The organism is Ectopseudomonas toyotomiensis (genome assembly GCF_900115695.1).
In the GTDB taxonomy this organism is placed as follows: Bacteria; Pseudomonadota; Gammaproteobacteria; order Pseudomonadales; family Pseudomonadaceae; genus Aquipseudomonas; species Aquipseudomonas toyotomiensis.
Genome location: NZ_FOXK01000008.1, coordinates 111,937 through 221,071, shown reverse-complemented (window position 1 = coordinate 221,071; position 109,135 = coordinate 111,937). Strand labels below are relative to the sequence as shown.

The 109,135-nt window shown below is 63.7% G+C and carries 116 protein-coding genes (2 of these 116 running past the window's edge); 52 read left to right on the top strand and 64 right to left on the bottom strand.

Annotation, left to right across the window (positions count from 1 at the left end; genetic code table 11):
- Both BM186_RS17845 and BM186_RS17840 read left to right on the top strand, forming a co-directional pair.
- Positions 1-286: the 3' end of an ammonium transporter gene (locus tag BM186_RS17845; protein ID WP_083431623.1), read on the top strand. 1,010 nt of this gene lie to the left of the window's left edge; 286 of the gene's 1,296 nt are visible here — the last part of the coding sequence; its start codon lies beyond the left edge, outside the window; it ends in the stop codon at positions 284-286.
- Positions 287-288: 2 nt separating this feature from the next.
- A complete protein-coding gene (locus BM186_RS17840) occupies positions 289-933 on the top strand; it encodes a hypothetical protein (RefSeq protein ID WP_074917169.1) in 645 nt (214 codons plus the stop codon).
- Between the two features lie 70 nt (positions 934-1,003).
- Here BM186_RS17840 and BM186_RS17835 read toward each other — a convergent pair whose 3' ends face one another.
- The 8 genes from BM186_RS17835 to BM186_RS17800 form a co-directional block, all read right to left on the bottom strand.
- Complete coding sequence (locus BM186_RS17835) at positions 1,004-1,585, bottom strand: superoxide dismutase (protein WP_003462535.1); 582 nt, start codon at positions 1,583-1,585, stop codon at positions 1,004-1,006.
- Between the two features lie 243 nt (positions 1,586-1,828).
- Positions 1,829-3,160, bottom strand: a complete 1,332-nt coding sequence (locus BM186_RS17830) for a DUF58 domain-containing protein (protein ID WP_074917071.1) — start codon at positions 3,158-3,160, stop codon at positions 1,829-1,831.
- Positions 3,157-4,191 (bottom strand): AAA family ATPase, encoded by a 1,035-nt coding sequence (locus tag BM186_RS17825; protein WP_074917069.1) that lies wholly within the window; start codon positions 4,189-4,191, stop codon positions 3,157-3,159. Before BM186_RS17825 ends, BM186_RS17830 begins: the two co-directional genes overlap by 4 nt.
- Positions 4,188-5,378, bottom strand: a complete 1,191-nt coding sequence (locus BM186_RS17820; protein WP_074917067.1) for a DUF4350 domain-containing protein — start codon at positions 5,376-5,378, stop codon at positions 4,188-4,190. Before BM186_RS17820 ends, BM186_RS17825 begins: the two co-directional genes overlap by 4 nt.
- Entirely contained in the window at positions 5,375-6,961 is a 1,587-nt protein-coding gene (locus tag BM186_RS17815; RefSeq protein WP_074917065.1) for a DUF4129 domain-containing protein, read from the bottom strand. The genes BM186_RS17820 and BM186_RS17815 overlap by 4 nt, the downstream gene beginning before the upstream one ends.
- Complete coding sequence (locus tag BM186_RS17810; RefSeq protein ID WP_074917063.1) at positions 6,948-7,928, bottom strand: stage II sporulation protein M; 981 nt, start codon at positions 7,926-7,928, stop codon at positions 6,948-6,950. Before BM186_RS17810 ends, BM186_RS17815 begins: the two co-directional genes overlap by 14 nt.
- Complete coding sequence (locus tag BM186_RS17805) at positions 7,925-8,650, bottom strand: RDD family protein (protein ID WP_074917061.1); 726 nt, start codon at positions 8,648-8,650, stop codon at positions 7,925-7,927. The genes BM186_RS17810 and BM186_RS17805 overlap by 4 nt, the downstream gene beginning before the upstream one ends.
- Before the next feature lie 101 nt (positions 8,651-8,751).
- On the bottom strand, positions 8,752-9,510 hold the full coding sequence (locus BM186_RS17800; RefSeq protein WP_074917059.1) for a DUF975 family protein: 759 nt from the start codon (positions 9,508-9,510) through the stop codon (positions 8,752-8,754).
- A gap of 183 nt (positions 9,511-9,693) precedes the next feature.
- Here BM186_RS17800 and sbcB point away from each other — a divergent pair, with 183 nt between their 5' ends.
- A complete protein-coding gene (gene sbcB, locus BM186_RS17795; RefSeq protein ID WP_074917057.1) occupies positions 9,694-11,142 on the top strand; it encodes an exodeoxyribonuclease I in 1,449 nt (482 codons plus the stop codon).
- 198 nt (positions 11,143-11,340) lie between these two features.
- Here sbcB and mvaT read toward each other — a convergent pair whose 3' ends face one another.
- Entirely contained in the window at positions 11,341-11,715 is a 375-nt protein-coding gene (mvaT, locus tag BM186_RS17790) for a histone-like nucleoid-structuring protein MvaT (RefSeq protein WP_017675049.1), read from the bottom strand.
- 297 nt (positions 11,716-12,012) lie between these two features.
- On the opposite strand from mvaT, the gene purU (BM186_RS17785) reads away from it, so the two are divergent.
- From purU (BM186_RS17785) to BM186_RS17775, 3 genes are read left to right on the top strand one after another with little or no spacing between them, the layout of a single operon-like run.
- Positions 12,013-12,864 carry a formyltetrahydrofolate deformylase gene (gene purU, locus BM186_RS17785; RefSeq protein WP_017675048.1) on the top strand — a complete coding sequence of 284 codons (852 nt, stop codon included), beginning with the start codon at positions 12,013-12,015 and terminating at the stop codon, positions 12,862-12,864.
- Positions 12,865-12,909: 45 nt separating this feature from the next.
- Positions 12,910-13,335 carry a CBS domain-containing protein gene (locus tag BM186_RS17780; RefSeq protein WP_017675047.1) on the top strand — a complete coding sequence of 142 codons (426 nt, stop codon included), beginning with the start codon at positions 12,910-12,912 and terminating at the stop codon, positions 13,333-13,335.
- A gap of 16 nt (positions 13,336-13,351) precedes the next feature.
- Complete coding sequence (locus BM186_RS17775) at positions 13,352-13,531, top strand: hypothetical protein (RefSeq protein WP_074917055.1); 180 nt, start codon at positions 13,352-13,354, stop codon at positions 13,529-13,531.
- 41 nt (positions 13,532-13,572) lie between these two features.
- Here BM186_RS17775 and BM186_RS17770 read toward each other — a convergent pair whose 3' ends face one another.
- Entirely contained in the window at positions 13,573-15,450 is a 1,878-nt protein-coding gene (locus tag BM186_RS17770) for a methyl-accepting chemotaxis protein (RefSeq protein WP_074917053.1), read from the bottom strand.
- Positions 15,451-15,608: 158 nt separating this feature from the next.
- Here BM186_RS17770 and BM186_RS17765 point away from each other — a divergent pair, with 158 nt between their 5' ends.
- The gene (locus tag BM186_RS17765) at positions 15,609-17,084 is read left to right on the top strand and encodes a helicase HerA-like domain-containing protein (RefSeq protein WP_074917051.1); all 1,476 of its coding nucleotides are present in this window, start codon (positions 15,609-15,611) and stop codon (positions 17,082-17,084) included.
- A gap of 130 nt (positions 17,085-17,214) precedes the next feature.
- Here BM186_RS17765 and BM186_RS17760 read toward each other — a convergent pair whose 3' ends face one another.
- A complete protein-coding gene (locus BM186_RS17760) occupies positions 17,215-17,436 on the bottom strand; it encodes a hypothetical protein (protein ID WP_017675043.1) in 222 nt (73 codons plus the stop codon).
- Positions 17,437-17,679: 243 nt separating this feature from the next.
- On the bottom strand, positions 17,680-18,555 hold the full coding sequence (locus BM186_RS17755; RefSeq protein WP_074917049.1) for an aldose 1-epimerase: 876 nt from the start codon (positions 18,553-18,555) through the stop codon (positions 17,680-17,682).
- 107 nt (positions 18,556-18,662) lie between these two features.
- Here BM186_RS17755 and BM186_RS17750 point away from each other — a divergent pair, with 107 nt between their 5' ends.
- The gene (locus BM186_RS17750; protein WP_072425828.1) at positions 18,663-19,418 is read left to right on the top strand and encodes a FadR/GntR family transcriptional regulator; all 756 of its coding nucleotides are present in this window, start codon (positions 18,663-18,665) and stop codon (positions 19,416-19,418) included.
- Positions 19,419-19,425: 7 nt separating this feature from the next.
- Here the strand turns inward: BM186_RS17750 and BM186_RS17745 are convergent, their stop codons facing one another.
- The 6 genes from BM186_RS17745 to BM186_RS17720 form a co-directional block, all read right to left on the bottom strand.
- Entirely contained in the window at positions 19,426-20,328 is a 903-nt protein-coding gene (locus BM186_RS17745) for an EamA family transporter (protein ID WP_074917047.1), read from the bottom strand.
- 106 nt (positions 20,329-20,434) lie between these two features.
- Positions 20,435-21,715, bottom strand: coding sequence for a TRAP transporter large permease (locus tag BM186_RS17740; RefSeq protein ID WP_072425826.1), 1,281 nt, complete (start codon positions 21,713-21,715; stop codon positions 20,435-20,437).
- The gene (locus BM186_RS17735) at positions 21,715-22,242 is read right to left on the bottom strand and encodes a TRAP transporter small permease (RefSeq protein WP_037003197.1); all 528 of its coding nucleotides are present in this window, start codon (positions 22,240-22,242) and stop codon (positions 21,715-21,717) included. The genes BM186_RS17740 and BM186_RS17735 overlap by 1 nt, the downstream gene beginning before the upstream one ends.
- Before the next feature lie 59 nt (positions 22,243-22,301).
- The gene (locus tag BM186_RS17730; RefSeq protein ID WP_072425825.1) at positions 22,302-23,276 is read right to left on the bottom strand and encodes a TRAP transporter substrate-binding protein; all 975 of its coding nucleotides are present in this window, start codon (positions 23,274-23,276) and stop codon (positions 22,302-22,304) included.
- Between the two features lie 76 nt (positions 23,277-23,352).
- Positions 23,353-24,228: an SMP-30/gluconolactonase/LRE family protein gene (locus tag BM186_RS17725; protein WP_074917045.1), complete on the bottom strand. Its 876-nt coding sequence runs from the start codon at positions 24,226-24,228 to the stop codon at positions 23,353-23,355.
- 52 nt (positions 24,229-24,280) lie between these two features.
- Positions 24,281-25,108: an NAD-dependent epimerase/dehydratase family protein gene (locus BM186_RS17720; protein ID WP_021490263.1), complete on the bottom strand. Its 828-nt coding sequence runs from the start codon at positions 25,106-25,108 to the stop codon at positions 24,281-24,283.
- A 375-nt stretch (positions 25,109-25,483) separates the two neighbouring features.
- On the opposite strand from BM186_RS17720, the gene BM186_RS17715 reads away from it, so the two are divergent.
- A complete protein-coding gene (locus BM186_RS17715; RefSeq protein WP_074917043.1) occupies positions 25,484-26,509 on the top strand; it encodes a LacI family DNA-binding transcriptional regulator in 1,026 nt (341 codons plus the stop codon).
- 5 nt (positions 26,510-26,514) lie between these two features.
- On the opposite strand, the gene BM186_RS17710 is transcribed toward BM186_RS17715, so the two are convergent.
- The 11 genes from BM186_RS17710 to BM186_RS17655 all read right to left on the bottom strand — a co-directional run bounded on the left by BM186_RS17710 (position 26,515) and on the right by BM186_RS17655 (position 39,210).
- Positions 26,515-27,618, bottom strand: coding sequence for a DUF1513 domain-containing protein (locus BM186_RS17710; RefSeq protein WP_074917041.1), 1,104 nt, complete (start codon positions 27,616-27,618; stop codon positions 26,515-26,517).
- Positions 27,619-27,620: 2 nt separating this feature from the next.
- Positions 27,621-28,682 carry an imelysin family protein gene (locus BM186_RS17705; RefSeq protein ID WP_074917040.1) on the bottom strand — a complete coding sequence of 354 codons (1,062 nt, stop codon included), beginning with the start codon at positions 28,680-28,682 and terminating at the stop codon, positions 27,621-27,623.
- A gap of 10 nt (positions 28,683-28,692) precedes the next feature.
- Entirely contained in the window at positions 28,693-30,105 is a 1,413-nt protein-coding gene (locus BM186_RS17700; RefSeq protein WP_074917038.1) for a di-heme oxidoreductase family protein, read from the bottom strand.
- Between the two features lie 431 nt (positions 30,106-30,536).
- Positions 30,537-31,310: an IclR family transcriptional regulator gene (locus BM186_RS17690; protein ID WP_074917036.1), complete on the bottom strand. Its 774-nt coding sequence runs from the start codon at positions 31,308-31,310 to the stop codon at positions 30,537-30,539.
- A 94-nt stretch (positions 31,311-31,404) separates the two neighbouring features.
- Entirely contained in the window at positions 31,405-32,079 is a 675-nt protein-coding gene (locus BM186_RS17685; protein WP_083431622.1) for a sarcosine oxidase subunit gamma, read from the bottom strand.
- A 1-nt stretch (position 32,080) separates the two neighbouring features.
- Entirely contained in the window at positions 32,081-34,978 is a 2,898-nt protein-coding gene (locus tag BM186_RS17680; protein ID WP_074917034.1) for a 2Fe-2S iron-sulfur cluster-binding protein, read from the bottom strand.
- A complete protein-coding gene (locus tag BM186_RS17675) occupies positions 34,975-35,283 on the bottom strand; it encodes a sarcosine oxidase subunit delta (protein ID WP_074917032.1) in 309 nt (102 codons plus the stop codon). Before BM186_RS17675 ends, BM186_RS17680 begins: the two co-directional genes overlap by 4 nt.
- 180 nt (positions 35,284-35,463) lie before the next feature.
- Positions 35,464-36,702 (bottom strand): FAD-dependent oxidoreductase, encoded by a 1,239-nt coding sequence (locus BM186_RS17670; protein WP_074917030.1) that lies wholly within the window; start codon positions 36,700-36,702, stop codon positions 35,464-35,466.
- Positions 36,703-36,707: 5 nt separating this feature from the next.
- Positions 36,708-37,583, bottom strand: coding sequence for a bifunctional methylenetetrahydrofolate dehydrogenase/methenyltetrahydrofolate cyclohydrolase FolD (gene folD, locus BM186_RS17665; RefSeq protein WP_074917028.1), 876 nt, complete (start codon positions 37,581-37,583; stop codon positions 36,708-36,710).
- Complete coding sequence (gene purU, locus BM186_RS17660; protein WP_074917027.1) at positions 37,580-38,446, bottom strand: formyltetrahydrofolate deformylase; 867 nt, start codon at positions 38,444-38,446, stop codon at positions 37,580-37,582. The genes folD and purU (BM186_RS17660) overlap by 4 nt, the downstream gene beginning before the upstream one ends.
- A gap of 326 nt (positions 38,447-38,772) precedes the next feature.
- On the bottom strand, positions 38,773-39,210 hold the full coding sequence (locus BM186_RS17655; RefSeq protein ID WP_074917025.1) for a winged helix-turn-helix transcriptional regulator: 438 nt from the start codon (positions 39,208-39,210) through the stop codon (positions 38,773-38,775).
- Positions 39,211-39,291: 81 nt separating this feature from the next.
- On the opposite strand from BM186_RS17655, the gene BM186_RS17650 reads away from it, so the two are divergent.
- Entirely contained in the window at positions 39,292-40,179 is an 888-nt protein-coding gene (locus BM186_RS17650) for an SDR family oxidoreductase (RefSeq protein ID WP_074917023.1), read from the top strand.
- On the opposite strand, the gene BM186_RS17645 is transcribed toward BM186_RS17650, so the two are convergent.
- Entirely contained in the window at positions 40,164-41,456 is a 1,293-nt protein-coding gene (locus BM186_RS17645; RefSeq protein WP_074917021.1) for an NAD(P)/FAD-dependent oxidoreductase, read from the bottom strand. The genes BM186_RS17650 and BM186_RS17645 overlap by 16 nt on opposite strands.
- Before the next feature lie 129 nt (positions 41,457-41,585).
- Here BM186_RS17645 and BM186_RS17640 point away from each other — a divergent pair, with 129 nt between their 5' ends.
- A complete protein-coding gene (locus BM186_RS17640; RefSeq protein ID WP_074917019.1) occupies positions 41,586-42,335 on the top strand; it encodes an IclR family transcriptional regulator in 750 nt (249 codons plus the stop codon).
- Positions 42,336-42,426: 91 nt separating this feature from the next.
- On the opposite strand, the gene BM186_RS17635 is transcribed toward BM186_RS17640, so the two are convergent.
- Complete coding sequence (locus BM186_RS17635) at positions 42,427-43,026, bottom strand: helix-turn-helix domain-containing protein (RefSeq protein WP_074917017.1); 600 nt, start codon at positions 43,024-43,026, stop codon at positions 42,427-42,429.
- A gap of 244 nt (positions 43,027-43,270) precedes the next feature.
- On the opposite strand from BM186_RS17635, the gene glnT reads away from it, so the two are divergent.
- From glnT to BM186_RS17585, 10 genes are all read left to right on the top strand, one after another.
- Positions 43,271-44,605: a type III glutamate--ammonia ligase gene (gene glnT, locus BM186_RS17630; protein WP_074917015.1), complete on the top strand. Its 1,335-nt coding sequence runs from the start codon at positions 43,271-43,273 to the stop codon at positions 44,603-44,605.
- Between the two features lie 75 nt (positions 44,606-44,680).
- Positions 44,681-45,583: a class II glutamine amidotransferase gene (locus BM186_RS17625; RefSeq protein ID WP_074917013.1), complete on the top strand. Its 903-nt coding sequence runs from the start codon at positions 44,681-44,683 to the stop codon at positions 45,581-45,583.
- Between the two features lie 23 nt (positions 45,584-45,606).
- Positions 45,607-46,290 (top strand): GltB/FmdC/FwdC-like GXGXG domain-containing protein, encoded by a 684-nt coding sequence (locus BM186_RS17620; protein WP_074917011.1) that lies wholly within the window; start codon positions 45,607-45,609, stop codon positions 46,288-46,290.
- A gap of 30 nt (positions 46,291-46,320) precedes the next feature.
- Positions 46,321-47,646 (top strand): FMN-binding glutamate synthase family protein, encoded by a 1,326-nt coding sequence (locus BM186_RS17615; RefSeq protein WP_074917009.1) that lies wholly within the window; start codon positions 46,321-46,323, stop codon positions 47,644-47,646.
- A gap of 504 nt (positions 47,647-48,150) precedes the next feature.
- On the top strand, positions 48,151-48,696 hold the full coding sequence (locus BM186_RS17610) for a dimethylamine monooxygenase subunit DmmA family protein (protein WP_074917008.1): 546 nt from the start codon (positions 48,151-48,153) through the stop codon (positions 48,694-48,696).
- Positions 48,693-49,652: a PDR/VanB family oxidoreductase gene (locus BM186_RS17605; RefSeq protein WP_074917006.1), complete on the top strand. Its 960-nt coding sequence runs from the start codon at positions 48,693-48,695 to the stop codon at positions 49,650-49,652. The genes BM186_RS17610 and BM186_RS17605 overlap by 4 nt, the downstream gene beginning before the upstream one ends.
- A 59-nt stretch (positions 49,653-49,711) precedes the next feature.
- Complete coding sequence (locus BM186_RS17600; protein ID WP_074917004.1) at positions 49,712-50,740, top strand: heme-dependent oxidative N-demethylase family protein; 1,029 nt, start codon at positions 49,712-49,714, stop codon at positions 50,738-50,740.
- A gap of 50 nt (positions 50,741-50,790) precedes the next feature.
- Complete coding sequence (locus tag BM186_RS17595; protein ID WP_074917002.1) at positions 50,791-51,921, top strand: aminomethyl transferase family protein; 1,131 nt, start codon at positions 50,791-50,793, stop codon at positions 51,919-51,921.
- A 106-nt stretch (positions 51,922-52,027) separates the two neighbouring features.
- Complete coding sequence (locus BM186_RS17590; protein WP_074917000.1) at positions 52,028-52,366, top strand: DMT family transporter; 339 nt, start codon at positions 52,028-52,030, stop codon at positions 52,364-52,366.
- A 10-nt stretch (positions 52,367-52,376) separates the two neighbouring features.
- Positions 52,377-53,069: a type 1 glutamine amidotransferase gene (locus tag BM186_RS17585; protein ID WP_074916998.1), complete on the top strand. Its 693-nt coding sequence runs from the start codon at positions 52,377-52,379 to the stop codon at positions 53,067-53,069.
- Positions 53,070-53,091: 22 nt separating this feature from the next.
- Here BM186_RS17585 and BM186_RS17580 read toward each other — a convergent pair whose 3' ends face one another.
- The 6 genes from BM186_RS17580 to BM186_RS17555 all read right to left on the bottom strand — a co-directional run bounded on the left by BM186_RS17580 (position 53,092) and on the right by BM186_RS17555 (position 61,440).
- A complete protein-coding gene (locus BM186_RS17580) occupies positions 53,092-54,570 on the bottom strand; it encodes an aldehyde dehydrogenase family protein (RefSeq protein ID WP_074916996.1) in 1,479 nt (492 codons plus the stop codon).
- Between the two features lie 107 nt (positions 54,571-54,677).
- The gene (locus BM186_RS17575) at positions 54,678-54,857 is read right to left on the bottom strand and encodes a hypothetical protein (protein ID WP_074916995.1); all 180 of its coding nucleotides are present in this window, start codon (positions 54,855-54,857) and stop codon (positions 54,678-54,680) included.
- Positions 54,858-54,910: 53 nt separating this feature from the next.
- Positions 54,911-56,278, bottom strand: coding sequence for an ammonium transporter (locus tag BM186_RS17570; protein WP_074916993.1), 1,368 nt, complete (start codon positions 56,276-56,278; stop codon positions 54,911-54,913).
- Positions 56,279-56,522: 244 nt separating this feature from the next.
- Complete coding sequence (locus BM186_RS27105) at positions 56,523-57,509, bottom strand: methyl-accepting chemotaxis protein (RefSeq protein WP_074916991.1); 987 nt, start codon at positions 57,507-57,509, stop codon at positions 56,523-56,525.
- A 134-nt stretch (positions 57,510-57,643) separates the two neighbouring features.
- Complete coding sequence (locus BM186_RS17560) at positions 57,644-59,989, bottom strand: trimethylamine N-oxide demethylase (RefSeq protein ID WP_074916989.1); 2,346 nt, start codon at positions 59,987-59,989, stop codon at positions 57,644-57,646.
- 80 nt (positions 59,990-60,069) lie between these two features.
- The gene (locus BM186_RS17555; protein WP_074916987.1) at positions 60,070-61,440 is read right to left on the bottom strand and encodes an NAD(P)-binding domain-containing protein; all 1,371 of its coding nucleotides are present in this window, start codon (positions 61,438-61,440) and stop codon (positions 60,070-60,072) included.
- 296 nt (positions 61,441-61,736) lie between these two features.
- Between BM186_RS17555 and BM186_RS17550 the strand changes: the two genes are divergently transcribed.
- From BM186_RS17550 to BM186_RS17530, 5 genes are all read left to right on the top strand, one after another.
- Positions 61,737-62,828 (top strand): sensor histidine kinase, encoded by a 1,092-nt coding sequence (locus BM186_RS17550; protein WP_074916986.1) that lies wholly within the window; start codon positions 61,737-61,739, stop codon positions 62,826-62,828.
- Positions 62,825-63,490 carry a response regulator gene (locus BM186_RS17545; RefSeq protein ID WP_074916984.1) on the top strand — a complete coding sequence of 222 codons (666 nt, stop codon included), beginning with the start codon at positions 62,825-62,827 and terminating at the stop codon, positions 63,488-63,490. The genes BM186_RS17550 and BM186_RS17545 overlap by 4 nt, the downstream gene beginning before the upstream one ends.
- The gene (locus tag BM186_RS17540) at positions 63,487-64,281 is read left to right on the top strand and encodes a PAS domain-containing protein (RefSeq protein WP_079783098.1); all 795 of its coding nucleotides are present in this window, start codon (positions 63,487-63,489) and stop codon (positions 64,279-64,281) included. The genes BM186_RS17545 and BM186_RS17540 overlap by 4 nt, the downstream gene beginning before the upstream one ends.
- Positions 64,282-64,343: 62 nt before the next feature.
- Entirely contained in the window at positions 64,344-65,054 is a 711-nt protein-coding gene (locus tag BM186_RS17535; RefSeq protein WP_072425816.1) for an AzlC family ABC transporter permease, read from the top strand.
- Entirely contained in the window at positions 65,054-65,383 is a 330-nt protein-coding gene (locus BM186_RS17530) for an AzlD domain-containing protein (protein ID WP_074916982.1), read from the top strand. Before BM186_RS17535 ends, BM186_RS17530 begins: the two co-directional genes overlap by 1 nt.
- 62 nt (positions 65,384-65,445) lie before the next feature.
- On the opposite strand, the gene BM186_RS17525 is transcribed toward BM186_RS17530, so the two are convergent.
- From BM186_RS17525 to BM186_RS17490, 8 genes are all read right to left on the bottom strand, one after another.
- Positions 65,446-66,033, bottom strand: coding sequence for a putative glycolipid-binding domain-containing protein (locus BM186_RS17525; protein WP_074916980.1), 588 nt, complete (start codon positions 66,031-66,033; stop codon positions 65,446-65,448).
- 164 nt (positions 66,034-66,197) lie between these two features.
- Entirely contained in the window at positions 66,198-66,539 is a 342-nt protein-coding gene (locus BM186_RS17520) for a HopJ type III effector protein (RefSeq protein WP_072425814.1), read from the bottom strand.
- Entirely contained in the window at positions 66,536-66,829 is a 294-nt protein-coding gene (locus BM186_RS17515; RefSeq protein ID WP_072425813.1) for a DUF1244 domain-containing protein, read from the bottom strand. The genes BM186_RS17520 and BM186_RS17515 overlap by 4 nt, the downstream gene beginning before the upstream one ends.
- Before the next feature lie 65 nt (positions 66,830-66,894).
- The gene (folX, locus tag BM186_RS17510) at positions 66,895-67,266 is read right to left on the bottom strand and encodes a dihydroneopterin triphosphate 2'-epimerase (protein ID WP_003462464.1); all 372 of its coding nucleotides are present in this window, start codon (positions 67,264-67,266) and stop codon (positions 66,895-66,897) included.
- Entirely contained in the window at positions 67,266-67,826 is a 561-nt protein-coding gene (gene folE / locus BM186_RS17505; RefSeq protein ID WP_074916978.1) for a GTP cyclohydrolase I FolE, read from the bottom strand. Before folE ends, folX begins: the two co-directional genes overlap by 1 nt.
- Positions 67,827-67,848: 22 nt before the next feature.
- The gene (gene folM, locus BM186_RS17500) at positions 67,849-68,559 is read right to left on the bottom strand and encodes a dihydromonapterin reductase (RefSeq protein WP_074916976.1); all 711 of its coding nucleotides are present in this window, start codon (positions 68,557-68,559) and stop codon (positions 67,849-67,851) included.
- Positions 68,560-68,875: 316 nt separating this feature from the next.
- Complete coding sequence (locus BM186_RS17495) at positions 68,876-69,442, bottom strand: antibiotic biosynthesis monooxygenase (protein ID WP_074916974.1); 567 nt, start codon at positions 69,440-69,442, stop codon at positions 68,876-68,878.
- A gap of 113 nt (positions 69,443-69,555) precedes the next feature.
- Positions 69,556-69,993, bottom strand: coding sequence for a thiol-disulfide oxidoreductase DCC family protein (locus BM186_RS17490; protein WP_074916972.1), 438 nt, complete (start codon positions 69,991-69,993; stop codon positions 69,556-69,558).
- Between the two features lie 88 nt (positions 69,994-70,081).
- Here BM186_RS17490 and BM186_RS17485 point away from each other — a divergent pair, with 88 nt between their 5' ends.
- A complete protein-coding gene (locus BM186_RS17485; protein ID WP_021490254.1) occupies positions 70,082-71,035 on the top strand; it encodes a MerR family transcriptional regulator in 954 nt (317 codons plus the stop codon).
- A gap of 21 nt (positions 71,036-71,056) precedes the next feature.
- On the opposite strand, the gene BM186_RS17480 is transcribed toward BM186_RS17485, so the two are convergent.
- Both BM186_RS17480 and BM186_RS17475 read right to left on the bottom strand, forming a co-directional pair.
- Positions 71,057-71,665: a hypothetical protein gene (locus tag BM186_RS17480; protein ID WP_074916970.1), complete on the bottom strand. Its 609-nt coding sequence runs from the start codon at positions 71,663-71,665 to the stop codon at positions 71,057-71,059.
- 65 nt (positions 71,666-71,730) lie between these two features.
- On the bottom strand, positions 71,731-72,177 hold the full coding sequence (locus BM186_RS17475) for a PAS sensor domain-containing protein (RefSeq protein ID WP_003462439.1): 447 nt from the start codon (positions 72,175-72,177) through the stop codon (positions 71,731-71,733).
- 102 nt (positions 72,178-72,279) lie between these two features.
- Here BM186_RS17475 and BM186_RS17470 point away from each other — a divergent pair, with 102 nt between their 5' ends.
- The 9 genes from BM186_RS17470 (at position 72,280) to BM186_RS17430 (ending at position 78,129) form a co-directional block, all read left to right on the top strand.
- Positions 72,280-72,729 (top strand): flavodoxin, encoded by a 450-nt coding sequence (locus tag BM186_RS17470; RefSeq protein ID WP_074916967.1) that lies wholly within the window; start codon positions 72,280-72,282, stop codon positions 72,727-72,729.
- Between the two features lies 1 nt (position 72,730).
- Positions 72,731-73,198, top strand: coding sequence for a cupin domain-containing protein (locus BM186_RS17465; protein ID WP_074916965.1), 468 nt, complete (start codon positions 72,731-72,733; stop codon positions 73,196-73,198).
- A gap of 159 nt (positions 73,199-73,357) precedes the next feature.
- Positions 73,358-74,134 carry a class II aldolase/adducin family protein gene (locus tag BM186_RS17460; RefSeq protein WP_122983571.1) on the top strand — a complete coding sequence of 259 codons (777 nt, stop codon included), beginning with the start codon at positions 73,358-73,360 and terminating at the stop codon, positions 74,132-74,134.
- On the top strand, positions 74,131-75,024 hold the full coding sequence (locus BM186_RS17455; protein ID WP_074916963.1) for an alpha/beta fold hydrolase: 894 nt from the start codon (positions 74,131-74,133) through the stop codon (positions 75,022-75,024). Before BM186_RS17460 ends, BM186_RS17455 begins: the two co-directional genes overlap by 4 nt.
- Entirely contained in the window at positions 75,017-75,547 is a 531-nt protein-coding gene (locus BM186_RS17450) for a DUF1569 domain-containing protein (protein WP_074916961.1), read from the top strand. The genes BM186_RS17455 and BM186_RS17450 overlap by 8 nt, the downstream gene beginning before the upstream one ends.
- 106 nt (positions 75,548-75,653) lie before the next feature.
- Complete coding sequence (locus tag BM186_RS17445; protein ID WP_074916959.1) at positions 75,654-75,944, top strand: hypothetical protein; 291 nt, start codon at positions 75,654-75,656, stop codon at positions 75,942-75,944.
- A 111-nt stretch (positions 75,945-76,055) separates the two neighbouring features.
- Positions 76,056-76,967, top strand: a complete 912-nt coding sequence (locus tag BM186_RS17440; RefSeq protein WP_074916957.1) for an SDR family oxidoreductase — start codon at positions 76,056-76,058, stop codon at positions 76,965-76,967.
- A gap of 194 nt (positions 76,968-77,161) precedes the next feature.
- Positions 77,162-77,743 (top strand): DJ-1/PfpI family protein, encoded by a 582-nt coding sequence (locus BM186_RS17435; protein WP_021490248.1) that lies wholly within the window; start codon positions 77,162-77,164, stop codon positions 77,741-77,743.
- A gap of 83 nt (positions 77,744-77,826) precedes the next feature.
- On the top strand, positions 77,827-78,129 hold the full coding sequence (locus tag BM186_RS17430) for a ribbon-helix-helix domain-containing protein (protein ID WP_017675012.1): 303 nt from the start codon (positions 77,827-77,829) through the stop codon (positions 78,127-78,129).
- A 236-nt stretch (positions 78,130-78,365) separates the two neighbouring features.
- Here the strand turns inward: BM186_RS17430 and BM186_RS17425 are convergent, their stop codons facing one another.
- The 8 genes from BM186_RS17425 to BM186_RS17390 form a co-directional block, all read right to left on the bottom strand.
- Complete coding sequence (locus BM186_RS17425; protein ID WP_074916956.1) at positions 78,366-79,853, bottom strand: ATP-binding protein; 1,488 nt, start codon at positions 79,851-79,853, stop codon at positions 78,366-78,368.
- Complete coding sequence (locus BM186_RS17420) at positions 79,850-80,506, bottom strand: response regulator transcription factor (protein ID WP_021490245.1); 657 nt, start codon at positions 80,504-80,506, stop codon at positions 79,850-79,852. Before BM186_RS17420 ends, BM186_RS17425 begins: the two co-directional genes overlap by 4 nt.
- Positions 80,507-80,524: 18 nt before the next feature.
- Positions 80,525-81,175: a tetratricopeptide repeat protein gene (locus BM186_RS17415; protein ID WP_074916954.1), complete on the bottom strand. Its 651-nt coding sequence runs from the start codon at positions 81,173-81,175 to the stop codon at positions 80,525-80,527.
- A gap of 10 nt (positions 81,176-81,185) precedes the next feature.
- The gene (locus BM186_RS17410) at positions 81,186-81,977 is read right to left on the bottom strand and encodes an SDR family oxidoreductase (RefSeq protein WP_074916952.1); all 792 of its coding nucleotides are present in this window, start codon (positions 81,975-81,977) and stop codon (positions 81,186-81,188) included.
- A 4-nt stretch (positions 81,978-81,981) separates the two neighbouring features.
- Entirely contained in the window at positions 81,982-82,641 is a 660-nt protein-coding gene (locus BM186_RS17405; RefSeq protein ID WP_074916950.1) for an iron-containing redox enzyme family protein, read from the bottom strand.
- A complete protein-coding gene (locus tag BM186_RS17400) occupies positions 82,638-84,086 on the bottom strand; it encodes an AMP-binding protein (RefSeq protein WP_074916948.1) in 1,449 nt (482 codons plus the stop codon). Before BM186_RS17400 ends, BM186_RS17405 begins: the two co-directional genes overlap by 4 nt.
- Positions 84,070-84,759: a thermostable hemolysin gene (locus tag BM186_RS17395; RefSeq protein WP_074916946.1), complete on the bottom strand. Its 690-nt coding sequence runs from the start codon at positions 84,757-84,759 to the stop codon at positions 84,070-84,072. Before BM186_RS17395 ends, BM186_RS17400 begins: the two co-directional genes overlap by 17 nt.
- 123 nt (positions 84,760-84,882) lie before the next feature.
- On the bottom strand, positions 84,883-85,281 hold the full coding sequence (locus BM186_RS17390) for a nuclear transport factor 2 family protein (protein ID WP_072425796.1): 399 nt from the start codon (positions 85,279-85,281) through the stop codon (positions 84,883-84,885).
- A gap of 111 nt (positions 85,282-85,392) precedes the next feature.
- Here BM186_RS17390 and BM186_RS17385 point away from each other — a divergent pair, with 111 nt between their 5' ends.
- From BM186_RS17385 to zapE, 3 genes are read left to right on the top strand one after another with little or no spacing between them, the layout of a single operon-like run.
- The gene (locus BM186_RS17385) at positions 85,393-85,983 is read left to right on the top strand and encodes a GNAT family N-acetyltransferase (protein WP_074916945.1); all 591 of its coding nucleotides are present in this window, start codon (positions 85,393-85,395) and stop codon (positions 85,981-85,983) included.
- Positions 85,980-86,864: a carbon-nitrogen hydrolase family protein gene (locus BM186_RS17380; protein ID WP_074916943.1), complete on the top strand. Its 885-nt coding sequence runs from the start codon at positions 85,980-85,982 to the stop codon at positions 86,862-86,864. Before BM186_RS17385 ends, BM186_RS17380 begins: the two co-directional genes overlap by 4 nt.
- Entirely contained in the window at positions 86,861-87,994 is a 1,134-nt protein-coding gene (gene zapE, locus BM186_RS17375; protein WP_074916940.1) for a cell division protein ZapE, read from the top strand. The genes BM186_RS17380 and zapE overlap by 4 nt, the downstream gene beginning before the upstream one ends.
- On the opposite strand, the gene BM186_RS17370 is transcribed toward zapE, so the two are convergent.
- Positions 87,991-88,665, bottom strand: a complete 675-nt coding sequence (locus BM186_RS17370; protein WP_074916938.1) for a DUF1028 domain-containing protein — start codon at positions 88,663-88,665, stop codon at positions 87,991-87,993. The genes zapE and BM186_RS17370 overlap by 4 nt on opposite strands.
- Before the next feature lie 140 nt (positions 88,666-88,805).
- Between BM186_RS17370 and dsdA the strand changes: the two genes are divergently transcribed.
- Positions 88,806-90,161, top strand: a complete 1,356-nt coding sequence (gene dsdA, locus BM186_RS17365) for a D-serine ammonia-lyase (RefSeq protein ID WP_074916936.1) — start codon at positions 88,806-88,808, stop codon at positions 90,159-90,161.
- 73 nt (positions 90,162-90,234) lie between these two features.
- Here the strand turns inward: dsdA and BM186_RS17360 are convergent, their stop codons facing one another.
- Positions 90,235-91,758 (bottom strand): fumarate hydratase, encoded by a 1,524-nt coding sequence (locus BM186_RS17360; protein WP_074916934.1) that lies wholly within the window; start codon positions 91,756-91,758, stop codon positions 90,235-90,237.
- A 474-nt stretch (positions 91,759-92,232) separates the two neighbouring features.
- On the opposite strand from BM186_RS17360, the gene BM186_RS17355 reads away from it, so the two are divergent.
- The 3 genes from BM186_RS17355 to BM186_RS17345 are packed head-to-tail and all read left to right on the top strand — an operon-like array spanning position 92,233 to position 95,125.
- Positions 92,233-93,360 carry a GGDEF domain-containing protein gene (locus tag BM186_RS17355; protein ID WP_072425790.1) on the top strand — a complete coding sequence of 376 codons (1,128 nt, stop codon included), beginning with the start codon at positions 92,233-92,235 and terminating at the stop codon, positions 93,358-93,360.
- The gene (locus BM186_RS17350; RefSeq protein ID WP_074916932.1) at positions 93,353-94,291 is read left to right on the top strand and encodes an iron-sulfur-binding ferredoxin reductase; all 939 of its coding nucleotides are present in this window, start codon (positions 93,353-93,355) and stop codon (positions 94,289-94,291) included. The genes BM186_RS17355 and BM186_RS17350 overlap by 8 nt, the downstream gene beginning before the upstream one ends.
- 60 nt (positions 94,292-94,351) lie before the next feature.
- The gene (locus BM186_RS17345; RefSeq protein WP_074916930.1) at positions 94,352-95,125 is read left to right on the top strand and encodes an enoyl-CoA hydratase; all 774 of its coding nucleotides are present in this window, start codon (positions 94,352-94,354) and stop codon (positions 95,123-95,125) included.
- A gap of 1 nt (position 95,126) precedes the next feature.
- On the opposite strand, the gene BM186_RS17340 is transcribed toward BM186_RS17345, so the two are convergent.
- A complete protein-coding gene (locus BM186_RS17340) occupies positions 95,127-96,035 on the bottom strand; it encodes a LysR family transcriptional regulator (protein WP_074916928.1) in 909 nt (302 codons plus the stop codon).
- A gap of 191 nt (positions 96,036-96,226) precedes the next feature.
- Here BM186_RS17340 and ycaC point away from each other — a divergent pair, with 191 nt between their 5' ends.
- Positions 96,227-96,841: an isochorismate family cysteine hydrolase YcaC gene (gene ycaC, locus BM186_RS17335; RefSeq protein ID WP_021490228.1), complete on the top strand. Its 615-nt coding sequence runs from the start codon at positions 96,227-96,229 to the stop codon at positions 96,839-96,841.
- Positions 96,842-96,902: 61 nt separating this feature from the next.
- Here the strand turns inward: ycaC and pyk are convergent, their stop codons facing one another.
- Together pyk and BM186_RS17325 are read right to left on the bottom strand one after the other, a co-directional pair.
- Positions 96,903-98,354 carry a pyruvate kinase gene (gene pyk / locus BM186_RS17330; protein WP_072425786.1) on the bottom strand — a complete coding sequence of 484 codons (1,452 nt, stop codon included), beginning with the start codon at positions 98,352-98,354 and terminating at the stop codon, positions 96,903-96,905.
- Positions 98,355-98,425: 71 nt separating this feature from the next.
- Positions 98,426-99,334 (bottom strand): universal stress protein, encoded by a 909-nt coding sequence (locus BM186_RS17325; RefSeq protein WP_074916926.1) that lies wholly within the window; start codon positions 99,332-99,334, stop codon positions 98,426-98,428.
- Positions 99,335-99,580: 246 nt separating this feature from the next.
- On the opposite strand from BM186_RS17325, the gene BM186_RS17320 reads away from it, so the two are divergent.
- From BM186_RS17320 to BM186_RS17310, 3 genes are all read left to right on the top strand, one after another.
- Positions 99,581-99,955: a tetratricopeptide repeat protein gene (locus BM186_RS17320; RefSeq protein ID WP_017674986.1), complete on the top strand. Its 375-nt coding sequence runs from the start codon at positions 99,581-99,583 to the stop codon at positions 99,953-99,955.
- A 74-nt stretch (positions 99,956-100,029) separates the two neighbouring features.
- Positions 100,030-100,452, top strand: coding sequence for a DUF4124 domain-containing protein (locus BM186_RS17315; protein WP_074916924.1), 423 nt, complete (start codon positions 100,030-100,032; stop codon positions 100,450-100,452).
- Between the two features lie 59 nt (positions 100,453-100,511).
- The gene (locus BM186_RS17310; RefSeq protein WP_017674984.1) at positions 100,512-100,868 is read left to right on the top strand and encodes a PilZ domain-containing protein; all 357 of its coding nucleotides are present in this window, start codon (positions 100,512-100,514) and stop codon (positions 100,866-100,868) included.
- A gap of 34 nt (positions 100,869-100,902) precedes the next feature.
- On the opposite strand, the gene BM186_RS17305 is transcribed toward BM186_RS17310, so the two are convergent.
- The gene (locus BM186_RS17305; protein WP_074916922.1) at positions 100,903-101,706 is read right to left on the bottom strand and encodes a SirB1 family protein; all 804 of its coding nucleotides are present in this window, start codon (positions 101,704-101,706) and stop codon (positions 100,903-100,905) included.
- Positions 101,707-101,806: 100 nt separating this feature from the next.
- Between BM186_RS17305 and BM186_RS17300 the strand changes: the two genes are divergently transcribed.
- On the top strand, positions 101,807-102,829 hold the full coding sequence (locus tag BM186_RS17300; protein WP_074916920.1) for a Leu/Phe/Val dehydrogenase: 1,023 nt from the start codon (positions 101,807-101,809) through the stop codon (positions 102,827-102,829).
- 3 nt (positions 102,830-102,832) lie between these two features.
- Here BM186_RS17300 and BM186_RS17295 read toward each other — a convergent pair whose 3' ends face one another.
- Both BM186_RS17295 and BM186_RS17290 read right to left on the bottom strand, forming a co-directional pair.
- Positions 102,833-103,708, bottom strand: a complete 876-nt coding sequence (locus BM186_RS17295; RefSeq protein WP_074916918.1) for a DMT family transporter — start codon at positions 103,706-103,708, stop codon at positions 102,833-102,835.
- A gap of 283 nt (positions 103,709-103,991) precedes the next feature.
- Positions 103,992-104,396, bottom strand: coding sequence for a DUF488 domain-containing protein (locus BM186_RS17290; protein WP_074917161.1), 405 nt, complete (start codon positions 104,394-104,396; stop codon positions 103,992-103,994).
- A gap of 82 nt (positions 104,397-104,478) precedes the next feature.
- On the opposite strand from BM186_RS17290, the gene BM186_RS17285 reads away from it, so the two are divergent.
- Positions 104,479-104,721, top strand: a complete 243-nt coding sequence (locus BM186_RS17285) for a hypothetical protein (protein WP_074916916.1) — start codon at positions 104,479-104,481, stop codon at positions 104,719-104,721.
- Between the two features lie 57 nt (positions 104,722-104,778).
- Here the strand turns inward: BM186_RS17285 and BM186_RS17280 are convergent, their stop codons facing one another.
- On the bottom strand, positions 104,779-105,042 hold the full coding sequence (locus BM186_RS17280) for a YebG family protein (RefSeq protein WP_003462365.1): 264 nt from the start codon (positions 105,040-105,042) through the stop codon (positions 104,779-104,781).
- Positions 105,043-105,301: 259 nt separating this feature from the next.
- On the opposite strand from BM186_RS17280, the gene BM186_RS17275 reads away from it, so the two are divergent.
- The 3 genes from BM186_RS17275 to BM186_RS17265 all read left to right on the top strand — a co-directional run.
- A complete protein-coding gene (locus tag BM186_RS17275) occupies positions 105,302-105,805 on the top strand; it encodes a sigma-70 family RNA polymerase sigma factor (RefSeq protein WP_074916914.1) in 504 nt (167 codons plus the stop codon).
- Entirely contained in the window at positions 105,802-106,743 is a 942-nt protein-coding gene (locus BM186_RS17270) for a FecR domain-containing protein (protein WP_074916912.1), read from the top strand. The genes BM186_RS17275 and BM186_RS17270 overlap by 4 nt, the downstream gene beginning before the upstream one ends.
- An 88-nt stretch (positions 106,744-106,831) precedes the next feature.
- Positions 106,832-109,135, top strand: partial view of a TonB-dependent siderophore receptor gene (locus BM186_RS17265; protein WP_074916910.1) — the 5' portion only. It continues 144 nt past the right edge of the window; only the first 2,304 of its 2,448 coding nucleotides appear in the window; its start codon is at positions 106,832-106,834; its stop codon lies beyond the right edge, outside the window.

Below are 109,135 nucleotides of genomic sequence, written 5' to 3'. Positions count from 1 at the left end.
GTTCGCCGGTATCTGGGGCACCCTGGCAGCCGGCCTGTTCTATCAGGGTGACCTGTTCAACTGGGAGCGTGTCGCGGTGCAGGCATTGGGGGCTGCGGCAGCCTTTCTCTGGGCCTTTCCGGTTGCTCTGGTGTTCTACTTCCTGTTGGCCAAGACCATGGGATTGCGGGTTTCGACCCAGCATGAGCAGCGTGGGCTGGATTTTGCCGAGCATGCCGAGGTCGGTTATCCGGAGTTCAATCTGACGCAGACCTTCGACAGCGAGCAATGGTCGAGGAGGGGCTGAAGATGAGATTGAGCCTGCGCCGTCGCGCGATCTACACCGGCCTGGCCGGACACTTTTCGGATGAAGAGGTCTGGCCACTGCTGGCCCTGTGGGAAAACAAGTACGCCGAGCAACCGCCGTTCGCTCTCAATGAATTTCTCGCCGAGGTGGTGCTGCGTACCGAGCGCAAGCTCGAACGCGCACGCCTGTATCGCGAGCTGGTTGGCGCCCTCACGGGACCACCCTCGCAGCTGTTGCCTGACCCGGGGGAGCAACTGGCCGCCTGGCGCCAGGGACGCAATGAGGCCGTAAGGCAAGTGGCGACTCCGGATAGCGCCGCGCAAACGACCTTTCTGGCCCTGAACGGGGCCTTGCTGGAGCAACTAGATGGCGCGCAGCAGGCGGCGCTGAGGCGCTTTGCCGCCGGCAACCTGTCCGGTATGGGGGTGAGTTCCGAGCTGTCGACGCGTTTGCGTATCTGGTTGGAGCAGGGGGGGAGCGACGGTATCGCCAACCTGGGACTGGAGCAACTGCGCAAGCTGCTGAACCTGCTCTATATCGGGCTCTGCGAGTTTCTTGGGCCGGTACGTGCCGACCGTGTACTGAGCCAGGCGGTCAACCGTGTGGAGGAGCAGGGGGTGGAGTTTTCACCACGCAGATTGCTCTAGCCGCGCAGCCGTGATGCAGAAACGAAAAACCCGGCCTGAAGGCCGGGTTTTCGCATTACGGGGCTGAGATTCAGGCCGCGTAGTTCTGGGCGACGAAGTCCCAGTTGACCAGGTTCCAGAACGCCTCGACGTACTTCGGACGCAGGTTGCGGTAGTCGATGTAGTAGGCGTGTTCCCACACGTCGCAGGTCAGCAACGGCGTGTCGCCGCTGGTCAGCGGGCAGCCAGCGCCGATGGTGCTGGCCAGGGCCAGGGAACCGTCAGCTTTCTTCACCAGCCAGCCCCAGCCGGAACCGAAGGTGCCGATGGAGACTTTGCTGAACTCTTCCTTGAACTTGTCGAAGGAGCCGAATGCAGCGTTGATGGCGTCAGCCAGGGCGCCGGTCGGCTGGCCACCGCCATTCGGCGACAGGCAGTTCCAGTAGAAGGTGTGGTTCCACACCTGAGCGGCGTTGTTGAAGATGCCGCCCGAGGAGGTCTTGACGATTTCTTCCAGGCTCTTGCCTTCGAACTCGGTGCCCGGCACCAGGTTGTTCAGGTTCACGACGTAGGTGTTGTGGTGCTTGTCGTGGTGGAATTCGAGGGTCTCGGCGGAAATGTGCGGCTCGAGGGCATTCTTTTCGTAAGGCAGCGGCGGCAATTCAAAAGCCATGGTCTATCTCCTACTCAGGTCGTGTGCGGTATGCGCAAGGCCGATCACGGGCGGCCTATAGGCGGCGTCGAGTTTGTACTCTTTGCGCCGCAGACTCGGGATCATAGCACCCGACCACGGCCATAACCACGCAACATCTGTGTGGGAAAGCCGGTGCCAGGGCCTTTGCAGCATTGGGTTCGACAGCCGCAGGCGCCAGCAGTTGCCTCTTTCGGCGCGGTCGCGCCGAAACGCCAACAGGCTTTAAAGTGCGCCGGCTTTCTTCCAGGCCAGATAACTGCTTACCAGCTCCGGGCCCAGTTCGCCCGGGCGGGCGTCGAGCACCGGTACTTCATGGGCAGCCAGACGTTCGTGCAGGTCGGCGCGGGCATTGAGGTAGTCCAGCGTGCCACAGTAGGCCAGGGCCTGATCGAATTGCTCCACGGGTGTTTGACGCAGACGATCCAGTGCTTCCTCGCGCAGGCTGGCGATCAGCACGCGATGCTGGCGCGAGAGGCGACGCACGGCCGCGAGCAGGTCCTGATCGTCTTCGTCGCGCAGGTTGGTCACCAGCACCACCAGCGAGCGGCGGCGCTGACGCGCCAGCAGCAAGTCGGCAGCGGCGCTGAAGTCGGCCGGTTGCTGGCTGGTATCCAGGTCATAGACGGCGTTGAGCAGCACGTTCAATTGCGCAGGGCCTTTGACCGGCGCCAGGTAACGCGACTGGTTGCCGGCGAAGGTCGCCAGGCCGACGGCATCGCCCTGGCGCAGCGCGACGTAGCTGAGCAGCAGGCAGGCGTTGAGGGCGTGATCGAAGTGCGACAGCTCGTCGTCCTGGCTGCGCATACGGCGGCCGCAGTCGAGCAGGAAGACGATCTGCTGGTCGCGTTCGTCCTGGTACTCGCGAGCGATGGGGGTGCGCTTGCGGGCAGTGGCCTTCCAGTCGATCTGGCGCAGGGTGTCGCCATCACGAAACTCGCGCAGCTGGTGAAACTCCAGGCCCAGGCCGCGACGCGGGCGCTGGCGTACGCCCAGCTGGCTCAGCCAGTCATCCACGGCCTTGAGCTGTGCGCCGTAGAGGCGCGCGAAATCCGGATAGACGCGGCTTTCATCAGCCAGCGGCAGCAGGCGCTTGGCCTGCCACAGACGCAGCGGGCTGGGCAGCTTCAGCTCGCACCGGGCGAAATGGAAGTGCCCGCGGACCAGCGGCTTGAGGCGATAGCTGACTTGTGTCTGCTGGCCGGGGTGCAGGGTGATGCGTTGCGGCAGGAAATCGAATTCCATGCCTTCAGGCACATGGTCGAAGACTTCGATTTCCTGGGTTTGAGTGAAGTCGTGATGAGTGATCAGTTGCACCTCGCTCCAGCGCCCGAGCGGCAGGTTGCCGGGCAGCACGCGCTCCAGACGCGGCGAGTGCTGGCGACGCAGCCACAGGGCATCGACGGCGGCGATCAGTGCCAACGCCAGCAACAGCCCCCAGGTCATTGGCATCAGGCTGTCTGCCAGGCGCATGCCGAGCAGGGGCAGGGCGCCGAGCAGCACGGCAGCGGCGAACAGGCCGCCGAGCAGCCCGAGGAGCAGGCGCGAAGGTTTCATAGGCGCGGTGCCGGTACCTGATCGAGCAACTGTTGCAGCACCTGATCCACCGACAGGCCTTCGATATCCAGCTCCGGCGCTAGACGCACGCGGTGGCGCAGCACGGCCAGCGCGCAGCTCTTGATGTCATCCGGCAGGACGAAATCGCCACCGCGCAGCAGCGCGCGAGCACGGGCGCCGCGTACCAGGGCGATGGACGCACGCGGCCCGGCACCCATGGCCAGGCCCGGCCAGCTGCGGGTGGCGCGGGCCAGGCGTACGGCGTAATCGAGCACCTGATCATCCAGTGGCAGATCGCTGGCTATCTTCTGCAGGGCCAGCACATCCTTGGCTTGCAGCAGGGTGCGCAGCGGGCTGACTTCGAGCATGTCGGCCTTGGCCGAGCGGGTCACCTGGCGCACCATGTTCAGCTCTTCATCCTGCTGCGGATAATCCATGCGCAGCTTGAGCATGAAGCGGTCCAGCTCAGCTTCCGGCAGCGGGTAGGTGCCTTCCTGCTCGATCGGGTTCATGGTCGCCAGCACCATGAACGGTAGTTGCACCGGCAGGGCGCGGCCTTCCAGAGTCACCTGGCGCTCCTGCATCACTTCCAGCAGGGCGGCCTGGGTCTTGGCCGGTGCGCGGTTGATTTCATCGGCCAGCAGCAGGTTGGTGAACACCGGGCCCTTGCGCAGCTTGAACTGCTCGCTCTGCATGTCGTACACGGCATGGCCGGTGACATCGCTGGGCATCAGGTCCGGGGTGAACTGGATGCGTGCGAACTCGCCGCCAAAGCAGCGCGCCAGCGCGCGCACCAGCAGGGTCTTGCCCAGGCCTGGCACACCTTCGACCAGCACATGGCCACCGGCGATCAGCGCGGTCAGCACGTCGTCGATCACCGCGCTCTGGCCGATCACGGCCTTGCGCAGCTCGGCGCGCAGGGCCTGGGCCAACTGGCTGGCACGCTGGCGCTGCTGCGCTTGCGGGTTGCTCGACGTGGCGGCAGGGGGTTCCTGCACCGGCAGGTTGTCGTTCTCGGGGATCTCGCTCATAGGGCATTCCTGAGGGTTTGCAGGTGGGCGACCTGGCGGGTGAAGTCACTGGCGGAAAGGCGCTGCGGCGGCAATGGGCGCATGGCCTGGCTGATGTCCTTGGCGGGCAGGCGGGTCAGGCGACCGAGAACCTGCCACTGCTCGGCGACGGCGAGCTTGTCGAAACCTGGGTGGCGGCGCCGTGCGCGGCGGTTGATGTCTTGTTGCAGGCCTTTGAGCAGGCTGTGCTGGCCGCTGCGGCGGAGCAGGAAGTCGGCACTGCCACGCAGGTGTTCCTCGAGCTGGCGCCGTGCTCGGCTGGCCGGTGCCTGCAGCGGGCCGTGGCGCATGCCAACGTGCCACAAGGTGGCGATGATCAGCAGGGCCAGCACCAGCAAGGCCAGCGGGAAATGGCGCAGCAGCAGGCGCGCCAGACCATCGCTGTCGGCGTGGTAAAGCAGGGTCACGGCGCTGTCCTGGCTCAGATACCAGAGCAACCAGGCATGGTCGTACTCGTTGATATTGCGGTTCTGCCAGATCCACGGGTCGCTCAGTACGGTGATCAGTCCGTCGCCGTGGTAAAGCTGCAGCAGGTGCGTGGCAGAATCGCTATTGGCCCAGGCGTGCGCACGGTTCTGCGCATCGTACAGGTGAAAATCGGTGTCGAAGGCGATGTAGGCCGGGGCCTGTTCGTTCTCCAGGTAGAGTTTGGTGAGTTGCGGGTAGGCTTCGTGCTCTTCGTTCTGCTCGTTTTCCGCTTCTGCCTCACTGGCTTCTTCGTCGTCCAACTCGTCACTCATGTATTGCTGGACGCCGAGCAAATCGAGCAGCAGGTCGCCGCTCTTGCCTTCCTCTTCGTCCCACAGGCGTTCGGCGATGAACAGCAGGTGACCGCCGCCCGCCGTCCATTGCAGCACGCGTTCGACCTGACGTGGCGTCATGTTGCCGCGGTCGGCCAGCAGCATCAGGGTCTGGCCTTCGCTGGGCAGGCCATCGAGCACATCCAGGCCTTCGGCGCGGCGTGCGGCAATGCCCTGTATGCGCAGGAAGTGCTCGGCAGCCAGGTAAGGGCTGCTGGCAACCTCGGGGGCCGGGCCGTGCTCGATCACGTCTTCATAGGATTCGAGTTTGCCCAGCACGTAGCTGGCGAGCAGCCCCAGTACCAGCAGCAGGGCGATGGCGAGGATGAAACCGGCGCGCCGACTCATGCCGCGTGCTCCTGACCGAACAGGCTGCGCCAGCCCTGACACAGGCCCTGACGCAGCGATTCGGCAGGTAGGCGGTGACCATAGGCCAGGGCCTGCCAATGCAGGGTGAGCTGACGACTGTAGTCCTCCAGGTTCTGCTGCCCGAGGCCGGCGACCAGGTGCAGCACTTCGCCTTCGGTGTGCGACTGCTTCAGGGGCAGGCGGTGTTCGTGTAGCAGGCGGCTGAGCAGGGCGCGATAGAGCAAGCCGAGGGCTGCGCGCGGTTGTTCGGCCCAGAGCCGCTCAGCTTCGCTGGCGACATCGGCGGGCAGCGTTTCCGGCGCCAGTTCGAGCCCGAACAGCTGCTGTGGTGCGGCCTGCCGTCGCCGCGTCGGCAGGCCGATTCGTTCGCCAAAGGCCTGCAGCCACTCGCGGTAGCGCCACAAGACGAAGGCCAGCAGCGCGGTCAGCGCCGCCCACAGCAATACTTCGAAGACTTGCGCGACGACATCCAGGCTCTTCCACCATTCGCCGAGTTTGAGCAGGTTCTTGAGCATGTCGAGGAAGGCTTCGATGTCTTCCGGTTTGGTTTCTTCCGCGGGCTTCTCTTCGCCCAGGCGCCAGCGGGTGACGGTTTCGCGGTGCTGGAAGGGCGGTTCGTCGAGCAGGGCTTCGATGCTTTCACGCGCGGCCTGGCTGCTCAGTGGCTGCTGGAGCAGGCGTGGGGCGTCGGGGCCTTGCGGGTCAGCCTGCTTGGCCTCCTCGCTGGCGGCTGGCGCTGGGTCGGCCCAGGCTTCGCTGGGCAACTGAGTCAGCAGCAGGGCGCAACCAAGTAGCAGGGCATAGGCGCTGCCGGTCAGGCGTTGGCGCAGGCGACGGAAGGTCAGTTCGATATCCCAGGCTTCCAGGGCGGTGCGGCGGTTGAGGTAAAGGGTGAAGCCGCAGGCGACATAGACCGGTTCCCAGATGATCAGCAGCAGCACATAAAGCAGGTTGGACAAGTGTTCCAGCCACAGCCACTGGCCGCTGCTGGCGGCGATCAGGCTTTCCCAGGTCCAGTTCAGTTCCACCTGGTGTGGCAGCATCAGATAAAACAGGGCGACCAGGCCCATCCACAGGGCAATTTCCAGATGCATGCCGACCAGCGTCAGCCAGGTGGCAGCGGCGCTGTCGCGCTGACCGAGTACCACCAGGCGCTGGCTGCGTGCCTGACCGGCCAGGCCCTCGAGCTGCAGCACGGGTAGATCGAAGCTGCGCGTCGGGCTCAGGCGGCGCCAGGTCAGGCTGGCCAGCAATTGTGGCCATAGCAGTTTCGGCAGTGCGCGCAGGGCCTGGCTCAGCGAGGGTGTGTTGCCGAACAGCGCTTGCGACAGGATATACAGCGGCAGGCGCTCATAGGCCGGCTTGAGCCACCAGAAGACGAAGATGGCCCAGCCCGGGTACTGCCAGAGCAAGGCGCAGAGCAGGGCGAACAGCGGCAGCGTGACCAGCGCCCAACTGGCCATCAGCAGGCCGGCGTGACGACGGGCGAGCAGCACGCCGAGGTCGATGGCTTCCCAGGCGCTGCGCGGGCGGATGGCAACGCTGGCTTCAGTCAGGCGCATGCTGCCTCCGGCCGGCCAGCAGCAGATAACCCAGCACCAGCGCCCAGAGCCCGGCACCGACGGCGTACTTGACGTTCGGGCTGGCGAAGGTGGTGGATGACCAGAAGGCCTCGATGAAGGCGGCCAGCAGCAGGAACAGGATCACCCCGGCGACCAGCTGTATCGCCTTGCCTGCAGCCAGGCGCGAGGCCTCGCCACGGGGCAGACGGCCGGGGGCGAGCAGTGCCCAGCCGAGCTTGAAACCGGCTGCGCCCGCCAGGGCAATGGCGGTCAGCTCGAAGGCGCCATGGCCGATGACGAAGGACCAGAACGGCTCGCCGTAGCCGATGCGTGTCAGGTGGCCCGCCACCGCGCCGATCATCAGGCCGTTGAACAGCAGGAAGAACAGGCTGCCGAGACCCAGTAGCAGGCCGCTAGCGAAGGTCTGAAAGGCGATGCCGATGTTGTTCATGATGTAGAAGCCGAACATCACCCAGTCGTCGCCCGAACCGCGTTCGCTGAAGCGGCCGAGGCGGCGCGCGTCGGGATCGTACATGTGCTCCATTTCGCTGACCTGGTCGGGGCTGACCAGACTGAAGATCAGCTCGGGATAGAGATAGGTCAGCAGCCCCATCAGGGCCAGGCTGCCGAAGAACAGCAGGCTGGCCACGCATACACTGCGCCATTCGCTACGTACCAGACGCGGGAAGCCGCCGAACAGGAAACGGATCGTCTGCGCGCCGAGATGGCTGCGATGGCGATAGAACTGCTGGTGGCCGCGCATGGCCAACTGCTGCAGTTGATCGATCAGGTGGCTGCTGTAGCCGCGTGCCTGAGCCAGGGCCAGATGCTGGCACAGCTGCCGGTATCTGGCGGCGAAGCCATGGTAACTCTGTGCTTTGGACTTGCCGCGCTCAAGGGCTTCGAGCTGGCTGTTGAAGGCATCCCAATCCGGCTGATGGCGACTTTCGAACAGGCTCTGCTTCACGATGCGCTCCCCAGCAGGCCACGGGCGATGCCGTTGAGGCGCGGTTCGGCCTGTTCGGCAGGCACTTGTAGCGGCTCGGCCAGCAGCGCCGCCAGCTCCGCTCTGCGGGCGGCGGACAGCTGGCTGCCACGTTCGGCAAAACCAAGAATGGCGCGTTGTTCGTCAAGGCTGAGCGGGAAGGGCGCTGGCAGCGGTTCGGCGTCGGCGAGCAGCGGTTTGCTCAACGGCGCATCGCGATAGACCACCAGGGTGCCGGCGGCGATATCGCCGAGGCGCTTGAACGCCGGGTGGTTCAGGCAACTGATGATGCCCAGGGTGTAGCCAAATGGCAGGATATCGACGAAACGCAGCAGGTTGCGTGTCAGTGAAGCGGCCCAGCCGATTGGCGTACCGTCATCGTGCACCACGCGCAGGCCGAGCATCTGCTTGCCGGGAGAGCGGCCCTGGTTGAACACCTCGAACAGCACCATGTACCACCAGGTCACGAGAAACAGCAGGATGGTGCCCAGGCCCATGCCGAACTGACCGAGCAGGCCGAGAACGATGAACATAACCATCAGGATCAGGCCACGAATGGCCAGGTCGATGGCGAACGCCAGGGCGCGCGGCACCAGCCCGGCCGGTCGCAGATGCAGATCGATACCTTCCGGCGTTTCGACCTGGTAGCGAGTATCCAGGGGAGGCTGGTTGAGCGGAAGGCTTGCGCTTGAGCGTGAGTACATCGGCGGACTGCATCAAGGAAAGCCCGATGCTAGCTAGCAGCGGGCCACGAACGCAACCGGGCCAGTGAACTGGCCCGGTCACGTCGACTTATTGGCTGGCCTTATTGGGCGGCAGGCAGTACGCCAAAGATGGTGCGATACAGCACACCCATGGCCACGACCATCAACGGAATGCTCCACACCAGACCGATACCCAGCGGGATGGCGCTGACCATGACGATCAGGCCGAGCAGCAGGAACAGGCCGAAGACCTTGAACCAGTGCTGGGTGATGGCCTTGCGCGAGGCTTCCAGTGCCTGCCAGGGCGACAGACCACGCTCGACCACCAGCGGAATGGCCAACAGATAGGCCACGGCCAGGTAGATGCCGGGAATCAGCAGCAGGATCATGCCGAGGTAGATCAGCAGCATCATCACCACTGCGGTGATGATCAGCGGTACGGTGCGCCCGAAGTGGCTGAAAATCTCGTTGAAGCTCAGCGGCTGGTCGGCGGCACGGCGAATGCCGACCATGTTGATGCCGGCCATGAAGGGGTAGGCCAGGGCCGAGGCCAGCAGCGAAATCAGGATCTCGCCGACGAATACCAGAAACAGGTTTTCGCTCAGGGCGCCGAAGATGCCGACAACGCCGCCGAGGATGAAGGTAGCGGCCAGCAGCACCACATAGAACACCAGGAAACCACCGATGATAATGCCTTTGGTGCCCTTGACCTTGCTCCAGGATTCGCTCAGCAGTTCGCCGATACTGAAGTCATAACCGCGTGCCAGGGCTTCTTCGATGCTCGGTGTCTGGTTGGACGGCGTCTGTTGCAGGTCGCTGGTGGGAGCGGCATAGGGATTGGGGGTGATCGCGTCACTCATGGTTGCATCCTTGTAAGTAGAGTGGGGAGACTGGCAATGCTAGTGGTTACGGCTCTCGCCCGACAAGTGCAGCGAGCCTGGCGGTGCAACGGCTGTGCGCTGGTTCATGCTTTGGCCGGCGACGGCGAGCCTGGAGGTGAATGATAGACTGCCGACAACTTTATGTTCGGTACGGAGCCGCCAATGACTTCCAGCATCTTCTGGTACGACTACGAGACCACCGGTATCAATCCGCGGTGTGACCGCCCGCTGCAGGTGGCGGGTATCCGTACCGATGAGGCGCTGAACGAGATCGGCGAGGCGCTGAACATATACTGTCGCCCCAGCGACGACATCCTGCCGCACCCCGCAGCCTGCCTGGTGACCGGCATCGATCCGCAGCACCTGCAGCAGTTGGGGCTCGACGAGGGCGAGTTCATGACCCGGGTGCATGCCGCGCTCTCGGCGCCCGGTACCTGTGGCGCCGGCTACAACAGCTTGCGCTTCGATGACGAGGTGACGCGCTACAGCCTCTATCGCAACTTCTTCGATCCTTACGCGCGTGAGTGGCAGGGCGGTAACAGTCGCTGGGACCTGATCGATCTGGTGCGCACCGCTTATGCGTTGCGTCCCGAGGGCATCGAGTGGCCTGAGGACGAGGGGCGGGTATCGCTCAAACTGGAGCGCCTGACCCAGGCCAATGGTATCGACCATGGCCAGGCTCACGATGCGCTGTCCGACGTGCGCGCCACCATCGGCCTGGCACGGCTGCTGCGTGACCGACAGCCAAAGCTTTACGACTTTCTCTACCAGCTGCGCAGCAAGCAGCGAGTGCTGGACCAGATTCGCCTGCTGCAGCCGCTGTTGCACATTTCCGGACGTTTCTCTGCTGCACGTCATTATCTGGCGCCCGTGCTGCCGCTGGCCTGGCATCCGCGCAATCGCAATGCGCTGATCGTCTGTGACCTGCAGGCCGATCCGTCACCCTTGCTGAATCTGGATGCCGACACGCTGCGTAGTCGTCTCTACACGCGCCGCGAGGACCTCGCCGAGGGCGAGTGGCCGGTGCCGCTGAAGCTGCTGCATATCAATCGCTGCCCGGTAGTGGCGCCGCTTTCGGTGCTGCGCGAGGCAGATCGGCAACGCCTGCAACTGGATTGGTCGATGTGTGAGCGCAATGTCGAGGTGCTGAAGAATCAACAACCGCTATGGCAGGAGAAACTAGCGGTCATTTACCGTGAAGAGGCCTTTGCAGGCAGTAACGACCCTGAGCAACAGCTTTACGATGGGTTTATCGGGGATCGTGACCGTCGTTTGTGTGAACAGGTGCGTGGTGCTCAACCCGACGCATTGGCCAACGAAAAAAAATGGCCGTTCGATGATGCGCGACTGCCAGAGTTATTGTTTCGTTATCGGGCGCGTAATTTCCCTGCCAGCCTGTCAACCGCTGAATCTCAACGCTGGGAAGAGTTCTGCCGACAGCGTTTGAGCGATCCAGAGTTTGGTGCGCCCAATACCCTGACTCAATTTCACGCGGCGTTGGAGCAGTTGCGTGCGGGCTGCAACCCGGACCAGTTGCAACTTCTGCAGCAGTGGCAGGCCTATGCGCAGGCGCTGCAGGCGCGTTTTGCCGTGAGTCCTGCTGGCGTTTAAGCGGACAACAGGCAGTCAGAGCGATGCGCAGAGGCGATGGCCGCGTCTGTGTGTTGTTAAGAAAAATGCAGGGGACGGGAACTTTTCGCTCGTTCAGCGTTATTGCCGATGCAGGCAATTGCCCAAAACTGTTTCGCCTGAAAAACATCGGCAATAAAAAACGCCAGCGTGGCTGGCGTTTTGGGTCGCGCTCAGGAATTAGCCCAGCAGAGTGGCCCAACCTTCGACGACGTCGGCGCCCCACTTGGCTTTCCACTCTTTCAGAGTTTTGTGATTGCCGCCTTTGGTTTCGATAACTTCGCCGCTGTGCGGGTTCTTGTACTGCTTGACCTTGCGCGCACGCTTGGCAGCTACAGGCTTGCTGGCACGTACACCTTTGCCGGTTTTGGCTTCAGGATCGAGCAGGGCAATGATGTCGCGCAGCGACTTCTGATATTCGCCCATCAGGGTGCGCAGCTTGCCTTCGAATTCCAGCTCTTTCTTCAGCTTGTCGTCTTGCGACATGTTCTTCAGACGCTCTTGGAGCTCTTTGATGCTTTCTTCGATGTTGCGGTATTCGTTGATCAGCGACATGGGCATTACCTTGGCGTGAATAAGTCTGTGGTAGTCAACAGTGGTCTAATAATAGTCATGCACTTATAGCAAGTAAACAGCAGGCCACAAAATAACTGCAGTGCAATGCAACGCTATGTGTCGCTCAGGCTTAAATTTAATCGGCTACTGCAACTAGGCCATGAAGTTTTCGCTGCGCGCAAATAGGGCACTTTCCGGGCGCTCAGTCGCGGGCTTGTGCAGGCGCATGGCTGCTGCAGTTTTGTTGGCATGCCGTTAGAATGGCCGACTTTTTGCGCCGCCATTGGGGTTTTAGTTATGCGCACGTTCAGATTGGTCATCTCCTGCCCTGACCGCGTCGGCATCGTTGCCAAAGTCAGTAATTTCCTCGCTACCTATAACGGCTGGATTACCGAAGCCAGTCACCACTCCGATACACAGAGTGGTTGGTTCTTCATGCGTCACGAAATCCGTGCCGACTCGCTGCCGTTCGATCTGGATGGCTTCAAGCAGGCGTTCTCGCCCATTGCCCGCGAGTTCTCCATGGAGTGGCGTATCACCGATTCGGCGCAGAAGAAGCGCGTGGTGCTGATGGCCAGTCGTGAGTCGCATTGCCTGGCCGATCTGTTGCACCGTTGGCACAGCAATGAACTCGATTGCGAGATTCCCTGCGTGATCGCCAACCACGACGATCTGCGCAGCATGGTCGAGTGGCATGGCATTCCTTACTTCCATGTTCCGGTCGATCCCAAGGACAAGGCCCCGGCCTTCGCCGAGGTGGAACGCCTGGTCAAGGAACATCGGGCCGATGTCATCGTCCTGGCGCGCTACATGCAGATTCTGCCACCGGCGCTGTGCGCCGAATTCGCCCAGCGGGTGATCAACATCCATCACAGCTTCCTGCCGTCGTTCGTCGGTGCCAAACCCTACCACCAGGCTTCGCTGCGCGGCGTGAAACTGATCGGCGCCACGTCGCATTACGTCACCGAGGAGTTGGATGCCGGCCCGATCATCGAGCAGGACGTGGTGCGCGTGACCCATCGCGACGATATCGAGGAAATGGTGCGTCTGGGCAAGGATGTGGAGAAGATGGTGCTGGCGCGTGGGCTACGCTATCACTTGGAAGACCGAGTGCTGGTGCACGACAACAAGACGGTGGTGTTCGACTGATCTTGCTGCGTGGGCCGGCTCGATGTACGTCAGAGGAGAACGCCCATGCTCAAGTCCATCAAGGTGCGCGACTACATGACTCGCCATCTGGTGACCTTCAGGTCGGATACCGATCTGTTCACCGCCATCAATCGATTGCTGGAACACCGGATTTCCGGTGCGCCGGTGGTCGATTCCCAAGGCCACCTGATAGGCCTGCTGTCGGAGGGTGATTGTCTGCGTGGCATCCTTTCCGGCGCCTATTACGAGGCAATCGGCGGGACAGTCAGCACCTATATGACCACCGAGGTGGAGACGGTCACCCCCGAGGCCGACATCATCGAGTTGTCCGAGCGTTTTCTGCGGGGACGGCGGCGGCGTTTGCCGGTAATCGAACACGGTCGTCTGGTGGGGCAGATCAGCCGTTGCGACGTGTTGCGCGCCGTGAAAGAGTTCGCCCAGCACGAGCAGGGCTCCCTGGAAGTCAGCTGATGGAGGTTCGAACGGCATGACCGATCCACTGGAAAAGGCCACCTCAAAGGCGCCGCCGACCCTGGGTGAAGGCTGCGTAAGGCGATACGACCCTGATGCCCTGAGCGAAGAGGACGGGACCGAATTCGCCGATGCCGCCGAACTGTGGCGTCAGCTGCAGGAGCAGGCCGAAGACAAACCTGAGCATGAGCGATAAACAAGAAGGGCGCCGTGGCGCCCTTCTTTTTGCTGGCTATTTCAGATTCGGAAGCTGTCGACCATCTGCTTGAGGCGTGCGGCCTGCTGCTCCAGATCGCCGCAGGCGCGCAGGGTGGCCTGCAGGTTTTCCACGCCCTCCTGGTTGAGGGTGTTGATCTCGATGATGTCCATGTTCAGTGACTCGATTACCGAGGTCTGTTCTTCGGTGGCGGTGGCCACCGACTGGTTCATCCCATCGATCTCGCCGATGCGGGCGGTCACCGTGCCCAGCCGTTCGCCAGCCTGATTGGCGATGTCCACGCTCTCCTCGCTGTAGCGCTGGCTCTCGGTCATGGTGGTGACCGATTCTCGTGATCCGACCTGCAGTTCTTCGATCATTTTCTCGATTTCCTGCGCCGACTCCTGAGTCCGGTGTGCCAGGTTGCGCACCTCGTCGGCGACCACGGCGAAACCGCGCCCCGCCTCGCCGGCACGAGCCGCCTCGATGGCGGCGTTGAGTGCGAGCAGGTTGGTCTGCTGGGAGATGCTTTTGATCACTTCGAGGATCTGGCCGATGTCCACGGTCTTGCTGTTGAGCATCTCGATCTTGGCGCAGGCGTCGCTGATCTTGTTCGACAGTTCACTCATCGAATGGATCGCTTGTTGCACGACCTTGCCGCCATCTTCTGCCTGATGGCGGGCATCCGATGCCTGGCTCGAGGCGTCGGCGGCGTTGCGGGCGATTTCCTGTGCAGCCGCACCGAGCTGATTGATGGCAGCTGCCACGCTGTTGGTGCGGCTGGCCTGTTCGTCGGAGTTGACCATCGAGGAGTTGGAGGCATTGACCACCAGCTTGGCTACTTCGTTGACCTGTACGGTGGCCGATGACACTTCACGGATCGAGCTGTGGATACGTTCGACGAACTGATTGAAAGAGCGCGCCAGGGCGCCGAATTCGTCATTGGACTGGATAGCCAGACGCTTGGTCAGGTCGCCTTCGCCTTGGGCGATGTCGTACATGGCTTTGCCCATGGCAGTCAGCGGTTGCATCAGCACCCGGATCAGCAGGCCGAGCAGGGCAATGATCAGCACTACGGCAATCACCGTGACGATGATGGCCGAGGCGCGGAACTCGGTGAGCATGGCGTAGGCCTTGGCCTTGTCGATCGACAGGCCAATATGCCAGCTGACCGAGGGCAGGCCCTTGACCGGGGTGAAGGTGAGGATACGGGTGTTGCCGTCGAGCTGCGTCTCGCTGAATTCACTGCTGATGCGCGGGGTGTCCTGCGGATAGATGTCCTTGAGGTTCTTCATCACCAGGTTCTTGTCCGGGTGCACCAGAACCTTGCCATCGGCGCTGACCAGAAAGGCGTAGCCGATGCCGTCGAAGTCCAGTGCATTGATGATGTTGACCAGGGTCTGCAGGCTGAGGTCGCCACCGACCACGCCAGCGGGCCTGGCCGGGGTAGCGATGGTGATGATCAGCTCACCGGTGGCGGCATCGACGTAAGGCTCGGTAAGGGTGGTGCCGCCAGCGGCCAGGGCGTCCTTGTACCAGGGGCGCGTGCGTGGGTCATAGTCGGCGGGCATCTGCTCGTCCGGGCGCATGGTAAAACCGCCGCTTTCGGTGCCCAGATAGGTAAAGGCGAAGGAAGAGGTCAGCGCCTTCTGCTCCAGCAGTTTGACCACGCGATCTGGCTCGCTGTCGTTGCTGATCGACTGCGCTGCGCTTTCCACCAACAGGATGCGTCCGGACAACCAGTTCTGGATGTTGCTGGCGGTCACGTTGCCCATTTCATGCAGATAGCTTTCCAGGTCTTCACGGATGGCGTTGCGCTGCAGGTAATCGTTGTACAGGGTGAATAACGAGAAGGCGGCAATCACCACCAGCGAGGCTGCGAGCAGAATCTTGTGGCTGAACTGCAGGTTTTTGCTCATGTTGTCTTGCGTCCGGATGGCTCTGGAACCAGTCTTGTATTCCACGGCTGCGCTTGTAAGAGCGTTTTCGCGGGCTGTTGCGGCAGATGGGGTGGGTATTTGTTCTGCTGTTTGTGTCGGTATAACTGCAGTAAAGCTTTAACCCAGGGGATGGCAAGATGCCTTTGAATTCACAGTTCGTATTGGGTGCTGGCAGTGATGGTCAGGCGGTTGGTCAGCCTTTGCGCCTGGCCAACCGTCACGGTCTTATTGCCGGTGCCACCGGCACCGGCAAGACGGTGACCCTGCAACGGCTGATCGAGACCTTCAGCGACGCCGGGGTGGCGGTGTTCGCCGCTGATGTCAAGGGTGATCTGTGTGGCCTGGGCGCCGCTGGCGCACCGCAAGGCAAGGTCGCCGAGCGCATCGCCAGCATGCCCTGGCTCAATCACCAGCCGCAGGCCTACCCGGTGACGCTGTGGGACGTACATGGCCAGAGCGGCCACCCGCTGCGCACCACGCTCAGCGAGATGGGGCCGTTGCTGCTCGGTGCCCTGCTCGAGCTGACTGACAGCCAGCAGGCGGCTCTCTACGCAGCGTTCAAGGTGGCTGACCGTGAAGGTCTGTTGCTGCTCGACCTGAAAGACCTGAAGGCGCTGCTCGGCTATCTCAAGGACAATGCGCAAGTGCTGGGCGCGGACAGCGCACTGTTCACCAGCACCTCGGCGCAGGCGTTGTTACGTCGTCTGGCAGGGCTGGAGCAGCAGGGCGCCGAGGCCCTGTTCGGCGAGCCGGCGTTGCAGCTCGAAGACCTTCTACACCCTGACCGTGATGGCCGCGGACGCGTGCATCTGCTCGATGCTTCCCGCCTGGTGCATGAGGCGCCCAAGGTGTACGCGACCTTCCTGTTGTGGTTGTTGGCCGAACTGTTCGAGCAACTGCCGGAGCGCGGTGACGCCGACAAACCGGTACTGGCGCTGTTCTTCGACGAGGCGCACCTGCTGTTTCAGGGCACGCCCAAGGCACTGCAGGAGCGTCTGGAACAGGTGGTGCGGCTGATTCGCTCCAAGGGCGTTGGGGTGTATTTCGTCACCCAGTCGCCGAGCGACCTGCCGGATGATGTCCTGGCTCAGTTAGGTCTGCGTATTCAGCACGGCCTGCGCGCGTTCACGGCCAAGGAGCAGAAGGCCCTGCGCGCAGTGGCCGATGGTTTTCGCCCGAACCCGGCGTTCAGCACGCTCAGTGTGCTGACTGAACTTGGCATTGGCGAGGCGTTGGTTGGTACGTTGGAGGAAAAAGGCACGCCGGCGATGGTTCAGCGCGTGGCCATCGCGCCACCGCAGTCGCGCATCGGCCCGCTGAGTGAGTCCGAGCGTGCAGCATTGGTGCGCCAGTCGCCGTTGGCTGGGCGCTACGACAAGCCTGTCGACCGCGAGTCGGCCTATGAACTGCTCACTGCGCGTGCCGAGCAGGCGCGCAATGACGCGCCAGTCAAGGTGGCGGGGAAACAGAAGGCGGAACCGGGGCTGGGCGACATGGCCAGCGATCTGCTTGGCAGCGCGATGAAGAGCGCGCTGCGTCAGGCTGCCAACCAGATTGGCCGGCAACTGGTGCGGGGGCTGATGGGGTCGCTGACGGGTAGCAGGAAGCGTTAGGCAAGCGCTGAAAAATCGTCATTCCCGTGCAGGCGTGAATCCAGAGCAATTGGACTCTCGCCTTCGCGCAGTGGCTGTAGAAAGCCTTTTTCAGAACCTACCCGGCTGCGGGGAACCTGGGGGAGTGTCGCTAGCCGGCGGTTTCGTCGGCAGCGTCCTGCTTGTCCTGGCGTTCTTTCTCGATTTTCTCGATTTCTTTCTCGAAGGCCTGGTCGAGCAGACTGGGTTTCTTGCGCCAGGGTTTGCGGTCGGGGTCCGGCTGAGCGGCGTAGGTGATGACTTCTCCGCCGTATACATCCTTGTAACGCTGCGCCTGGCGCTCGAGTTCGGCGCGCAGTTCGTCTTTCGTCACTGTTTTTACCTGTAGGTTGTGATCGACCCACACGACAGCCGAAACACCAGGTTTCACTGTTGCGCTGAGGGATCAATCTAAAGTGCTTCGCCTTGGTTGGCTGGGAGAAAAGTTTGAAAAGTTTCACGCTTTGCATCTTTCTCCTTTCTCTTCAGTTACTTATCTATCTGTAACTTTTTTCCGAGAAAAGTTGCATTGGGCAACTGCCGGTATTATCGCCAACGCCTTTTGAATGTCCAGTGATCAGTCCGCAAGCGCCTGGTAGTGCAGGCTGAAACTCATCTGAGCACTTTGCTCTGCTGCCAGTAACTGCAGCCCTGGCCGACCCGCTAGATGATGAGCATTGACCGGGTGAGTGACAGGCTCGAAGCAGAAGAAGTTCTGCGCCTCTGGGCAGAACAACAGAAACACATTGCTGCCCTGCGCCTCGCAGACGAGTTGATAACCTGCGTCGGGTTGAATGATGCGAGCGCGTCCCGGCCATTGGGTAAACGCATTGTCGACAAGTTGTTGCGGCAACAGGGTGGGCTCGGAGAAATTCCACGCCTGTGGTAATTCGACCCACTGACGGGAAAGTTTGTCTTCACCGCATAACCAAACGCCGCTTGCCTGCGCCTGTACGCGCGTATGCGCAGTGCGCGGCAGATAAGGATGCAGGCCAAGGCCATACCAGGTGGGCTGTTCGCCAAGATGGGTGGCTTGTAACGTCAGGCGCAGATGGCCGTCAGTAAGTTGTACGTGGAGAGTGGCGTGATAGGGAAAGGGCGATTGGCTCTGCAGTTCCAGGCTTGCGCTGTCGGACGTCGCATTGACTATCTGCCAGGGTTGTTGCCAGGCACTGCCGTGTATCGGCAGTGCTTCGTGTTCGGTGTTGGCGCTCAACGCTTGCCAGCCGTCAGGGGTGGTGAAACCGCCGCTGCCAATGCGGTTGGACCAGGGCAGCAACGGGTAGCAGGCCAGGCGTCTGGGATTGGCGGCAGCCAGCGCCTGTTCGTTGCTGTGACGCAGCAGCGGCTGGCCGTCGCTTAAGCGCACCCAGTTGACCAGGCTTGCGCCCAGTTCCGGGGCAAAGGTCAATTGTGTCAGGCTATCGCGCAGGGTCAGCAGAGTCGTTGGCATTTGACGCTCCTAAGGCGTTATTTGTCGGGAATTCATAGTGTCATCGTACAACTGCTGGGCTATCATTACGGCAAAGCCACAGGTCTTAATTCGAGAACTCGTCCAACATGGATACGCAAAACGCTCAACCTCGTGCTCGTCGCAAGCATCGCAGCCTGGCTCAGGAGTTGGTGGCGGACCTGTCGCAGCGCATTCGTGATGGGCTGATCAAGCGCGGTGAGAAGCTGCCGACGGAGTCGGCGATCATGGAAGAGCAGGGCGTCAGCCGTACCGTGGTGCGCGAGGCTCTGTCGCGTTTGCAGGCAGCCGGCCTGGTCGAGACCCGTCATGGCATCGGTACATTCGTGCTGGATACGCCCAGTGCCAGTGGTTTTCGCATCGATCCGGCGACCATCGTCACCTTGCGCGACGTGCTGGCCATTCTTGAACTGCGTATCAGTCTTGAAGTGGAGTCTGCCGGGATGGCGGCTCAGCGCCGTAATGACGTGCAGCTGAAGGCCATTCGCGAGGCACTGGATGCCATCAACGAGAGCGCGATGCATGCCAGCGATGCCGTGTCCTCTGATTTCCAATTCCATCTGCGCATTGCCGAGGCTACCGGCAATCGCTATTTCACCGATATTCTCAGTCACCTGGGTACCAGCATCATCCCGCGTACCCGGGTCAATTCCGCCAGCCTTGCGCGCGACGATCAGGCCCACTACATGGCGCGTCTGGAGCGTGAGCACGAGCAGATCTTCGAAGCCATCGCGCGCCAGGATGCCGAGGCGGCGCGGGCAGCGATGCGTCTGCACCTGACCAACAGCCGCGAGCGCCTGCGTCAGGCGCATGAAGTGGCCGAGGCCGAAGCGCTGCACGGTTGAGCAGCCGCTAGCGGCGGTAAGCCAGCAAGACAATCCCGCCCACCACGATCAGCCCGCCGAGCACCTGCAGTGGGCCGAGCAACTGGCCGAGCACCAGCCACCCCAGCAGCATGCCGGCCACTGGTTCCATGTTCATCACCGGGGCGTTGCGGGCAATGTCCAGGCGCGGCATCAGGATGAACAGCATCGAGAACGCCGTGCCATAGAGCAGCACCAGGCACGCCAGGGCGATCCAGCCGGCCGCCGCGTTGGGCAGGCCCAGGCCGCCGGGCAGCGCACCGCTGGCACCGGCCAGGGCCGAGGCACTGAAGACCACCGCCATGGTCAGCATGCTGCGCACCCGTCCGGGCATGACTGACAGTCGATGTTCGGTAATCCACAGCGCAACGGCGAAGACCCCCGCAGCCGTCAGGCTGAACAGCACCCCTTCGACCCAACGTGCGTCGAGCTGAGTCTCGCCGGACAGGCGCGCCGGCACGTCCAGCACCAGCACCAGACCGAACAGGATCAGGCCCATGATCATCGCGGCGCGGCCGGTTGGCGCCGCGCCGCCGAGCGCCCAGGTGAGCAGCGCCAGAAGAATCGGCGAGAGGTTCACCACCAGCAATGCCAGGCCTACCGGGATGCGTGCCACGGCCGAGTAGATGCAAAAGCTTTGCACTGCGATCAGCAGCCCCAGCACCAACTGCCAGCCCCATGTGCTGCGGCTCAGGCGCAGCGAGTCGCGTTGCCACAGCACCAGCGCTGCGAGTACCAGCAGGGTGCCCCCGGAGCGGCAGAGCATGGCCATCAGCAGACCGGTGTCGTGGTCGAAGGCGATACGCGCGGCGATGTGGTTACCCGCGAAGGAGCAGGCCAGGGTGGCGAGGATCAGCGCGGCGATATGCCGGGGGAACGGGGTTGCTGACATGGCAGGGCGATACGTCCTTATAAAGCGAGAGCCGCCAGGCGGCGGCTCGGGTTGGATGAGGTAGCCCCGCAAGCGGGGCGGCTAATCAATGCCTGCGATCACTGAATCAGAGCACGACGCTGGGCAGCCACAGCGAAATGGCAGGGATATAGGTAACGGCCATCAGCACGGCGAACAGCGCGATGTAGAACGGCAGCAGCGCCTTCACGGTGTTTTCGATGGTGACCTTGCCGATCGCGGCGCCCACGAAGAGTACCGCACCTACCGGTGGCGTGATCAGGCCAATACCGAGGTTGACCAGCATGATCATGCCGAAGTGCACCGGATCGACGCCGAAGGAGGTCACCACCGGTAGCAGGATCGGCGTGAGAATCAGGATCAGCGGCGCCATGTCCATCAGCGTGCCCAGCACCAGCAACATGAAGTTGACGCACATCAGGATTACGTAGCGGTTGTCCGAGAAGGTCAGGAACGCAGTGGTGATCTTCGACGGAATCTGCATCAGGGTCATGATGTAGCCGAAGCTGGCGGCGAAGGCGATGAGGATCATCACGATCGACAGCGTGCGCACGGTGCGGTGCAGCATCTTCGGCAGTTCACTCCACTTGTAGTCGCGGTAGATGAACATGGTCACGAAGAATGCCCAGACCACCGCGACAGCCGCCGATTCGGTGGCGGTGAACACGCCACTGAGGATGCCGCCGAGGATGATGACCATGGTCATCAGGCCCCACAGTGCCTCGACGCAGATCTTCAACGCCTGGCGCAGTGGAATCACTTCGCCCTTGGGGTAGTTGCGCTTCTTGGCGAACCACAGGCACAGCGCGGCCATGGTGAAGCTGAGCAGCAGGCCCGGGCCGATGCCGGCGACGAACAGGGCGGCGATCGACACCGTACCGCCAGCGGCCAGCGAGTAGATCACCGAGTTATGGCTGGGCGGGGTGAGCAGCGCCTGTACCGAGCCGGAGACGGTCACAGCGGTGGAAAACTCGCGCGGGTAGCCTTTCTTTTCCATTTCCGGGATCAGCACCGAGCCGACCGAGGCGGTATCGGCCAGCGATGAGCCGGAGATGGCGCCGAAGAAGGTCGAGGCGGTGATGTTGACCAGCGACAGGCCGCCGCGGACGAAGCCGACCAGCACGCCGGCGAACGCCACCAGGCGCCGGGCCATACCGCCTTCGGCCATGATCGCGCCGGCCAGGACGAAGAACGGAATGGCCAGCAGGGAGAATTTGTTCACACCGCCGGCGATCTGAATCATCACGGCGTGCAGCGGGATGTCGATGTACCAGGCACCGATCAGGGTAGCCAGGCCAAGGGCATAGGCGACCGGGACGCGCAGCAGGATCAGGGCAATGAAGCTGCCCAGCAGGATGGCGGCATCCATTACACGGACTCCTTGGAATCTTCGCAGTTCTCGTAGTCGACGACGCGGCGTTTGTGCTGGTCGCCATAGAGCAGTTGTTCAAGGACGAACAGCAGGGTGATCAGGCCGCCCAGGGGAATCGGTGCGTAACTGATACCGACGCGCATCCAGGTCAGCGTGCTGAGGTACTGGTTCCAGGTGGCGACGCACAGCTTGTAGCCCCAGATCAGCATGAACAGGGCGATGGCGCCCATGGCCAGGCGTACGAACAGGGTGAGAAAGGGCTGAGCCACGTCGGGTAGGCGATCACTCAGCACCTGCACGGCCATATGCGCACCGGCGCGGTAGCTGGCGGCGGCGCCGACGAAGGTGAACAGCACCATCAGCAGGATGGCGATGGGTTCGGGCCAGCCCAGGCCCTGACCGAGTGCGTAACGGCTGAACACGCCCCAGGGGATGATCAGGGCCATGATCACGATCGCCAGGCCGGCGGTCGCGATACAGGCGCGGTAGATGACGTCATTGACGCCCAGAACCAGGTTTTTCATGAGACTTCACCGGTTGCGCGGCGCCAGCGAGGTGCCGGCGTCGCGCGCTTGCGCGTGGATTACTGAACGGCTTCGATGCGCTTGATCAGCTCGGCGAACTGCGCGCCGTACTTCTCACGTACCGGGGCGGTAGCGTCGTAGAAGGGCTTGGTGTCGACTTCGATGAACTCGACGCCTTCAGCCTTGAGTTTCTCGTCGCTGGCCTTTTCCTTGGCAACCCACAGGTCGCGCTCTTCCAGCTGAGCCTCTTTGGCCAGTTTCTTGACCTGCTCCTGCTGCTCCGGGGTCAGCTTGTTCCAGGTGGTCTTGGACATCAGCAGCGGCTCGGGGAGGATCAGGTGATGGGTCTGGGTGTAGTACTTGGCCGCACGGAAGTGGTTGTGCTCGAGCAGGGTTGGCGAGTTGTTCTCGGCGCCGTCGATCACACCGCTCTGCAGGGCGCTGAAAATTTCACCAGTGTCCATGGCGATGCCGTTGGCGCCCATGGCGTTGAGGGTGTCGATGAACAGAGGGTTGCCGATCACGCGGATCTTCATGCCTTTGAGGTCTTCCAGCGTACGTACCGGCTTCTTGGTGTAGAGGCTGCGGCTGCCGGCTTCCATCCATGCCAGGCCGACCATGTTGAAGTCGGAGTTGGTGATGGCGTCGAGGATTTCCTGACCGATTTCGCCGTCGACCACTTTGCGCATGTGGTCGATATCGCGGAACACGAACGGCATGTTGAAGACGTTGGTGGCAGGCACCACCGGGCCGACCGAACCGAGGCTGACGCGTGTCAGCTGAACGGCGCCAATCTGGGTCTGCTCGATCACTTCCTTCTCGGAACCCAGCACACCGCCGGCGAACATGCGGTATTTGATTTCACCGTTGGTGGCCGCTTCCAGTTTCTTGCCGAGGCTCTCCATGGCGACTACGGTCGGGTAGCCGGCCGGGTGGATTTCGGCAATCTTCAGGGTCGTCTCGGCCTGTACGAAGGAGGACAGACCGAGCGCTAGCGGAAGTGTGGCGAGAAGCAACTTGCGTTTGAGGTTCATGCGGAAAACTCCATCTTGTTGTTGTTGGTGAACAGCTGTGCAGTCCGGTGCCGCGAACGGCCCGGGGTGAATCGGATCAGGGTTGGAAGGCTGGCTCTTCGATACCGCGCACACCTGCCTGCAGGGCGAATACACCACCGGCCAGAGGCTGGTCGGAGAGATCGCCGCCAGGGCGGATCGAAGTGACGAACAGGGTATCCAGATTGGCGCCACCGAAGGCGCACATGGCTGGTTTCTTCACCGGTACGGTGAGCGAGCGATCGAGGCGGCCCTCGGGAGTGAAACGGTGGACCAAGCCTTCGTCGTTGCCGCAGATCCAGTAGCAACCATCGACGTCCATCGCGGCGCCGTCCGGGCGACCTGGGTGTTGCTTCATGTCGATGAACAGGCGCCGGTTGTGCGGCGTGCCGCTATCGATGTCGTAGTCGAAGGCCCAGACGCTCTGCACGCTCGGGTGCGAGTCGGAGAGGTACATAAGGCGACCGTCGGGGCTGAAAGCCAGGCCGTTGGGCACGATGAAGTCGTCGAGCACCTGTTGCAACTGGCCGTCGTAGCGATACAGCGCACCGACGCGCGCGCCCTGGGCCATGTCCAGCAGCATGGTGCCAGCCCAGAAGCGGCCCTGGCGATCACAGCGACCGTCGTTGAAACGCATCTCTGCTCGGGCATGTTCGACCTCTGCCAGGCGCTCGGCCTGTACGCTGCCATCGTCCTGCGGACGCAGATGGAAGATGCCGCTCTGCATGCCGGCGAGCCAGCCGCCAGCAGGATGCATGGCGATGCAGGCAAGCATCTCGTCGGCCTGCCAGCTGCGCGTCTGGCCATCGGCCGCGGACCAGCGATGCAGGCGGGCGGCAGGAATGTCGGCCCAGTAAAGAGCCTGTTCGGCTGCGTTCCACACCGGGCTTTCACCCGTGGCGTTGCGCGCATCGACAATCAGTTCGGCTGTCATGGCTGTGGCGCTCTACTTGTTGTTATGGCTTGGGGCGGTTGCGGCGCTGTGTTCAGTCGTCGCCGAACGGGCCGGCGGCAACGAAGGCGCCGCCCTGGTAGATGCGCGCCGGATCGTCGGCGGCCGGCATCGGCTGCGCTTCGACCTTGTCGCGGAACACTTCCGAGCTGTCCTTGGGCTTGAAGCCCAGGTGTGCAGCCTGGCTGTTGTCCCACCACACATCGCGGTTATCCGACATGCCGTAGACCACGGTGTGGCCGACGTTCTCGGTATAGAGGCAGCGTTCGAGCAGGTGGGTAAGGTCGTCGTAGCTCAGCCAGGTGCTCATCATGCGGCGGTTGGCGGGTTCGGGGAATGAGGAGCCGATGCGGATGCTGACGGTTTCGATGCCGTAGCGATCGAAGTAGAAGCTGGCCATGTCCTCGCCATAGGACTTGGACAGGCCGTAGTAGCCATCCGGGCGGCGCAAGCAGTTGGCGTCGAGGTGTTCGTCCTGCTTGTAGAAGCCAATGACGTGGTTGGAGCTGGCGAACACCACGCGTTTCACGCCATGGCGGCGGGCCGCTTCGTAGACATGGAACACGCCGCAGATGTTGGCACCGAGGATTTCTTCGAAGGGGCGCTCGACCGAGACGCCGCCGAAGTGCAGGATGGCGTCGACGCCTTCGATCAGTTGATGCACGGCAGCTTTGTCTGCCAGGTCGCAACGCACCACTTCTTCGTGGGGGCCGGCAGCGGGGGCCATCTCACCGATGTCGGACAAGCGCAGGATATTGGCGTAGGGGCGCAGACGTTCGCGCAGTACCTTGCCCAGCCCGCCGGCAGCGCCGGTCAGCAGCAGGCGATTGAAGGGGCGCAGTTCGCTGGAGATCGTGGTCATGGCTGGGCCTGGACTCTTGTTGCTTGTTGTTATTGGTTTGTCATACGTTGTCGTATGACTTGGATCGATTATCAGCACCAACCCAGGCAATGTCAACGCGACAGTGGGGGTAAATTGAGGTGTTTTGTCTGTGTTTCACCGAGCGGGTCCAACCCGTTAAACACCCATGATTGGTAAGGGAAACTACAGCTCGGTAGGCTCTACTACGCTAATTTATTGCGTTCGTACGGAGTATTCGAACAGTGCTCAGGTGGTCTCAGGCAGGTGCAGGGTCGGCATTCTCGGCGCGCATGTGACTAAAGTTGTATGACAACGTATCTCGATTGAGGTGGAGTGTCTTCTGATGCGAAGCACTCGAGTGACTGGAGGCGTGACATGGGCAGGAAACCTGCAGGCATCCGCAGCAGTGTGGCCCCGACGCTGATCGATGTCGCCAGGGTGGCAGGGGTGTCGCCGATCACCGTATCGCGGGCACTGGGCCGCCCCGAGGTGGTCACCGATGCCACCCGTAAGCGCGTACTGGAAGCGGTGCGGGCGACCGGCTATGTGCCCAATCTCGCCGCAGGTTCTCTGGCCTCCAGCCGCAGTCGGCTGGTGGCGATCTTCCTGCCGACCATTGCCAATTCGATTTTCGCCGACACCGTGCAGGCGCTGACTGACCGGTTGGCGGCCGCTGGCTACCAGACCTTGCTCGGCCTTACCGGCTACAGTCCCGAGCAAGAGGAGGCCTTGCTCGAGGCGGTGTTGGGGCGTCGGCCGGACGGTATCGTGCTGACCGGCACCGAGCATACCCAGGCGAGCCGTGAGCGCCTGGCGCGGGTGGGCATTCCACTGGTCGAGGCCTGGGATCTGTGCGAACACCCGGTGGACATGCTGGTTGGCTTTTCGCACGAGGCTGTGGGCCAGGCGTTGGCGCGCTATCTGATCGGCAAGGGCTATCGCCGAGTCTCGGTCGTGAGCATCGATGACCCACGCGGCCTGCGCCGTTATCGAAGCCTGGTGGAGGCGATGCAGGACTATGTGAAAGCTCCCGTGGCAGCGCAGATTTTGCCTGCGCCGGCAACCTTGGCGGTCGGCCGCGAAGGTCTGGCGCGTCTGCTGCAGGGAGATGCGGCGGGCGAGGTGGTGGTCTGCAGTTCCGACACGGTGGCGCAAGGCGTGATGGCCGAGGCACTCAGCCGTGGCCTGCGCATTCCTGACGATCTTGCGGTAATGGGGTTTGGCGACCTGTCCAGCGCGGCACACACTTACCCGCCGCTTTCCACCGTGCGGGTGGATGGGCCGCGCATCGGCTGCGCCATCGCTGATGCGCTGCTGGCGCGCTTCGCCGAGCCTGCGGCGGCGCGCCAGCCGCTGCGCCTGGACGTCGGATTCGAGGTGATCGAGCGCGGCAGCGCCTGAGCCTTTCAGGCCAGGCGCAGGTGGTTGTCCCACAGGCCGGCCGGTAACTTCAGGGCGTTGGTGACGATGCGCTCGCCGCGGCAATCGTACAGGCGGCAACGGCCCTGACCCGAGGTCACGACGAAACCGTCGGCAACCGCGCCAACGCCTGCACAGTCTGGCAATGGTACGTCCAGGCGCACCTGAGCGCTGTCCAGATCCCAGATGAAGAAGCGGTTGCCGCGCGGTGCGGTCAGCGCCAGCAGTCGCAGTTCGTCATGAATCGCCACGCTGGCGGTGTACTGGTTCATCGCCACGCGTTGCGTCTCGCCCAGGGCGAACGGCTGGAACGGCTGGCCGGGGCGCTTGATCGCCAGCAGCGGCACCTGATCATGCAGATCGCCCATGTACTGCTGGCCGCTGACCACCGTGCCGTCACGCGCGACAGCCAGGTGGCGGATGCTGTTCTGCTGGTCGGCCAGATGCTCCTGGCTGACCAGGCTGCCGTCGCGCCTGATCAGCACCAGGCTGGCCTGCATGGCGTCGAGGTTCATTTCCACGCGGCTTTCCGCTTCGGTACGGATTCCGCCGTTGGCCACCACCAGGGTTTCGCCATCGGGCATCCACAGCAGTTGGTGCGGGCCGACGCCATGGCTGCTGTGTTCACCGTCGCGCAGCAGTTGCTCACCCTGCAGGCGATAAACGCCAATGATGCCCCGGCCTGGCTCGGTGGTGTCGTTTTCGGTGGTGTACAGCCACTCGCCGCCTTTGTGGAACACCGCGTGGCCGTTGAAGTGGCGTCCGGCCGGCGAGCTCAGTGTTTGTAGCAGGCGACCGTCGCGGGTGTCGATCAGGTAGCTCTCGGTGCTCGGTCGGCGACCGACGAACAGTGCCATCGGCAGGGCGGGGTGCGGCACCACATCGTGGCAGCGTTCGTTCACCGGTGTGGCGAAGGCACGCTGACCATCGAGGCGATAGCCGACGGCGTAGTGGTTGCCGTCGCCGTCGTCACGGGCCGACAAAAGCAACGGCTGGCCGGATGGGCCGAACAGCGTCCAGCCACCGAAGGCGCCTGCCGCCGCCAGGCTGGCAGCGGCTGCACTGAGGCCGAGGAAGGCTCTGCGTTGCATGCTCAATCCCCGTCGTGGGCGTTGAAGCCGATCTGCACGTCGAGGGCCTTGGCCAGTTCGCTTTCCTGCAGGCGGTGCAGGCGATTGAGACTGTCGTACAGCTCGTTCAGGGCGGTGCGACCGGCTTCATCTTCCAGCAACTCACCTAGTGGGCTGTCGAGTGCGGCCAGGCGTTGACGGGTGTCCTGGTAAGCGGCGTCGATGCGTTTTGCCAGGTCGGCCTGGTCATCGCCCAGCAGCGACTGAATACCGTCACGGTTGCTGCCGTGCCACAGCAGTTCGGCACTGGCCAGTGCGGCGCCCTGGTTGGCCAGGCTGCCGGCACTGCGCCAGGCTTCGGCCTGGTAAGGCTGGGCGATGCCCTTGTTCTGGCGGCCCATCGGCGCACCGAGTTTCTTCTTCAGGCCATCCAGGGCGCTGACCTGCACGCGCAACAGCTCGGCGATCGCTTCGTTGGCGTCGGCGTAGCGCTCGTTGGGGAATGCCTTCAGCTGTTCGGCCATGCCAGATTTGGCCTGCCATTCGCCAACGATCTCTGCGGCCAGTGCCTGCTGGTGTTTGCCGATGGCTTGCAGCAGTGGGCAATAGCGCGCTTTCTGTTCGGCCTGGGCGAGGTCCAGATTGGGGTCGAACAGAATGTATTCGTAGGCGGTCAGGCCCTGAACCACCACGCTGGCATTGGACAGGTCATCCGCACTCAACTGCGGCTTGTTCTTCAGCAATGCTTCGACCTGGCGCTGCACCAGGTTCTTCTTGTCCGGCCAGAACTGGATTTGCCAGGCGCGGTTGCCTTCGGCCAGCGGCCCGATCAGCAAGGGTTGCAGGCCGGCCCAGGCGCTTTGTGCGCCGAGAAAGGCCTGGCGAGCGGCGCTCAGATCGGTGCTGCCTGCACAGAAGGCTTCGGCATTGGCCGCCAACTGGCGGTCAGCTTCCTGCCAACTGCTGTAGGCCGGCAACAGCACGCCATCGGTCAGCGCAGCGCTGACCTTGGCTTGCGGGTCCTGCTGGCCGCAGCCGACCAGGGCCAGGCCGAGCAGGGAGGCGATCAGGGTTTTGTGCAACATCGCAGGCTCCTCAAAGGGAATTCAGGAAGGCGAGCAGCGCTGCTCGCTCGTCGGCATCGAATTTCAGCACATGCAGTTTGGCCGCCTCGGCCTCGCCACCGTGCCAGAGAATGGCTTCCAGCAGGTTGCGTGCACGGCCGTCATGCAGGAACTGAGTGTGACCATTGACCGCTTGCGTCAGGCCAATGCCCCACAACGGCGCCGTGCGCCATTCGCGACCGGTGGCGAGAAACTCCTCGCGGCCATCGGCCAACCCGTCGCCCATGTCATGCAGCAGCATGTCTGTATAAGGACGGATCAACTGGTTGGCCAGTTCCGGCTCGGCGGCATCGGCCGAGGTAGTGAAACTGGGTGTATGGCATTGCTGGCAGCCGGCCTGATGGAACAGGCTCTTGCCCTTGAGCACCTCGGGCGCATCGACGTCACGCCGGGCCGGCACGCCCAGGTTGCGGCTGTAGAACAGTACGCTGGCCAGAATATTGTCGCTGACCTCCGGTTCGCCACCATGGGGCGCGGCCAGGCAATCGGCCTGCGCCGCGGTGCAGTTGTCATGGGGGATCAGCGAACTGGTCAGGCCCATGTCATTGGCGAAGGCATCGGCATTCTGCTGGTTGAGGTTGGGTTGTCCGGCCTTCCAGCCGAAGCGCCCGAGCACGCTGCGTTGCAGCTGTCGATCCCAGACGATGTTGGGGCGCCCGGAAATGCCGTCGCCATCGGCATCATCCGGATCGGCAGCGGCGAGTATGTCCTGCTCGGCAATGGCTTCGAGCAAACCAAGGCCGATCATCGGCGGGGCGATGCGAGTGGAGAACAGGGTGTCCGGATGCATGGCGCCATAGCCCAGCTGGCTGATCTGCAGCTCGGGTTTGCGCAGCTCCACCAGGGTGCCATCGGCGAAGCGCACCGGCACGCTGCTGTAGGTGACGCGGACCTTGCCCTCGGGGGCTATGCCGGGGTTGGCCATGTCCTGCAGCTGGGTGCCGTAGGTGGGCTCGGCGACCACGCCCTGGCGCTGCAGCAACTCGGCATGCTCGGGGCCGGCCGGCAGCGACAGACGCACCAGCATGGAGGCAGCGCTGAGTGCGCCCGGCTCGGGCGGATGGCCGCGGCCGTCCTTGAGGTGGCAGTTCTGGCAGGCATTGGTGTTGAACAACGGGCCCAGGCCGTCGCGCGCGGTGGTGGTGGCCGGCGCCGTGACCCAGGGGTTGCGGAAGAAACTGTTGCCCACCGCGAAATCCAGACGGCGGCTGGGTGCGAGGTTCGCCGAAGGCAGGGAGAAGGCGTTGTGATCGAACTTGCGTACCGTCGCCGCACCGGCCGAGAGATGTTCGCCAGGCTCTGCCTGGGTGAATTCAGGCCGCTGTTCGCAAGCGATCAGAGACAGGGCCAGAAAGGGCAGCAGGCAGCGCTGAAGCGGCGACATCGTGGAACTATCCGGCGGGCAGGAAACGGGGCGCCAAGATTAGCAGGCTAACGGAATTTAAATAAGATCAATTAGCGTTATCTGCCCAAGTGGCGCAGTCGCCAGGCATGTCAGGCGCTTGCCCTGTGCACTGCGATAAACCACTTCGGCTGCATGGCGGTGAAGTCGGTGGGTACGTTGCGAGGCAGGTATCTGGCCGAATCCCGCTCATGCATCTGCCCGGCTGAGCGCTTGAACACGATGCAATGCCAGAAGTCTCGGCCGTTTATCCGGTGATGTTTGATGGCCGGCAAGGCCAGGCAGGGTTTTCCAGGAGATGATGGGCGTTTCGCTGGTTGCTGCCCTTGCGCCGCCGCTGGCGAGCAGGCGGCGCACGTGTTGGGCGACAGCGTATCGGCGCGCTTGCCGCTGGGGAAGTGCCCTGAGCCCTGTTACATGCGCGCGCCCAGCTCCAGGGAAATCGCATCCGCGCACTGTTGCAGGCTTTCCCGATAGCGTTCGCGTGCCACCGGGCTGTCCATCACCGCTTCGGGACCGGACAGGTTGATGGCCGCCACCACGTCGCCGCGATGGTCGCGCACGGCGCAGGCGATGGCGGTGGAGTAGTCGGAGCGGTGCATCACCCAGCCGCGCTCGCGGTCGCGTTCCAGCAATTGCTGCAGTTCGGGCAGGGTCTTCGGCGCGGGCGGTGGGTAGTCGTCCAGGCGCACGTGCTGGTAGAGCTTGTCCAGCTCCATGGGTGTCAGGCCGCTGAGCAGCATGCGGCCCATGGCCGTGCAGTGGCAGGGAATGCGCGTGCCGATGGGGATGTTCACCGACAGGCGCTGGGCGGCGAAGGCGCGGCCGATATAGAGGCTGTCGGTCTGCTCGCGGATGGACAGGTGGCACGACAGCGAGGTGCGGTCGCGCAGGGCATTGAGGTGCGGCATGGCGATGTCCACCAGGTCGCGGCTGGCCAGGTAGGCGAAGCCATCGCAGAGCACCTGCGGGCCTAGCTCGTAGCTGTTCTTGCCGAGCTTGCGCAGGTAGCCCATGTCGGTGAGCGTGACCAGGATGCGATAGATGGCCGAGACGCTGACCCCCAGGCGCTCGGCGATGGCGTTGCTGCTCAGGCTGCGCTCGCTGGCGTTGAACATCTGCAGGATGCTCAGGCCGCGTTGCAGCGCCGGTACGCGGTAGTCCAGTTCGTCTTCGTGGATGCCCATGGCTGTCCTCCAGATTCGGTGGGGAGGTGGTGCGAATGGCGCACACTACGTTTGGCGCCATGGCCGTAGGGTGCGCCGTGCGCACCTTGGGGGCTCAGGGCAGGGCGTCGATTCCCACCGGCCGGCCGCCGAACTCCTGCATGGCATCGAGTAGCGCACCCCAGAAGTAATGCACCGAGGCGCGGTCGCAGAGGAGGTGCAGGCACGGCACTTCGCCCAGCGGCAGGTTGGCGACTATGACGTTGACCCGCGCTGCCGAGGTCTGCGCCACCTGGCCGACGGCGAAGGCCTGCGGGCTGAGGTCGACGCCGCAGAGCTTGGCCATCACCTCGGTCTGGCAAGTGCCTGTGAGCACCAGCCAGGCGTGGCTGTCCTGGCGCGGCAGCAGATACTGGCCGGCGCTGGGCTGCCACTGGCTTTCCTCGCGCTGCGTTTTGCTGCCGGCATCGTGCAGGCTGCCGAGCAGCAGGTACTCGGTCTGCGACAGGCGCAGTACGTGGCTGCCATCGGCCTGGCTCAGCGCCTGGTTGGGCGCCTGCGGTAGCTGGTAGCCCAGTGCGCCCAGGTAGTCAGCCGCCGCCGGGCCGCGCAGGCCGTAGCGGGCGAGGTTGGTCAGGTCGATGAGCGCGCAGTGGCCCAGCAGGGCGCTTTCGTCGCCCTGGCCGTAGGTGGTGACGATGCAGCTCTCGCCGAACGGGGCGAGGGTGGCGCCGGCCTGCAGGCGGTAGAGCGGGCTGCGCGCTGCGAATTGATTGGCTTGGAGGGTCATCTCACAGCTCCTGGCGTTGGCTTTCAGGGTCATAGAAGGGCAGTTGCACCACGGTGGCCTGCACCATCTCGCCGCCTTCGACGCGGATCGGCAGGCGCTGGCCCGGCGTGGCCTGGTCGGGCGCGCAGTAGGCCAGGCCGATGATCTGACCGAGGGTCTGCGAGTACTCGCAGGAGGTGACGTTGCCGCTGATGTCCGGCCCCTTGAGCACCAGATGGCCTTCCAGCGGCTGGCTGCTGCCCTTGGGCAGGGTGAAGCCGACCAGCTTGCGGATCGGCGGCTGCGCTTCGAGGATTTCCACCGAGCGTTTGCCGACGAAGAACGGCTTGCTGCGGGCGATGGCCCAGCCCATGTCGATCTCGGCCGGGCTGGTCATGCCGTCGGTGTCCTGGCTGATGATGACGTGGCCCTTTTCCAGGCGCAGCAGGCGCTGCGTCTCGACGCCGAAGGGGCGGATGTCGAACTCCCGACCGGCTTCCATCAGCGCATCCCACAGGGCTTCGCCATAACGCGCCGGAACGTGGATTTCGTAGCCCAGTTCACCGACGAAACCGACCCGCAGCAGGCGGGCGGGAATGCCGGCGACCGTGCCCAGGCGCACGGCCAGGTAGGGGAAGCCCTCGGCGGACAGGTCGACATCACTGCACAGTTTGGCCAGCACCTTGCGCGAATCCGGCCCGGCCAGGTTGACCGCAGCCAGCGCGGCGGTGACGTTGGTGATGTCGACGTTCAGGCGCCACTGCGCGTTCCACTTGAGCATCTGCTGGTAGACGCGATCGACACCGCTGGTGGTGGCGCTGACGTAGAAGTGCTCGTCGGCAAAGCGCGCGCAGACGCCATCGTCGATCACCACGCCATGCTCGTTGGTCATCAGCGCATAGCGCGAACGGCCCACCGTCTGCTTGGCGAAGGCGAAGGTGTAGAGGCGGTTGAGCAGCTCGGCGGCGTCCGGGCCGCGCACGTCGAGGCCGCCCAGGGTGGATACGTCGATCAGGCCGACCTTCTCACGCACCTGGCGCGCCTCGGCCTGCATGCAGGCTTCGCGTTCTTCCGGCTTGCCGTAGTAGGCTGGGCGCTGCCAGATGCCGGCGGGCATCATCTTCGCCCCCAGCTCCAGATGGCGTGCGTGCATGGCGGTTTGCCGATACGGATCGAAGCCACGCCCAGCAACCTGCGCCAGGGTTTCCGGGCTGAACGGCGGGCGCGCGGTGGTCACCCCGGTTTCGCTGACGCTGCGGCCCGTGGCCTGAGCGACCAGACGTGCGGTGGGCAGCGCCGAGTGGCGGCCCTGCGAGGGGCCCATGCCGACGGTGGAGAAGCGTTTGACCAGTTGCACGTCGCGGTAGCCGATGCGGGTGGCGTTGACGATGTCACGCACCTGCAGGTCTTCGTCGAAGTCGACGAAATCCTTGCCTTTCGGGTGTGGGAAGATCGGCCAGGGGAAGTTGACCCGTGGCTCGGCTGGCAGCTCGCGCAGTGGCTGACTGGCTTCCAGGCCAAGGGCGGCCAGTGCGCGCAGGGCGCCGTTGGCGGCATCGATGAGCAGCGCGTCGAGGGCATTGCGACCGTTGACCGAACCGACCACCTGCAGCCCGCTTGGCAGGCCGGACAGGCTGAAACAGGCACTGGCGTCGTCGTAGTCCAGCTTGCCGCCGGCCTGGCACAGCAACTGGTACACCGGCATGTAGCCGGCGGACATGCACAGCAGGTCGCAGTCGATGCGCAGGCCGCTCGCGGCAACCTCACCCTGGGCGGTGATGCGGCGCACGTCCACGGCGTGCAGGTGCTTGTCGCCCAGCGCTTCGTACACCGTGCTGCTGGCATGGCAGGCAACGCCACGGGTTTGCAGGGCGGTGGCCAGGCTGCCGTCAGCGGCGCGCTCGCGCATGTCCACCAGGGCGGCGACCTCGACACCGGCATCGAGCAGGTCGAGGGCGGCCAGGTAGCTGTCGTCGTTTCCGGTCAGCACCACGGCGCGTTGGCCCGGCTTGACCGCGTAGAGCTTGATCAGGCGCTGCGCGGCGCTGGTCAGCAGCACGCCGGGCAGGTCGTTGTTGCGGAACACCACCGGCTGGTCGAAGGCGCCAGCGGCATTGATGCACTGGCGGGCGCGCACCTTGTACATGCGATTGCCCTGGATCACTGGCAGGTAGTGATCGGTGAACCAGGCGTTGCAGGTGGCGTCCTTGAGGATGCGGATATTGGCGTGGCCTTCGACGGCGGCCAACAGCTCGGCGCGCAGCTCGGTGGCACGCTTGCCTTCGACGTCGAAGCGCGCCCAGGTCAGCGCGCCGCCCAGATAATTCTGCTGTTCGATCAGCAGCACCTTGGCCCCGGCGTTGGCTGCGGTCAGCGCCGCGCACAAGCCGGCAGGGCCGGCGCCGATCACCGCGAGGTCGGTGAACAGGAAGGCCTTGTCGTGGTACTGCGGTTGTAGCTTGAGGTTGAGCACGCCGAGGCCGGCTTTCTTGCGGATCAAGGGTTCCCAGACCTTCCACATGCCCTTGGGCTTGTAGAAGGAGCGGTAGTAGAAGCCCACCGGCATGAACTTGGAGAAGTGCCCGAGCAGGGCGTCGCGATCCTTGTCCAGGCTGCCGTTATAGTTCTGCGCGCTGACTTGCAGGCCGCCAGACAGCGGCTGCATGTCGGCCAGCACGTTGGGCTCGTCCGGCAGTTGCACCAGGGTGTTGGCATCCTGCCCGGCCATCGACAGCGGGCCGCGCGGGCGGTGGTACTTGAACGAGCGCGACAGCAGCCAGCGCTGGTTGGCCAGCAGGGCGCTGGCGATGCTGTCGCCGGCCAGGCCCTGGTAGGTGGTGCCCTCGAAGTCGAAACTGACGGGGCGGTTGCGGTCGATCAGCAGGCCCAGCGGGGCCGGCAGGCGGGCAGCGGCGCTCATGCGCTCACCTCCTGGGGTTGGGCAGGTGCGGCGAAGTCGACGCGGCGGTCGAACAGTTCCTTGGGGTCGAAGGTGCGCAGGATCTCGTCGCTGACGGTGTGGCGTTCGGCCAGGAACCAGTAGCTGGAGGCGTTGTGCATCCACCACTCGGTGACGACGCCGGCGCGGTTTTCGCTGTTGAACACGTAGTCGGCCCATTCGGCGTCCGAGCAGGTGTTCGGATCGGGCATGCGCTTGAGTTCGCCGCCGTAGGTGAATTCGTTGATGTTGCGGGGCCCGTTGAGCGGGCAGGGCATGATCTTCATGGTGATCCCCAGTCATTCAGCTTGCGTAGCGGGTGGCGTCGGAACGCCACCCGAGCTTCGATCTGCTCCCTCTCCCATGCTCTTTGCTCAAGGGCAGGGAGAGGGCTGGGTAGAGGACGCTTTGAGTCAAGCAGCCCTCTCCCCCATCCCCTCTCCCGCAAGCGGGAGAGGGGAGTTCATTCAGTGGCTCGCCGCCGTGGCGCCCATCTCGTTGACCTGGCGGAAGGTCGAGAAGCGCTCGAGGGCGAAGGGTTTGATCAGGGCCGGGGTCTTGCCGGTGGCGACCAGCTCGGCCATGGTCCAGCCGCAGATCGGCGTGGCCTTGAAGCCCCACGTGCCCCAGCCGGCGTCGAGGTAGTAGTTGTCCAGCGGCGACTGACCCATGATCGGGCTGTAGTCCGGGGTCATGTCGGTACTGCCGGCCCACTGGCGCATCAGCTTGGCGCCGGCCATGAAGGGGAACATCTCGATGGCGTGGGCCAGCAGGCTTTCCTTGAGGTCAAGGGTGGAGCGCGTGTTGTACAGCGGGTAGGGGTCAGAGCCACCACCGAAGACGATCTCGCCACGGCTGGTCTGCTGCACGTAGCAGTGCAGCGCCGAGGAACTCACCAACGGGTCGAGGAAGGGCTTGAACGGCTGGGTGACCATGGCCTGCAGCGGGTAGGTGTGGATCGGCGCCTTGATGTTCAGCTTGTTCATCAGCAACGAGCTGGCGCCGGCCACCGCCTGCACCACGCAGCCGCAGCGCACGTCGCCACGGTTGGTGCGCACGGTGGTGACGCGACCGTTCTCGACGACGAAGTCCTGCACCTCGGTGAGCTGGTGGATTTCCACGCCGCGCTTGGCCGCCTGCTTGGCGTAGCCCCAGGCCACGGCGTCGTGGCGCGCGGTGGCGCCGTCGATGTGCCAGAGGCCGGCGAGCACCGGCAGGTGGCCGGGGTCGAGGTTCAGGCAAGGCACCAGCTCGCGGATCTGCTGGCGGTCGATCATCTCGGTGCGGCCGCCGAAGTGCTTGTTCACCTCGGCGCGCTGGCGGAAGGCGCGCACGGTGGCGTCGGTGTGCGCCAGGGTGAGCTGGCCACGCTCGGAATACATGATGTTGAAGTCGAACTCGTTGGACAGCTCCTTGAACATCCGCACCGACTCGGCATAGAAGCGCACGCCTTCGCTGGTGAGGTAGTTGGAGCGGATCACCGCCGTGTTGCGCGCGGTATTGCCACCGCCGAGGTAGGACTTCTCCAGCACCGCGACGTTGGTCACGCCGTGGTACTTGGCTAGGTAATAGGCGGTGGCCAGGCCATGGCCGCCACCACCGATGATGACCACGTCGTACGCTGGTTTGAGTTCCTTCGGCGCAGGCAGGTCGACCTCCACGGGGTATTCCGAGGACAGGCCGTACTTGAGCAGGGCAAGGGGCATTGCGGTTACTCCTGGGCCGTCAGGCCATGTTGCTGGCGGGCGGCAGTGACTGTGTTTTGCATCAGCAGGGCGATGGTCATCGGGCCGACGCCGCCGGGCACCGGGGTGATGGCCGAGGCCACCTCCCGCACCGCGTCGAAGTCGACGTCGCCGACCAGGCGCGAGCGGCCGTCCTCGTCGATGCGGTTGATGCCGACGTCGATCACCACCGCGCCGGGTTTGATCCAGTCGGCGCCGATCATCCGTGGGCGACCGACGGCGGCGACGACGATGTCGGCCTGGCCGCAGAGCTTCTCCGGCTTGACGCTGCGCGAATGCAACACGGTGACGCTGCAGTTGGCGGCCAGCAGTAGCGCCGCCATCGGCTTGCCGACGATGTTCGAGCGGCCGACCACCACAGCATGCTTGCCGGACAGGTCGCCGAGGGTGTCGCGTAGCAGGCGCATGCAGCCGGCCGGGGTGCAGGGCGTGAGCACCGGGCGGCCCTGGCTGAGGCCACCGACGTTCTCGCTGTGGAAGCCGTCGACGTCCTTGGCCGGGTCGATGGCCTGCAGCACGCGGGTTTCATCGATATGCACCGGCAGTGGCAACTGCACCAGAATGCCGTTGACCGATGCGTCGGCATTGAGCGCGGCCACCACTTCCAGCACAGCTTCGGCGCTGGCGTCAGCGCTCAGGCGGTATTCCAGCGAGCGGATGCCCACTTCGCCCGCGCGCAGCACCTTGTTGCGCACGTAGACCTGGCTGGCCGGGTCATTGCCGACCAGCACCACGGCCAGCGCCGGCTCGATGCCTTTGGCCTTGAGCACGGCCACGTCAGCGGCAACTTCGGCGAGCACGCGCGCGGCGGTGGCCTTGCCGTCGATCAGTTGCGCGCTCATCGGAAGATCACCGTCTTGTCGTGGTTGAGGAACACGCGGTGTTCGAGGTGGTACTTGACCGCCTTGGACAGGGCCACGGTTTCGGTGTCGCGCCCCACCGCCACCAGGGCATCGGGGGTGTAGTTGTGATCCACGCGCTGCACTTCCTGTTCGATGATCGGGCCTTCGTCGAGGTCGGAGGTGACGTAGTGCGCGGTGGCGCCGATCAGCTTCACGCCCCGGTCGTAGGCCTGGTGATAGGGCTTGGCGCCCTTGAAGCCGGGCAGGAAGGAATGGTGGATGTTGATGGCACGACCAGAGAGCTGCTTGCACAGGTCGTCGGAGAGAATCTGCATGTAGCGCGCCAGCACCACCAGCTCGGTCTTGGTCTCGTCGACGATCTTCAGCAGCTCGGCTTCCTGCTGGGCCTTGGTGTCCTTGGTCACCGGCAGGTAAATGAAGCGAATACCCTCGCGCTCGGCCATTGGCCGCAGGTCGAGGTGGTTGGAGACGATGGCGGTGATCTTCATCTGCAGCTCGCCCTTCTGGTGGCGATAGAGCAGGTCGGCCAGGCAATGGTCGTACTTGCTGACCATCAGCAGCACGCGCATCGGCTCGGTGGCGTCATACAGCTCCCAGGCCATCTCGAAGCGCTCGGCGACATCGACGAAGCCGTCCTGGATCTGCTGGATGTCACCCTGGAACCCGCTGTTGAAACGGAATACCGCGCGCATGAAGAAGGCACCGCTGACCTCGTCGTCGAACTGCGCCATTTCGCTGATGTAGCAACCATGGTCGGCGAGGAAGGACGTTACGGCGGCGACGATGCCGGATGTGGCCGGGCAACTGATCTTGATCACGTATGGGTGCTTGGCGTGCTGCATGGCGAATCCTCTGCTGGGGGCGGCGGCAGGAAAATCTTTATGGATAAAAGGGTTGTTCGTCTGTGAAGAAAAATTACCGTGACGAATCTATTTTTCGTGCTGGTGATTTTTATAAGTGAATGAAGCAGGCATGTCTATGCCTGTTGAGAACTTTTTTATCCTGAGGGGAAACATGGGCTGGCGACATCGACGCGAGCAGTGCGATGTGCAGGCAAGCCAATGAGGGTGAAGGTTTACACCCCGTAGCCCGGATGCAATCCAAGAGGGCTGGGCATTGGCAGGGCCAGTGCCGCGAAGGTTTCAACGATACGAGTGAGCCGGGCAACTCAGGCCGTTTGCGCCTGTGTGGCGTCGTAGCGGGCACGGGCGTTGCCGATGGCGCCGTGGCTGTCCTCGGCCCAGGCAATCAGCCCTGCCAGCGGCACCAGCAGCGACTCGCCCAATACACTCAGGCGGTATTCCACGCTGGGCGGTTTGGTGGGGTAGACCGTCCGTTCGATCAGACCGTCGCGCTCCAGCTCGCGCAGGCTCTGGGTCAGCATGCGTTTGGAGATATCCGGTACGGCGCGGTGCACCTCGCTGAAGCGCAGTGCTTGCTGGGTGAGGGCAAGGAGAATCAGCGTCGTCCATTTACTGCCCATGTGGTCGAGCACGTCGCGCACTGGGCAGCGCTCGGCGTCGAGTGGCATCGCACTCCAGGCCTGGAAGCTGGCGGCCAGTCTGGCCCGCGCAGTGGCGGGGTTATCGCTGGGTAACCTGGTCACGAAAAGCTGCCTCCTTCCGCATTCATTGAGTCGGTCTCAGAATGAAACAAGGTTGTAATTCTAGTCCATGAGGTGAATACGATGACAACGGCAGAAACCATTCTGATCACCGGCGCATCCGGTCAATTGGGGCGACTGGTGATAGCCGCCCTGCGGCGCCGGGCACCGGCGGCGAAACTTGTCGGCATGGTGCGTGATGCCGCCAAGGCGCGTGATTTGGCTGAGCAGGGCGTCGAATTGCGAGTGGCGGACTACGCAGATCCGCTGGCACTGGCCAGCGCGCTGGTGGGTATCGACAAGCTGCTGCTGATCTCCTCTAGCGAGGTCGGTCAGCGTACGGCTCAGCATCGCAACGTGATCGACGCCGCCGTGGCTGCTGGCGTCAAACTGATCGGCTACACCAGCCTGCTGCACGCCGACAGCAGCCCGATGGCGCTGGCAGTCGAGCACCGTGAAACCGAGGCGCTGATCCGCGCTTCGGGCTTGCCGTTCGTACTGCTGCGCAATGGCTGGTACAGCGAGAACTACGCCATGGGCGTGGCGGCAGCGCTGGAACATGGTGTGGTGTTGGGCGCTGCGGCGGATGGCGCACTTTCGCTGGCTGCACGCCGCGATTACGCTGAAGCGGCTGCCGTGGTCATGTCTGATGTTGTCGCGCAGCATGCCGGCAAGGTTTACGAGTTGGCCGGTGACCAGGCCTGCACCCTGGCGGATTTCGCCGCCGAGATCACCCGCCAGAGCAATCGGCCTGTGCGCTATCAGAATCTGCCCGAGGCCGACTACAAGGCCGCGTTGATCGGTGTCGGCCTGCCCGAAGGCTTCGCGGCATTGCTGGCCGAAAGCGATGCCAAGGCAGCCAAGGGTTCGCTGTTCGAGCCGGGCAAGACGCTGAGCCAGCTTATTGGTCGCCCGAGCACGCCGCTGAGCGAAACCGTGGCGGCTGCTCTTGCCGCTCAGAGCCGGTCGTAGGCGAAAGGACGGGGATCGACCAGCGGCGTGCTGCCGTCGATCAGGTCGGCCAGCAGATGGCCGGCGCCAGGTGCGATGCCGAAGCCGTGGCCGGAATAGCCGGTGGAGAGAAACAGCCCTGGCAGCCGTTCGACCGGGCCGATCACCGGAATGGCGTCCGGGGTGACGTCCATCACCCCGGCCCAGCTCTGCTCGACGCGTATCTGGCGGAAGAAGGGGAAGGCAGCGGCCAGGGCTGTGCGTGCTTCGCTCAGAATCGCCGCAGAGGGCTGCGGGTCGAGTACGCGGCAGCGCTCGAAGGGGCTCTCGCTGTCCATGGCCCAGCGCCTGGGCTGGCGCAGTTCTTCGAGAAAGCGACCGTCCAGGCGCAGGCGCACTTCGCGAAACTGCTGGCTCAGCGCGGGCAGAAAATCGCTCAGGTAGCGGAAACTGTCCGGGGTGATCGGCGCCAGGTTGCCGTTGCGCTGGGCAATCGTATAGCCGCCGTCGGCGCGATTGCGAAAGGCATAGCGGCTGGCGCCCACGGCCAGCTCCGGGCCACCGGCCATCGCCGCGGTGCGCAGCACCGAGGCCACCACCTTGAGTTGTGGCAGGCGCAGGCCGAGGTTGGCACAGAACAGCGTCGACCAGGCGCCGCCGGCCAGTACCACGCTGCTGCAGCTCAGGCGGCCGCGTTCGCTGTACAGCCCGGCGATTCGGCCCGCGGCGATATCCACGCCCCGTACCGCGCAGCCGGTGACGATGCGGGCGCCCATGCGTTGCGCGGCGCGCGCGATCACGGCACTAGCGCGGTGCGGCTCGGCGCGGCCATCGCTGGGTGTATGCAGCGCGCCGCTCCAGCCTGCAGCGGCGCCTTCGGGCATCACCCGCAGCAGCTCTTTGCCTTCCAGCAGCCGTGCGTGCACGCCATGGGCGCTGGCGGCCTGTAGCCAATCGGCCTGCTGTTGCAACTGGCGCGGGTTTTCACAGGCATAGAGCACGCCGCTACGGCGAAACCCCAGCTCTTCGCCAAGATGCGTCTGCCAGGTATCCCACAGGTGCAGGCTGGCCATGGCCAGGGGGATTTCGGCCAGGTCGCGGCCAATGCTGCGGCACCAGCCCCAGTTGCGCGAGGATTGTTCGGCGCCGACCAGGCCCTTTTCCAGTAGGGTCACGGCGATGCCTCGACGGGCCAGCCAATAAGCCGTGCTGACGCCGATGATGCCGCCGCCGATGATGGCGACCTCGGTGCTCTCGGGCAGCTTGTCGCTGGCCACCTGTTCGATCTGCGGATACATGCACAAGCTCTCCGGGGTAGGGTGCGCTGCGCGCACCAAAGGAAGGTGATGTGAGCATGCCCTGGCCGATGGGGCGTGCAATTTGCATCGCGCTGGCCGGCCTTCCTTTATCAGTATGTGAGAAAAGCCATGAGTGGCACCCAGAGCCTGGAGCGGGCATTTCTGCTGTTGCGTGTGATCGCTGCGACCGGCCAGCAGGGCGCCAGCCTGGATGAACTGCGTGCGGCGCTTGGCTGTTCGCAGGCCACCGCCTACCGCCTGCTGCAGTACCTGCGCCGGCAGGGCTTCGTGCGTGGCGCGCCGCAGCGCGGTCGCTACGTGCTGGGCTATGAGCTGTTTGCCCTCGGTGCTCAGGCCGGCAATGCCAGCGCCCTGCGCGAACGGGCACGGCTGGTGCTGTTGCGCCTGGCGCAGCGCTTTGGCGATACCTTCTTTTTACTAGTGGCGGACGGTCATCAGGTGTTGTGCCTGGACATGCTGGCCGGCCAACTGCCGGTGCAGAGTTACAGCGGCACGGTGGGTGGTCGCATCCCCATGGGCGTCGGCCAGGCCTCGCAGGTGCTGCTGGCCTGGCTCGGGCGCGGCGAGCGCAACGAGATCCTCGCCCACAACGCCGCCACGCTGCGCCTGGACTATGGCCTGGAAGTGCAGCGCATCGCCGCCAGCCTGCCTAGCGTCAGGCGCCTGGGCTACGCCAGCGGTCTGGTGGACAAGCGCCTGCCGGGTTACACCGGTCTGGCGGTGCCTATCCTAGGTGCTGATGGCCGACCTTTGGGAGCGCTGAGTTGCGCATTGGCGCGAGCGCGGATGACCGATGCGCGGCGCGAGACGTTGGCGCAAATGATGAGGAAAGAGGCGCGGCAGTTGGGGCAGACGTAGCGTGGTCGTGACCAAGGCTGGAGCGCCCTAGCCCCGACCTTGGTCATGCAGTTAGGGCGCGCTATCAGATCTCGGCAGCCATCCGACCCGCTCAATCCGCCCCGTAGTTCATGATCGACAGCAGGCGGATAGGCACCTTCACCAGTTTCTCCGGGCCGTGGGGCACTTCGCCGTCGAAGGTCAGGCTGTCGCCGGCCTGCATCGGATAGAGCTGGTTGCCGTGGCGGTAAACCAGTTCACCCTCCAGCAGATGGAGGAATTCGGTGCCGGGATGGGCGAAGGTGGGGAACTCCTCGCTGGCGTCGTCCATGCTCACCATGTAGGCCTCGAAGCTCTTCTTCGGTCCACGGGTGTGGTTGAGCAGGCGATAGGTGTGACCCTTGTCGGTGCCGCGACGCACCACTTCCAGGCCTTCGCCGCCCTTCACCAGTAGGGCACCGCCGCCTTGCTGGTCGTACTGGCTGAACAGCTTGGACATGGGCATGCCCAGCACATCGCAAAGACGGCTGAGGGTATCGAGGCTGGTGGAGACCTGGGCGTTCTCGATCTTGCTCAGCATGCCCTGGCTGATCCCGGCGATGCGCGCCACGTCGGCGATCTTCAGTTCCTGGGCCTGGCGCTGGCGGCGAATCTGCATGCCCAGGTATTGCTCGAGCTTGAGACGGGGAGGCGTTTCCGGCGTGGTGGTCATACAGGCTTATTTCTTCTGTGAATAAAAAATTCGCACCAGGAATGTGCGGACTGCCTTGCTTCGGTGCGTTTTTGGTTCGCGACTTTCCTCGTATGAAAGCATTTTTCTTCGGTAGATAGAAGAAAGACGCGGGTTCCCGGTAGGTATGGTCCTGGCATGGCCAGTTGGCAAGCTGCTTGCATTTCTTTTGGGGAAAATAAAATTCCCCAGCGGAATAATGGCGACACCACCGGAGGCCCCAATCATGTTGCCCAGTGAAACCCAGAAAATCATCGACCAGCACGGCATCAAGTACGTGCTGGCCCAGTTCGTCGATATCCACGGTGCAGCCAAGACCAAGTCGGTGCCCGTCTCGGGGCTCAAGGCGGTGGCCGAGGAGGGCGCCGGCTTCGCCGGGTTCGCCATCTGGGGCATGGGCATGGAGCCGCACGGCCCGGACTTCATGGCCCGTGGCGATCTTTCCACGTTGATGCCGGTGCCCTGGCAGCCGGGTTATGGTCGCGTGGTGTGCATCGGTCATGTCAATGGCGAGCCGCACCCCTATGACACCCGCTACGTATTGCAGCAGCAGGTGCAGCGCCTGACGGATCGGGGCTGGACGCTCAATACTGGCCTGGAGCCGGAATTCAGCCTGTTCCGTCGCGATGCCGCAGGCAAGTTGGTGCCGGTGGATGCCAGCGACAAGCTGGAGAAGCCCTGCTACGACTACAAGGGCCTGTCGCGTTCGCGCGTGTTCCTGGAAAAACTTACCGAGGCGCTGCAGCCGGTGGGCTTCGATATCTACCAGATCGACCACGAGGACGCCTGCGGCCAGTTCGAGATCAACTACACCTACAGCGATGCCATGGAGTCGGCGGATCGCTTCACCTTCTTCCGCATGGCTGCCGGTGAGATCGCGAATGATCTGGGCATGATCTGCTCGTTCATGCCCAAGCCGGATCCGCGCCGTGCCGGCAATGGCATGCACTTCCACCTGTCGATCGGCAGCGCCAGCAGCAAGAACCTCTTCCATGACGCCAGCGACCCGAGCGGCATGGGCCTGTCCAAGCTGGCCTATCACTTCCTCGGCGGCCTGCTGGCGCATGGCCCGGCGCTGTGCGCCTTTGCCGCGCCGACGGTGAACTCCTACAAGCGCCTGGTCGTTGGCCGCTCGCTATCCGGCGCGACCTGGGCGCCGGCCTTCATCGCCTATGGCGACAACAACCGTTCGGCGATGCTGCGCATTCCCTACGGGCGTATCGAGTTCCGCTTGCCGGACGCCGGTTGCAACCCCTACCTGGTCACCGCCGCGATCATCGCCGCCGGCCTCGACGGCATCGACCGCCAGCTCGATCCGGGCAAGGCCTGCAACGAGAACCTCTACAAGCTCAGCCTGGAAGAGATCGCTGCCCGTGGCATCAACACCCTGCCGCAGTCGCTCAAGGAAGCCTGTGACGAGCTGGAGGCCGACCCGCTGTTCCGCGAGGTGTTGGGCGCCGAGATCGTCGACGAATTCCTCAAGCTCAAGCGCATGGAGTGGGTCGAGTACAGCCGCCACGTCTCCGACTGGGAGATCGAGCGTTACACCGAATTCTTCTAGCCGAACGCCCGCCCGCGCGGGCACACGCCAACGCCACTGAACGAGCCTCCCTCGGGGAGGTGATGAGGATTTTTTATGTGTGGAATCGTAGGTCTGTACCTGAAGAACCCGGCGCTGGAGAACCAGCTCGGCGCACTCTTCGAACCTATGCTGCTGGCCATGACCGACCGTGGCCCGGATAGCGCCGGCTTCGCCATCTACGGCGACGAGGTGAAGGACGGCTGGATCAAGCTGACCCTGCAGAGCACGGTAGCCGGCTATGACTTCAAGGCCCTGATGGGCGAGCTGGAAGGTCGCCTGGGCTGCTCGCTGGAGTGGTTTCAGAACGCCAGCGCCGCCGTGCTCAAGACCAATGCCGACGAGGCGGCCGTGCGCGCCGTGCTCGCCGAGCTGGCACCGGCCGTGCGCGTGATGAGCGTCGGCCAGAGCATCGAGATCCTCAAGGGCATGGGCCTGCCGAAGGAAATCGCCGAGCGCTTCTCGCTGGCCAAGATGAAGGGTAGCCACATCATCGGTCACACCCGTATGGCTACCGAGAGCGCGGTGACCATGGAAGGCAGCCACCCGTTCTCCACCGGCCAGGATCTGTGCCTGGTGCATAACGGTTCGCTGTCCAACCACTTCCGTCTGCGCCAGGAACTGCGCCGCCACGGCATCGAGTTCGAGACCGAGAACGACACCGAGGTGGCCGCCGGCTACCTGACCTGGCGCCTGCGCCAGGGCGATTCGCTCAAGGAAGCGCTCGACCATTCGTTGGAAGACCTCGATGGCTTCTTCACCTTCGCCATCGGCACCCGCGACGGTTTCGCAGTGATCCGCGACCCGATTGCCTGCAAGCCGGCGATTCTCGCCGAGACCGACGACTACGTGGCCATGGCTTCGGAATACCAGGCCTTGTCGACCCTGCCGGGTATCGACAAAGCCAAGGTGTGGGAGCCGGAGCCGGCGACCATGTACATCTGGGAACGCAGCGCCTGATTTTGCGAGTTGGAGACTACATCATGAAAACCATCGACCTTTCCAGCGCCACCGTGCGCGAGCTGAACCAGGCGCTGCACGAGCAGGCCAGGACCCTCACCGAGCGCGAGTGGGTGGTGAGCAATCCGGGCGGCAAGCACAACCTCGCCGTGGGCCTCAACGAAGCGCTGAGCGTGGAGATCGACGGCCACGCCGGCTATTACTGCGCGGGCATGAACCAGAAGGCCAGCGTCACCATTCACGGCAACGTCGGTGTCGGCGTGGCCGAGAACATGATGAGCGGCATGGTGCGCATCAAGGGCAGCGCCTCGCAGTCCGCTGGCGCTACTGCCCATGGCGGTTTGCTGGTGATCGAGGGCGATGCCGGCGCGCGCTGCGGCATCTCGATGAAGGGCGTCGACATCGTCGTCGGCGGCAACATCGGCCACATGAGCTGCTTCATGGGTCAGGCGGGTAGGCTCGTTGTTTGCGGCGATGCCGGCGACGCGCTGGGCGATTCGCTCTACGAGACGCGCATCTACGTCAAGGGCACGGTCAAGTCGCTGGGCTCGGACTGCATCGAGAAGGACATGCGCCCCGAACATCTGGAGGAACTCGCTGAGCTGCTCAACCGCGCCGGCTTCGACGAAGATCCGGCCAGCTTCAAGCGCTACGGCTCGGCGCGTCAGCTGTACAACTTCAAGGTCGACAACGCTTCGGCGTACTGATCGCGCACCCTGCCCGAAGAGGAATTTGCAATGAGCGAAAAAATCACCCCGGTGCTGCGCGAGTCCGCCACCTTCGACCGCCTGTCCATCCAGGAAATCCAGCGTGCCGCCGAAACCGGCATCTACGACATCCGTGGCGGTGGCACCAAGCGCAAGCTGCCGCACTTCGACGACCTGCTGCTGCTCGGCGCCTCCATGTCGCGCTACCCGCTGGAAGGCTACCGCGAGAAATGCGGCACCGACGTGGTGCTGGGCAACCGCTTCGCCAAGAAGCCGATCCACCTGAAGATTCCGGTGACCATTGCCGGCATGAGTTTCGGCGCGCTGTCGGCGCAAGCCAAGGAAGCTCTCGGCCGTGGCGCCACCATCGCCGGCACCAGCACCACCACCGGTGACGGCGGTATGACCCCGGAAGAGCGCGGCCAGTCGCAGAACCTGGTTTACCAGTACCTGCCGTCGCGCTACGGCATGAACCCGGACGACCTGCGTAAGGCCGATGCCATCGAGATCGTCCTTGGCCAGGGCGCCAAGCCGGGCGGCGGCGGCATGCTGCTGGGCATGAAGGTTACCGAGCGCGTGGCCGGCATGCGCACGCTGCCGATCGGTGTCGATCAGCGCAGCGCCTGTCGTCACCCGGACTGGACGGGCCCGGATGATCTGGCGATCAAGATCGCCGAGATCCGCGAGATCACCGACTGGGAAAAACCCATCTACGTGAAGATCGGCGCCAGCCGCCCGTACTACGACGTCAAGCTGGCGGTGAAGGCCGGCGCCGACGTGATCGTCCTCGACGGTATGCAGGGCGGTACTGCCGCGACCCAGGAAGTGTTCATCGAGCACGTCGGCATTCCGATTCTCTCGGCCATCCCGCAAGCCGTGCAGGCCCTGCAGGAGATGGACATGCACCGCAAGGTGCAACTGATCGTTTCCGGCGGCATCCGTACCGGCGCCGACGTGGCCAAGGCCATGGCCCTGGGTGCTGACGCCGTGGCCATCGGCACAGCCGCCTTGATCGCCCTGGGCGACAACCACCCGCGTCTGGATGAGGAACTGAAAGCCATCGGCTCGGCTGCCGGCTACTACGATGACTGGCAGAACGGTCGCGACCCGGCTGGCATCACCACCCAGGACCCGGAGCTGGCCAAGCGTCTCGATCCGGTCGCCGCTGGCCGCCGCCTGGCCAACTACCTGCGCGTGCTGGTGCTGGAGGCGCAGACCATGGCTCGCGCCTGCGGCAAGTCGCACCTGCACAACCTCGACCCCGAGGACCTGGTAGCTCTGACCGTGGAAGCCGCTGCCATGGCCCGTGTGCCATTGGCTGGTACCAACTGGGTGCCGGGGCAATTGCAATACTGAAGCGGTAGGCGCTCATTCATGGATGAGCGCCTATAGGGTACTTCCCCATCCCCAGATGTCTGCATGCGGCCGGTCGACGCGGATTCATCCGCGATCAGGATTGGCCGCTGCGGCTACAGATACCAACCCAAGCGCCGTTCGCCAGCGCTTGGGTTGGTGCCGGCCGAATTCACAGGTCTTCGTCAAGAATGTTGAGGCGCGTTCGGTTGAGCTGACTACGCGCGCACTTCATCCGTGGTCTCTCTTCGTCACCCTTCTGCCCTGTTTTCACCGCTCAAGAACGCTCTTCAAAAAATGCCCAGGTGCGCCATCGCAGCGCGCTTTGCCCTGCCGTTGTGCAGGTTTTGAGCAGTTTTGGATGCCTGTCTGTCGTTTTCCAAGTGGCTGCGCGCGGATCAAGAAATGGCACATTTCATGCTTTCCCTGTAAGAACAAAAAGTTCTTCAGGGGAATTTACTCTGAAGCAAACCGACCATCGCCTTGCGCTCACCCGGAGGGTTTCCGATGACAGCATCCAGTGCCGAACCCATGTTCAGTACCCCACGTTATGCCACCGATGTGTCCCGACATACGGCCAGTCGCCGTATCGTGGTGGCGCAGCAGGCGAGTCTGGCCACCAGGCTGCTCGACCACCCTGCGCCGACTCTGCTGCTGTGCCTGGGCGAGACGTTGCCGGGCAGTGTCGAGCAGGAGAGCCTGCCCAGCAGCGAAGCGCTGTACCTGCGCTTGCAAATGCTGCTGGAGCAGGCCCAGGCCGGCACCCGCTTGTACGTCTGTGGCGATGAAAGCTTTCTCTGGCACGTCCATCGCCTGGCATGGCAGGCCGGCCTGCTCGGCGACGAAATCGAACTGTTCAAGCAGGGCGCGCGACGCCGCCTCTACTGCGTGCACTGCGGGCATTTTCAGGACATCGGCAGAGAAGGCGAGTGCACCTGTGGCCAGTGCCGGGTGAAGTTATTCGTCCGTGAGCATTTCTCTCAGCGCCTCGGTGCCTACATGGGCGTCTGCATCGACCCGGACAGCCCCTATGCGCCAGAGGTGCAGTCATGAGCGCGATGATCGAGGTGCAGGTCACCGACGTGCGTCAACTGACCCCGGTGGTGCGCGAGTTCAGCTTTCGCGCTATCGACGGCATGCTGCCGGGCTTTTCCTGCGGCAGCCACGTGCAGGTGGTATTGCCGACCGAGGGGCGCACGTTGCGCAATGCCTATTCGCTGCTGGGCGATCCGCGCGACAGTGGTGTGTACCGCATCGCTGTGCGCCTGCAGGAAACTTCGCGTGGCGGTTCGCGTTACCTGCACGAGCAGGTCAGGGTGGGCGACCGTTTGCAGATCGGTGCGCCGAGCAACCTGTTTGCGCTGCATTCGCAGGCCCGCCATCACATCCTGGTGGCTGGTGGCATCGGTATCACCCCGTTCATGGCCTATCTGGCCGACCTGCAGGCCAGCGACGAAGCGACGCCCGGTACCTCCTTCGAGTTGCATTACGCCTACCGCAGCGGTCTGACCGACGCCTATGCCAGCGAGCTGCGCGAGCGTCTGGGCGAGCGTTTCCACGGTTACGACGCTGCCGCCGGCCAGCGTCTGGACTGCGCCAGCCTGTTCGCCGGCAAGCCGCTTGGCAGTCACCTTTACGTCTGCGGTCCGCAGCGCCTGCTTGATGAGCTCAAGACCCTGGCCGCCGCCCAGGGCTGGTCGGCCGGGCGCCTGCACTGGGAGGCCTTCGCTGCACCCGAGCCGGGCCAGCCCTTCACCGTCGAGTTGGCGCGCAGTGGTCAGCGCCTGCAGGTGCCGAGTGACCACAGCCTGCTCGAAGCGCTGGAGGCGGCCGGTGTCGAGGTACCCAACCTGTGCCGGGGCGGCGTATGCGGCCAATGCATCACGCGCTACCTGAGTGGCGAGGTGGAGCACCGCGATCACTATCTGGACGAGCAGCAGCGCGGTGAGGCGCTGATGCCCTGTGTTTCTCGTGGCGGCTGCTCCGGCACGCTACTGCTCGATCTCTAGGGGCGTATGTCCCTAACGCTTGGTCATGGTGCGCAGGGCGCACCCTACAGGAGAGAGTCATGTCCGTCGTGATGAAGCCGCTGGAAACCTACCGGGACGATTTCACCTTCAGCAACAGCCCGCAGGCCATCGCCCGCTTTCCCTTTCCGTTTCCCGAGGACAGCTACATGTACTCGGTCAACCTCGAACCGGCCACGCCGCGTGAGCCGGGTTCGGTGTTCGAGCACTGGTTCGACATCGATGAGCACTACGTCTCGGAGATGGCCGAGCGTGCCTGCGTGCTGGAGAAGGATCCGGATCGCTGCCTGGTGATGCCGCACATGGCCCAGGCCGCCTGGGACACCCTGGAAATGCTGATGGAGCACCTGGCCGCCGACTACCCCGAGCATTTCGCCCTGCAGCGCGAGGGCGATCAATGGCTGTGGATCAACCGCCCGCTGGGCATCGAGCAGCGCTTCACCTTCGGCGATGCCAGCACGCTGCCCTACGAGCCGCTGGAATACATCACGCGCCAGGCGCAGGGCGATTTCGCCGTGCTCGATCAGCGCGATGGCGACCTGTTCATGGACGCCGGCATGGTCACCTGCCCGGCGGACTGGTCGATCAAGTTCGACGCCGGCATGAGCTTCAAGCAGTGGCACGCTCCGGTGCCGGGTGTGGCGCATCAGCTCGGTGTGTTCGACCGTGCGCTGAAGTACCTGCTGAACATCCAGGTCGGCCAGCCGGTGCGCCGCCTGAACTGGACCATGACCATCAACCCGCGCCTGGATACCTCCTCGGAGACCTTTCACGAATGGGGCCATGAGCGCGGCCTGGTGACGCCGGAGAATGTCGCGCGGCGGGTGCACCTGCGCGTCGAGCTGCAGTTCATGCCGCGTCTGCCACGCAGCAATGCGCTGCTGTTCGGCATCCGCACCTACCTGATTAGCCTCGAGGAGCTGGCCACCAACCCGGCCTGGGCCTGTCGTTTGCACCGCGTGCTGCGCGACCTGCCGGACGAGATCGCCGACTACAAGGGCCTGACTCGCTACCGGCAGACCGTGGTGGATTGGCTGCGCCAGTTCGATCCACAGGCCCAGGCCGCCTGAATCCATTTCCTGCAACGCAGGCCCAACGACGAACAACAGGAGACACAGACATGGCCAATTCCTGGCGTATTTCCGCCCTTGCCGAGCGTCACCGCGCACTGGGTTCCAAGCTCGAGGACTGGAGCGGCATGGGGACCGCCTGGACCTATGCCAGCGACCTGGCCGACGAGCACGAGGCGATCCGCACTCGCGCCGGCCTGATGGACGTATCCGGGCTGAAGAAGGTGCACTACGTCGGCCCGCATGCCGAAAGCCTGCTGGAGTACGCCACTAGCCGCGACATTTCCAAGGTCTACCCGGGCAAGAGCGTCTACGCCACCATGCTCAACGAAGCCGGCAAGTTCGTCGACGACTGCGTGATCTACCGCACCGGCCCCAACGCCTTCATGGTAGTGCACGGCTCCGGCAACGGCCATGAGATGCTCGTGCGTTCGGCTCAGGGCCGGCAGGTGGCGGTGCTGTTCGACGACGACCTGCACGACCTGTCGCTGCAAGGCCCGCTGGCGGTGGACTTTCTCGCCGAGCACGTGCCGGGCATTCGCGAGCTGCCGTATTTCCACCACCTGCAGACCAAGCTGTTCGACCGCCCGGTGATGATCTCGCGTACCGGTTACACCGGCGAGCGCGGCTACGAGATCTTCTGCAAGGCGGCCGACGCGCCGGCGATCTGGGACGGCATTCTGGAGCAGGGCAAGGGCCTGGGCATCATCCCCTGCGCCTTTACCGCGCTGGACTGGCTGCGGGTGGAGAGCTACCTGCTGTTCTTCCCCTACGACAACTCCGAGATGTATCCCTTCGCCGACCAGCCGGCCGGCGACACGCTCTGGGAGCTGGGCCTGGACTTCACCGTGTCGCCGACCAAGGGGGAGTTCCGCGGGGGCAACGAGCACCGCCGCCTGCAGGGCAAGGAGCGCTTCAAGATCTTCGGCGTGCTGCTCGACGGCGACAAGGCTGCCGAGGCCGGCGACACGCTGTGGGCCGACGGCAAGCAGGTGGGTGTGATCACCTGCGCCATGTACTCGCGACTGTCCGGCAAATCCATGGCCATCGCGCGCATGGACGTGCCCTACGCAGAGCAGGGCGCGCCGCTGGAAGTAAAAGGCAGCCTGGCGGTCAGCGCCATCGCCCACAGTCTGCCATTCGATGACCCGGAGAAGAAAAAGCGTACGGCCAAGGGCTGAGTGTTCGGTGCCGCGACCGGGAGCCGTCGCGGACAGGGGTTCCTGGGGCAAGGGAACAGGGCCATAGGGACATGGCCCGATTTGCCTCCACTTCAAGGAGAAGACGATGGCTTGGTTGAACGGTTGGGGTTTCCTGCTGCTGGCCGGTATCTGTGAGGTGTTCTATGCCTCGATCATTCCGCGTACCGATGGTTTCACCCGTCTATGGCCAAGCCTGTACTGCGCGTTTTTCCTGGCACTGAGCATCTATCTGCTGAGCCTGTCGGTGCGCGAGTTGCCACTGGGCCTGGCCTACGCGGTGTGGGTTGGCATCGGCACCCTGGGCACGGTGGCCTATGGCGCCATGTTTCTCGGCGAGAGCCTGAATCTGTTGCGCAGCCTGTGCCTGGTGATGATCGTCGCTGGCATCGTCGGCCTGAAACTGGCAAGCCACGAGACGGCGTAAGGAGCAGGTCATGCATGTACAGGTATTGCAGCACGTGCCTTTCGAAGGTGTTGGCAGCATGGCCGACTGGTTCCAGGTGCGCGGCGCCACTGTGCACTACACGCGTTTCTTCGAGGCGGATGCGCGCTTGCCCGACCCCGCCAGCTGCGACCTGATCGTCGCCATGGGTGGGCCGATGAGCGTCAACGACGAAGCCGAGCTGCCCTGGCTGATCGAGGAGAAGACCTTCCTGCGCCAGGCCATCGAGCAGGGCATCGCCGTGCTGGGCGTCTGCCTGGGGGCGCAATTGATTGCCAGCGCACTGGGCGCTCGTGTGCAGCCCAATCCTGTGGCCGAGATCGGCTGGTTTCCGGTCTGGCGGGCGGAGTCGGTCGGCGAGAGCTGCTTCGTCTTTCCCGACCGTATCGAGCTGTTGCACTGGCACGGCGAAACCTTCGCATTGCCCGAAGGTGCCAGGCTGCTGGCCTCCAGCGAGGCGTGCCGGCATCAGGCGTTCCAGCTCGGGCGGCGGGTGATCGGTCTGCAATGCCATCCGGAGATGACGCCCGCCATCATCGCCGACCTGTTGGACGCATGCGCCGATGAGCTCAGGCCCGGTCCCTGGGTACAAACCCCCGCGCAATTGGCTGGCGAACCACGTAGCTACCTGCCAGGCAACGTGCTGATGGCGCGGGTGCTGGATTATCTGTTGGCGGGGCGTTAACCGCCCCAGCGTCAACATTCTCCTATTGCAAGTACCAGCCCCACGCTTCGCTACTTTCATAGCGGGTGATCTGCTTGGTTTCCAGGTAGTTGTTCAGACCCCACTCGCCCAACTCGCGACCGATGCCGCTGCGTTTGACGCCGCCCCAGGGCAGTTCGCTGAAGGTGGGTTGCGAGCAGTTGATCCAGACGATGCCGGCCTGCAAGGCCTGGGCGACGCGCTCGCAGCGCTGGAGATCCCTGGACATCACCGCGGCCGCCAGGCCGAATTCGCTGTCATTGGCCAGTTGCAAGGCCTCGGCCTCCGTGTCGAACGGATTGACGCAGACCACCGGGCCGAAGATTTCCTCGCGCCACAGGGCGCAATTCAGCGGTACGTCGGCAAATACCGTGGGCTGCATGAACCAGCCCTGGTCCTGCTCGGCAGGCCGTTTGCCGCCGCAGATCAGGCGGGCGCCATCGGCGATGCCCTGAGTAATAGCGGTGCTGACTTTGACGTGCTGGCCGGCGCTGACCAGCGGGCCGAGCAGCACGCCTGCCTCCAGCCCGTTGCCGATACGAATCTTCTGCGCTTCATCGCTCAGGCGCTGCAGCAGGGCGGGGTACAGCGAGCGTTCCACCAGCACGCGCGAGGTGGCGGAGCAGACCTGGCCCTGGTTCCAGAAGATGCCGAACATGATCCATTCCACTGCCGCTTCGATGTCACTGTCGGCGAAGACGATGAAGGGCGATTTGCCGCCCAGCTCCAGGCTGATGTTCTTCACCTCACGGGCCGCGGCCTGCATGATTCGGCTGCCGGTCGGCACGCTGCCGGTAAAGGCGATCTTGTCGATGCCTGGGTGTTCCACCAGCGCCGCGCCGGCTTCGCTGCCCAGGCCGGGCAGCACGTTGAGCACGCCCGGCGGCAGGCCGGCGGCGTTGACGATGGTCGCCAGTTCCAGCGCGCTCAGCGGCGTCAGCTCGGAAGGCTTGAGGACCATGGCGCAGCCGGCGGCCAGTGCCGGAGCGACTTTCCAGGCGGCCATCAGCAGGGGGTAGTTCCAGGGGATGACCGCAGCAGCCACGCCCACGGGTTGGCGCACGACGCTGGCGCGAAAGCGCTTGTCGCCCAGTGCTATCGGGCGTTCGTCGTCATCCAGACGCGCCGCGAGGTCCGCGTAGAAATCGAAACAGCCAGCGGCGTCGGCGATATCCCACTGCGCTTCGGGCAATGGTTTGCCATTGTCCCGGACCTCGAGCACAGCCAGTTCGTCCTGGCGCGCGCGGATGCCATCGGCGATACGCCTGAGCACGCCGGCACGTTCGTGTCCGCTAAGTCGCGGCCAGCTTCCTTCATCGAAAGCGCGGCGGGCGGCACCTACGGCCAGATCCACATCCGTGCGGCCGGCTGCGGCGACTTTCGCCAGCAGGCTGGCATCGCTGGGGTCGAAGACCTCGAAGTACTCACCGCTCTGTGGTGCGAGCCACTGGCCGTCGATGAACAGGTGTGGACGGTCGAGCATGGCGGCTCCTTGCTGTGATCGGGTGGAATGGGTTGTCGCGGGGAGGTTAACGCATCCGCCGCATGGGCGAAGAGAAGGGCCGGCGGCGAGCGCCGCCGGCCAGGGCCTTACTTGAGTTTGGGCAGCTTGTCATCCGGCAGGGCGTAGCTGTGCTTCTCGTGGATCATGGTAGCGATCAGCGCGTAGAGGCTGACGCCGGCCACCAGCAGGCTGATGAAGATCAGGATGGCGGGCTTGTCGGCGAAGGTGAACACGGCGCTGGCGCCTTCAAAAGTAGTGATGCTCATGGCGATGCTCCTTGGGTTTGGCCCGTCACCCCATGGCGCGGGCCGTTTGCTGATCAGGCCGGCTTGGTTTCACCCACCAACGGGGCGGGTTCGGAGCCGCCGACGCTGGTGCTGTTGCCGTACATCGAACTCCATTCCGGGTAGGCTTGCGCCGGTACTTCGGTCAGGTCCAGGCCACGCTCTTCGGCATGCGGCGGAACACGCAGCAGACCAGCCTTGTTCAGCGCATAGGAGATGACGTAACCCGGGATGAAGCCCAGTGCCGCCATGACCAGGGCGCCGCCCAGCTGACCGAAGAAACTGATCGGCGCCATGCCGTTCATGTTCGGGTAGCCGGCGAGGAAGATGCCGCTGATCACCAGGCCGGCGAAGCCACCAAAGCCGTGCACGGCGAATGCACCGACGGCGTCGTCGAGCTTGAACTTGAGCAGCAGGTTGTTGACCAGTGGCGCGGTCGCGGCGACACCCATGCCGATCAGGTAGGCCAGGCCGGGGTGGTAGAGGTCCAGGCCGGGGGCGACCGAGATGATCCCCACCAGACCGCCGGACATCATCCAGAACGGCTCGCGAGTGGTCAGGTAGGCTCCGATCAGGCCGCCGGCGAAGCCCATCAGGGTATTGAAGGCGAAGGCCGAGAGGTTGGTTGGCTGGCCGTAGATGTTGATCCACTGGGCGCCGGAGTTGTAGATGATGCAGCCGCCGAGGAAGCCGAAGAAACCGACGATGATCAGCATCAGGCCGACCACGCTCATCGGCATGCTGTGACCGACGATGGCATTGGCACTGCCGTCTTCGTTGAAGCGGCCGATGCGCGCGCCCAGGTTCATGACCACGGCCAGGGCGAAGAAACCGGCGATCATGTGTACCACGCCCGCTGCGCCGACGTCATGGTAGCCCCACTTGACGGTCAGCCAGCCCTCCGGGTGCCAGCCCCACGCAGCGGCCAGCAGCCAGAGGAAGCCACCGAGGACGATGGTGAGGATGATGAACGCGCTCATGCGCGCACGTTCGATGATCGCTCCCGACATGATCGAGCCGGTGGTGGCGGCGAACATGGCGAAGGCGGCCCAGAAGATGCCGGTGGCGTTGTCCTGAATGTTCGGCCCCATGGCATCGCTCCACGGCATGCCGGCGAGGAAGGCGTCCATGCGCGGTACCAGGCCGTCCGGGAAGGCGTTGTACACGGCCCAGCCGAGCAGGAACACACTGGGCACGATGAAGCCGAAGGCGAGGATGTTCTTCACCCCGGCGGCCAGGGCATTCTTCAGGCGCGACGCACCGATCTCGTAGGACAGGAAGCCTGCGTGGATGCAGATCATCAGCGCGATACACCACCAGTAGAATATTTCCATATTCAGGGTGTTGGTCATCTCTATCAGAGCCTGCAGCTCCTCCAGAGTGGGTGTCTTTTGCTCTTCCATCAATCAATCCTCGATGCTGTTCTTAGAAGGTTCGTCGGTATTGGCAGTGGAACTGAAGGTGTGGCGCCCTGAGTGGTAATTTATCTGTAGTTATAAAAAGTTCTTTTAATGAATAAGCAATGGCTGTGCCAGAAGTCTCCTGCCTATTAAGGTCCGCAGACTGCGGTAACGCTGAAACTTCTGGTTGCAAAGTGCCCTGTTTGTGTTCATCTGCCTGAGGGGGCGCCTGAAAATGGGTCGCGACTCAGGTGTTCTTCTGCAACATGCCCTGGATCTGCTGCACCGATTCCTGGGTCCGCCGCGCCAGGTTGCGCACCTCGTCGGCGACCACCGCGAAACCGCGTCCCTGTTCCCCAGCGCGTGCGGCTTCGATGGCCGCGTTCAAGGCCAGCAGGTTGGTCTGCTCGGCGATACCCTTGATCACCCCGGCGACCTGAGCGATCTGCCCGTAGGTGGCCTGGATGCTGGCCTGCTCGCGCTCCTGCAGGCTGGCGGCGGCCTTCTCATCGGTGATCTCGCGCACCGCACCGGTGACGTAGAGCAGTTTGCCCTGGGCATCGCGCAGGCAGCGGCCGCGCTCGCGGTACCAGAGTTCGCCGCGGGTCTTGTGGCGCATGCGGTACTCGACGGCGTAGAAGCCATCGCCGCTCTTGTCCACCATGGAGGCGTTGAAGGCGGTCATTACCGCTTTCAGATCATCCGCGTTGACCACCTGGAAATAGCTGTCCCAGCCATCGGGGAATTCGGCGCGGCTGTAGCCGATCAGCTCGCGGAACTGCTCGGACCAGCGGATCAGGTTCTGCGGGTGATCTGGGTCGCCGCCCACCACGTTCATCGCCCAGCAGCCCTCGGTCAGGGTGCGCTTGGTCAGCTCCCAGACCTGGCGTTCCTCTTCCCATTGGGCGCGCTCGGCGGCGACGTCCTGGTTCTGCGCGTGACTGGCGCGCAGCTCATCTTCTAGCAGAGCGCATTGCTGCTCGGCCTGGGCCAGGCGCTGCTGCAGGGCGGCGTATTCGCTTGTGCTGCAGGGCGGTGGTGGCTGCTGTTCGCTGTGCTGGCGGATGCGCTGCAGTTCCTCCCAGTCGCGTTGCAAGCGCTCCAGGCTGCCGAGCAACTGCGGCTGTTGCTGCAGATGCGTGCGCTCGCCTGCAGGCTGGCGTTGGCTAAGCAGGTGTTCGAGCCACTGATTGAGTTCACTGGCCAGGTTTCGAGTCGTATTGCTGAACCACATCGGCCGATCCTCCTCGGGGTCGTTGAGTGCTGCCCTCCTGATTGGCAGCCGCTACCCGGTTCCCTAGCAATTCTCTTTCCAAGAGCAGCGTCCGAACTGCGTGTGTCAGTCCGGAGGGTGGCGGCACGCTGGTGTCAGGCCCTGACTCGGCTTTTGTCCGGGTCATAGGCCACTGTGCTGGCGGCGACGGTGGCGCCGATGCGTTTCTGCTGGCCGTCGAGCTTGCCGATTTCCACGCGGGTGCCGGGCGCGCAGTAGTCCACCGCCAGACGGCACAGTGCGATGTTCTTGCCCAGCATCGGTGAGCGCGTGGCACTGGTGATCACCCCGACCTGGGCGCGGCCGACGTGCACGCAGTCGCCATGGGCGGCCGGCTCGTTACCCTCCAGCTCCAGGCCGACCAACTGCTGCATCGGGTGCTCCTTGCGTCGCTGCAGGGCGTCGCGTCCGATGAAGTCGTCCTGCTTGCCCTTCAGCGGCACGCAGAAACCGATGCCGGCCTCGAACGGATCGGTCTGGTCGTTGAATTCGTAGCCGGCGAAGATCAGGCCCGCCTCGATGCGCAGCATGTCCAGCGCATGCAGGCCGAGCGGCGCCAGGCCCAGTGGTTCGCCGAGCTGCCAGAGGCGCTGCCAGATCGTTATCGCATCGCTCGGGTGGCACCAGATTTCAAAGCCCAGCTCGCCGGTGTAGCCGGTGCGCGAGACCATCAGCGGCGCGCCGTCGTAGTCGTCCAGGCGGCCGATGAGAAATCGGAACCAGCCCAGTTCCTCCAGCTTCGGCTGGGTGCCTGGCGTCCAGATCATCTGCCTGAGAAGCTCGCGGCTCAGCGGGCCCTGCACGGCGATGTTGTGGATCTGCTCGGAAGCGGACTTGATCCACACCTTCATGCCCAGTTTCTCGGCCTGCTGGCGCAGCCAGTCGCCGCCAAAGTCCTCGCCGCCGATCCAGCGGAAGGCATCCGCGCCGAGGCGCAACAGCGTGCCGTCGTCGAGCATGCCGCCGTGCTCATAGCACATGGCGCTGTATACCACCTGGCCGACCGCCAGCTTGCGCACGTCGCGGGTCAGGCAATGGTTGAGCAGGGCCTCGGCGTCCGGGCCGAGCACCTCGAACTTGCGCAGCGCGGACAGATCCATCACCGCCACCCGTTCGCGGCAGGCGTGGTATTCGGCAAGCGTGCCGTAACCGTCGAACTGAGTGGGCGTCCACCAGCCGCGATAATCGACGAACTGGCGGGTGAGGGCGGATGTACCCGGGTGGAATCCGCTTTCGCGGGTCAGCACCGGGTCGGCGTCGGGCGTCTTGCGGTTGGCCATGGCGATACTTAAGCGCTCCTTGTCGGCATACACGCGGATATGGATGTCGGTCGGCTGCCAGCCGTTGGCCGGGTCGATGTCGTCCGGGCAGGAACTGCTGGCGCAGACCAGCTCGCGCTGGGCGCGCAGCAGTACGTAGTCGCCGGGGCTCGACCAGGGCTCATCCAGCGTAAGCTGCTGGTGTGCGTCGATCCCGGTGTTGAAGAAGAAGTTGATCGCCGGCCAGCCGCGACGGCCCTGCACACCATGGGCGGCGAGGGCGCGGCTGAGGTTGTCGCTGCAGTTGGCGTGGCCGAAATAGCCTTGTGCCTCGTAGTAGCGCGCGGTGCAGGCCAGGGCGAAGGTGTCGTGGCGGCCAACGGTGTCGCGCACCACTTCCAGCATCGGTTGCAGGTCGCGGTCGAAGAAGCGGCTGAACAGACCGGGGCCGGGGTAGGCGTTGCCGTTGAGGGTGCGGGTGACGGTGGGGTCGAGGTCGATCTCGCAGCCGGCATCCAGGCCACGGCGGTCGAAGGCTACGAAGTCCGAGCACTGGCGGCCGGCGACGTCGATCACCTGGATGTACTGACCAGCTGCGACCACATAGTCGCGCGCCGTGCCTGGGGCGATGGTGAATTCGTCGACCAGCTCGCCGAGGGGCGCGGGCAGCGCCGGAACCAGCAGGCTCGACGGGTTGGCGCGCTGAATGATCAGGCGCAGTTCGCTGGCGCGCTGCTGGCTGTCCACCGCCACCTGGCCACCGGGTGCCGCGACGATTACCAGCAGCGGCGCGCTGGCGCTCAGGCTGCGACTGAAGCCTGCAGGAGTGTCCGTGTGCCAGAGGCGCGCGGCCACGGGCAGGTGGCGGCAATCCACATGGCGTTTACCCAGGCCGCTGGCGACCTGTTGCGATTCGCGGCTGCCATCGCTCAGCAGGCACGCGATGAAATCGGCGCCAGGGCTGCTCTGCAGGCCGAGGGCGGCGAGTGCCTCGCGGCCCGTCTCGTCGAAGGCCAGCAGCTCGGCAAGCTGGTCGCCCTCGATATCGATCACTTCGAGATGGTCGCCCGGCTCCAGGGCGATCACCGTCAGGCCGCCTGGGGCGACGCGGTGGCGCTCCAGGCCGGGGGCGCGGGCGAACAGCGCCGGCTCGTATGGCCGGGAAATCACGGGCATCTGCATGCAAGGCACCTTGGTTCTTATGATTGCTGCCGGTGCGCACGGCGCACCCTACGGGGTGTGCGCACGGTGGCGTAGGGCGGTCAGCCCACGGCCTTGATGGCTGTCTGCGGCGAATCGGCCAGGTAGGCCTCGAGGGAGTCGTCCAGCGCCTCCAGCCAGGGTGTGTGATGCGGCGTGGCCAGGGTGCCGGTCATCAGCGAGCGGTGGCACTTGTTGCGGTAGCCCATGATGTCCTCGTACTTGTCGTGCTTCCACTCGAGAAAGGTCTGGTTCACCGCGGCGATGTCGAAGCTGGGGTAGTCGGTGGCGTCGATCAGGGTCTGGATGTACTTGCCCTGGAACTCGAACATTTCCTGTGCGTTCTTCAGCGTCAGTTCTTCCTCGCGCCAGGCCAGGTCTTCGGCGTGCATGGCGGCGTGGTCGGGCAGGGCGATACGGCCGAGGATCACGTCGCGGGCATACCAGGCCTGGGCGTCGAACATGTTGAAGCTGTACCACTGATCCTGCATGCCGAGGTAGATCAGTTTCGGGTTGTCCTCCCAGAACACGCCCTTGTACAGATTCAGCGGCCACAGGCGGTTGTCGGTCTTGAGCCGCAGGTTCTCGGCCAGGAAGGGGAAATGGTGCTTGTAACCGGTGCACAGGACGATGGCGTCGACGTGCTTGCTGGTGCCGTCGGCGAAGAACGCCGTGCTGCCTTTGACGTGGGTCAGCAGCGGTTTCTCCTCCCAGTTCTCCGGCCACTTGTAGCCCATCGGCGCGCTGCGATAGCAACTGATGATCGAGCGGGCGCCGTACTTGTAGCATTGCGAGCCGATGTCCTCGGCCGAGTAGCTGGAACCGACGATCAGCACGTCCTTGCCCTTGAATTCCAGGGCGTCGCGGAAGTCGTGGGCATGCAGCACACGCCCGGCGAAGCTCTCGAAACCCTCGAAATAGGGGACGTTGGGCGTGGAGAAGTGGCCGCTGGCGACCACCACGTAGTCGAAGCGATCGGTGCTGGTGAGGTCGCGGTCGTAGCTGTGCACGGTGACCTCGAACTGGCCGCTGACCGCATCGAAGGTTACCCCGCGTACGGCGGTATTGAACTGGATGTACTTGCGCACGCCAGCCTTCTCGACGCGGCCCTTGATGTAATCCCACAGCACTTCGCGCGGCGGGTAGGAGCCCATCGGCCGGCCGAAATGTTCGTCGAAGGTGTAGTCGGCAAACTCCAGGCATTCCTTCGGGCCGTTCGACCACAGATAGCGGTACATGCTGCCGTGTACCGGTTCGCCGTGCTCGTCGAGGCCGGTGCGCCAGGTGTAGTTCCACATGCCACCCCAGTCGCTCTGCTTTTCAAAGCAGACCAGCTCGGGAATCTCCGCCCCCTTGGCGGCGGCGGACTGGAAGGCGCGGAGCTGTGCCAGACCACAGGGGCCGGCTCCGATGATGGCTATGCGAGTGGTCATGGAAGTCTCCCGGGTGAGCTTGTTAATGACTTTAAGGAATTAAAATTTCCTTGTGAGAAATACCTTACGGGCTTGGCTTGCCACTGCAATTCACTCGTTGGTGATACCTCCTTCGGGGTAAGGGTGAACCGCGGTTTGCACCGTCGCAGGGCGCTCAGGCCACATGCTGGTGCGCGAGGGTTTCTGAAATTATTTCTCTTGAGGAAAATTTATTTCTTATCAGTGCGCTCCGGTGGTGAGCCGGCGAGGCATGGAACTTGCTGAAGCAAGCAGCAGTTAGCCGTCCCGGAGGCCGGATGATTCAGTTGCTGCTGCGCACCCTGCTGGTCCAGCGACAGTCCCGTCAGGCTGCGCCGCCGTCCTATCGGCAGGCCTTGCTGGAGCTGCCGCTGCGTCTGTTGCAACAGGGTGGCGAGGCACCTTTGCTGGACTTGCTGCCGCTGCTGGCACAGGCGCTGGAAGCCAAGCAGGCCTGTTTGCTGCTGCCGGCAGGCACGGGGCCGGGCTGGCGCAGAGTGGGTGAGGCCTCGGGCGATGCGGGATGCGTCGGGCATGTAGCGCAGCTACCTGCTGCGGGGGTGGTGCAACTCTGTCGTGTTTGCCTGGAGCGTGGGCATTTTCAAGCGCTTTGCGGGCTGCAGCATGAAGAAGGGCGTAGCGCGCTGTTGCTGATGAGTTTTGCCAGTTGCCCCGGCGCCTGGCAGCGCAACCAGCTGCGCGATATCGCCCGGCGACTGGGTGAGGTGCTGCAAGCGTTCGCCGAAGATCGCCGCTTGCGTCGCCGTGAGCTGAGCGCCGAGCGCGGCATGCTGGCCCGCGAGCTGCACGACTCGGTGGCCCAGCAGCTCGGCTATCTGCAGATTCGCGCTGCGCGGCTGCAGAGCGTTCTTGGCGATGCCCGGCAGGCCGACGTGATGCTGGAGGATCTGCGCGACACCCTGCGTGGTCTGCATCGCCAAGTCCGCGAGCTGATCAGCAGCGCGCGCCTGACCATGGACGGCCGCACCCTGCGCCAGGCTTTGGAGGCTTCGGTGGCCGAGTTCGCCCGCAGCAGCAGTTGCGTGTTCAGCCTGGACAACAGGTTGCCCGGCAACGATCTGCCCGGGGATAGCGAACTGCAGGTGCTGCAGATCGTGCGTGAGGCCCTGGCCAACGTGGTGCGCCACTCTCACGCACGGCAGGTGCATATCCGTCTCTGGCCGACCGGCAACGGTTTTGAGGTCGAAGTGCGCGACGACGGCATCGGTCTGCCGTCCGACCTGCCCGACTGCGGTCACTTCGGCCTGAGCATCATGCGCGAACGCGCCGCTGCCATCGACGCAGAACTGTTAATCGCGCCTGTGGACGGCGGCGGCACGCGGGTGCACCTGCGCTGGAGCCGGCCATGACTGCGCTGTTCAATCTCCTGCTGATCGATGACCATCCCTTGTTGCGCCGTGGCCTGGCAGAGTTGTTCGAGTCCAGCGGTGAGTTCCGCGTTGTCGGTAGCGTCTCCAGCGGGGCTGCAGGCATCGATCTGGCGCGTGAGTTGAGCCCCGATGTGGTGATACTGGATCTGCACATGCCGGGCATCGATGGGATGGCTACGCTGGAGTGGTTCAAGCGTGACCTGCCGGAGGTGAACGTGGTGGTGCTGACCGCCTCTGCGGCGCGCGAGGATGTGCTGGCAGCGTTGCGCGCAGGCGCCGATGGCTATCTGCTCAAGGACAGCGAGCCGGAGGCACTGCTGGCGGCGGTAAGTGCCTGTGCCCATGGCCAGGCACGGCTCGCCCCGGCGCTTTCGCTGCTGCTCGCCAGCAATCTGCGCGAGCGGGACAGGGGCCTTGGCAGCGAGCACGTGGGGCTCACCGAACGCGAGCGGCAGACTCTGGCTCTGATCGCCGAGGGCTTCAGCAACAAGCTGATCGCACGCCAGCTGGGTATCAGCGACGGTACGGTGAAAGTCTACGTCAAGCATCTGTTGAGCAAGCTCAACCTGCGTTCGCGCCTGGAGTTGGCGGCCTGGGCGCATCGAGGTGGTTTGTCCGAGAGCAATGGAGCGCGTCGATGAGCTGGTGGAGACGGTTACTCGATGCATTGAGTGGCGACCGCAGGTCGGTGGATTTCGACGTGCTGCCGATCGCGCTTATCCATCTGGATGACGCCGGGGAGATGCGTCAGGCCAACCGCGGCTGGGAGCAACTTAGCGGTCATCGGTTGCGTGATTGTCTTCACGTCGACCATCGCGAGTTTCTCCATATCGAGGATCGTCCCGTCTGGCAGCAGGCGCTGCGCAGCCTGGCCGAGGGCGCTGGGTTCTGGGTCGGCAACCTGCGTTATCTCCATCGCCGGGCAGAGCTGCGCTGGGTCGAGGTGCGTCTGGTGCGGCATAGGGACGGCTTCGTCGCCAGTCTGGCGGACATCAGTGCACAGATGCCCGAGCATCAGCAGTTGCAGGCGCGCCACCGCAGCCTGAGCAACCTGCTCGATGGCCTGCCCCTGATGGTCTATCGCTGCCGCAACAACCGTAGCTGGAGCATGGAGTACGTCAGCGCAGGCTGTCTGGAGCTGACCGGTTACCCGGCTCAGCGTCTCGTCGATAGCCATTGCCTGACGTTCAATGGTCTGATCCATCCAGACGATCGGGAGCGGGTCTGGCACGGGGTTCAGCAAGCCCTGCGCGAGTCGCGCCCGTTCGCCTTCGACTATCGCCTGTTGTGCGCCGACGGCAGCGAGAAATGGGTCAGCGAGCGTGGCCGGGGCATCTACTCGGATCTCGGCGACTTGCTGGGGCTCGAAGGGGTGGTGATGGAACGAGGTGTTGAGCCGACAATGCCTGAGGAGCTGGTTGTGGGATTCTGAGCAAGAACGTTCAAGACCTGTCTGGGGCTGCTTGGTTAAGCTGGTCGGCCCAAGGAGGTTCCATGTCCCGTCATCACGAATTCACCCAGGGCGCCCGCGATATGCTGCCGATGCTGCTCGGCGCCATTCCCTTCGGCATCATCTTCGGCAGCCTGGCAGGCGCTGCCGGGCTCGATCCCTGGCAGACGCAGGGTATGTCCTTGCTGGTATTCGCTGGTTCGGCGCAGTTCATCGCCATCAGTCTGTTGACCGGCGGCGCCGGTATTGCCGTGGTGTTGCTGACCACTTTCGTGGTCAACCTGCGCCATGCACTGTATAGCGCCAGCCTGCAGCCATACGTGCGTCATCTGCCCAAGCGCTGGCGCGTGCCGTTGGCCTTCTGGCTCACCGATGAGGCCTATGCGGTGGTGGTGCAGCGCTACGCGCGTGGTGACAAGGGCGCCTACCGCCATTGGTACTTTCTCGGCGCGGCCCTGGCCATGTACTGCAACTGGCAGCTGTGCACGCTGGTCGGCGTGCTGTTCGGTCAGGCGGTGCCGAACATCGGTGAGTGGGGGCTGGATTTCGCCATGCTGGCGACGTTCATCGGCATCGTCGTGCCCATGTTGCGCAATCAGCCGCAAGTGGCGGCCGCCCTGGTTGCTGGTGCCGTGGCGCTGCTGTGCCATGCCTTGCCCTACAAGCTTGGGCTGATGGCTGCGGCGGCCAGTGGCATCGTCGTCGGCGTGTGGTTGGAGCGGCGTAATCCGGCGTTGCAGGAGGAGTCGATCTGATGGATATCTGGTTGCTGATTCTGGGCATGCTGGCGATCACCTTCATCACCCGCTACAGCCTGTTCGCGTTCCCTGATCTGCGTTTTCCGCCATTGATCAGGCAGGGGCTGCATTACGTGCCGACTGCGGTACTGACGGCCATTGTCGTGCCGGGTATGCTCATACCGGATGGGCAGAGCTGGGCGCTGAACTGGAACAACGCCTACCTGCTGGCGGGCCTGGCCGCCATTGCCATTGCCGCTTTGACGCGGCACTTGCTGGCGACCATCGGCGGTGGATTGCTGGTGTTCTTCCTGCTGCGCTGGGCGTTCGGGCAACTGCCTATCTGAGTGGCGCGAAGCTGGCAAGGTGCGTATGGCGCACCTTGCCCAGGTAGACCGTTGCAAGGCCGCTATACCAGCGCGCTGACCTTCAGATCGCGCTGGCTCAAGCGCAGGTACTGTTGGTCAGCCTTGAGCAGCAGCGCTTGGTCGTCGACGCTCAGTTCTTCCTGAGCATGACCTTCGGCCTGGCTGCGGTAGAGGCTTTCACCGGGGCGGCGGCGCAAGCATTGGTAGCGCTGCTGACGTGGTTCCACCTTGAAGCTGAGCATGTCGATATAGGCGACCTGCATCTCATCACTCTGCCCGGTCTCCAGCGCACTGCGTTGCAGGGCTGGGGTGTGGGTGAATGGCGAGGCCGAGAGCATGACATGTTGGCATTGCTGTAGATCAGGGCGTGGTTCGCCGTTGAGCAGCCAGTTGCCGCGCAGATCGCGCTGTAGACAGAGGTTGCGCTGGCCGTGGTTATCGACCTTGAGCCAGAGGCGGCGAAAGCGCCAGCGCGGATCGCAATCGATCATGTAGTTGGCAACGATACTGTTGCCCTTGATGGCCTGCATGAGGTGGCTGGTGGCTTGGATGCCATTGGCATCCTGACTCAGACGCAAGGTTTCCACGCCGGGGGTGCACCAGGGTTTCCATACCAGGGTTTGCTGCATCGGTCGACTCCATGCCGAGCGCGAAACAGGAGGGAAGGGCGGCCACTGGGCGCAGAACACGTTCCCTCGTGTTCCATGTTTGTTGTGGTGCGCAGCATAAAGCGACAGCGATGTGATGTCTGTCAGCTTTTGCTGACAGTTGTGCAGGTTTTTGCGCTATAGATTCAGGCTTTCGGCTTCAGCGGTTGCTGTTCGAACTTCACGCCGTCCAGGCCATGCACCATCAGCGCGCGGATGTTGCCGTGGTCGCTGCCTTGCGGCGTGGCCAGCACGCTGCGGTAGTGCTCGCCGAAGGCACGCAGCGCTTCGTCCTTGCTCAAGCCTTCCAACAGGGCCAGGCCCAGAGTCTTGCAGGAGCCTTCGTTCTGTCCGGCCGCGTTCTCCAGGTCACCGTTACGGAAAGCGCTGGGCTGATAGTCGTAGTGCGCTGCAACGAAGGCCAGGGTTTCACTGAAGGCGTAGTCATCCTGCTGCAGACGGCTGCGCAGGGTATTCAGAGCGGTCATTCAGGCTTTCCTTTGGCAAATGCGGCTTTCTGCTCGGCCGAGGCTTCTTTCTGATATTTGGCTTTCCAGTCGGCATAGGGCATGCCGTACACGGTCTCGCGAGCCTGGTCGGCGCTGACCTCGACACCGAGGTCGTCGGCAGCGGCCTTGTACCATTTGGACAGGCAGTTGCGGCAGAAACCGGCCAGGTTCATCAACTCGATGTTCTGCACGTCAGGACGGCTGCGCAGGTGCTGCACCAGTGCGCGGAAGGCTGCAGCTTCCAGTTCGAGGCGTTCTTGCTCGGTCATGGTGGGCTCTCCGGGGATAGATGGCGGCGATGATAAGAGCCTTGCCGGAGAGCGACAAGCCGCTGTCAGCGATGACCGGCGAGGGTGATGGATACCGACTCGGCGAAACGCAGGGCGTGCGGTTTGTCCACTTCCACTTCGGCATAACGCACGGCCTGATGGGTCATCACCAGGTCGAGGATTTCCTGGGTCAGGCGTTCGAGCAGGGCGAAGCGATTGCCTTCGACATGGGCGATGATCGCCTTGGTGATGGTGCGGTAGTTCAGCGCATGCTCGATATCGTTGACCTCTACCGCATCGACGGCGGGGTAGAGGATGGTCAGGTTGATCAACACGTCCTGCTTGTTGTTGATCTCTTCTTCCTTGATGCCGATGTAGGTGCGCAGGCGCAGGTCCTTGACGCGGATGCGCGCCATTCCAGGTTCCAGTCGCGGCATTAGTTGTTCCGTCCGATCAATTGCAGGAATTCGTGGCGAGTGTTGCAGGACTGGCGGAAGGCGCCAAGCATCACCGAGCTGCTCATCACCGAATTCTGCTTCTCCACGCCACGCATCATCATGCACATGTGCTTGGCCTCGATCACCACCGCCACGCCGGCGGCGTTGGTCACGCGCTGGATCGCATCGGCGATTTGCTTGGTGAGGTTCTCCTGGATCTGCAGGCGCCGCGCGTACATGTCGACGATGCGCGCCACCTTGGACAGCCCGAGCACCTTGCCGGTGGGGATGTAGGCGACATGCGCCTTGCCGATGAAGGGCAGCAGGTGGTGTTCGCACAGCGAGTACAGCTCGATGTCCTTGACGATCACCATCTCATCATTGTCGGATTCGAACAGCGCACCGTTGACGATCTCGTCCAGCGACTGCTGGTAGCCATGACACAGATACTGCATGGCCTTGGCCGCGCGTTTGGGGGTGTCGAGCAGGCCCTCGCGCTCTGGGTTTTCACCGAGGCCTACGAGGATCTCGCGGTATTGCTGGGAAAGAGGTTGGCTCATGGCAGTGTCCTGAGCAGTCGCTTCACTTGAGGTGGCGGCCGCCGTTGAGGGTAAGGGTCGTTCCGGTTACGTAGGAGTTGTCCAGCAGATAGCGCAAGGTCTGGTAGAAGGCCTGCGGGCCGGGTTCTATGCCCAGCGCCGATTTGGCCAAGGTCTTGATGCGGTAGGCGTCGTCATCACCATCGTTGAACATCAGCAGTGCTGGCGCGATGGTGTTGACCTTGATGCGTGGGGCAAAACGCGCGGCGAACGACAGCGTCAGGCTTTCCAGGCCTGCCTTGCTGGCGCAGTAGGCGGGGCGATTGGCGCTGCCCTTGCGGACCACGTCGTCACTCACGTGCACGATGTCGGCGTGTTCCGACTGCAGCAACAACTCGCTGCAATGCAGGTTGATCAGGTAGGGCGCAAGCATGTGCACGTTGAACAGCTGGCGAAAGACATCGGCTTCTTCGCCGGGTGTTTCGGCCAGCCACTGCGAGGCGTTGTGCACGATCGCGCGCAGGCCGTTGCACTGCAACTTGACCTGTTCGATGAACGCCATGATGCCGCTCTCATCACTGAAATCCGCCTGCAGAGCGATGGCGCCGCGCTCACGCAACCGCGAAATATCGTCGCGGTTCTGGCGGTAACTGATGATCACCGGCTGGCCTTCGTCGAGCAGGCGTTCGGCGCAGTAGAGGCCGACCCTCTGGCCGGCGCCGGTGATCAGGATGGGGAAGCTGGCAGCGCTCATGTGCGACTCGTGAGAAAGGGATGAAGGCCTGGCTCGTACCGCCTCGGGATACCTGACCAGTGGCAGGCGCTACTCACCAGGCCGTGGATAAAGCTATACCAGAGTCGCAGGTTGTACAACCATGTGCGGCATGTGGTTTTGCTATCAGCCTGAGTGGATTTGTCTATTTTGCTGAGTTTTAAGGATTTTTACTGAGGTGGTTGAGAAGGGTATTTTGTACTTTACCTGTACGAGTTAGTGTTTTTGTACAGATATTGGCTGCTTTACAACGAAATCGGCCAGCACGAGGCTGGCCGATTGGTGGAAGTGGATGCTTTCAGGGCTTGCCGATGCTGGCAGCTTGCCTGCTCAGGCGCTGCGGGTAGTTACCTTGTAGCCAGGGTTCCAGCAGGCGAGTGGAAAGCGGGATGAACCAGTAGGTCATCAGTGGCGTCAAGGCCAGCGTCGACAGCAGCACGCGGGTGACCAGCGAAAGGTCGGCGAGCCAGGGGCCGAACAGCAAGTTGAAGGCTAGGGACACCGGAAAGAACGCCAGCCAGATCGCCACGCTCTGCTTCCAGCGCGGAGGCTGTCGATGGGCACTGCCGAACCAGGCGTCAAGGCCGACTGCACGCTTCTCCTGCGGTTGGGCAAAAAGGCCCGCACCCCGCTGCAGCCAGGCCTGGCGCGAGGCCGAGTGCTCCCAGGAAGCCATGGTCTGTTCGTCGCTGAAACGGAAAACGATCTGGAACTCATCATCGCCGGCAGGCGGTGCCAGTACGCCGGAGCCGAGGTAGCCAGGGAAGTCGGTGGCCAGATGTTCGCCTTCACGCAGCCAGGCGATGAAATCGTGATAACGGCCATTGGCGACGCGGCGCGCCACCATCAGGGTAACGGGGGACATTGTGTATCTCCTCGGGTGTTGCCGTCAGCCGGGGTATGGCGTTGGGCGTGGTCGAGCACGGGGTGATGTGCTCGACAAACAATGCAGCAAGGATTATTCCCGTTTTGCGAAAATTAGCCAGCGTCAGCTGATGGCGGGCGTTGAGTCGAGCAGATGTGGCCCTTTCGGCAGCGCGCCGCACCGTCAGGGTGCGGTAGCCGCGCCAGATGAGGGCGCAGGCGGCAGAACAGTCGGTAGCCACATTCCAGCAGTGGGCGCAGCGGTCGCCAGCGCAAGGGCGCCACCCAGGTTCCCAGGCCCGCGGCTTCCCAGCTCCAGAGGCTGGCATCAAGGCCCAGCAACCAGGTACCGTCGGCCCAGCGAGCGTGCAGGCGATTCTGCATCGCAGTCAGAGACAGCCCCAATGGCAGTGGATCGAAGTCCGCGGCAGAAATATCCACGAGCAGCAGCCGCTGGGGCGATGCGTGCTGGCTGAGTAGACGGATTTCACGGGCGCAGAGCGGACAGTCGCCGTCGAAATAGAGGGTCAACGGCCAGGCGGGATTGTGCATGTGGCTGCCTTGTATAATTCTTGCACAATGTAAGCCTGGCCAAGCTGGGTTACAATCCCTCTACATTCGTTGCCATGATGCCGAAGCCATGCCCGAACTCGCCTCTGTCACATCGCTTGCGTCCAGCGCTTTGAAGCAGGAAGAGCTGTTCCCCATCCGCGAGGTTTCTCGCCTTACCGGCGTCAATCCGGTCACCCTGCGTGCCTGGGAGCGGCGTTACGGCCTGATTCAACCGACACGTACCGACAGCGGCCATCGTCTCTACTCGCAGGCCGATATCGATGCGGTGCGCAGCATCCTCGCCTGGATCGAACGTGGCGTCGCAGTCAGCAAGGTCGGCTCGATCCTGGCCAAGAGCGCCAGCAGTCGCAGCGTCGCCACGCCGGCCTATAACGAAGTCAGCAGTGACGACTGGAGCCAGTGGCAGGGCCAGGTGCGTAGCGCGCTGCAGAACTTCGATGAGCCTCGTCTGGAGCGCTTGTATGGGCAGATCTTCTCCTGCTATCCGCTGCCAGTGGTGTTCCAGGATATTTTCATGCCGGTGTGGCAGGAACTGCTGCTGCGTCAGGACGAAGTCGGCCTGCGTGGCGAGTGGCTGATGCTCGACGGCTTCCTGCGTGGGCGCTGCTGGCAGCGTCTGCAATTGGGGCGTGATGATTCGCGTGAACGCGTGCTGCTGGTGGCGCTACCTGGCCACTGCCGGGAACTGGAGTTGCTGGTTGCAGCGTTGCTGCTGGGCAATCAGGACGTCGACGTGTCGGTGATGGGGCCAGGCGTACCCATGACCGATCTGGCCCTGGTCTGTGAGCGCATGCAACCCCAGGCACTGGTGGTCTTCAGCAACCAGCCGCCAGGCGAGGAGTTCCCGCGGCAACTGGCGCGTCTGGCGCTGGGTCTGGAGTGTCCGCTGCTGCTGGCCGGTGACAGTGCCGATCTGGCGGAGGAAAGTCTGGCCGGTTCACCCATCGCCTGCCTGGGTAACGAAGGACGCCTGATGCAGCGTCGCATGCAGCAGTTTCTGGCTGGCCATCTCGATACCTGAGGTGGTCCAGGCTACTGAGCTTCAGCTGATTGCTGTGCTCTGCGACTGTTGTTCGCTGTGCTGTTCGAACAGGTACTGACGCAGGGTCTGCTCATCTTCCGTATGTAGCGTCTGCAGGCTGTAAGCGTAACGCTTCTGGCTAACGCGCCTCGCTAGCCGCGCGCGCAGTTGAACGCGGCGCTCCTGGGGCAAAAGCAGTTGCAGCAACTGATCCTTGGCCGGCGTGCCTGTTCTGCTGTATTCCACCAGAATTCCATTGTTCGACAGCTCCAGCGCCTTCAGGCCACTGGGCTGGTCGCTGCCGTCCAGCAGCGTCAATGCCGTGGGCAGAACAAGACGCCATGGGCGTTCGCTTACTCCTTGTTCGAAGATCAGCGGGGCGCCCAGCTCCAGGCGTGACTGACTGTGGTCGTCCTGGATCAGGTGCAGGGGGAAGCTCAGATGCTGATTGTCGGTATGCGTGTCCAGGCTTAGCTGTTCTTCGTTGCCCAGGCGAGCCAGCAGCTCACTGAGCCGTTCGCCCAGAGCCAGTGGCGGCGCTGCGTTAGGGCGCCGCTTTGGCGGAGGTTTGAAGAGGATCTTCTGGATGAAATCCAGTTCGTCCTGAGTCAGCAGCGGATCGCTTTGCATGGGATGATACTGCACGGGGTCAAACCCATTTGACTGCGCTGGCGAAGGATAGTTTTATCCGTTCGTCAGCTTTTCAGGCGCGCCAGCTCGGCCTTCAGCTCGGCGACCTCTGCCTCCAGCTCACGCACCCGCTGCTTGGCTTCAACCTGTTCGGTAACATCCTTCTGGATACCGATGTAGTAGGTCAACTGGTCGCTTTCGTTCAGCACCGGAGTGATCGATAGCTCGTTCCAGAACGCGCTGCCATCCTTGCGGTAGTTACGAATGATCTGTCGGCAGGGCTTGTTCGCCTTGACCGCTTCGCGAATGGCCTGCAGACCAAGCTGTGCACGGTCAGTGCCCTGCAGGAAACGGCAATCCTGATAGAGGATGTCATCGCAGGGGTAGCCGGTCAGGCGCTCGAATGCCGCGTTGGCGTAGATCAGAATATTGTCTTCGCCCTCCTGCTCGGCCACCACGATCCCATCGTTGGAGGCGTCGACTACCAGTTGCAGCAGTTTGGCATTGATCATGAGTCCGGTTCCGCGATGGATATGGGCTGCATTCTAAAACATCGGGTCGGGCTGTCCACTTGCGGCATAATGCGCGGCGTTTTTCCTGTTTCCGGAGTTGTCATGAAAGTCGCCATTCTCTCGGGCTCGGTCTACGGTACGGCCGAGGAAGTCGCTCGCCACGCCGAGCGCCAGCTCAAGGCCGCCGGGCTGGACGCCTGGCACAAAGCAAACGTGAGCCTTGAGGAGCTGCTGGCCTTCGCGCCGGACGCCTTCCTTACCGTCACCTCCACCACTGGCATGGGGGAGCTGCCGGACAACCTGCTGCCGCTGTACAGCGAAATCAGAGACCGCTTGCCGGCCTGGAGCGGCAAACCGGCTGCAGTGTTGGCGCTGGGCGACTCCAGCTATGACACCTTCTGTGGCGGCGGTGAACTGATGCGTGAGCTGTATGCCGAGCTCGGCCTGCGCGAAGTGGTGGAAATGCTGCGCCTGGACTCCAGTGAAACCGTCACGCCTGAAACCGATGCAGACCCCTGGCTGCAAGCCTTCGTGGCGGCGCTGAAGGCCTGACATGCACCCGCGCGCTCGCCAGTTGATCGACAGCCTCGGGCTTGCCGCGCATCCCGAGGGCGGTTACTACCGTCGTCTGTTCGTTTCGGCGCAGCGCAATGCTCAGGGCCGGGCGGCTTCCAGCGCCATTCTGTTCCTGCTGCCGGGTGGTGCGGTCAGCCGCTGGCATCGGGTCGACGCCGACGAGCTGTGGCACTTCCACGAGGGCGACCCTCTGCAGTTATTGGTAGCCGATACCCCCCACGCGGTGCGCTGCGAGTTGCTCGGGCCGGCCAGTGAGGGGCAGATGCCGCAGCACGCGGTAGCGGCCAATGCCTGGCAGGCGGCGCGCTCGACGGGCGCCTATACGCTGGTCGGTTGCACTGTGGCGCCAGAGTTCCAGTTCGAGGGCTTTCGCCTGCTGGCCGATGATGCCGAGGCTCAGGCGCAGTGGCCGCTGCTGGCGCGCGATTACCCCGAGCTGGTTTGAGCGGCGATAAAAGCGGCGAATACCTGCCTATCGCACCGCGGCGCGCCAGCGCCGTGACCCGCAAAGCCATCAAGATGGCTGCCAGGGCAACTACCGCCAGCGACGCGCCTGGCTAGACTGCGGACACCACCGACCAACAAGAATATCGAGGTGACCGCCGTGAATGCTCCGCTGAAACTCCCTGCCGTGAAGAATCTGGTTTCCGAGGCCGAATGGCGTGCACGCGTCGACCTCGCCGCCTGCTACCGGCTGATCGCCCTCTATGGCTGGGATGATCTGATCTTCACCCATATCTCTGCCAAGGTGCCGGGTACGGAAGATTTCCTGATCAACCCCTATGGCCTGATGTTCCACGAAATCACGGCGTCGAGCCTGGTCAAGGTCGACCTGGCTGGCAACAAGCTGATGGACAGCCCGTTCGATATCAATCCGGCCGGTTACACCATTCACAGCGCCGTGCACGAGGTGCGCCACGATGTCGGCTGCGTGCTGCACATTCACACCCCGGCGGGCATCGCCGTGTCGGCGCAGAAGCAGGGCTTGCTGCCCCTGTCGCAGCAATCGCTGTTCGTCCTCGCCAGCCTGGCCTACCACGGCTATGAAGGCGTGGCGCTGAATCACGACGAGAAAGCGCGGCTGCAGGCGGACCTGGGTGACAAGAACTTCATGATCCTGCCCAACCATGGGCTGCTCACGGCTTTCGGCGGCATCGCCGACGCCTTCCTCGGCATGTTCATCCTGCAGCGTGCCTGCGAGATCCAGGTCATGGCGCAGAGCGGCGGTGCTGAGCTGATCCACATTCCGCAGCAGATTCTCGACGGCGCGCGGGCAATGATCGCTGGCGTGATGAAAACGCCGCAGGGCATGGGCGGCGCGCTGCCTTGGCCAGCGCTGCTGCGCAAGCTGGACCAGCAGATGCCAGGTTACGACCAGTGAGCGAGCTGCCAGGTATCGCCCTGGACGAATGGCGCGCGCAAAGCCAGGCGTTGGACTTTCGTGGTCACACGATTCGTTACTGGACCGCTGGAGACACGCAAGCCCAGCCGCTGCTGCTGATTCACGGCTTTCCCAGCGCCAGTTGGGACTGGCATCGTCTGTGGGCGCCGCTGGCCGAGCGTTACCGGCTGATCGCCTGCGACATGCTGGGTTTCGGTTACTCGGCCAAGCCGCGTGGGCATGCCTATAGCCTGCTGGAACAGGCCGATCTGCAGCAGGCACTGCTGGCCCATCTCGGCGAACGGCGCCCGGTGCATGTGCTGGCTCACGACTATGGTGACAGCGTTGCCCAGGAGCTGATCGCGCGGCGTCAGGAGGGGCAACTGCAGTTGGCGAGCTGCGTGTTCCTCAACGGCGGTCTGTTCCCCGAAACCCATCATCCGGTGCGCGTGCAGAAGTTGCTGCTCGGGCCGCTTGGCCCGCTGATCGGGCGGTTGTTCTCACGACGCAAGCTGGCACAGAGTTTCGCCCGCATCTTCGGCCCGCACACCCAGGCCAGCGAAGCCGAACTGGATGCCCTTTGGCATCTGGTGGCGTACAACAACGGCCCGGCGGTGATGCATCGTCTGATTCGCTACATGCCCGAGCGGCGCCAGCAACGGCAGCGCTGGGTCACGGCGATGCAGGCCACGACGCTGCCGATGCGGGTGATCGATGGCGCCTTCGATCCCATCTCCGGTGCGCATATGGTGGCCCGTTACCGGGAGTTGATCGCAGACGCCGACATCGTTCTGCTCGACGGCATTGGCCACTATCCACAGTTGGAGGCGCCGGCTGCGGTGCTCGATCATTACCTGCAGTTTCGCGATGCAAGGGGTCCGCATGCGTAGACGTACCCTGCTCAAAGGCGCTGCGCTCGGCGGAGCCGCCGCACTGGGCGCCGGCTACTGGGCCTTGCCTGCCGGGCCACGGCCGGCGGTTGTCAGTCTGGAGGGCGCACGCCAGGTGCTGGCGGATCTGCAAGGCAAGATGCTGCAGAGCATTCGCGGCTGGAGCCCGAGCGAAGTGTTCAATCACTGCGCTCAGAGCATCGATTATTCCATCGACGGTTATCCCGAGCTGAAACCGGCCTGGTTTCGCCATAGCCTCGGGCCAGCCGCGTTCGCCGTGTTCAGCGCCCGCGGAGCCATGCGTCATCCGCTGGATGAGGCAATTCCCGGTGCCGCTGCGCTGAGCGAACCAGCCGATCAGACCTTGGCCTTGCAGCGACTGCAGGTGGCGTTTGAGCGTTTTGCCGATTACCAGGGTGCGCTACAGCCGCACTTCGCCTATGGCGCGCTGGACCATGGCGAATACGCCGAGGCGCACGTGTTGCACCTGTACAACCACCTCAGCCTGATTCGTATTGCCTGAGCGCACGCGAGGATGAGCGGGTCAGCGTTGCGATAATTTTTGTCGAACCTCCGGCGCCGTGAGCGACTCAGTAACTGTGTCACTCACAGGAAAGTCGAGGTTACTCATGAATAACATGAACAAGAAATTATCTGCATTGCTGCTGAGCGGGATTCTGGGCGCGATGGCGCTGCCTGCCTTTGCTGAAACCGAGTCTGATGGCACCAGCTCCCCTGGTCCTACCATGCCCTCTGCTCCAGGGGATGCGCCGATGAATCCGGCTGATGACGGCGACGGCATCCCACCGGTGCAGGGCCCCAACACCGATGGCAATCCCGGTGGTGACCGGGGTGGTTCGGGTGATGGCAGCGGTACCGGCGGCAGTGGTTCCGGCTCGAGTTCCGGCACCGGTAACTGAGCCGTATAAGGTCGCATTATCGGCCGTCATTCAGCAGCCCCGCGCGCCTTGTGAAGCGCGCGGGGCTGCCTGACACTCGGTGCATTCACAACCTGCCCGAGGGAGCTGTCGATGAGCGATGCCATCCGTTTCGAAGATCAAGTGGTCATAGTCACCGGTGCCGGCGGTGGCCTGGGCCGCGCCCATGCACTGCTGTTTGCCCGTCAAGGTGCCAAGGTGGTGGTCAACGATCTTGGCGGTAGCACCCATGGTGAAGGGGCCAACGCTTCGGCGGCCGACAAGGTGGTGGAAGAGATTCGCGCCTTCGGCGGTACTGCGGTGGCCAACCATGACTCGGTCACCGATGGCGACAAGATCGTGCAGACGGCGCTGGATCATTTCGGCCGTATCGATGTGCTGGTCAACAACGCCGGCATTCTGCGCGACAAGAGCTTCCACAAGATGGAAGATGCCGACTGGGACCTGGTCTACAGGGTTCATGTCGAAGGCGCCTACAAGACCACTCACGCGGCCTGGCCTCACTTGCGCGAGCAGAACTTCGGCCGTGTCATCTTCACCTCGTCGACCTCCGGCATCTACGGCAACTTCGGCCAGAGCAACTACGGCATGGCCAAGCTCGGCCTGTACGGGCTGACGCGTACACTGGCCATCGAAGGGCGCAAGAACAACATCTTAGTCAACGCCATCGCACCGACCGGTGCCACGCGCATGACCGAAGGGCTGATTCCGCCGCAGGTGTTCGAGCAACTAAAGCCCGAGCTGGTCAGCCCGTTGGTGGTTTATCTCGGTAGCGCTGCTTGCCAGGACACCGGTGGCCTGTTCGAAGTCGGCGGTGGTTGGGTTGGCAAGGTGCGTTGGGAGCGCAGCCTGGGTGCCGGTTTCGACCCCAAGGCCGGCTTCAGCCCCGAGGATGTTGCGGCGCAGTGGCAACGCATCTGCGATTTTGAAGGCGCTGCGCACCCGGCTGACAACGTCGAGGCGCTCAAGGAAATGATGGCGCATCTACAGAAGTACACGCTCTAAAGCAGATGCGAACACTGAAAGGCCGGCAGCGATGCCGGCCTTTTTCGTTACCCATCCGCAGCGCTTGATCAGCGAGGTGCTGGATACGTTCGGTATTTGATCGGGCGCAGTGGGGAGTAGTACTCGGCTGTTACCTGTCGGAGGAAATAGGGGCGAATAATGGCGTTCGTTCCACCTACCTTCAGGAGACGATCATGGCTGCCAAGAAGATTCTCATGCTGGTCGGCGATTACGCCGAGGACTACGAAACCATGGTGCCGTTCCAGGCGCTGCAGATGGTCGGTCACACCGTGCATGCGGTCTGCCCGGACAAGGTAACCGGCCAGACGGTACGCACCGCCATTCACGACTTCGAGGGCGACCAGACCTACAGCGAAAAGCCGGGGCACAACTTTGCGCTCAACTTCGATTTCGCCAAGGTCCGTGCCGAAGATTACGACGCTCTGGTCATTCCCGGTGGCCGTGCTCCTGAATACTTGCGCCTGAATGCCGATGTCATCGCCCTGGTGAAGGCCTTCACCAAAGCCGACAAGCCCATCGCTGCCGTCTGCCATGGTGCCCAGCTGCTGGCGGCAGCCGGGGTGCTGGAGGGACGTGAGTGCAGCGCCTATCCTGCTTGTGCGCCGGAAGTGACATTGGCCGGCGGCAAGTACGTGGAAATCCCGGTGGACCAGGCGCACGTGCAGGGCAAGCTGGTCACCGCGCCGGCCTGGCCTGCGCATCCGGCTTGGCTGGCGGCGTTTCTCAAGGTACTTGGTACTGAAATCCGCTTGTAGCTAACGTAGCCCGGATGTAATCCGCTGGCGCATCATCTACCCGGATTGCATCCGGGCTACGACGCTCGTGAGGAGATAAGCCGATGTGCGAACTCTATGTGAAGGCCGATCCGATTCTCTATGAGTCGCGCTCACGCTCATTGCGAATCCGCGGGGTGGTTACCACGCTGCGTCTGGAAAATCAGTTCTGGGACATCCTGCGTGAAATCGCTGAAGTCGATGGCATGACCACCAACCAGCTGATCGCCAAGTTGCATGACGAGGTCATGGACTTTCGCGGCGAAGTGGTCAATTTCGCCTCGTTCCTGCGTGTCAGTTGCACCCGTTACCTGGCACAGAAGGCCGGGCGTCAGGTGCCACTGAGGGTGGTTGGGGCCAGCGGCTGAGTCACTGGTACATCCAGAAGTTCGGGTGCTCCTGCACGGTCGCGGTGGTCGGCTGCTGGCTTGGTTGGGATTGCTGGAAGAAACGTTTAATCAGGCTCATGCGAAGTTACTCCTGTAGTGGCTGTTGAACAGGTGTGCATGATTGGATAAACGCTTCGATTGATAAAACGGATTGTCTCTATCTTGATGATTGGGTATGGCTATATTTGATCGTTGAGGCTCGCCATCGCGATCACTCAAGCAAGGCTGCCGGGACGCCGGGGTAAGCGCACGGTGACACGCAGGCCGCCGAGCGGCGACTCATCAAGGGCGATACTACCCTGATGCAATTCAACGACGCGGCGCACGATGGACAATCCCAGCCCGGCGCCCTGGCCTTCACCAACGCGGAAGAAGCGCTCGAACAAGCGCTCGCGCAACTCTGCTGGCACACCTGGGCCACTGTCGAGGACCTGTAGCAGCAGGTCCTGAGTGGTGGCCTGCAGCTGTACCTGAATGCAGCCGCCCGCCGGGGTGTACTGTACGGCGTTGCTCACCAGGTTCTGCAGCAGGATACCCAGGCTGGGGGCATCCGCCGGCAGGTGGTAGTCGCCTGGTTCCTGAGCGTCGAGAATCAGCTCCTGGCCGCGATTGAGCGCCAGTGGTGTCAGTTCGGCCAGCTCGCCACGCAGGAAGGCCAGCAGGTCAAGGTGGTCCATGTTCAGGCGGACACCGTTGGGATCGAGGCGGGCCAGCGTCAGCAGTTGCGCGACTACGCGGGTGGCACGGTCGACACCGCTGCCCAATTGCCTCAGCGCCTCTTCACGGTCGCCAGCATCCGGTGCTTCCAGTGCGTTCTGCGCATGAATGCGTAGCACCGCCAGCGGCGTGCGCAGCTCGTGGGCGGCATCGGCAATAAAGCGCTTTTCCTGTTCCAGCAACTGGTTGACCTGCATCAGCAGGCGGTTGAGCGCGGCCGCCATCGGCTCCAGTTCGTTGGGCAAGGTCGGAAAGACCAGCGGTGCCAGGTTGTCCGGGGCGCGGCCGCGAATGGCATCGGCCATGCGCTTGAGCGGATACAAACCCCACCCAACGGTGAGCCACAGCAGCAGGCCGACGATGGGCAGACCGATCAGTAGCGGTTGCAAGCTGCGTCGGGCGATCTTGCCGATCAGCTCGCCGCGCACGTCATCGCGCTCGCCCGCCAGCACCCAGTGGTAGTCGCGGCTGTCATGCAGCACGAACACGCGCCAGCGATGCTCGCCGATGTTCAGCGTGTGATAACCGATCAGATAGCGGGCCAGTTGCGCCAGGCGCTCGCGCATGGGCTGGTCATCATTGGGTAGAGCCAGGCCGAGCTGCGCGATCATGTCGTTGAGCAAGCCGGGAGGGGCACTGGCGGACTGGAACAGCAGCTCACCATCGTCGTCGAGCATCTGGAAGGCCAGCTTGCCTTCGTATTCGTGGCCAAGCAGGTTGTCCGGATTGCGCGCGTTGTGCAGCAGCAGCGCCTCGTCGAGCACGGCCTGCATCTCGTTGCGTTCACTTTCACTCAGGTCATGTCGCACCAGACCCATGAGCAGGCGCGCGGTCTGCGACAGCTGGGCGTCGAACAACTCGCGCACTTCATGCACCGAGTCGTTGTAGATCTTGTAGCTGATCAGCCCGAAGCTGGCTGCGACCAGCAGCAGTAGCAGGGCGAGCAGGCGGGTACGGATGGAGCCGAAGGTTTTCAGCAGCCTCATTTGTCCACCAGATAACCGACGCCGCGCACCGTGCGGATCAGTTCCGGGAAGAATTTTTTGCGCAGGTGATGCACGTGCACCTCCAGGGCGTTGCTTTCCACTTCCTCATCCCAGCCGTAGAGCGCCTGTTGCAGTTTGTCGCGGGTCAGCACACGACCGGGCTGGATCAGCAACTCGTGCAGCAGGAGAAACTCCTTGCGCGGCAGGTTGATGACCTGGCCCTGGTATTCGACCACCTGGCTCGCCGGGTCGAGGCTGATGCCGCGGTATTCCAGCGCCGGTTGCGGGCGCTGGAAACTGCGCCGCAGCAGAGCACGCAGGCGTGCCTTGAGCTCGGCGACATCGAAGGGTTTGACCAGGTAATCGTCGGCGCCAGCATCGAGCCCTGCGATGCGGTCGCTGGTGGCGTCACGCGCTGTGAGCACCAGCACCGGCACCGGGTTGGCAGCGGCGCGCAGGTGCTTGAGCACCTGCAGGCCGTCCATGCGCGGCAGGCCGAGGTCGAGAATGGCCAGCTCGAAACTCTCGTGGCTCAGCGCATGCAGCGCGCTGGCGCCGTCCTGCAGCCAGTCCACGGTGTAGCCTTCGGGTTTCAGCGCGGTGCGAATGCCTTCGCCCAGGGCCTGATCGTCTTCGACGAGAAGAATGCGCATGGTCACTCCTGCAGGGGGTTACTGGAGTTTACCTGTCACCTGCTGCAAAAGCGCTGTGGCTTCTGCGCGGCGACCCTGGTCGGCCAGTTCGCGGCCAGGGCGATCCTCGGCAGCCAGGGCCTTTTCCAGCGCGGCGCGAGACTCCTCGTAGCGCTTCTGCCGTTGCAGGAAGTCGCCGTAGAAGTAGTTCGGATCGATACCGTCCGGGTTTATCGCCAGCGCCTGCTTGAGCATTTTCTCGGCCTCTTTGTCATCGCCGAAACCAATTGGCCAGCCCGGCACCTGATAGTAGAGGCTGCCGAGGCTGGTATAGGCCGAGCCGGCCAGGGCTTGCGGGTCGATGGCCAAGGCCTGCTCCAGGCTAGCCTTGGCCTCTTTGACCAGGCCCAGGGCACCGAGACCACCCTTGGCGCCGGCCTGGGTGCTGAGGATGATGCCGCGCCAGATCAGCAGCTCCGGTGCCTTGGGCTCGCTGGCCAGCGCAGCATCGGCTTGGCTGACGAGCTTGGCGCAGGCATCTTCGCGCTGCTTCTCCGGCGTCTGGTAGTTGATCTCAGCCCAGCGCGTCTGCAACTGCTGCAACTGCGCTTCGCCTCCTTCACTGAGGGCGAAGGCGGGCAGGGTGACGAAACCGAGCGTGGCAATGATCAGGGTACGCAGTGCGTTCACGGGATTGTCCTCAGTGTTTATGACGGGCGAAGCGTTGGATGATCGGCAGCTGCTTGCGCAGTGCCTGGTCGACCACGCGTGGCAGCAGGCCGTTTAGGCGCACGAACAGGCGTTCCGGCCATCCCAGATAGCGCTCTTCCTGCTCGTGGCGGATGGCTTGCAGCAATTCGGCCGCGACTTTTTCCGGATCGTCCATCGCCACGCCCAGCTCGTCGTTCATCGCCACCACGCTGGGGGCGTTCATCGGCGTACGGGTGGCGCGCGGCGCGAAGTAGAGGGCTCGCACGTTAGTGTCGGCCAGCTCGCGGCGCAGCGCCTCGGAGAAACCGCGCAGGGCGAACTTGCTGGCGCAGTAAACGGCGAAACCGGGGTAGCCGATGGCGCCGAAGGTGGAGCCGACGTTGATCACCAACGCACGCCGTTGCGCCCGCATCAGTGGTAGCAGGCGTTGGGTGAGCTGAAGTGTTGCGGTGACGTTGAGGCCGATCAGCTCGGCGATCTGCTGCTCGTCCTGCTGGTCGAGCAGGCTGAAACGATTGACCCCAGCGGCGTTGATCAGGCAATTGAGCCCGCCGAAGTTCTGCGCGGCGGCCAGCAGTGCATCACGCCCGGCGCGGCTGGCGATATCGGCCTGCACCAGTTGCACGTTCTGCGGGAAGCGTTGCAACAGCGGTTGTAGGGGTTCCAGGCGCCGCCCGACCAGCAGCAGATGGGCACCTTCGCTGGCCAGACGATGCGCCAGGGCCAGGCCGATGCCGCCACTGGCGCCGGTGAGCAGGGCACGGCAATCCGTCGGTTGCATGACCTTACTCCTCGCCAGCCAGAGGCAGGCTGCGGAACATGTCGCCATACAGGCGATAGACGACCTTGGCGGTGTGCACCACGGCTGCCTTGTCATCGTCGGTGTCCAGTTGGTTCATCAGCTTCTTGAAGAATTCGATGTGCTCCAGATCCAGGCTGCCGTGGGAGTTGAGGTAGCTGAAGGCCTTGTTCGACAACTGCAGCGTGTCCTGGATGATGCTGGCGGCTTGTGTGGCCAGGGCGATGCTGGTGCCTTCGAGCACATTGACCATGCCGAAGAAACTCACCGGGTTGTGTCGGGCGATGCGGTCGTAGACATAGGCCACCATCAGCTCGGTGGGCAGGAGCGGGGTGCCATTGCGCACCGCTTCCTTGTCGGCACCACAGACGGCGATGTCATTGAGCACCCACTCCTGGTGGCCGGTTTCTTCCTCGATGTACTCGGCGATGGCCTCGCGTAGCCATTCCAGACGCTCCGGCAGGCGTGCGCCACAGGCCATCAGCAGCGGTACGGTGTGCTTGACGTGGTGGTAGGCCTCGGTGAGGAAGGCGATGTAGCTGTGCAGGGCGACCTGGCCGGTCATGGCCTGCTGGATGATCGGTGCGCCGAGCAGGTAGTCGCGCTCGGCTTGGGTCTGGGCCAGCAGGGATTCGTAGAAGCTCATGCGTGTACTCCTTCTGCCATCAACTCATCGATGGCGGCTTGGTAATGGGAAAACAGGGCAGCGCGGCGCAGGCGACCATTGGCCGTGGCCAGGTCGTTGCTCGCATTGAAAGGGGCATCGGCGCGCAGCCAGTGGTGCACGCGGGCGTAGTCCGGCAGGCCGTGGTTGACGGCGTCCACGACTTTCTGCAACTGCGCGTCGGGGGTATTGGCGAAGCGCGGCACCAGCACCGCGACGTTGGCCGGCAGCGCCTCGCCGTGCAGCCAGGCCTGGGCGATGGGCAGCTGTTGCACCAGCTCGGACTCGACCCATTCCGGGTTGACGTTGCGCCCGAAGGCGGTGATGAACTGATGTTTCTTGCGCCCGTGCAGGACCAGGAAACCGTCCTCGAAATGGCCCAGGTCGCCAGTGTTCAGCCATTCGCCCTGTGGCGCCGCTTCACCCAGGTAACCGAGCATGCGGGCGCCCTTGACCAGCACTTCGCCGTCGTCCGCCAACTGTACCTGCGCATGGCCGAGCGGCTTGCCGGTGCTGCCGATACGGCGTTGCTCGGGCGTGTTCAGGCACACCACCGAGGCGCATTCGGACAGGCCATAGCCCTCGAAGATCGGCAGATAGAGCGCGTCGGCACGCTCCAGCAACTGTGCGGAGACCCGCCCGCCACCGACGGCGATGAAGCGCAGCGAACTCGGCAGCGGCAGGCCGCGCTCGGCGGCGCTGACCAGCGCCAGCAGCAGTTGTGGCAGCAGGATCAGGCTGTGGGGTTGGGCGGCGTGCAGGGCCTGGAGAAAGCGCGCCAGGTCGAAGCCGCTGGCACCGGTCAGGCCGATCTGCGCCATCGGCATCAGTTCCACGCGTGCGCCGGCCAGCAGCGGTGCGTAGACGCCGGCGATGTTCTCCAGCAGGGTCGCCAGCGGCAGGATGCACAGATGGCGTTCGACGTTGCGGCTGGCACTGGCCGCGACCAAACTGCGGGCCACTGCCAGTTGCGTGTCCAGGTCCAGGCACACGCCCTTGGGTTGGCCGGTGGTGCCGGAGGTAAAGGTGATCTTGCAGGTGCCCGGATGCAGCTCGGCAGGCTGCACGACCGTGCGGCGATAAATGTTGTTCTCCACGCTGGCGAAGCCAGGAGCACCGGCGCCGATCAGGCTGTCGATGCCGGCACTGTCGAGCACATGGCGCTGCTGCTCGGCGGAGAAGAACGCCGGTACCGGCACGCAGACCAGGCCGGCGTGCAGCGTCGCCAGGTCCCACAGCACCCAGTCGATGCCGTTGTCCAGAGCCAGCGCCACACGGTGGGCGCCTAGGGCGCGCAGGTGCCTGCCGCGCACGGCGATCGCGCCGAGCAGTTCGGCATAGGTCAGGGTTCGTTCGCCTTCGGCCAGGGCGATGTGCGGGCCGAACTCGGCCAGGCGGGCGAAGAAGGATTCAGCTGCAGACCACATCGGGCATCTCCTCCAGGGCATACAGCGGTTGATGGCCGAGACGCGGATAGGCGCCCAGCTGCAGCAGGCGCTGGTGGCCGCCATGAATGTCGCCGGCCATGAGCAGTGGGCGGCTGTCGTAGTAACTGCCCCAGTCGGCCAGCTCATCGCCCATGCGCGCCGGATCGGCTTCGCCGAGGGCGATGGGGGTCAGCCCCAGGCGTTGGAAGCTGTTGAGCAGGGGCGGCGTACCGGTGAAGGTGACCCAGCGAAAACCCAGGGCCACCAGCAGATCGGTCAGGGCGACGATCAGCAGGCGCGCGGCACCGGGGCTGACGGCAGCCAGGTTGCCGACTTCCACCAACTCGCCACGGCCCGGCACGTAGTTGCCCAGGCGTGCACTGATGGCGCTCTGGATCGGCTCGTCCAGGTAACGCTCCAGAAACAGTGGGCCGCTGTTACCGCTGCGCACGCCCACCGCTCCGAGCAACTGGCCGGTCTGGTTTTCCAGGCCGAACAGGCAGGGCATGAAGTGACGGATGCGTGCGCCGTGCTGCAACTCGAAGCGCTGGCGGATGAACTGCTCCAGGGCAACGCGACGTGCGCTGCCAGGGCAGGCCAGGTGAAGTTCGTAAATATCGCCGCGCCCGATACGGGCAACGGGACGATCATGCTGCGCCCAGGGTAGTTCCATGCTCGGAACCTCTGTGATGAACCTGGGGGCGATTGTGTGAGGGGCTGGCTTAACGATGTATTAAGCGTTTGCAAAATGTTTCAGGCGCTTCGCGAGTGGGCGCCCATGCGCCATGCGCACCTTTCAGCCCACCTGGGCAACCCAGTCATTGAGGTTGTAGTAGTTGCTGATGCGCGCCACCTTGCCGTTCTTGATCTCGAAGAAGGCGCCGGCCGGCAGCACATAGGTCTGGCCATTGGCCGGCGGCAGGCCTTCATCGTCGGCCAGGTATTCGCCATGCACGATGAATTCGGCGGCGGCGCGGTCACCAGCGGCGTTCTGCATCACCACGATGTCGGTCAGGCGTTCGCGGTAGCAGCGGTTCATCTTGTCCATGAAGGCGGTGAAGGTGGCCTTGCCGACCTGACGCTCGCCCTGGTTGATGTCGTGCACCACGTCGTCGGCCAGCAGATCGAGAAAGGCGGGCATGTCGCCGGCATTGAAGGCGGCGTAGTAGGCCTGAACCAGTTCGGTGGCGGTCATGGCTAAGTTCCTTTCGTAGCGTGTTTAGTGGTTGGTTGGCCCGCATGATAAGTTCGCCGTTTACCGCTGGTATAGCTACTGGCGTCACCCTGTTGCTGGCGAGCGACTGCAATGGATATCCGACTGCTGCGGGGAGCGGAGATCGAACCCCATATCGACGACCTCGCGCGTTTGCGCATCGAGGTGTTCCGCGAGTTTCCCTACCTCTATGACGGCAACCTCGACTATGAGGCCGAGTACCTGGCCACCTATGTGCGCAGTGCCGATAGCCTGTGCGTGCTGGTGCTCGACGCCGGTCAGGTAGTAGGCGCTTCCACCGCGCTGCCGCTGCAGGATGAAACCGATGAATTCCAGCAGCCGTTCGTTGCCGCGGGCTGGAACCCGGCGCGGATCTTCTACTGCGCCGAGTCGGTGGTGTTGCCGGCCTGGCGCGGGCGTGGTCTGGGCGTGCGTTTCTTTGCCGAGCGCGAGGCCCATGCGCATACGCTGGGTCGCTTCGACTGGTGCGCATTCTGCGCCGTGCAGCGCCCGGCCGACCACCCGCGCCGGCCCGCCGACTACCAGCCGCTGGATGCCTTCTGGGCACGCCGCGGCTACCGTCATCACCCCGAATTGCACACCCAGTACCACTGGCGCGACCTGGACGAAGCCGGAGAATCGGCCAAGCCCATGTCGTTCTGGTTGAAGGAGCTTGCCCCATGATCAAGGTTGCCGCCTGCCAGTACCATATCGAGCTGTTCACCACCTGGGAGGCCTACGCCGAGCACCTCACCACCCTGTGCGAGGAAGCGGCTGAGCAGGGCGCTGAACTGTTGCTGCTGCCGGAGTACGCCGGCCTGGTGCTGACCGGCCAGTTACCGGAAGCCGAGCGTGGTGACCTGCACGGTTCCATCGCCGGTATCCAGCCGCTGCTGCCACGCTGGCTGGCGTTGTGCGAGAGCCTGGCGCGGCGGTTGAATCTCTACCTGCAACCCGGTTCCGTAGCGGTGCTGGATGACGACGGCATCTACCGCAACCGCGCCTGGCTGTTCGGCCCGGACGGCTGCCTGGGTACTCAGGACAAGCTGATCATGACCCGCTTCGAGCTGGAGCAGTGGCATATCGCGGCGGGTAGCGGGCTGAAGGTGTTCGATACCGCGCTGGGCAAGTTGGGCATCCTGATCTGCTACGACAACGAATTCCCCTTGCTGGCGCATACCCTGGCCGAGGCGGGCGTCGATCTGATTCTCGCCCCCAGCTGCACCGACACCGTGGCCGGTTTTCACCGTGTACGCATCGGCGCCCAGGCCCGGGCGCTGGAGAATCAGATCGCCGTGCTGCATTCGCCTACCGTGGGCCTGGCGCCCTGGTCGCCTTCGCTCGACGAAGGCTACGGCCGCGCTTCGCTTTACGTACCGTCGGACTACGGCATGCCGGCCAGCGGTATCGTCGCCGAGAGCGAAGAGCTGTGCCCCACGCGTAGCCACTGGCTGATCTGCGACCTTGATCTGGCTGAAGTGCGCCGCGTGCGCGAGCAGGGCCAGGTGTTCACCCGCCGAGACTGGCCGCGACAGTTCGATGACGGCCGGCTGGTGCTGCGTTGAACGCGCCGCAAGCCCTGCCGGACTCGCCCCAGGCCGCCTACCAACGTGCGCTTGCAGCCGGCTTCGTGGTCGATGCCGCGCAGCGCCGTGCCGTGGATGCGCTGCAGCACTGTCATGAGGCTGTGCATCGCGGTGAGCGCCCACTCGGCGTCTACCTCTGGGGGCCGGTCGGGCGCGGCAAAACCTGGCTGATGGACAGCTTCTACACCAGCCTGCGCGTACCGGCACGGCGGCAGCATTTCCATCACTTCATGCAGTGGGTGCATCGCCGCCAGTTCCAACTGACCGGCAATGCCGACCCGTTGCGCCTGCTGGCCGAGGAGCTGGGGCACGAGGTGCGTGTGCTGTGCTTCGACGAGCTATTCGTCAGCGACATCGGCGATGCCATGCTGCTCGGTCGCCTGCTCAGCCTGGTGGTGGAGCAGGGTGTGGTGCTGGTGGCGACCTCCAACCAGCCGCCGGATCAGCTCTACGCCGAGGGCTACAACCGCGAGCGCTTCCTGCCGGCCATCGCCGCGCTCGAGGCGCATATGCAGGTGGTGGCGGTGGACGGCGAGCAGGATCACCGCCTGCATCCCGGTGCCGAGGTGCAGCGTTATTGGGTACGGCAGCCGCAGGCCTTGGGAGAGCTGTTCGCCCGTATGAGCGAGGGGCAGGTCATTGGCCGTGAACCAGTGGAGTTGGCCCATCGCAGTGTGGTGACCCTCGGTCAAAGCCCAGCGGCGCTCTGGTGCCGTTTCCACGATCTGTGCGAGCAGCCATTGGCGGCGGTGGATTTCATCGAATTGTGCCAGCGCTTCCCGGCCATCCTGCTTGGCGAGGTGCCGTGCCTGGGTGGCGAGCAGCGTGAAGGGCGCATCGCCCGCGGCACCGAGGATGCTGCCGAGCGGGTCGACGCCGGGGATCGGCAGTTGCCGGCGCTGTCGCGCAACGACGATGCAGTGCGGCGCTTCATTGCCCTGGTCGACGAGTGCTACGACCGCCGTGTGCCGCTGTATATCGAGGCCGCGGTGGCGCTGGATGAGCTGTACACCCAGGGCTACCTCGGTTTTGCCTTTCGCCGCACGCTTAGCCGCTTGCGCGAGATGCAACTGGAGCGCTTCGGGCCCCCTGTTGGCCGGCAGGCCTAGACCGAATCCTCCGCTGCCAGGCCCGCCGGATTGTCGCGTGTCGGCATCGCGAGGATCTCTGGCAGCACCTCGCGAGCGAATACCTTGTGCAGGCGGCGCAGCTCGGCCACCGGGTCGAGGTGATGGTCGACGCGGATGTCCCACAGCGGATATTCCTCCTGATCGACCACATAGATCACCGCCGACGACTCGCCGTGCCGGTCGCCGCCGCAGCGGTCGCCAGCGGCCAGGGCTTCGATCAGGCGTTCGATCAGCGGGTGCTTTTCAGCGTGGCGGAAGGCTTCGGCTACTGCCTCCAGCACCTGTGGGCCGACCAGGCGATTGCCCTGTACGGAGAACTGCTCGCCGACCAGCGAACCGGCCCAGGGAATGCACTTTTCGCCGGTCCAGCAGAGGCTGTTGCCCTGGGCGTCGATCAACGCGCATTGACGCAGTTCCATGCAGGGATCGGTGCCTTTGAGGCGCTCGAGCGCCTCTTTCGCCGATAACCCTTGACGCAGTAGCGCCAGGCCATCCAGCCCCAGATAGGGGTTGACCTGCGCCTGGGTCGCCACCGCTCCTGCACCGGCGGCGGCATGGCTGAGCAGTTTGCCGACGGCGGGCATCGCAGTGGCCGCCGCGACGCCGAACTGTCCAGTACGTGGGCAGCGCGCAACGATGGAAAAGGTCATGGCAACTCCTTGGCAATTTCCGCGTTAGGCCTCGTCTGGGTGGGTATCGTTCCGCTTGACTGCTTGTCGCGGCCTTTGCCAGATGGCCACGGGCATCATCTAATGGGCGCCGTTAACTGCCTGTAATGAGGAAGCTGCCGATGATCCTTGGCCAGTCGCTCGCCCAGTGGCGCGCGCAATATCCGTTGCTCGACGAGCTGATCGCACTGCGTGAAACCAGCTGGTTCAACCCCGCCGTGGCACCTGTCAGCGAGGCGCTGGGCGATGTGGGCTTGAGCGCTGCGGACGTGGCCGATGCCAGCGCGCGTCTCGCGCGCTTCGCGCCTTATCTGGCCCGCGTGTTCCCGCAGACGGCCGTCAGTGGCGGGATCATCGAGTCGGACATTCTGCCCCTGCCGCAGATGCAGGCGCTGCTCGGTGAAGAGGCGCAGACGGAAGAGGGAATCGGCACCCTGTGGCTCAAGCGCGACAGCCACCTGCCCATCTCCGGTTCGATCAAGGCCCGTGGCGGTATCTACGAGGTGCTCAAGCACGCCGAGGACCTGGCACTGGCGGCCGGGCTGCTCAGCCTCGAGGATGATTACGCCTGCCTCGACAGTGACGCGATGCGCGACTTCTTCGGTGGCTATCAGGTGGCGGTGGGGTCCACCGGCAATCTCGGCCTGTCGATCGGCATCATCAGTGCACGTCTGGGCTTCCGGGCCACGGTGCATATGTCCGCCGATGCGCGCAAATGGAAGAAGGACAAGCTGCGCGCCCATGGCGTGACCGTGGTCGAGTACGCCAGCGATTACAGCGTTGCGGTGGAGCAGGGACGGCGTCAGGCCGAGGCCGATCCGCGCTGCCATTTCGTCGATGACGAGAATTCCAGGCACCTGTTCCTCGGCTATGCGGTGGTCGGTGAGCGTCTCAAGCAGCAACTGGCAGCAGCCAGCGTTGTGGTCGATGCCGAGCATCCGCTGTTCGTTTATCTACCCTGTGGCGTGGGCGGCGGGCCGGGAGGTGTGGCGTTTGGCCTGAAGCTGGTGTTCGGCGACGCGGTGCACTGCCTGTTCGCCGAACCCACGCATTCACCCTGCATGCTGCTCGGCGTGCATACCGGCCGGCATGAGGAGCTGGCGGTGCAGGATTTCGGCATCGACAACCGCACGGCGGCCGATGGCTTGGCGGTCGGTCGACCATCCGGATTCGTCGGCCGCGCCATGCAGCGCCTGATCGATGGTTATTACACGGTCAGCGATGAACAGATGTTCCGCTACCTGGCGTTGTTGGAGCAGACCGAGGGCCAGCGCCTGGAACCTTCGGCCTTGGCCGGCATGCCGGGTGTGCTGCGGGTGCTTGGCGAGCAGCAGGGCTATCGCCAGCGCATGGGCCTCACTCCTCAGCGCATGGCTCAGGCGACCCATCTGGTATGGGCGACCGGCGGCAGCATGGTGCCGCAGGCGGAGATGGACAGCTACCTGGCGCGAGGCCGGCAACTGTTGCAGGACGCCTGACGGCTGCGGATTCATGCCCTAAAACGCAAAAGCCCGGCACATGGCCGGGCTTTTTGCTTTGCAGCGTTGACGCTTACTTCACTTCTACCGCCAGGCTTTCGGCGATCTTCTTGTTCCAGATCGCAGGGCCGGTGATGTGTACTGACTCACCCTTGGTGTCGACGGCGACGGTCACCGGCATGTCTTTGACTTCGAACTCATAGATGGCTTCCATACCGAGTTCTTCGAAGGCCAGGACCTTGGACTTCTTGATCGCCTGAGCCACCAGGTAGGCGGCGCCGCCGACGGCCATCAGGTACACGGCCTTGTTGTCGCGGATCGCCTCGATGGCGATCGGGCCGCGCTCGGACTTGCCGATCATGCCCAGCAGGCCGGTCTGCTCGAGGATCTGACGGGTGAACTTGTCCATGCGGGTAGCGGTGGTCGGGCCGGCTGGGCCGACCACTTCTTCACGCACCGGATCGACCGGGCCTACGTAATAAATGAAGCGCCCCTTGAGGTCCACCGGCAGTTGCTCGCCCTTGTTGAGCATGTCGACCATGCGCTTGTGCGCAGCGTCGCGGCCGGTGAGCATCTTGCCGTTGAGCAGGACGGTCTCGCCCGGCTTCCAGCTCTGCACGTCTTCCGGGGTCAGGGTGTCGAGGTTGACGCGACGCGCACTCGGGCCGGCTTCCCAGACGATTTCCGGGTAGGCGTCCAGATCCGGGGCTTCCAGCGATGCCGGGCCGGAGCCGTCGAGCACGAAGTGGGCGTGACGGGTGGCGGCGCAGTTGGGGATCATGCACACCGGCAGGCTCGCGGCGTGGGTCGGATAATCCATGATCTTCACGTCGAGCACGGTGGTCAGGCCGCCCAGGCCCTGGGCACCGATGCCCAGCTGGTTGACCTTCTCGAACAGCTCCAGGCGCAGCTCTTCGATGCGGTTCTGCGGGCCGCGAGCCTGCAGCTCGTGGATGTCGATGTGCTCCATGAGCACTTCCTTGGCCATCACTGCCGCTTTTTCGGCAGTACCGCCGATACCGATGCCGAGCATGCCCGGCGGGCACCAGCCGGCGCCCATGGTCGGTACGGTCTTCAGTACCCAGTCGACGATCGAGTCGGACGGGTTGAGCATGGCCATCTTCGACTTGTTCTCGGAGCCGCCGCCCTTGGCCGCGACGTCCACTTCCACCTTGTCACCGGGAACGATGGAGTAGTGGATCACCGCCGGGGTGTTGTCCTTGGTGTTCTTGCGGGCACCGGCCGGGTCGGCCAGGATTGAGGCGCGCAGGACGTTTTCCGGCAGGTTGTAGGCGCGACGCACGCCCTCGTTGATCATGTCATCGACGCTCATGGTGGCGCCGTCCCAGCGCACGTCCATGCCGACCTTGATGAACACGGTGACGATGCCGGTGTCCTGGCAGATCGGGCGGTGGCCGGTGGCACACATGCGCGAGTTGATCAGAATCTGCGCCATGGAGTCCTTGGCGGCCGGTGACTCTTCCTTCAGGTAGGCCTCGTGCATCGCCTGGATGAAGTCGACGGGGTGGTAATAGGAGATGAACTGCAGTGCGTCGGCGACGCTCTGAATCAGGTCGTCCTGCTTGATCACGGTCATTGGGGCGCTCCTCTATCAGGGAACATCAACAAGGAAGCGCCGGACAACGACCCGGCGCAACGGCGGAAGGGCCGCTCTGGAAATCACCTTGGCGATATCTTCAGAGCCGCCCAAAAAGGCGCGGCAGTATACCGCACCCGCTCGCGTCGGGCACAGCAGCCGAAGGTCGGTGGCAAGTGCAGTGGGCGGTTATCGGGCGCCGGCAAAGCGACCTCGGCTTTGGCTTGCTGCGTCGCTGTACCTCCTGCATCCATGCAGTCGTGCATTGCCATCGCTACGTTAAAACAGGCGTAACGCCAGCCTGGTCGAATGCTCATTTACCGCTAGTAACCTCGGGCGCGATTGTGATCGTTTTCGCCTGTTCTTTCCCGCCCTGACTGGCTCGTCTGATTTTTAGCGGTTTCCTACTGCGGCCTAGGTTTTTTGTGATCACAGGGGTAGAGTACGGCCAGATGCCAGTATGGGATGGAGCCCATGAGCTCAACGACTCGCCGGGGAACCCAACGCAGCCTGCAGAGCCTCCTGCTCAAACGCTTCGCCATGGCCTTCGCTACCTACGCGATGATGGCGCTTGTCTGCTGGTTCGCTGTGTTCAATGGCCTTTTCCTCGGCTCCATCAGCACCGCCGCCTGGCTGACCCTGGGCGTGTTCGGCAGTCAATTGGTGTTCCTCTGGCTGTTCCTTTCCGGTCGTAACCTGCGTTGTGACGATCCCAGCCTGACCGAAGCCCAGGTGCTGGTGGCACTGGCGTGGCAGCCGCCGGTGCTGGCGCTGTTCGACAGCGCGCGCGGCGTGATGATGGTGTTCTATGTACTGATCCTGCTATTCGGCGTGTTCCAGCTGCCGCCGCGGGTGTTCGTGCGCTGCGCCGCTTTCGCTTTCTTCGGTTTCACTGCCATGGTGCTGATCGAAGCCTACCGCATGCAGTTGGTGGACCCGGGCATGGCCTGGTTGCAGGTGTGGGTGCTGTTCATCCTGCTGGTCTGGTTATGCCTGTTCTCCAGCTACGTGCAGGCCATGCGCAAGCGCATGCGCCAACGTCGCTTTGCCCTGCAGGCGCATCAGGACACCCTGCGCGGGATGATGCGCCAGCTCGAGGACCTGGTCGCCACCGATGAACTCACCGGGTTGTTCAACCGCCGCCATTTCCTGCGTCTGGCCACCCGCGAACTGGAACATCTGGACCACGGGCGGCATCACGGCCTGGCGCTGATCGACCTGGACCATTTCAAACGAATCAACGATGCTCATGGCCATGCTGCGGGCGACCGGGTGCTACAAACCTTTGCCGCGGTTGCCCGTGCCTGTCTGCGTGACGGCGACATCATTGCCCGCTACGGCGGTGAGGAATTCGTTCTGCTATTGCCTAATACCGATGCCGACCAGTTCACCGCCTGCTGCGAGCGCCTGCGTGAAGCCTTTGCCAGGGCCGAGCCGGTGGGCGTGAAGGTGGACAATCTCAGTCTCTCCGCCGGCATGACTTTACTGGTTGCCGGTGACGATCTCGATGAAGCCCTGCAGCGTGCCGATCAGGCGCTGTACCAGGCCAAGCGCGGCGGACGCAATCGTTGCGATGCCAGCTGGGAGAACGCGGGTGCCTGAACTGCGTGTGGGTGCTCTGCAGTTGCAGGTCGTCCAACAAACCAACTTGCTCGATGCCTTGCTCGGTGGCGGTGTGGCGGTGCCGTACAGTTGTCGCGCCGGCAGTTGTCACGCCTGTCTGGTGCGCTGCGTCGCCGGTGAGCCGCTGGATCGCCAGCCCGAGGCACTGGCGGCCGACAAGCGCGCCGAGGGCTGGCGCCTGGCCTGTCAGTGCCAGGTGGTCGAGGACCTGCAGGTCGAACCCTTCGACCCTCAGCGTGATGGCCTGGCAGCCAAGGTGGCTGCGCTGGACTGGCCCAGCCCGCAGGTTTTACGCCTGCGCTTACAGCCGGCCAGGCCGTTGCGTTATCGCCCCGGCCAGCATCTGCTGCTGTGGAGCGATCAGGCTGTGGCGCGCCCCTATTCGCTGGCCAGCGTGCCGAGCGAGGACGACTGTCTGGAGTTTCATATCGATTGTCGTATGCCCGGCGCGTTCTGCGATGCTGCGCGGCGCCTGCAGGTTGGCGACACGCTGCGCCTCGGCGAGCTACGCGGTGGCGCTCTGCATTACGACGCCGACTGGCAGGCGCGACCGCTCTGGCTCCTGGCCGCCGGTACCGGTCTGGCACCGCTCTACGGGGTCTTGCGTGAAGCATTGCGTCAGGAGCACCAAGGCGCCATCCGCCTGCTGCACGTGGCGCATGACCCGGCTGAACACTACCTGGCGAGTGAACTTCAGGCACTGGCGGCGCAGCACGCCAACCTCCAGGTGGAGCTGGTAACGGCGGCGCAGTTGCCGGCTGCTTTGGCCGAACTGCGCCTTGTTTCGCGGCAGACCCTCGCCTTACTCTGCGGCCATCCCGTGACGGTCGACAGCTTCGCGCGGCGCCTCTACATGGCCGGTTTGCCGCGCAGCCAGATGCTCGCCGACGTCTTTCTCACTCGCGCGTAGGCTGTGCGTGGCTGGCCAGGCCCGATGCCGGTGCGTACGGCGTACCCATTGGAGCCTTGCATGAGCGAACACCTGCATATCGAACGCGACGGCGGTCTGTTGACCCTGCGCATGCACCGCCCGGACAAGAAGAATGCGCTGACCCGCGCCATGTACGCCGGCATGGCCGAAGTACTGGACGAAGCCGAGCGCGACCCCAGCGTGCGCGTGGTGCTACTCACTGGTGGCGAGGTGTGCTTTACCAGCGGCAACGATGTCGCCGACTTCATCCAGGCGCCGCCCAGCGGATTGAACAGCGAAGTGTTCCAGTTCATGCGCGCGCTGTTCGAGTTCAGCAAACCGGTGGTCGCCGCAGTGGCTGGCCCGGCGGTGGGGATCGGCACCACCTTGTTGCTGCATTGCGATCTGGTCTACGTCAGCCGTGATACGCAGTTGAAAATGCCCTTCGTCAATCTTGGTCTGTGCCCCGAGTACGGTTCCAGCCTGATCCTGCCGCGTCTGCTGGGCCACGCACGCGCCGCTGAGCTGCTGTTGCTCGGCCAGGCCTTCACGGGGGAGCAGGCGGCGGCCTGGGGGATCGCCAACCTGGCGCTGGAGGATGGCGCGGCGACGCTGAACAAGGCGCGCGAGATGGCGCAACGTTTTCTCCAGCTGGCGCCATCGGCGGTCGCCGACAGCAAACGGCTGATGCGCGCCCCGGATCGCGAGCAGCTGCGCCAGGTGATCGAGGAGGAGGGCGCCCTGTTCGGCCAGCGCCTGCGTTCGCCGGAGGCCGTCGAGGCGTTGACGGCCTTCATGCAGCGCAGAAAGCCGGATTTCTCTCGGTTTTCCTGATCTATTCCCAAGGCGGTTCGAGCAGGCGCTGCTGGAGAAACTCGCAAAGCGCCACGACCTTGCGTGATGCCCGCCGGGAGCGCGGGTACATGGCATAGATGGAGTAAGGTTTGGGCCGCGCCTGAGGCAGTATCTCGACCAGCGAGCCGTCTTTCAGATGCTGGTGGACCAGGAAGCTTGGCAGCAGCGCCAGACCCTGGCCGGCCAGCACCAGTTCGCGCATGACTTCGCCGTTGTTGCTGGAAAACCGACCGCGTGGTGCCACGTTCGCCAGTTCGCCTTGCTCATCGTCGTTTTCGAAGGACCAGAATTGCCGTGAAGCGACGTTGCTGTAGCCGATGCAGTCGTGTTCACGCAGCGCTTCGATATGTTGCGGCGTGCCTTGCCTTTGCAGGTACTCCGGGCTGGCGCAGAGTATCCGGGCGCTGCTGGCGAGCCTGCGGGCGATCAGTGCACTATCGCCGATGCGTGAGATCCGTACGCAGAGGTCGTACCCTTCGCGCTCGAAATCGCTGATGCGATCCTCAAGATACAGGCTGACTTCAAGCTTTGGATGCAGGCCCATGAATTCGGCGATCAGCGGCGCCAGCCAGAGCGTGCCGAAACTCATCGGTGCCAGCATGTTCAGGCGGCCGCAGAGACCACTGTCATTGAAGGCTGCCGCCTCGGCGGCTTCGCTCAGCTCCAGCAGTGCCTGCTTGGCCTGCTGGTAGAAGGCCAGGCCGGTGTCGGTCGGTGTGACCTTGCGCGTCGAGCGGTGCAGCAGTTTGCTACCGAGACGTTGTTCCAGATCGCTCAAACGCTTGCTGATCACCGACTTGGATAGCGCCAGATCTTCCGCTGCCCGGCTTACGCCACCCAGTTCCACCACCCGCAGATAGGTTTCGATTTCCTGCAGATCAAGCTTCATGTGCGGGCTTCTCCCCCCGATTCGATTGGACGAGGGTAATGCCTTCGTCGAGGATTTTTGTTCGGTTTTTTCGAAAAGCTATTTTCCCTCTGCGCGGTCGATTGCCAGCGGCCTTGGCCACTAGGCTGAGCGTCCTTCGAGATCGCAATGGTCTCGAGGTTCAGCCTCATCACCCGTACAGGAGTTTTCCCATGGCTTTCACTTACAAGCGTTTGGACAAGGACGATGCCGTCGTATTGTTGATCGATCACCAGGCGGGTCTGCTCTCGCTGGTGCGCGACTATTCGCCCGACGAGTTCAAGAACAACGTCATGGCGCTGGCCGATATCGCCAAGTTCTTCAAGCTGCCGACCATTCTTACCACCAGCTTCGAGACGGGCCCCAATGGTCCCATCGTGCCGGAGCTCAAGGCCATGTTCCCGGATGCGCCCTACATCGCTCGCCCGGGGCAGATCAACGCCTGGGACAACGAGGACTTCGTCAACGCGATCAAGGCCACCGGGCGCAAGCAACTGATCATCGCGGGTGTGGTCACCGATGTCTGTGTGGCATTTCCCACACTATCGGCACTGGAAGCCGGTTATGACGTCTTCGTGGTGACGGACGCTTCCGGCACCTTCAACACTGCGGTGCGTGATGCCGCCTTGGCACGCATGGCCCATGCCGGCGCCCAACTGGTCAACTGGTTCAGCGTCGGTGGTGAGCTGCATCGTGACTGGCGTAACGATGTTGAAGGGTTTGGCGGCATTCTTGGCGGCCACCTGCCGGCTTACGCCAACCTGATTCAGAGCTACAACCAGAAATGAAGCGAGACTGCTGAAACGCAAAAGGCCGCTCGATGAGCGGCCTTTTGCATTCACGGGGAGATCACACCATCGGATCGCCGACGTGGAGGATCTTCATGGTGTTGGTGCCGCCGGTGCCGTGGTAACTGTCGCCTTTGGTCAGGATCACCCAGTCGCCCGGCTCGACCACGCCGCGCTTGAGCAACTCGTCCACCGCCGCCTGGCTGACCTTGTTCGCTGGCAGCGAGGCCGGGTCGAACGGCACGGTGTAGACGCCACGGAACAGTGCCACGCGGGCCTGGGCTTCACGGTGCGGCGTGAAGGCGAAGATCGGGATCGACGAGCGGATGCGCGACATGATCAGCGGGCTGTAGCCACTCTCGGTGAGGCTGATGATGGCCTTCACGCCGGGGAAGTGGTTGGCGGTGTACATGGTCGCCAGGGCAATGCTTTCGTCGCAGCGCTCGAAGGTGCGGCCCAGACGGTGGCTGGACTGCTTGCTGGTCGGGTGTTTCTCGGCGCCCAGGCACACACGAGCCATGGCCTGTACGGCTTCGACCGGGTATTCGCCGGCGGCGCTTTCGGCCGAGAGCATCACCGCATCGGTGTAGTCCAGCGCGGCGTTGGCCACGTCGGAGACTTCGGCGCGGGTCGGCATCGGGCTGTGGATCATCGACTCCATCATCTGCGTGGCGGTGATCACCGCTTTGTTCAGGCGACGGGCGTGGGCGATGATCTTTTTCTGGATACCGACCAGCTCGGCGTCGCCGATTTCCACGGCCAGGTCGCCACGGGCGACCATCACTGCGTCACTGGCGCGGATCAGGCCGTCGAGCGCTTCGTCATCGGCCACGGCTTCGGCGCGTTCAATCTTGGCCACCAGCCAGGCGGTGCCGCCGGCTTCGGTGAGCAGGCGACGGGCGTAGTCCATGTCGGCGGCATCACGTGGGAAGGACACGGCCAGGTAATCCAGGTCCATCTCGGCGGCGACCTTGATGTCGGCCTTGTCTTTCTCGGTCAGCGCTGGCGCAGTCAGGCCGCCGCCACGGCGGTTGATGCCCTTGTTGTCGGACAGCGGGCCGCCGATCAGTACGCGGCAGTGCAACTCGTCGGCGCCCTTGAGTTCGACGCGCATGACCACGCGGCCGTCGTCGAGCAGCAGTTCGTCACCGACATCGCAGTCCTGGATCAGTGCCGGGTAGTCGATACCGACCACTTCCTGAGTGCCGGCCGTACGCGAGTGGCTGGAGGAGAGGCGGAACAGGTCACCGTCCTTGAGCTCGATACGCTTGTTCTCGAATTTGGCGATACGGATTTTCGGGCCTTGCAGGTCGCCGAGCAGGGCAACATGACGGCCATGCTTGGCGGCCAGCTCGCGAACCAGAGAGGCGCGCGCCTTGTGGTCGTCCGGCGTGCCGTGGGAGAAGTTCAGACGGGCCACGTCGAGACCGGCGAGGATCAGTTGCTCCAGCACTTCCGGCGAGCTGCTGGCCGGGCCCAGGGTGGCGACGATTTTGGTGCGGCGAAAGGTCATGCACGAACTCCCTAGTGAACTATGAGCGGGAGGCTACTACGGCGCCGGGCTGTAGTCATTCTTCCTGTGCACTACCCTTTGCCGTGCGGTTTGATCACCAGCAGATCGCACTCGACACGTTCCAGCACCCGTTCTGCGGTATGGCCGATCAGCAGGCTGTCCAGATGGCCACGGGCGATGGCACCCATCACCAATAGGCCGATATTGTGCTCACGCACGAAACGCGGGATGACTTCCTCGGCAAAACCGTCCAGCAGGTGGGCCTGTGCTCTATCGATGGCGTGCTGGGCGATCAGCTTGTCGAAGGCTTCGCGGTGCTCGCGGCTACACTGGGTCACGTAGTCTTCATATTCCTGCGCTACCTCGGCGTCGAACAGCAGCGAACGCGGCAGAGGCGCTTGTGCGTGCACATATTCCGCTTGTAAGCCGAGCTCGGCCTGCAGGGTCTGGCTGGCATCAATCAACTGATGATCGAGGGCGGCAGGTTTGTCCGCGCTGTGCAGCGGGTCGAGTGCAGCGCACAGGCTTTGACCATGGGGCTCGGCGTCGTGTACCAGCCACAGCGGCACCGGGCTGCGACGAATCAGCTGCCAACTGGTATCACTGAACAACAGGCGGCGCAGCGCACTGCTGGGGTGGGTCGATTTGAACAGGATGTCCGGTTGCAGCACCGCGACGCGGGCGAGGATCTCTTCATGACGGCGTTTGCCCCAGCGTACATCCACTTCGATCTTGAATCCTTCATCGCTCAGGTGAGCGACGCTGGCACGCAGGGCCTCCTGGCTTTGTCGCAGGATGGCTTCCCGGGCGCGGTTGAGCAGATGGCTGTCCAGCAGGCCGCCTTCCAGGCTTGGGTGGTATTCGATCTGCAACAGGTGCAATTCGGCGCCGGTCTTGCGGGCCACATCGGCTGCGCGTTGCAGGGCGGGTTGTTGCTGGTGTTCGGCGTCGATGACGACCAACAGTCGTTGCAGTTTCATGGCAGCGTCCTCGCCTGGAGTCTGTATCTGCATTACAGACCCTGTTGCGCTGAACGGCATTGATGTGGGTCAGCGCAGACGGGGATTTAGCGCTGGTTGGAGAGGTCGAGCGGTCGTGGCGCTGGCGTCGATAAAATGAGAGGCAGTGGCCTCATGCCAAGGCGCTGCCAGAAAAACCGTCGTTGGCTTGCCGCTGTTCAGTTTTTGCCTGGGCTGTCGATACACTGCTCATTGGAGGAATTACCCATGCGTACCCTGATCATTCTGGCCGTGGCCCTGGTGGCTGCGGGTTGCACCCGTGTCTCGCTCGACCATCATCTGAACAATGCCTATCGCGCCTACAACGAAGGTGATTGCGCCCGTGTCGCGCTGGAGCTGTCGCAGGCCGAGCGCAAGAGCCGCTCACGCAATTATCTGCAGCCGGAGATTTCCCTGCTGCGCGGTCAATGCCTGGAGCGCGAGAGCCTGTTCGTCGATGCCGCGCAGACCTACCAGTTCATCATCACGCGCTATCCGGCCAGCGAGTACGCCTACCGCGCCCGCGCGCGTCTGCAGACGCTGGAGCAGTTGGGGCATCACAGCCCGGCGCCGGCGGCCAAGGTCAGTCCGGCCACACTCTGAGCCTTCGGTCGTCCGGCGTTCCTCGGCGACGCGGTGCGGTATAAGCTGGCGTATGTCTCTCACGGAGGATGAACATGCGTCACTGGTTGTTGATCGCTGCATTGCTGCCCACGCTGGCGACGGCGGAAATCTATCGCTGGACGGACGAGCAGGGGCGGGTGCATTTTGGCCAAAGGCCCGTTGCCGGGGCTGAAACCGTGCAGGTCAGGCCGCAGGTGATCGAGCGCGACGAACATACGCGTGAGCGTGAAGAGCGCCGTCAGCGTTTCTACGATGCCCGGCGTGAAGAACAACAGCAGGCTGCAGCGACAGCAGCTGCGCAGCGCGAAGAGCGGGCCAGTGAATGTCGTGAGCTGCGCCGACACCTGGCGCAGATGCCGGAGGGCTTTCGCTACTATCGCGAAGACGCCGGCGGCGAGCGCATCTACTACAGTGATGAAGAAACCGACACCGCTCGTCGCCAGCTGCGCGAGCGGATAGCCCAACGCTGTTCTTGAGGGTGGTTAAGTGGCCGTAGTAGGGCCATACTCAAGTCCCTTTGTAGCGATTTGCCACTATGCGTAGCCAGCGCCGAATCGAACGCCATCAGTTGCCCTACTACCTGAAGGTGTTCAATCGCATCACCGACAAACCGATGGGTTCCATCGGCAATGTCTCTCTCGACGGTCTGATGCTGATCAGTCAGTTGCCGATGCTGGTGGGCGCACGCTTCGACATGCGCCTGAAGATTCCAGGCCAGCATGGCATGCATTTCATCGACTTCTCCGCCAACTGCCAGTGGTGCCGTGAAGATGTCACGCCTGGCATCTATGACTCCGGGTTCGCTCTGGTCGCACCGCCTGCCGACTACGTCGAGATGATCGACGCGCTGCGTTACTACTTCAGTTTTCACAGCCTGGCGGCATCCGCCTGATATCTCGCTCGTCCGAGTCGCCTGGTCTGCAGCTTCAATGCACCGCCGGCACACGTGCCAGGTTGCGCAAACGCTGGCTCAACTGCAGGCGCAGACCCTCCTCCTCACAGAACAGCAGCGCGTGCTCAAGGTCATAGCGCTCACCCTGTGGGCAATCCAGCTGCCGATAGACATCCGCGCGAGCCAGGTGATCGACCAGGTTCGGCGGGCCGAGTTGCAGGACACGCTCGGCATCCTTGAGGGCTGCTTCCGGGGCATCATGCTGCATATGCAGCAGGCGCAGATTGCGCGACAGGCGTCGTAGTATGTCGGTGGCGTCGGCGGTCTGCAGGTGCACAGCGCTGAGTTCGACATCCGGGCCGAGCTGGCGATAGAGCTGGTCACGGCAGTCGCGGGTGTACAGGCGGCGCCCACCGCAAGGGTCGAGCAGGTGATCGGCGCCAGGTACACGGAGCATGAAATGACCAGGGAAATTCACGCCCTGTAGTGGAATGTCCAGGCGACGCGCCACTTCCAGCGCAATCAAAGCCAGGGTCAGCGGCTGGCCGCGTCGGCGGCGTAGCACTTCAGGCAGCAGGGCATGGCATGGACGTGTCACGCCTTCGTCGTCTTCTTGAAAATCGAGCTCGGCAAGTCGGCGCAGCAGCGGCTGGGCCAGTTCGCGAGCGGGCAGGGCGGGTAGTCCAGCGCTGACCTGTAGAAGCAGGCTGTGCAGGTCGCTCATGATCTGCGCGGGCTGGAGCTGATCATCGTGTTCGGCGGCGATCCACAGCGCCGCCTCGAACAGGGCGGGTGGATCGCGTTGCAGGCACTGCAGGCAGGCTTGGCGTGGGTTCATCGCATTCTCCACTGGATTGTGCTTTTGTAGTCCCTGACAAGGTCGTCGTCCAGTGTGGCTCTCCTATACTGAGGCCTGAAATCCGATCGGGAGCTCGCCCATGTTCAGCATGATGGAAGCCGCCCGCCTCGAGGCCCTGCACCTGGCCGAGGATCCGGCCAGCGGTCTCAAGGCCGTTATCGCCATTCACAACACCCGCTTCGGGCCAGCACTCGGCGGCTGTCGTTACCTGCCCTATGCCGATGAACATAGCGCCATTGGCGATGCCATCCGTCTGGCTCAGGGCATGAGCTACAAGGCAGCGCTGGCCGGTATCGATCACGGTGGCGGCAAGGCGGTGATCATCCGTCCGCCGCATCTGCAGAGCCGAGCTGCGCTGTTCGAAGCCTTCGGGCGTTTTATCGAAACCCTCAATGGACGCTACATCACCGCCATCGACAGCGGCACCTCCAGTGCCGATATGGACTGCATCGCCCAGTACACCAATCACGCAACCAGCACGACCAGCGAGGGTGATCCGTCACCGCACACCGCCTTGGGCGTATTCGCGGGCATTCGCGCCACCGCCCAGGCGCGCCTTGGCAGCGACGATCTGGAGGGACTGCGGGTCGCCATTCAGGGTCTGGGCAATGTCGGCTTCGCCCTGGCCGAAGCGCTGCATGCCGCTGGCGTCGAACTGCTGGTCAGCGACCTCGATGCCGGGCGTGTGCAACTGGCCGTCGAGCAACTGGGGGCGCACCCGATTACCAGCGATGCGCTGCTCACCACGCCCTGCGACATTCTCGCGCCCTGTGGCCTAGGTGGTGTGCTGAATGCGCAGACGGTCGCTCACCTGCGCTGCGCAGCGGTGGCAGGGGCTGCCAACAATCAGCTGGCCAGCCCCGAAGTAGCCGACCAGCTGGAAGCTCGCGGGATTCTCTACGCGCCGGATTACGTGCTCAATGCCGGAGGGCTGATCTATGTGGCACTGCGTCATCGCGGTGAAGAACTACCGGCGATCACCGCGCACCTGGCGCAGATCAGCCGGCGTCTGACCGAGGTCTATGCCCATGCTCAGGCTGAAAAACGTTCCCCGGCGCGAGTCGCCGACTATCTGGCAGAGAGCCTGCTCTATCGCACCTAGCGGCTATCCGACCCGTTCCAGCTGAGGGGCGAAGCGAAAGACCAGGGCCAGGCCGAGCAGGATCGCGACCATTCCGGCCAGAGCACTGGTCGCAAGACGGTTCCCCAGCAGCAGGTAGTCGAGCAGCGCTGTCGTCACCGGAACCAGATAGAACAGGCTGGTGACATTGACCAGGTTGCCGGTCTGGATCAGCCGGTACAACAGTAACTGTGCGCCCACCGAAATCACCAGTCCCATCCACAGCAGCGGCACGATCAGCCCGACGTCAAAACGCACCTGCCACTCCTGGCTGGGTAGCAGTATCAGGCTAGCCAGCAGGCAGAGGCCGTACTGCAGTGGCAGAGCGCGCATGGGCGTCTGTCGCAGGTTTTTCTGGGCGATGGTGCCGCAAGTGATGCAGAGCAGGGCACCAAGAGTCAGCGCCATACCGGACAGTGGCATGGCACTGCTCAGCAAACTGCCCGCGACTATTATTGCCAGCCCGGCCAGCGCCAGCAGCAAACCGAGCACACGCAGCAGCGAGGCGCGCCGCTCCAGCAGCATGAGGGTCAGGATGGGTTGTACGCCGAGCACCGTCGCCAGTACACCGGGGGTGATGCCTTTGGCCAACGCCAGCATGTAGCAGATGCTGTAACCGCCGATCATCAGCAGGCCGGCCTTGGCGGTTGGCCAGCGCAAGTCGCGTTCGGGTAGCCAGACCCCGGAACAACTGGCGATCAGCACCAGCGCTGCAAAGGCGAGAGCAAAACGCAGGACCAGAAAGGCACAGGGTGAGGCATGGTCCAGGCCCAGGCGAGCGAAGATTGCACCACCGGACCAGAGCAATACGAACAGAGCGGTCGCGCCATAGGTGCGCAGAGAGCTTGAATCGAAACACATGATGGAACACCTGTCGAAAATCCGTATGAGCTCCGCACGCGCGCGAAGACACGTCTCGGCAAGGCCGATGAAACGGAGCGAGGAAGGGCGGGGTTAGCCCGCTTGGACGGAGGCCGGCGGCGGTGGAGTGCCGGCGTGACAGGCTGGTGGTGGCGCGCAGCCATCGGCAGCGGCGCGGCAGGCGGCGCTGGCGAAGTCGTAGAGGCAATGCGCGGGGATGGTCATGGAAGCAGGTTCGAATATGTCGCGAAAGTACGAAGGCTAGCCTGTCACTCCTGTACGGTCAATTGCCGTCGAATTCGCCCTGGTAGCACACAGGTGAACTGGGCGAATCGTATCGCTGCAGCTCCTCTTCGAGGAACTCCGCCAGAACCCTTGCGTTGTTGTGCACCTCATCGCGTGCGGCGTAGAGCAGCGTCAGCGTGCCACCCGCCGCCCAATGCAGCAGAGGCTGCCAATGTTCGGGGTGGCCAGCCAGCTCACGGCGGTAGGCCGCACTGAAATCATCGAAGGCTTCGACGCGGTGAGCGAAGGCCTTGCGCAGTTCGGTAGAGGGTGCGACTTCGGGTAGCCATTCATCGAATGCCAAGGCGTCCCTGGACAGGCCCCTTGGCCATAGTCGGTCGACCAGTATGCGTTGGCCGTCGCCGGCCTGGGCATCGAGATAAACCCGCTTGCAACGGATCATCGAGTGGCCTCCATAGCCTGCGGCAATGCCGCACTTGGCGCCGCGTACGGGCTCGATTAGCGTGGTGAAAGGAGGATTCACCATGGACTATTTCATTATCGTCGTCACCACAGCCGCTGGCCTGTACTTTCACTGGTGGCTGTTTCGCCGCATTCGCCAATGGAGTGACCGCGATCTGGCGCTTTCCTTTGCCGAGGGCGATGAGCGCAAACGTCAATACATGCTCGAACAGCTGGCCCGTGCGCGAGGTGAGGGTATCAAGCGACGAGAGTTGCCGGCATGGCTGGAGCAGGTCGCGGCGCAATACCCAGGCAGCAGAGCATGATGCTGGATGGTTTTACCGAGCAGACCCCTCGTGCGGAAGAGGGGCCGCGCTACACGGTCACTCGCTGGCGGTCTCGATCTCGAGTTCCTCGAGCGCATCCGGCTGGCTCTTGAACGCCTTGGCGAATACATCGCGATTCTTGGCCATGAAGATACCCAGCTCCTCGCCCTGTTCTTCACTCAAGGATGGTACCGCCTTGTGCAGAACCTCGCTCAGCCGCTCGGCCAACTCCAGCATCTTGTCGTAACGATCGGCTTCGGCCTTATCCATAAACAAGCGCTCCGGATCGCGACTGCTGCGATACACCACTTCGACGGCCATTCATCACCTCGTCTGCCTTCATGCGTGTTGGTCAGTAATTAACTGGTTGTTTGTACAGTGCTGGCGAGAATAAAGGACTCGCTGCCGTTTGGCCAGTATTGAGTTGATAGGCCTTCACCGTGATTCGTTGAGTGGAGTCCCTGATTTCTGGCAGCGCTCGGCAAAAGCGCCCAGCGTGCGATAGGGCATAGTGACAGTATTTTTCAAATGCAATATATTCGCATTCGTTTCTGTCCTGTCTCATGGAACACTCTCGGCGATGGCCCAACCTCTTTCAGGCGATTCCCTCGCAACGCTCTATCGCGGCCATCACGGCTGGCTGCTCGGCTGGCTGCGCCAGCGCCTGGCCTGTCCGCAGCAGGCGGCCGATCTGGCCCAGGATACCTTCGTGCGCCTGCTGTTGCAGCGCGAGGCGCAGGCTCCGCGTGAGCCGCGGGCCTTTCTCGCCACGGTCGCCCGTGGCCTGCTGATCGATCACTACCGCCGCGCCAGTCTGGAGCGTGCTTACCTGGAAGCCTTGGCGCAGTTGCCCGAGCCAGAGGTGCCTTCACCGGAGAGCCAGGCGCTGGTCATGGAGACCCTGGTGGCCATCGATCGCTTGCTCGATGGTCTCAAACCGGTGGTGCGCGAAGCCTTCCTGCTGTCGCAACTGGATGGCCTGACCTACCCGCAGATCGCCGAGCGCCTGGGCCTGTCGGTCAGTTCCATCCAGCAGTACATGACCCAGGCCTTCACTCATTGCTACCGGGTGGCCTACGCATGAGTGCGCTCGACGAAACGGTGCAGCAGGCGATTGCCTGGCGCGTGCGCCTCGCCTCGGGTACTGCCACGGCGCACGAGTTGCACTTGTGCGCCGACTGGCGGGCAGCCGATCCGCAGCACGAGCAGGCCTGGCAGCGCCTGGAACACCTGGGCCAGCAGTTTGTCGGAGTCTCGGCGCCACTGGCCAGGCAGGCGCTGGCGGGCGCTCAAGTGGATCGTCAGCGGCGCCGCGCGCTCAAGCAACTAGGCCTGTTCGGCAGCCTGGTGGCCGCCGGGGTGCTGGGCCAGCATCTGCAGCCCTGGCAGCCGTTGCTGGCGCAACAACGTACCGGCACCGGTGAGCGGCGCCGCCTGCAGTTGGCTGATGGCGGCACCCTGTATCTCAACAGCGATACCGCGTTGGATATCCACTACAGCAACGAGCGCCGCTTGATCCAGCTGTATCAGGGCGAGATTCTCGTGCAGACCGCCGCCGACCCGCTGGGTCGGCCGTTTCTGGTGAGTACCGAGCAGGGCCTGCTGCGCGCCCTCGGCACCCGTTTCCAGGTGCGCCAGCAGGCTCATGCCTGCGAGCTGGCGGTTTATCAGGGGGGTGTCGAGGCACGGCCCAGAGGTGGTGTGACGCAGCGCATCGAGGCCGGGCAACGGGTGCATCTGAGCGCTGGCGCGCTGCACGAGTTGGGCAGTGCCAATGTCGATCGCGGGCGCTGGGTCGATGGCCTGCTGGTGGCCCACGAGATGCCGCTGGCGGAGTTTCTCGCCGAGCTGGGGCGCCAGCGACCGGGCGTGTTGCGCTGTGCGTCGGAGGTGGCCGGGTTGCGTATCTCCGGGGTCTTCCCGCTGGACGACAGTGACCGCGTGCTGGCGATGCTGGCGCGTACCCTGCCGGTACGGGTGGTCTATCGCACCCGCTATTGGGTCAGTCTGCAGGCTACCTGAAAATAATTCGCAAATTCTTTTGCAGGTTTTTCTCGTTCGTCCGGCTTCCCAGGCAATCGTTACCTCACGCTATGCCGAAGGAGTCGTCATGCCCCGCGTTGTCCGTCGTTTCCAGCCCCTGGCACGTGCCGTACGCGCCGCACTGCTGAGTCTCAGTCTGCCGCTGGCGCTGTTGCCCGTGGCGACCCCGGCCTGGGCTGCGCAGCCTTACCAGGTCAGTGCCGGCGCGCTGGAGTCGGCACTCACCGAATTTGCTCGGCAGTCCGGTGTGCTGCTCAGCTTCGACCCGGCGCTGACCCGGGGGCGCAGCAGCTCCGGGCTGCAAGGGCACTACTCGCTGGAGCAGGGCTTCGCCCAACTGCTGGCCGGCAGCGGCCTGCGCGTGGTGCCGGACGGGCAGAGCGACTATCGCCTTGAACCGGCGCCGCAAGCGGCAGCCGACAGCCTCGAGCTGCAGAGCCAGACCGTGACCGCCCAGCCGGCTGAACGCGCCAACGGCCCGGTCGGGAGCTATGTCGCCAGCCGCAGCGCTACCGCCACCAAGACCGACACGCCGCTGCTGGAAACCCCACAGGCGATCAGTGTGATCAGTCGCGAGCAGATGGATGCACGCGGCGTCACCACCCTGGAAGAGGCGCTGCGCTACACCCCGAGCATCAGCGTGCCCTACGGTTTCGACACCCGTTACGACTGGTTCAGCATCCGTGGTTTCGATGCCAAGACCCGGGTGTTTCGCGATGGCCTGGTGCAACCGACCAGCACTTACGGCCTGCCGCGTCTGGACAGCTGGGCGATGGAACGCATCGAGGTGCTGCGTGGTCCGGCGTCGGTACTCTATGGCCAGGCCGAGCCTGGCGGCATCGTCAACCAGGTGAGCAAGCGGCCCAGCGAAACGGCGCGCAATGAAGTCCGTGTACGCGCCGGTAGCGACGATCTGGCGGAGCTGGCCGGCGACTTCGGCGGGGCGTTGAGCGACGATGGTTCGCTGCTCTATCGGGTGGTGATGCTTGGTAACGACGCGAACGCCCAGGTCGACAAGACCGGCATGCAGCGGCAGATGCTGGCGCCTAGCCTGACCTGGCGGCCGAACGCCGACACCGAGCTGACGCTCCAGGCCGCCTACCAGAAGGACGACGGGCGCTACGGCTTCAGCACGCACTTCTCGCCGTACCTGCGCGACACCTTCAACCTGCCCTACGACCGCGATCCCGACTTCTTCGATGGCGAGCCGGATTTCAACGACTTCCAGCGCAGCTACTATTCCGTCGGCTATCAGTTGTCGCACCGTCTCAATGACACCTGGACCCTGCGGCAGAATCTGCGTTACGACGAGACCAGCCTGGAATACAGCTACATCAACGCCTATGCCGTGTTGCCGTCCGACGGCCGCACCCTGCTGCGCAGCGCCGGCGTGCAGGACGAACACATGAGTGGTTGGGGCGTGGACAACCAGGCCGAGGCCAGTTTCGCCACCGGCAGCGTCGAGCACAACCTGTTGCTCGGCCTCGACTGGCGCCGCAGCCGCTCCAACGAAACGGCCTATTATGGCGCCACGGTACCGCCGCTGGATCTGCTCGATCCGCAGTACGGTCGGCCACTCGCATCGCCGGCCATCGATCGCAAGCAGAGCCTGCTGACTCGCCAGACCGGCCTCTACCTGCAGGACCAACTCAAGTTCGGCGACCACTGGCGGCTGTTGCTTGGCGGCCGCTACGACTGGGCGCAGAACCAGATCGACGACGCCCTACAGGCCGACAGCAAGACCACCAGCGAAGCCTTCAGCGGTCGCGCGGGGCTGGTCTATGTGTTCGACAACGGTCTGGCGCCCTATGTCAGCTACAGCGAATCGTTCAACCCGGTCAGCGGCAGCGATACCCTCACGGGCAAGTCGTTCGACCCGGAGCGCGGCAAGCAGTACGAAATCGGCGTGAAGTACCAGCCCCAGGGCGCGCGCAGTTTCGTCAGCCTGGCACTGTTCGACCTGACCAAGCAGGACTACGTGCTCAACGACAGCAGCAGTGATCCGGGGCGTACCCTGCGCCGTCAGGTGGGGGAGGTCAGCTCCCGCGGCATCGAACTGGAAGCCTTGGCCAGCCTGGCCGAGGGCCTGGATCTGAGTGCGTTCTACAGCTACACCGATGCCTTCGTCAGCAAGAGCCCCAACGCCTGGGAAAAGGACAGCCGCCTGCCGCGTACCCCACGTGATTCGGCCGGCGTCTGGCTCGACTACACCCAGCTCAGTGGGGCATTCAAGGGCTTCGGCGGCGGCATCGGCGTGCGCTACGTCGGCGAGAGCCGGTATACCGGGCGCAACGCCGCGCTGGCGTTCAACCCGACGCTGGAACCTATCGTCAGCGTCGAGTCCGAGGCCTACACCCTGGTCGATGCCAGC

Excerpts from the sequence above, each read along its gene's own strand:
- BM186_RS17840 (WP_074917169.1), top strand. The coding sequence starts at position 289 with ATGAGATTGAGCCTGCGCCGTCGCGCGATCTACACCGGCCTGGCCGGA.
- BM186_RS17835 (WP_003462535.1), bottom strand. The coding sequence starts at position 1,585 with ATGGCTTTTGAATTGCCGCCGCTGCCTTACGAAAAGAATGCCCTCGAG.
- BM186_RS17830 (WP_074917071.1), bottom strand. The coding sequence starts at position 3,160 with ATGAAACCTTCGCGCCTGCTCCTCGGGCTGCTCGGCGGCCTGTTCGCC.
- BM186_RS17825 (WP_074917069.1), bottom strand. The coding sequence starts at position 4,191 with ATGAGCGAGATCCCCGAGAACGACAACCTGCCGGTGCAGGAACCCCCT.
- BM186_RS17820 (WP_074917067.1), bottom strand. The coding sequence starts at position 5,378 with ATGAGTCGGCGCGCCGGTTTCATCCTCGCCATCGCCCTGCTGCTGGTA.
- BM186_RS17815 (WP_074917065.1), bottom strand. The coding sequence starts at position 6,961 with ATGCGCCTGACTGAAGCCAGCGTTGCCATCCGCCCGCGCAGCGCCTGG.
- BM186_RS17805 (WP_074917061.1), bottom strand. The coding sequence starts at position 8,650 with ATGTACTCACGCTCAAGCGCAAGCCTTCCGCTCAACCAGCCTCCCCTG.
- BM186_RS17800 (WP_074917059.1), bottom strand. The coding sequence starts at position 9,510 with ATGAGTGACGCGATCACCCCCAATCCCTATGCCGCTCCCACCAGCGAC.
- sbcB (WP_074917057.1), top strand. The coding sequence starts at position 9,694 with ATGACTTCCAGCATCTTCTGGTACGACTACGAGACCACCGGTATCAAT.
- mvaT (WP_017675049.1), bottom strand. The coding sequence starts at position 11,715 with ATGTCGCTGATCAACGAATACCGCAACATCGAAGAAAGCATCAAAGAG.
- purU (WP_017675048.1), top strand. The coding sequence starts at position 12,013 with ATGCGCACGTTCAGATTGGTCATCTCCTGCCCTGACCGCGTCGGCATC.
- BM186_RS17780 (WP_017675047.1), top strand. The coding sequence starts at position 12,910 with ATGCTCAAGTCCATCAAGGTGCGCGACTACATGACTCGCCATCTGGTG.
- BM186_RS17775 (WP_074917055.1), top strand. The coding sequence starts at position 13,352 with ATGACCGATCCACTGGAAAAGGCCACCTCAAAGGCGCCGCCGACCCTG.
- BM186_RS17770 (WP_074917053.1), bottom strand. The coding sequence starts at position 15,450 with ATGAGCAAAAACCTGCAGTTCAGCCACAAGATTCTGCTCGCAGCCTCG.
- BM186_RS17765 (WP_074917051.1), top strand. The coding sequence starts at position 15,609 with ATGCCTTTGAATTCACAGTTCGTATTGGGTGCTGGCAGTGATGGTCAG.
- BM186_RS17755 (WP_074917049.1), bottom strand. The coding sequence starts at position 18,555 with ATGCCAACGACTCTGCTGACCCTGCGCGATAGCCTGACACAATTGACC.
- BM186_RS17750 (WP_072425828.1), top strand. The coding sequence starts at position 18,663 with ATGGATACGCAAAACGCTCAACCTCGTGCTCGTCGCAAGCATCGCAGC.
- BM186_RS17745 (WP_074917047.1), bottom strand. The coding sequence starts at position 20,328 with ATGTCAGCAACCCCGTTCCCCCGGCATATCGCCGCGCTGATCCTCGCC.
- BM186_RS17740 (WP_072425826.1), bottom strand. The coding sequence starts at position 21,715 with ATGGATGCCGCCATCCTGCTGGGCAGCTTCATTGCCCTGATCCTGCTG.
- BM186_RS17735 (WP_037003197.1), bottom strand. The coding sequence starts at position 22,242 with ATGAAAAACCTGGTTCTGGGCGTCAATGACGTCATCTACCGCGCCTGT.
- BM186_RS17730 (WP_072425825.1), bottom strand. The coding sequence starts at position 23,276 with ATGAACCTCAAACGCAAGTTGCTTCTCGCCACACTTCCGCTAGCGCTC.
- BM186_RS17725 (WP_074917045.1), bottom strand. The coding sequence starts at position 24,228 with ATGACAGCCGAACTGATTGTCGATGCGCGCAACGCCACGGGTGAAAGC.
- BM186_RS17720 (WP_021490263.1), bottom strand. The coding sequence starts at position 25,108 with ATGACCACGATCTCCAGCGAACTGCGCCCCTTCAATCGCCTGCTGCTG.
- BM186_RS17715 (WP_074917043.1), top strand. The coding sequence starts at position 25,484 with ATGGGCAGGAAACCTGCAGGCATCCGCAGCAGTGTGGCCCCGACGCTG.
- BM186_RS17710 (WP_074917041.1), bottom strand. The coding sequence starts at position 27,618 with ATGCAACGCAGAGCCTTCCTCGGCCTCAGTGCAGCCGCTGCCAGCCTG.
- BM186_RS17705 (WP_074917040.1), bottom strand. The coding sequence starts at position 28,682 with ATGTTGCACAAAACCCTGATCGCCTCCCTGCTCGGCCTGGCCCTGGTC.
- BM186_RS17700 (WP_074917038.1), bottom strand. The coding sequence starts at position 30,105 with ATGTCGCCGCTTCAGCGCTGCCTGCTGCCCTTTCTGGCCCTGTCTCTG.
- BM186_RS17690 (WP_074917036.1), bottom strand. The coding sequence starts at position 31,310 with ATGGGCATCCACGAAGACGAACTGGACTACCGCGTACCGGCGCTGCAA.
- BM186_RS17685 (WP_083431622.1), bottom strand. The coding sequence starts at position 32,079 with ATGACCCTCCAAGCCAATCAATTCGCAGCGCGCAGCCCGCTCTACCGC.
- BM186_RS17680 (WP_074917034.1), bottom strand. The coding sequence starts at position 34,978 with ATGAGCGCCGCTGCCCGCCTGCCGGCCCCGCTGGGCCTGCTGATCGAC.
- BM186_RS17675 (WP_074917032.1), bottom strand. The coding sequence starts at position 35,283 with ATGAAGATCATGCCCTGCCCGCTCAACGGGCCCCGCAACATCAACGAA.
- BM186_RS17670 (WP_074917030.1), bottom strand. The coding sequence starts at position 36,702 with ATGCCCCTTGCCCTGCTCAAGTACGGCCTGTCCTCGGAATACCCCGTG.
- folD (WP_074917028.1), bottom strand. The coding sequence starts at position 37,583 with ATGAGCGCGCAACTGATCGACGGCAAGGCCACCGCCGCGCGCGTGCTC.
- purU (WP_074917027.1), bottom strand. The coding sequence starts at position 38,446 with ATGCAGCACGCCAAGCACCCATACGTGATCAAGATCAGTTGCCCGGCC.
- BM186_RS17650 (WP_074917023.1), top strand. The coding sequence starts at position 39,292 with ATGACAACGGCAGAAACCATTCTGATCACCGGCGCATCCGGTCAATTG.
- BM186_RS17645 (WP_074917021.1), bottom strand. The coding sequence starts at position 41,456 with ATGTATCCGCAGATCGAACAGGTGGCCAGCGACAAGCTGCCCGAGAGC.
- BM186_RS17640 (WP_074917019.1), top strand. The coding sequence starts at position 41,586 with ATGAGTGGCACCCAGAGCCTGGAGCGGGCATTTCTGCTGTTGCGTGTG.
- BM186_RS17635 (WP_074917017.1), bottom strand. The coding sequence starts at position 43,026 with ATGACCACCACGCCGGAAACGCCTCCCCGTCTCAAGCTCGAGCAATAC.
- glnT (WP_074917015.1), top strand. The coding sequence starts at position 43,271 with ATGTTGCCCAGTGAAACCCAGAAAATCATCGACCAGCACGGCATCAAG.
- BM186_RS17625 (WP_074917013.1), top strand. The coding sequence starts at position 44,681 with ATGTGTGGAATCGTAGGTCTGTACCTGAAGAACCCGGCGCTGGAGAAC.
- BM186_RS17620 (WP_074917011.1), top strand. The coding sequence starts at position 45,607 with ATGAAAACCATCGACCTTTCCAGCGCCACCGTGCGCGAGCTGAACCAG.
- BM186_RS17615 (WP_074917009.1), top strand. The coding sequence starts at position 46,321 with ATGAGCGAAAAAATCACCCCGGTGCTGCGCGAGTCCGCCACCTTCGAC.
- BM186_RS17610 (WP_074917008.1), top strand. The coding sequence starts at position 48,151 with ATGACAGCATCCAGTGCCGAACCCATGTTCAGTACCCCACGTTATGCC.
- BM186_RS17605 (WP_074917006.1), top strand. The coding sequence starts at position 48,693 with ATGAGCGCGATGATCGAGGTGCAGGTCACCGACGTGCGTCAACTGACC.
- BM186_RS17600 (WP_074917004.1), top strand. The coding sequence starts at position 49,712 with ATGTCCGTCGTGATGAAGCCGCTGGAAACCTACCGGGACGATTTCACC.
- BM186_RS17595 (WP_074917002.1), top strand. The coding sequence starts at position 50,791 with ATGGCCAATTCCTGGCGTATTTCCGCCCTTGCCGAGCGTCACCGCGCA.
- BM186_RS17590 (WP_074917000.1), top strand. The coding sequence starts at position 52,028 with ATGGCTTGGTTGAACGGTTGGGGTTTCCTGCTGCTGGCCGGTATCTGT.
- BM186_RS17585 (WP_074916998.1), top strand. The coding sequence starts at position 52,377 with ATGCATGTACAGGTATTGCAGCACGTGCCTTTCGAAGGTGTTGGCAGC.
- BM186_RS17580 (WP_074916996.1), bottom strand. The coding sequence starts at position 54,570 with ATGCTCGACCGTCCACACCTGTTCATCGACGGCCAGTGGCTCGCACCA.
- BM186_RS17575 (WP_074916995.1), bottom strand. The coding sequence starts at position 54,857 with ATGAGCATCACTACTTTTGAAGGCGCCAGCGCCGTGTTCACCTTCGCC.
- BM186_RS17570 (WP_074916993.1), bottom strand. The coding sequence starts at position 56,278 with ATGGAAGAGCAAAAGACACCCACTCTGGAGGAGCTGCAGGCTCTGATA.
- BM186_RS27105 (WP_074916991.1), bottom strand. The coding sequence starts at position 57,509 with ATGTGGTTCAGCAATACGACTCGAAACCTGGCCAGTGAACTCAATCAG.
- BM186_RS17560 (WP_074916989.1), bottom strand. The coding sequence starts at position 59,989 with ATGCAGATGCCCGTGATTTCCCGGCCATACGAGCCGGCGCTGTTCGCC.
- BM186_RS17555 (WP_074916987.1), bottom strand. The coding sequence starts at position 61,440 with ATGACCACTCGCATAGCCATCATCGGAGCCGGCCCCTGTGGTCTGGCA.
- BM186_RS17550 (WP_074916986.1), top strand. The coding sequence starts at position 61,737 with ATGATTCAGTTGCTGCTGCGCACCCTGCTGGTCCAGCGACAGTCCCGT.
- BM186_RS17545 (WP_074916984.1), top strand. The coding sequence starts at position 62,825 with ATGACTGCGCTGTTCAATCTCCTGCTGATCGATGACCATCCCTTGTTG.
- BM186_RS17540 (WP_079783098.1), top strand. The coding sequence starts at position 63,487 with ATGAGCTGGTGGAGACGGTTACTCGATGCATTGAGTGGCGACCGCAGG.
- BM186_RS17535 (WP_072425816.1), top strand. The coding sequence starts at position 64,344 with ATGTCCCGTCATCACGAATTCACCCAGGGCGCCCGCGATATGCTGCCG.
- BM186_RS17530 (WP_074916982.1), top strand. The coding sequence starts at position 65,054 with ATGGATATCTGGTTGCTGATTCTGGGCATGCTGGCGATCACCTTCATC.
- BM186_RS17525 (WP_074916980.1), bottom strand. The coding sequence starts at position 66,033 with ATGCAGCAAACCCTGGTATGGAAACCCTGGTGCACCCCCGGCGTGGAA.
- BM186_RS17520 (WP_072425814.1), bottom strand. The coding sequence starts at position 66,539 with ATGACCGCTCTGAATACCCTGCGCAGCCGTCTGCAGCAGGATGACTAC.
- BM186_RS17515 (WP_072425813.1), bottom strand. The coding sequence starts at position 66,829 with ATGACCGAGCAAGAACGCCTCGAACTGGAAGCTGCAGCCTTCCGCGCA.
- folX (WP_003462464.1), bottom strand. The coding sequence starts at position 67,266 with ATGCCGCGACTGGAACCTGGAATGGCGCGCATCCGCGTCAAGGACCTG.
- folE (WP_074916978.1), bottom strand. The coding sequence starts at position 67,826 with ATGAGCCAACCTCTTTCCCAGCAATACCGCGAGATCCTCGTAGGCCTC.
- folM (WP_074916976.1), bottom strand. The coding sequence starts at position 68,559 with ATGAGCGCTGCCAGCTTCCCCATCCTGATCACCGGCGCCGGCCAGAGG.
- BM186_RS17495 (WP_074916974.1), bottom strand. The coding sequence starts at position 69,442 with ATGTCCCCCGTTACCCTGATGGTGGCGCGCCGCGTCGCCAATGGCCGT.
- BM186_RS17490 (WP_074916972.1), bottom strand. The coding sequence starts at position 69,993 with ATGCACAATCCCGCCTGGCCGTTGACCCTCTATTTCGACGGCGACTGT.
- BM186_RS17485 (WP_021490254.1), top strand. The coding sequence starts at position 70,082 with ATGCCCGAACTCGCCTCTGTCACATCGCTTGCGTCCAGCGCTTTGAAG.
- BM186_RS17480 (WP_074916970.1), bottom strand. The coding sequence starts at position 71,665 with ATGCAAAGCGATCCGCTGCTGACTCAGGACGAACTGGATTTCATCCAG.
- BM186_RS17475 (WP_003462439.1), bottom strand. The coding sequence starts at position 72,177 with ATGATCAATGCCAAACTGCTGCAACTGGTAGTCGACGCCTCCAACGAT.
- BM186_RS17470 (WP_074916967.1), top strand. The coding sequence starts at position 72,280 with ATGAAAGTCGCCATTCTCTCGGGCTCGGTCTACGGTACGGCCGAGGAA.
- BM186_RS17465 (WP_074916965.1), top strand. The coding sequence starts at position 72,731 with ATGCACCCGCGCGCTCGCCAGTTGATCGACAGCCTCGGGCTTGCCGCG.
- BM186_RS17450 (WP_074916961.1), top strand. The coding sequence starts at position 75,017 with ATGCGTAGACGTACCCTGCTCAAAGGCGCTGCGCTCGGCGGAGCCGCC.
- BM186_RS17445 (WP_074916959.1), top strand. The coding sequence starts at position 75,654 with ATGAATAACATGAACAAGAAATTATCTGCATTGCTGCTGAGCGGGATT.
- BM186_RS17440 (WP_074916957.1), top strand. The coding sequence starts at position 76,056 with ATGAGCGATGCCATCCGTTTCGAAGATCAAGTGGTCATAGTCACCGGT.
- BM186_RS17435 (WP_021490248.1), top strand. The coding sequence starts at position 77,162 with ATGGCTGCCAAGAAGATTCTCATGCTGGTCGGCGATTACGCCGAGGAC.
- BM186_RS17430 (WP_017675012.1), top strand. The coding sequence starts at position 77,827 with ATGTGCGAACTCTATGTGAAGGCCGATCCGATTCTCTATGAGTCGCGC.
- BM186_RS17425 (WP_074916956.1), bottom strand. The coding sequence starts at position 79,853 with ATGAGGCTGCTGAAAACCTTCGGCTCCATCCGTACCCGCCTGCTCGCC.
- BM186_RS17420 (WP_021490245.1), bottom strand. The coding sequence starts at position 80,506 with ATGCGCATTCTTCTCGTCGAAGACGATCAGGCCCTGGGCGAAGGCATT.
- BM186_RS17410 (WP_074916952.1), bottom strand. The coding sequence starts at position 81,977 with ATGCAACCGACGGATTGCCGTGCCCTGCTCACCGGCGCCAGTGGCGGC.
- BM186_RS17405 (WP_074916950.1), bottom strand. The coding sequence starts at position 82,641 with ATGAGCTTCTACGAATCCCTGCTGGCCCAGACCCAAGCCGAGCGCGAC.
- BM186_RS17400 (WP_074916948.1), bottom strand. The coding sequence starts at position 84,086 with ATGTGGTCTGCAGCTGAATCCTTCTTCGCCCGCCTGGCCGAGTTCGGC.
- BM186_RS17395 (WP_074916946.1), bottom strand. The coding sequence starts at position 84,759 with ATGGAACTACCCTGGGCGCAGCATGATCGTCCCGTTGCCCGTATCGGG.
- BM186_RS17390 (WP_072425796.1), bottom strand. The coding sequence starts at position 85,281 with ATGACCGCCACCGAACTGGTTCAGGCCTACTACGCCGCCTTCAATGCC.
- BM186_RS17385 (WP_074916945.1), top strand. The coding sequence starts at position 85,393 with ATGGATATCCGACTGCTGCGGGGAGCGGAGATCGAACCCCATATCGAC.
- BM186_RS17380 (WP_074916943.1), top strand. The coding sequence starts at position 85,980 with ATGATCAAGGTTGCCGCCTGCCAGTACCATATCGAGCTGTTCACCACC.
- BM186_RS17370 (WP_074916938.1), bottom strand. The coding sequence starts at position 88,665 with ATGACCTTTTCCATCGTTGCGCGCTGCCCACGTACTGGACAGTTCGGC.
- dsdA (WP_074916936.1), top strand. The coding sequence starts at position 88,806 with ATGATCCTTGGCCAGTCGCTCGCCCAGTGGCGCGCGCAATATCCGTTG.
- BM186_RS17360 (WP_074916934.1), bottom strand. The coding sequence starts at position 91,758 with ATGACCGTGATCAAGCAGGACGACCTGATTCAGAGCGTCGCCGACGCA.
- BM186_RS17355 (WP_072425790.1), top strand. The coding sequence starts at position 92,233 with ATGAGCTCAACGACTCGCCGGGGAACCCAACGCAGCCTGCAGAGCCTC.
- BM186_RS17345 (WP_074916930.1), top strand. The coding sequence starts at position 94,352 with ATGAGCGAACACCTGCATATCGAACGCGACGGCGGTCTGTTGACCCTG.
- BM186_RS17340 (WP_074916928.1), bottom strand. The coding sequence starts at position 96,035 with ATGAAGCTTGATCTGCAGGAAATCGAAACCTATCTGCGGGTGGTGGAA.
- ycaC (WP_021490228.1), top strand. The coding sequence starts at position 96,227 with ATGGCTTTCACTTACAAGCGTTTGGACAAGGACGATGCCGTCGTATTG.
- pyk (WP_072425786.1), bottom strand. The coding sequence starts at position 98,354 with ATGACCTTTCGCCGCACCAAAATCGTCGCCACCCTGGGCCCGGCCAGC.
- BM186_RS17325 (WP_074916926.1), bottom strand. The coding sequence starts at position 99,334 with ATGAAACTGCAACGACTGTTGGTCGTCATCGACGCCGAACACCAGCAA.
- BM186_RS17320 (WP_017674986.1), top strand. The coding sequence starts at position 99,581 with ATGCGTACCCTGATCATTCTGGCCGTGGCCCTGGTGGCTGCGGGTTGC.
- BM186_RS17315 (WP_074916924.1), top strand. The coding sequence starts at position 100,030 with ATGCGTCACTGGTTGTTGATCGCTGCATTGCTGCCCACGCTGGCGACG.
- BM186_RS17310 (WP_017674984.1), top strand. The coding sequence starts at position 100,512 with ATGCGTAGCCAGCGCCGAATCGAACGCCATCAGTTGCCCTACTACCTG.
- BM186_RS17305 (WP_074916922.1), bottom strand. The coding sequence starts at position 101,706 with ATGAACCCACGCCAAGCCTGCCTGCAGTGCCTGCAACGCGATCCACCC.
- BM186_RS17300 (WP_074916920.1), top strand. The coding sequence starts at position 101,807 with ATGTTCAGCATGATGGAAGCCGCCCGCCTCGAGGCCCTGCACCTGGCC.
- BM186_RS17295 (WP_074916918.1), bottom strand. The coding sequence starts at position 103,708 with ATGTGTTTCGATTCAAGCTCTCTGCGCACCTATGGCGCGACCGCTCTG.
- BM186_RS17290 (WP_074917161.1), bottom strand. The coding sequence starts at position 104,396 with ATGATCCGTTGCAAGCGGGTTTATCTCGATGCCCAGGCCGGCGACGGC.
- BM186_RS17285 (WP_074916916.1), top strand. The coding sequence starts at position 104,479 with ATGGACTATTTCATTATCGTCGTCACCACAGCCGCTGGCCTGTACTTT.
- BM186_RS17280 (WP_003462365.1), bottom strand. The coding sequence starts at position 105,042 with ATGGCCGTCGAAGTGGTGTATCGCAGCAGTCGCGATCCGGAGCGCTTG.
- BM186_RS17275 (WP_074916914.1), top strand. The coding sequence starts at position 105,302 with ATGGCCCAACCTCTTTCAGGCGATTCCCTCGCAACGCTCTATCGCGGC.
- BM186_RS17270 (WP_074916912.1), top strand. The coding sequence starts at position 105,802 with ATGAGTGCGCTCGACGAAACGGTGCAGCAGGCGATTGCCTGGCGCGTG.